General features: G+C 32.9%; 97 protein-coding genes, 1 tRNA gene and 1 other RNA gene (1 of these 99 running past the window's edge). 33 read left to right on the forward strand and 66 right to left on the reverse strand.

The window, feature by feature from the left end; genetic code table 11:
- Window positions 1-195 precede the first annotated feature (195 nt).
- Window positions 196-477 (reverse strand): hypothetical protein, encoded by a 282-nt coding sequence (locus tag DM444_RS16335; RefSeq protein ID WP_111288550.1) that lies wholly within the window; start codon window positions 475-477, stop codon window positions 196-198.
- 245 nt (window positions 478-722) lie between these two features.
- On the opposite strand from DM444_RS16335, the gene DM444_RS16340 reads away from it, so the two are divergent.
- The 4 genes from DM444_RS16340 (at window position 723) to DM444_RS16355 (ending at window position 6,727) form a co-directional block, all read left to right on the forward strand.
- Window positions 723-3,134 (forward strand): TonB-dependent receptor domain-containing protein, encoded by a 2,412-nt coding sequence (locus tag DM444_RS16340; protein WP_111288552.1) that lies wholly within the window; start codon window positions 723-725, stop codon window positions 3,132-3,134.
- 144 nt (window positions 3,135-3,278) lie between these two features.
- Window positions 3,279-3,710 (forward strand): hypothetical protein, encoded by a 432-nt coding sequence (locus tag DM444_RS16345; protein ID WP_111288553.1) that lies wholly within the window; start codon window positions 3,279-3,281, stop codon window positions 3,708-3,710.
- 178 nt (window positions 3,711-3,888) lie between these two features.
- Window positions 3,889-5,667, forward strand: a complete 1,779-nt coding sequence (locus DM444_RS16350; protein WP_111288555.1) for an AMP-dependent synthetase/ligase — start codon at window positions 3,889-3,891, stop codon at window positions 5,665-5,667.
- 145 nt (window positions 5,668-5,812) lie between these two features.
- Window positions 5,813-6,727: a phytanoyl-CoA dioxygenase family protein gene (locus DM444_RS16355; protein WP_111288557.1), complete on the forward strand. Its 915-nt coding sequence runs from the start codon at window positions 5,813-5,815 to the stop codon at window positions 6,725-6,727.
- A 106-nt stretch (window positions 6,728-6,833) separates the two neighbouring features.
- On the opposite strand, the gene DM444_RS16360 is transcribed toward DM444_RS16355, so the two are convergent.
- The 10 genes from DM444_RS16360 to DM444_RS23665 form a co-directional block, all read right to left on the reverse strand.
- Window positions 6,834-7,379, reverse strand: coding sequence for a 3'-5' exonuclease (locus tag DM444_RS16360; RefSeq protein WP_111288559.1), 546 nt, complete (start codon window positions 7,377-7,379; stop codon window positions 6,834-6,836).
- Window positions 7,380-7,520: 141 nt separating this feature from the next.
- Window positions 7,521-8,024: a hypothetical protein gene (locus DM444_RS16365; RefSeq protein WP_111288561.1), complete on the reverse strand. Its 504-nt coding sequence runs from the start codon at window positions 8,022-8,024 to the stop codon at window positions 7,521-7,523.
- A gap of 1,229 nt (window positions 8,025-9,253) precedes the next feature.
- Window positions 9,254-9,523, reverse strand: a complete 270-nt coding sequence (locus DM444_RS16370; RefSeq protein WP_111288563.1) for a hypothetical protein — start codon at window positions 9,521-9,523, stop codon at window positions 9,254-9,256.
- A 301-nt stretch (window positions 9,524-9,824) separates the two neighbouring features.
- Window positions 9,825-10,046: a hypothetical protein gene (locus tag DM444_RS16375; protein WP_111288565.1), complete on the reverse strand. Its 222-nt coding sequence runs from the start codon at window positions 10,044-10,046 to the stop codon at window positions 9,825-9,827.
- 4 nt (window positions 10,047-10,050) lie between these two features.
- Window positions 10,051-12,120: a UvrD-helicase domain-containing protein gene (locus DM444_RS16380; protein WP_162614986.1), complete on the reverse strand. Its 2,070-nt coding sequence runs from the start codon at window positions 12,118-12,120 to the stop codon at window positions 10,051-10,053.
- On the reverse strand, window positions 12,101-13,897 hold the full coding sequence (locus DM444_RS16385; RefSeq protein ID WP_111288569.1) for an ATP-dependent nuclease: 1,797 nt from the start codon (window positions 13,895-13,897) through the stop codon (window positions 12,101-12,103). Before DM444_RS16385 ends, DM444_RS16380 begins: the two co-directional genes overlap by 20 nt.
- Before the next feature lie 199 nt (window positions 13,898-14,096).
- On the reverse strand, window positions 14,097-14,894 hold the full coding sequence (locus tag DM444_RS16390) for a TatD family hydrolase (RefSeq protein WP_111289246.1): 798 nt from the start codon (window positions 14,892-14,894) through the stop codon (window positions 14,097-14,099).
- Between the two features lie 470 nt (window positions 14,895-15,364).
- Complete coding sequence (locus DM444_RS16395; RefSeq protein ID WP_111288571.1) at window positions 15,365-16,786, reverse strand: RtcB family protein; 1,422 nt, start codon at window positions 16,784-16,786, stop codon at window positions 15,365-15,367.
- A gap of 253 nt (window positions 16,787-17,039) precedes the next feature.
- Window positions 17,040-19,280 carry a hypothetical protein gene (locus DM444_RS16400; RefSeq protein ID WP_111288573.1) on the reverse strand — a complete coding sequence of 747 codons (2,241 nt, stop codon included), beginning with the start codon at window positions 19,278-19,280 and terminating at the stop codon, window positions 17,040-17,042.
- 238 nt (window positions 19,281-19,518) lie between these two features.
- Window positions 19,519-19,636: transfer RNA gene (locus tag DM444_RS23665), tRNA-OTHER, on the reverse strand.
- A gap of 284 nt (window positions 19,637-19,920) precedes the next feature.
- Between DM444_RS23665 and DM444_RS16405 the strand changes: the two genes are divergently transcribed.
- The 8 genes from DM444_RS16405 (at window position 19,921) to DM444_RS16445 (ending at window position 29,935) form a co-directional block, all read left to right on the forward strand.
- On the forward strand, window positions 19,921-20,580 hold the full coding sequence (locus tag DM444_RS16405) for an HD domain-containing protein (protein WP_111288575.1): 660 nt from the start codon (window positions 19,921-19,923) through the stop codon (window positions 20,578-20,580).
- A 207-nt stretch (window positions 20,581-20,787) separates the two neighbouring features.
- Window positions 20,788-21,825, forward strand: coding sequence for a helix-turn-helix transcriptional regulator (locus DM444_RS16410; RefSeq protein WP_111288577.1), 1,038 nt, complete (start codon window positions 20,788-20,790; stop codon window positions 21,823-21,825).
- 221 nt (window positions 21,826-22,046) lie between these two features.
- Complete coding sequence (locus DM444_RS16415; RefSeq protein WP_111288579.1) at window positions 22,047-22,505, forward strand: MarR family winged helix-turn-helix transcriptional regulator; 459 nt, start codon at window positions 22,047-22,049, stop codon at window positions 22,503-22,505.
- A gap of 36 nt (window positions 22,506-22,541) precedes the next feature.
- Window positions 22,542-24,932, forward strand: coding sequence for a 3-hydroxyacyl-CoA dehydrogenase/enoyl-CoA hydratase family protein (locus DM444_RS16420; protein WP_111288581.1), 2,391 nt, complete (start codon window positions 22,542-22,544; stop codon window positions 24,930-24,932).
- 49 nt (window positions 24,933-24,981) lie between these two features.
- Entirely contained in the window at window positions 24,982-25,335 is a 354-nt protein-coding gene (locus tag DM444_RS16425; protein ID WP_111288583.1) for a four helix bundle protein, read from the forward strand.
- 57 nt (window positions 25,336-25,392) lie between these two features.
- Window positions 25,393-26,574 (forward strand): thiolase family protein, encoded by a 1,182-nt coding sequence (locus DM444_RS16430; protein WP_111288585.1) that lies wholly within the window; start codon window positions 25,393-25,395, stop codon window positions 26,572-26,574.
- Between the two features lie 244 nt (window positions 26,575-26,818).
- A complete protein-coding gene (locus DM444_RS16440; protein ID WP_111288587.1) occupies window positions 26,819-28,609 on the forward strand; it encodes an acyl-CoA dehydrogenase family protein in 1,791 nt (596 codons plus the stop codon).
- 309 nt (window positions 28,610-28,918) lie between these two features.
- The gene (locus DM444_RS16445; RefSeq protein WP_239455699.1) at window positions 28,919-29,935 is read left to right on the forward strand and encodes a glycoside hydrolase family 18 protein; all 1,017 of its coding nucleotides are present in this window, start codon (window positions 28,919-28,921) and stop codon (window positions 29,933-29,935) included.
- Window positions 29,936-29,989: 54 nt separating this feature from the next.
- Here the strand turns inward: DM444_RS16445 and DM444_RS16450 are convergent, their stop codons facing one another.
- The 4 genes from DM444_RS16450 to DM444_RS16465 all read right to left on the reverse strand — a co-directional run bounded on the left by DM444_RS16450 (window position 29,990) and on the right by DM444_RS16465 (window position 32,468).
- Window positions 29,990-30,475: a hypothetical protein gene (locus tag DM444_RS16450; RefSeq protein ID WP_111288591.1), complete on the reverse strand. Its 486-nt coding sequence runs from the start codon at window positions 30,473-30,475 to the stop codon at window positions 29,990-29,992.
- Between the two features lie 84 nt (window positions 30,476-30,559).
- A complete protein-coding gene (locus DM444_RS16455) occupies window positions 30,560-31,468 on the reverse strand; it encodes a transporter (protein ID WP_111288593.1) in 909 nt (302 codons plus the stop codon).
- 36 nt (window positions 31,469-31,504) lie between these two features.
- The gene (locus tag DM444_RS16460; protein ID WP_111288595.1) at window positions 31,505-32,029 is read right to left on the reverse strand and encodes a DUF4251 domain-containing protein; all 525 of its coding nucleotides are present in this window, start codon (window positions 32,027-32,029) and stop codon (window positions 31,505-31,507) included.
- A 4-nt stretch (window positions 32,030-32,033) separates the two neighbouring features.
- Window positions 32,034-32,468 carry an META domain-containing protein gene (locus DM444_RS16465; protein ID WP_111288597.1) on the reverse strand — a complete coding sequence of 145 codons (435 nt, stop codon included), beginning with the start codon at window positions 32,466-32,468 and terminating at the stop codon, window positions 32,034-32,036.
- A gap of 214 nt (window positions 32,469-32,682) precedes the next feature.
- On the opposite strand from DM444_RS16465, the gene DM444_RS16470 reads away from it, so the two are divergent.
- Entirely contained in the window at window positions 32,683-33,210 is a 528-nt protein-coding gene (locus tag DM444_RS16470) for a superoxide dismutase family protein (RefSeq protein ID WP_111289248.1), read from the forward strand.
- Window positions 33,211-33,319: 109 nt separating this feature from the next.
- Window positions 33,320-34,522 (forward strand): LETM1-related biofilm-associated protein, encoded by a 1,203-nt coding sequence (locus tag DM444_RS16475; RefSeq protein ID WP_111288599.1) that lies wholly within the window; start codon window positions 33,320-33,322, stop codon window positions 34,520-34,522.
- A 42-nt stretch (window positions 34,523-34,564) separates the two neighbouring features.
- Here the strand turns inward: DM444_RS16475 and can are convergent, their stop codons facing one another.
- The 4 genes from can to DM444_RS16495 all read right to left on the reverse strand — a co-directional run bounded on the left by can (window position 34,565) and on the right by DM444_RS16495 (window position 37,928).
- Entirely contained in the window at window positions 34,565-35,200 is a 636-nt protein-coding gene (gene can / locus DM444_RS16480; protein WP_111288601.1) for a carbonate dehydratase, read from the reverse strand.
- A 120-nt stretch (window positions 35,201-35,320) separates the two neighbouring features.
- The gene (locus DM444_RS16485; RefSeq protein ID WP_111288603.1) at window positions 35,321-36,961 is read right to left on the reverse strand and encodes a SulP family inorganic anion transporter; all 1,641 of its coding nucleotides are present in this window, start codon (window positions 36,959-36,961) and stop codon (window positions 35,321-35,323) included.
- A gap of 83 nt (window positions 36,962-37,044) precedes the next feature.
- On the reverse strand, window positions 37,045-37,326 hold the full coding sequence (locus tag DM444_RS16490; protein WP_239455700.1) for a hypothetical protein: 282 nt from the start codon (window positions 37,324-37,326) through the stop codon (window positions 37,045-37,047).
- Window positions 37,327-37,448: 122 nt separating this feature from the next.
- Window positions 37,449-37,928 carry a Dps family protein gene (locus DM444_RS16495; RefSeq protein WP_111288607.1) on the reverse strand — a complete coding sequence of 160 codons (480 nt, stop codon included), beginning with the start codon at window positions 37,926-37,928 and terminating at the stop codon, window positions 37,449-37,451.
- A 107-nt stretch (window positions 37,929-38,035) separates the two neighbouring features.
- Here DM444_RS16495 and DM444_RS16500 point away from each other — a divergent pair, with 107 nt between their 5' ends.
- Window positions 38,036-38,980: a LysR substrate-binding domain-containing protein gene (locus DM444_RS16500; protein ID WP_111288609.1), complete on the forward strand. Its 945-nt coding sequence runs from the start codon at window positions 38,036-38,038 to the stop codon at window positions 38,978-38,980.
- 29 nt (window positions 38,981-39,009) lie between these two features.
- Here DM444_RS16500 and DM444_RS23890 read toward each other — a convergent pair whose 3' ends face one another.
- On the reverse strand, window positions 39,010-39,207 hold the full coding sequence (locus DM444_RS23890) for a hypothetical protein (RefSeq protein ID WP_111288611.1): 198 nt from the start codon (window positions 39,205-39,207) through the stop codon (window positions 39,010-39,012).
- Between the two features lie 166 nt (window positions 39,208-39,373).
- Window positions 39,374-40,036 carry a tRNA (5-methylaminomethyl-2-thiouridine)(34)-methyltransferase MnmD gene (gene mnmD / locus DM444_RS16510; RefSeq protein ID WP_111288613.1) on the reverse strand — a complete coding sequence of 221 codons (663 nt, stop codon included), beginning with the start codon at window positions 40,034-40,036 and terminating at the stop codon, window positions 39,374-39,376.
- A 307-nt stretch (window positions 40,037-40,343) separates the two neighbouring features.
- Between mnmD and DM444_RS16515 the strand changes: the two genes are divergently transcribed.
- Complete coding sequence (locus tag DM444_RS16515; RefSeq protein ID WP_111288615.1) at window positions 40,344-41,414, forward strand: branched-chain amino acid aminotransferase; 1,071 nt, start codon at window positions 40,344-40,346, stop codon at window positions 41,412-41,414.
- A gap of 83 nt (window positions 41,415-41,497) precedes the next feature.
- Window positions 41,498-41,848 carry a hypothetical protein gene (locus DM444_RS16520; protein WP_111288617.1) on the forward strand — a complete coding sequence of 117 codons (351 nt, stop codon included), beginning with the start codon at window positions 41,498-41,500 and terminating at the stop codon, window positions 41,846-41,848.
- Between the two features lie 22 nt (window positions 41,849-41,870).
- Here the strand turns inward: DM444_RS16520 and DM444_RS16525 are convergent, their stop codons facing one another.
- Window positions 41,871-42,251: a pyrophosphohydrolase domain-containing protein gene (locus DM444_RS16525; RefSeq protein ID WP_111288619.1), complete on the reverse strand. Its 381-nt coding sequence runs from the start codon at window positions 42,249-42,251 to the stop codon at window positions 41,871-41,873.
- A gap of 416 nt (window positions 42,252-42,667) precedes the next feature.
- On the opposite strand from DM444_RS16525, the gene DM444_RS16535 reads away from it, so the two are divergent.
- From DM444_RS16535 to DM444_RS16550, 4 genes are all read left to right on the forward strand, one after another.
- Window positions 42,668-43,855: an SRPBCC family protein gene (locus DM444_RS16535; RefSeq protein ID WP_111288623.1), complete on the forward strand. Its 1,188-nt coding sequence runs from the start codon at window positions 42,668-42,670 to the stop codon at window positions 43,853-43,855.
- Between the two features lie 80 nt (window positions 43,856-43,935).
- Complete coding sequence (locus DM444_RS16540) at window positions 43,936-44,478, forward strand: RNA polymerase sigma factor (protein ID WP_111288625.1); 543 nt, start codon at window positions 43,936-43,938, stop codon at window positions 44,476-44,478.
- A 33-nt stretch (window positions 44,479-44,511) separates the two neighbouring features.
- On the forward strand, window positions 44,512-44,931 hold the full coding sequence (locus DM444_RS16545) for a hypothetical protein (protein WP_111288627.1): 420 nt from the start codon (window positions 44,512-44,514) through the stop codon (window positions 44,929-44,931).
- Window positions 44,932-44,962: 31 nt separating this feature from the next.
- On the forward strand, window positions 44,963-45,421 hold the full coding sequence (locus DM444_RS16550; protein WP_111288629.1) for a sensor of ECF-type sigma factor: 459 nt from the start codon (window positions 44,963-44,965) through the stop codon (window positions 45,419-45,421).
- Between the two features lie 71 nt (window positions 45,422-45,492).
- Here DM444_RS16550 and DM444_RS16555 read toward each other — a convergent pair whose 3' ends face one another.
- Window positions 45,493-46,554 carry a beta propeller repeat protein gene (locus tag DM444_RS16555; RefSeq protein ID WP_111288631.1) on the reverse strand — a complete coding sequence of 354 codons (1,062 nt, stop codon included), beginning with the start codon at window positions 46,552-46,554 and terminating at the stop codon, window positions 45,493-45,495.
- A 136-nt stretch (window positions 46,555-46,690) separates the two neighbouring features.
- On the opposite strand from DM444_RS16555, the gene DM444_RS16560 reads away from it, so the two are divergent.
- From DM444_RS16560 to DM444_RS16575, 4 genes are all read left to right on the forward strand, one after another.
- Window positions 46,691-47,116, forward strand: coding sequence for a hypothetical protein (locus DM444_RS16560; RefSeq protein WP_162614987.1), 426 nt, complete (start codon window positions 46,691-46,693; stop codon window positions 47,114-47,116).
- A 156-nt stretch (window positions 47,117-47,272) separates the two neighbouring features.
- Window positions 47,273-48,556, forward strand: coding sequence for a hypothetical protein (locus tag DM444_RS16565; protein WP_111288635.1), 1,284 nt, complete (start codon window positions 47,273-47,275; stop codon window positions 48,554-48,556).
- Between the two features lie 133 nt (window positions 48,557-48,689).
- Complete coding sequence (locus DM444_RS16570; protein WP_111288637.1) at window positions 48,690-50,669, forward strand: KUP/HAK/KT family potassium transporter; 1,980 nt, start codon at window positions 48,690-48,692, stop codon at window positions 50,667-50,669.
- Between the two features lie 131 nt (window positions 50,670-50,800).
- Entirely contained in the window at window positions 50,801-52,015 is a 1,215-nt protein-coding gene (locus DM444_RS16575; RefSeq protein ID WP_111288639.1) for an RsmB/NOP family class I SAM-dependent RNA methyltransferase, read from the forward strand.
- Between the two features lie 190 nt (window positions 52,016-52,205).
- Here the strand turns inward: DM444_RS16575 and DM444_RS16580 are convergent, their stop codons facing one another.
- Both DM444_RS16580 and DM444_RS16585 read right to left on the reverse strand, forming a co-directional pair.
- Entirely contained in the window at window positions 52,206-53,249 is a 1,044-nt protein-coding gene (locus DM444_RS16580; RefSeq protein ID WP_111288641.1) for an AMP-binding protein, read from the reverse strand.
- A gap of 4 nt (window positions 53,250-53,253) precedes the next feature.
- The gene (locus tag DM444_RS16585; protein ID WP_111288643.1) at window positions 53,254-54,186 is read right to left on the reverse strand and encodes a CPBP family intramembrane glutamic endopeptidase; all 933 of its coding nucleotides are present in this window, start codon (window positions 54,184-54,186) and stop codon (window positions 53,254-53,256) included.
- A gap of 117 nt (window positions 54,187-54,303) precedes the next feature.
- Between DM444_RS16585 and arsC the strand changes: the two genes are divergently transcribed.
- Together arsC and DM444_RS16595 are read left to right on the forward strand one after the other, a co-directional pair.
- Window positions 54,304-54,648, forward strand: a complete 345-nt coding sequence (gene arsC, locus DM444_RS16590) for an arsenate reductase (glutaredoxin) (protein ID WP_111288645.1) — start codon at window positions 54,304-54,306, stop codon at window positions 54,646-54,648.
- 91 nt (window positions 54,649-54,739) lie between these two features.
- Window positions 54,740-57,244 carry an outer membrane beta-barrel family protein gene (locus DM444_RS16595; protein ID WP_111288647.1) on the forward strand — a complete coding sequence of 835 codons (2,505 nt, stop codon included), beginning with the start codon at window positions 54,740-54,742 and terminating at the stop codon, window positions 57,242-57,244.
- Between the two features lie 240 nt (window positions 57,245-57,484).
- On the opposite strand, the gene DM444_RS23780 is transcribed toward DM444_RS16595, so the two are convergent.
- Window positions 57,485-57,658, reverse strand: coding sequence for a hypothetical protein (locus DM444_RS23780; protein ID WP_111288649.1), 174 nt, complete (start codon window positions 57,656-57,658; stop codon window positions 57,485-57,487).
- A gap of 361 nt (window positions 57,659-58,019) precedes the next feature.
- Between DM444_RS23780 and fumC the strand changes: the two genes are divergently transcribed.
- Window positions 58,020-59,405 carry a class II fumarate hydratase gene (gene fumC / locus DM444_RS16605; protein WP_111288651.1) on the forward strand — a complete coding sequence of 462 codons (1,386 nt, stop codon included), beginning with the start codon at window positions 58,020-58,022 and terminating at the stop codon, window positions 59,403-59,405.
- A 186-nt stretch (window positions 59,406-59,591) separates the two neighbouring features.
- Here the strand turns inward: fumC and DM444_RS16610 are convergent, their stop codons facing one another.
- Window positions 59,592-60,794 carry an NAD(P)-dependent oxidoreductase gene (locus DM444_RS16610; protein ID WP_111288653.1) on the reverse strand — a complete coding sequence of 401 codons (1,203 nt, stop codon included), beginning with the start codon at window positions 60,792-60,794 and terminating at the stop codon, window positions 59,592-59,594.
- A 239-nt stretch (window positions 60,795-61,033) separates the two neighbouring features.
- Here DM444_RS16610 and DM444_RS16615 point away from each other — a divergent pair, with 239 nt between their 5' ends.
- Together DM444_RS16615 and ssrA are read left to right on the forward strand one after the other, a co-directional pair.
- Window positions 61,034-62,236 (forward strand): serine hydrolase domain-containing protein, encoded by a 1,203-nt coding sequence (locus DM444_RS16615; RefSeq protein ID WP_111288655.1) that lies wholly within the window; start codon window positions 61,034-61,036, stop codon window positions 62,234-62,236.
- 254 nt (window positions 62,237-62,490) lie between these two features.
- Window positions 62,491-62,888: a transfer-messenger RNA gene (gene ssrA / locus DM444_RS16620) on the forward strand.
- A gap of 131 nt (window positions 62,889-63,019) precedes the next feature.
- Here the strand turns inward: ssrA and DM444_RS16625 are convergent.
- The 34 genes from DM444_RS16625 to DM444_RS16790 form a co-directional block, all read right to left on the reverse strand.
- Window positions 63,020-63,541, reverse strand: coding sequence for a DUF3347 domain-containing protein (locus DM444_RS16625; RefSeq protein WP_111288657.1), 522 nt, complete (start codon window positions 63,539-63,541; stop codon window positions 63,020-63,022).
- Window positions 63,538-65,973, reverse strand: coding sequence for a zinc-dependent metalloprotease (locus tag DM444_RS16630; RefSeq protein ID WP_111288659.1), 2,436 nt, complete (start codon window positions 65,971-65,973; stop codon window positions 63,538-63,540). Before DM444_RS16630 ends, DM444_RS16625 begins: the two co-directional genes overlap by 4 nt.
- A 5-nt stretch (window positions 65,974-65,978) precedes the next feature.
- Window positions 65,979-67,403, reverse strand: a complete 1,425-nt coding sequence (locus DM444_RS16635; protein ID WP_111289250.1) for a RagB/SusD family nutrient uptake outer membrane protein — start codon at window positions 67,401-67,403, stop codon at window positions 65,979-65,981.
- Window positions 67,404-67,407: 4 nt separating this feature from the next.
- The gene (locus DM444_RS16640; RefSeq protein ID WP_111288661.1) at window positions 67,408-71,034 is read right to left on the reverse strand and encodes a SusC/RagA family TonB-linked outer membrane protein; all 3,627 of its coding nucleotides are present in this window, start codon (window positions 71,032-71,034) and stop codon (window positions 67,408-67,410) included.
- Between the two features lie 136 nt (window positions 71,035-71,170).
- On the reverse strand, window positions 71,171-72,319 hold the full coding sequence (locus DM444_RS16645) for a FecR family protein (RefSeq protein ID WP_111288663.1): 1,149 nt from the start codon (window positions 72,317-72,319) through the stop codon (window positions 71,171-71,173).
- A 199-nt stretch (window positions 72,320-72,518) separates the two neighbouring features.
- Window positions 72,519-73,088: an RNA polymerase sigma factor gene (locus tag DM444_RS16650; RefSeq protein ID WP_111288665.1), complete on the reverse strand. Its 570-nt coding sequence runs from the start codon at window positions 73,086-73,088 to the stop codon at window positions 72,519-72,521.
- Window positions 73,089-73,324: 236 nt separating this feature from the next.
- Complete coding sequence (locus DM444_RS16655) at window positions 73,325-74,515, reverse strand: MFS transporter (RefSeq protein ID WP_111288667.1); 1,191 nt, start codon at window positions 74,513-74,515, stop codon at window positions 73,325-73,327.
- Window positions 74,516-74,552: 37 nt separating this feature from the next.
- A complete protein-coding gene (locus DM444_RS16660; protein ID WP_111288668.1) occupies window positions 74,553-75,773 on the reverse strand; it encodes a DUF763 domain-containing protein in 1,221 nt (406 codons plus the stop codon).
- Between the two features lie 139 nt (window positions 75,774-75,912).
- Complete coding sequence (locus tag DM444_RS16665; protein ID WP_111288670.1) at window positions 75,913-76,365, reverse strand: hypothetical protein; 453 nt, start codon at window positions 76,363-76,365, stop codon at window positions 75,913-75,915.
- Between the two features lie 654 nt (window positions 76,366-77,019).
- Window positions 77,020-77,223 carry a hypothetical protein gene (locus tag DM444_RS16670; protein WP_111288672.1) on the reverse strand — a complete coding sequence of 68 codons (204 nt, stop codon included), beginning with the start codon at window positions 77,221-77,223 and terminating at the stop codon, window positions 77,020-77,022.
- Between the two features lie 55 nt (window positions 77,224-77,278).
- Entirely contained in the window at window positions 77,279-78,679 is a 1,401-nt protein-coding gene (locus DM444_RS16675; RefSeq protein WP_162614988.1) for an exopolysaccharide biosynthesis polyprenyl glycosylphosphotransferase, read from the reverse strand.
- Window positions 78,663-79,067 carry a VanZ family protein gene (locus DM444_RS16680; protein ID WP_111288676.1) on the reverse strand — a complete coding sequence of 135 codons (405 nt, stop codon included), beginning with the start codon at window positions 79,065-79,067 and terminating at the stop codon, window positions 78,663-78,665. The genes DM444_RS16675 and DM444_RS16680 overlap by 17 nt, the downstream gene beginning before the upstream one ends.
- Window positions 79,068-79,093: 26 nt before the next feature.
- Window positions 79,094-81,439, reverse strand: a complete 2,346-nt coding sequence (locus DM444_RS16685) for a GumC family protein (protein ID WP_111288678.1) — start codon at window positions 81,437-81,439, stop codon at window positions 79,094-79,096.
- 64 nt (window positions 81,440-81,503) lie between these two features.
- Window positions 81,504-82,271, reverse strand: a complete 768-nt coding sequence (locus tag DM444_RS16690; protein ID WP_111288680.1) for a polysaccharide biosynthesis/export family protein — start codon at window positions 82,269-82,271, stop codon at window positions 81,504-81,506.
- Between the two features lie 82 nt (window positions 82,272-82,353).
- Entirely contained in the window at window positions 82,354-83,100 is a 747-nt protein-coding gene (locus DM444_RS16695; RefSeq protein ID WP_111288682.1) for a glycosyltransferase family 2 protein, read from the reverse strand.
- Between the two features lie 160 nt (window positions 83,101-83,260).
- On the reverse strand, window positions 83,261-84,205 hold the full coding sequence (locus DM444_RS16700) for a UDP-glucuronic acid decarboxylase family protein (RefSeq protein ID WP_111288684.1): 945 nt from the start codon (window positions 84,203-84,205) through the stop codon (window positions 83,261-83,263).
- A 9-nt stretch (window positions 84,206-84,214) separates the two neighbouring features.
- Window positions 84,215-85,033: a glycosyltransferase family 2 protein gene (locus DM444_RS16705; RefSeq protein WP_111288686.1), complete on the reverse strand. Its 819-nt coding sequence runs from the start codon at window positions 85,031-85,033 to the stop codon at window positions 84,215-84,217.
- Window positions 85,026-85,577, reverse strand: a complete 552-nt coding sequence (locus tag DM444_RS16710; RefSeq protein ID WP_111288688.1) for a DapH/DapD/GlmU-related protein — start codon at window positions 85,575-85,577, stop codon at window positions 85,026-85,028. Before DM444_RS16710 ends, DM444_RS16705 begins: the two co-directional genes overlap by 8 nt.
- Window positions 85,578-85,582: 5 nt before the next feature.
- Window positions 85,583-86,698 carry a glycosyltransferase family 4 protein gene (locus DM444_RS16715; RefSeq protein WP_111288690.1) on the reverse strand — a complete coding sequence of 372 codons (1,116 nt, stop codon included), beginning with the start codon at window positions 86,696-86,698 and terminating at the stop codon, window positions 85,583-85,585.
- 4 nt (window positions 86,699-86,702) lie between these two features.
- Window positions 86,703-87,776, reverse strand: coding sequence for a glycosyltransferase (locus tag DM444_RS16720; RefSeq protein WP_111289252.1), 1,074 nt, complete (start codon window positions 87,774-87,776; stop codon window positions 86,703-86,705).
- A gap of 34 nt (window positions 87,777-87,810) precedes the next feature.
- A complete protein-coding gene (locus DM444_RS16725) occupies window positions 87,811-88,341 on the reverse strand; it encodes an acyltransferase (RefSeq protein WP_239455701.1) in 531 nt (176 codons plus the stop codon).
- Window positions 88,342-88,478: 137 nt separating this feature from the next.
- Window positions 88,479-89,618, reverse strand: coding sequence for a glycosyltransferase family 4 protein (locus DM444_RS16730; protein WP_111288694.1), 1,140 nt, complete (start codon window positions 89,616-89,618; stop codon window positions 88,479-88,481).
- Entirely contained in the window at window positions 89,615-90,940 is a 1,326-nt protein-coding gene (locus tag DM444_RS16735) for a hypothetical protein (protein ID WP_111288696.1), read from the reverse strand. The genes DM444_RS16730 and DM444_RS16735 overlap by 4 nt, the downstream gene beginning before the upstream one ends.
- On the reverse strand, window positions 90,931-92,196 hold the full coding sequence (locus DM444_RS16740; protein WP_111288698.1) for a glycosyltransferase family 4 protein: 1,266 nt from the start codon (window positions 92,194-92,196) through the stop codon (window positions 90,931-90,933). The genes DM444_RS16735 and DM444_RS16740 overlap by 10 nt, the downstream gene beginning before the upstream one ends.
- The gene (locus DM444_RS16745; protein WP_111288700.1) at window positions 92,193-93,272 is read right to left on the reverse strand and encodes a glycosyltransferase family protein; all 1,080 of its coding nucleotides are present in this window, start codon (window positions 93,270-93,272) and stop codon (window positions 92,193-92,195) included. Before DM444_RS16745 ends, DM444_RS16740 begins: the two co-directional genes overlap by 4 nt.
- A gap of 70 nt (window positions 93,273-93,342) precedes the next feature.
- Window positions 93,343-94,218 carry a glycosyltransferase family 32 protein gene (locus tag DM444_RS16750; protein WP_111288702.1) on the reverse strand — a complete coding sequence of 292 codons (876 nt, stop codon included), beginning with the start codon at window positions 94,216-94,218 and terminating at the stop codon, window positions 93,343-93,345.
- Between the two features lie 16 nt (window positions 94,219-94,234).
- Window positions 94,235-95,206 (reverse strand): hypothetical protein, encoded by a 972-nt coding sequence (locus DM444_RS16755; protein ID WP_111288704.1) that lies wholly within the window; start codon window positions 95,204-95,206, stop codon window positions 94,235-94,237.
- A gap of 3 nt (window positions 95,207-95,209) precedes the next feature.
- Window positions 95,210-95,773, reverse strand: a complete 564-nt coding sequence (locus DM444_RS16760) for an acyltransferase (protein WP_111288706.1) — start codon at window positions 95,771-95,773, stop codon at window positions 95,210-95,212.
- A complete protein-coding gene (locus DM444_RS16765) occupies window positions 95,739-97,070 on the reverse strand; it encodes an MATE family efflux transporter (RefSeq protein ID WP_111288708.1) in 1,332 nt (443 codons plus the stop codon). The genes DM444_RS16760 and DM444_RS16765 overlap by 35 nt, the downstream gene beginning before the upstream one ends.
- 18 nt (window positions 97,071-97,088) lie before the next feature.
- Entirely contained in the window at window positions 97,089-98,534 is a 1,446-nt protein-coding gene (locus DM444_RS16770; protein ID WP_111288710.1) for a UDP-glucose 6-dehydrogenase, read from the reverse strand.
- Window positions 98,535-98,597: 63 nt separating this feature from the next.
- On the reverse strand, window positions 98,598-99,725 hold the full coding sequence (gene gmd, locus DM444_RS16775) for a GDP-mannose 4,6-dehydratase (RefSeq protein WP_111288712.1): 1,128 nt from the start codon (window positions 99,723-99,725) through the stop codon (window positions 98,598-98,600).
- Between the two features lie 84 nt (window positions 99,726-99,809).
- On the reverse strand, window positions 99,810-100,760 hold the full coding sequence (locus DM444_RS16780; RefSeq protein ID WP_111289254.1) for a GDP-L-fucose synthase family protein: 951 nt from the start codon (window positions 100,758-100,760) through the stop codon (window positions 99,810-99,812).
- Between the two features lie 24 nt (window positions 100,761-100,784).
- Complete coding sequence (locus tag DM444_RS16785; RefSeq protein WP_111288714.1) at window positions 100,785-101,786, reverse strand: mannose-1-phosphate guanylyltransferase; 1,002 nt, start codon at window positions 101,784-101,786, stop codon at window positions 100,785-100,787.
- A complete protein-coding gene (locus tag DM444_RS16790; protein ID WP_111288716.1) occupies window positions 101,776-102,210 on the reverse strand; it encodes an adenylyltransferase/cytidyltransferase family protein in 435 nt (144 codons plus the stop codon). The genes DM444_RS16785 and DM444_RS16790 overlap by 11 nt, the downstream gene beginning before the upstream one ends.
- A 621-nt stretch (window positions 102,211-102,831) precedes the next feature.
- Between DM444_RS16790 and DM444_RS16795 the strand changes: the two genes are divergently transcribed.
- Window positions 102,832-103,299: a UpxY family transcription antiterminator gene (locus tag DM444_RS16795; protein ID WP_111288718.1), complete on the forward strand. Its 468-nt coding sequence runs from the start codon at window positions 102,832-102,834 to the stop codon at window positions 103,297-103,299.
- Window positions 103,300-103,393: 94 nt separating this feature from the next.
- Here DM444_RS16795 and DM444_RS16800 read toward each other — a convergent pair whose 3' ends face one another.
- The 5 genes from DM444_RS16800 to DM444_RS16820 form a co-directional block, all read right to left on the reverse strand.
- On the reverse strand, window positions 103,394-103,597 hold the full coding sequence (locus DM444_RS16800) for a helix-turn-helix domain-containing protein (protein WP_111288720.1): 204 nt from the start codon (window positions 103,595-103,597) through the stop codon (window positions 103,394-103,396).
- A gap of 79 nt (window positions 103,598-103,676) precedes the next feature.
- Window positions 103,677-103,907: a helix-turn-helix transcriptional regulator gene (locus tag DM444_RS16805; RefSeq protein ID WP_091492892.1), complete on the reverse strand. Its 231-nt coding sequence runs from the start codon at window positions 103,905-103,907 to the stop codon at window positions 103,677-103,679.
- 520 nt (window positions 103,908-104,427) lie between these two features.
- Entirely contained in the window at window positions 104,428-106,605 is a 2,178-nt protein-coding gene (locus DM444_RS16810) for a hypothetical protein (protein ID WP_111288722.1), read from the reverse strand.
- The gene (locus DM444_RS16815) at window positions 106,602-107,330 is read right to left on the reverse strand and encodes a hypothetical protein (protein ID WP_111288724.1); all 729 of its coding nucleotides are present in this window, start codon (window positions 107,328-107,330) and stop codon (window positions 106,602-106,604) included. The genes DM444_RS16810 and DM444_RS16815 overlap by 4 nt, the downstream gene beginning before the upstream one ends.
- Window positions 107,331-107,343: 13 nt before the next feature.
- Window positions 107,344-107,772, reverse strand: a complete 429-nt coding sequence (locus DM444_RS16820) for a T9SS type A sorting domain-containing protein (protein WP_162614989.1) — start codon at window positions 107,770-107,772, stop codon at window positions 107,344-107,346.
- 962 nt (window positions 107,773-108,734) lie between these two features.
- On the opposite strand from DM444_RS16820, the gene DM444_RS16825 reads away from it, so the two are divergent.
- The gene (locus DM444_RS16825; protein WP_111288728.1) at window positions 108,735-114,026 is read left to right on the forward strand and encodes a polyketide synthase; all 5,292 of its coding nucleotides are present in this window, start codon (window positions 108,735-108,737) and stop codon (window positions 114,024-114,026) included.
- A 76-nt stretch (window positions 114,027-114,102) separates the two neighbouring features.
- A protein-coding gene (locus DM444_RS16830) for a non-ribosomal peptide synthetase (protein ID WP_111288730.1) crosses the window boundary here: on the forward strand, window positions 114,103-115,343 show its 5' end (the start). The gene runs 2,770 nt beyond the window's last position; only the first 1,241 of its 4,011 coding nucleotides appear in the window; its start codon is at window positions 114,103-114,105; its stop codon lies beyond the right edge, outside the window.

A 115,343-nucleotide genomic window follows, 5' to 3' on the forward strand; every position in this document is an offset into this window, starting at 1 on the left:
TAGCGCAATTCTTGATCTTTTTCCATAATGATACTTTTTGTGTATCGCTATTTCAGGACAAGACATTTCATTAAATAAAAAACGCCCGAATTTGTCGGGCGTTTTTTTTGCCACGAAATAATTAATCTTAACTAATTAATTCATGGCAGCAAACATCTCGACGCTATCCCCAAATGGCCGAGATATTATTTATTTTCAATCCCTAAAAGAGGATGCGATTCCAGTTACAATATTTGCGGTTCCAAAAGCAAACAGTCCAGAAGCGATTGCGGCTTGTCCAGCAAAGAACGGACTGCTACGAACAGCAATACTAAAGATTGTTCCTCCGGCTAATCCGGCAATTAATCCCAGACCAATTGTTGCAATAATCCACCAGGGTTCTGGTTCTGGAAAGGGCGGTTGTTTGAAGAATTTTTTCCACCAGCCTGGGTATTTTGTGCCGCACCAGCCCATCGCTAAAAAAAAAGCAGTTTCCATAATTATTTCAATTTTAAAACATGCCTACTCGTTTGCTTTTCGGCTTCCGCATTTTGACGGACTAAAAATAGAAATCGTGTTTTGCAAACTGTCTATGAAATTTCCTGTTTTTAAAGGGGAAAAACACCCTTTTTTATTTTCATCTTCCTATTTTCTTAAGTCAATTAATATACCCTAAGTTTAATTTAATACTATCTTAAGGTAGAATATTATTCCTTTTTTCATTGGATAAATAACTTTGTCTCATGAAAAAATGGAAACAAAATTTAGTCGCTGCAATTATCTTATTTACTATAAGCCAATACTCCTTTAGTCAAAAAACAAATTCTATCAACGGAATTGTGTCTGATGGAAAAACTCCAATCGAATTTGTCGATGTCGTTTTAAAACCAGTTACCGATACTACCAAAATATCTGCTTATGCGGTTACGGATTCTTCTGGGAAATTCATTCTTGAAAATGTAAGCCCAGCAGAATACATTCTAAAATTTCGTCTGATTGGTTTTAAATCTCAAAATCAAAAAGTAAAATATACAGGTTCTCCTATTTCAATGAGTAATATTGTTTTGCAAGAAGATGCAAATTTGCTTAACACAGTTGTTGTGAAATCTGAGAAAAAGCAAATTCAGAAAACTACTGAAGGTTTTGTTTTTAATGCCGTTTCTAATATTGCACAATCTGGAGGAACAGCAATCGATATGCTGAAAAATATTCCAACTGTTGCTGTAGATGCTGACGATGCGATTTCGTTAAGAGGAAAAACGCCTTTCATTTTGATTAATGGAAAAAATTCTGCTATTACCAATATGAATCAAATTCCTGCGAGCAGTATTGAAAGCATTGAAGTTATTACAAGTCCGACGGCAAAATACGATGCGAATGCAGAAAGCGGTATCATTAATATTAAACTTAAAAAGAATAATCTAAATGGAATAAATGGTGCAGCGGTTCTCGGCGGCGGATTTGGTGCAAAAGGAAGATTAAGCAGTTCTGCGCTTTTAAACTACAAAAATGATAAATGGAATATTGGAATTGCTTACGACAATCGCTTTGCGGGAAGAACAAAAAGCATTGAAGGCGAAAGAACCAATTATTTTATTGAAGATGAACATTTCATCAATCAAAACAGACACGATGAAAGAACTGAAGGCTTGCAGAACTTAAAATTCAATGCTAATTTTTCTCCTAATGAAAAAAACACCTTTTCTTTTGAGGCTCTGGGAAATATGGAAAGCCAGGATAATGATGAAACTTTAAAAACAGACATTTTTAATAGTTCTAGCCAATTTTATTCCAGTAATAAACGTCATTCTTTAGAATTAGAACGTTCAAAAGCGGCGGAATTTGCTTTTAATTACGATCGAAAATTTTCTGATGATAGAAAAAGCCTAAACGCGAGTATTACTACTTCATATAATTTCCATAGAGAAAATACGAATATTGACACTGATAATTATGATGAAAACGGAATGCTAATTGGAGATACTTTTTGGCAGAAAACACATAATTATGAAAAAGAAAATATCTCAAATGCCATTTTAAATTATGTTTTTCCAATTTCGGAAAGATCAATAATTGAAACTGGATATAAAGGAACTTTCAGGTTCTTCAATTCTGATTTTCAAAGCGCAGATTTGGTAAATGGAGATTATGTAATTAATCCGCTTGCGAGTAATATTTTTGATTTTAATGAACAGATAAATGCCTTTTACGGACTTTTAAACTCTTATTCAAGCACAAAAGACAATCAGAAATGGAAATACAATTTAGGACTTCGCGCTGAACAAGTTTCAAACAGTGGAAAAACTGAAACGGGAACTGATAATTTTTCGAATAATTATTTAAAACTTTTCCCTTCAGCATCAGTTCAATTAAATTTGAAGTCGGATGAATTTCTAAAATTAGGGTATAGCAAGCGTATCAATCGTCCAGATTTAGATGATTTGAATCCTTTTATCGATATCACAGATGCGTTGAATCCGCATGGAGGAAATCCTTATTTAAAGCCCGAAATCATTCATATTGTAGAATTAAATTATAATAAAGAATGGGATAATTATTCGTTTTCTGGAAATGCTTTCTATAGAAATGCCAATAATACAATCAGACAATATGGTACACTTCAAGACAATGGAGTTGTTTTATTACAGCCACAAAACATTGGAAACATGGTTACTTACGGACTTGAATCTATTTTCAGTTTTAAACCTTTTTCATTTTATGATGCCAATATTAGTTTAACGGCTTTTCAGCAAAATATTAGCGCTGGCAATTTAGAGCAAGCCGAAGATGTTGTAAAAAGTGCTTTCAGTTGGTACGGAAAAGTGATTAATAACTTTATTCCTTGGAAAGGCGGGAAACTTCAGATTATCGGAAACTATAATTCAGCCGTAGCAACTCCGCAGGGAAAAAGAATTCCAATTTATAATGTCGATATGGGATTTCAGCAAAAATTAGGAAAAGGAAATGCCCGATTAGGATTGGTTGTAACCGATATGTTTAACACTTTAGAAAGCGGTTATAAAAACAATACAGCATTGTTTAAAAACCAAAGAACTTCTAAATCTGATACACGTGCATTGATGATTACATTTGCTTATACTTTTAGATCTGATTTTAAAGAAAAATTACTGGAAAATCAGTTTTCAACGGAGTAAAAACTGATCTGAAATCATTAAAAAATAAAAATTTCATTCTTGTATTTTTAAGTCTCAATTCTATTAAAAATTTGAGTTATATTCGCCAAGAGAAATCTGTTCATCAGATACTTTCAGCCCAAAAACACTTTAATCTACATAAGAATGAAATTTTTACATTTATTAGTGGCAACACTATTTTTTACAGCCTTTCAATCGCATTCGCAAGTTCATGTTGATCAAATTACTCATAATTCAAAAGAGCGCTATATTACCACAACTATTGGTTATCCAGTTCCTGGGACTTATGCTCCATTAAACCAAAAAGAGCCAATTACCGTTCTAAATCCAGATGGAACAGGTTTTATCCAAGCGGATGATTTAAGCAAACAAAAAATCAATTGGGGAATTGAATGTACTGACGAAGGCACTCCTATTTTTAAAGAAGGATTCAACAGTGCATCATACACTTTTTGGTACAGACCCAATGATAGCGAAGAATGGTATTATTCTCAATTCTCTATTCATTTTGCCAAGAAAAAAATGTTCTTAATGGGAGAAAGAGTAAAAGTATACGAAGATTATAACGTACAATAATCAATAAAAAAAGGTCTTACTTTTAAATTTTTCTTCATTTTTAGGGAAATTTTCTACCAAAAAGAAAACGTTTTCGTAGAATTTTAAAAGTACCCGTAAATTTTCCCATTAAATTTTATAAAATTAAAAATCATACCCAAATTTTATTTAATTTGCAATAAAATTCAATATATTAAACATGGTTTCAATCACACGCCTTTTTGATTTTCCCTATTATCAACAAGAAACTTATAACCTTCCGGTTGCTCTAGCAACAAAAAAAAACGGAGTCTGGGAAAAAACATCTAGCCAAGAATATATTGCAAAAGCAAATGCTATTTCAAGAGCATTATTGCGCATGGGCGTTCAGAAAGATGATAAAATTGCATTAATTACTTCGAATAACAGAACGGAGTGGAATATAATGGATATTGGTATTTTGCAGACTGGCGCTCAAAATGTTCCAATTTATCCAACCATAGCAGAAGAAGATTACGAATATATTTTAAACCATAGCGGCAGTATTTACTGTTTTGTTTCTGATGAAGAAGTTTTACATAAAGTAAATGCTATTAAAGCTAACGTACCAACTTTAAAAGAGGTTTATTCTTTTAATGAAATTCCAGGATGCAAACACTGGTCAGATCTTCTTTTAGTGGGTGAAGACGAAAGTAATCAAAGCGAAGTTGAAGCTAGAAAAGATAGTATCAAAACAGAGGATTTGGCAACCATTATTTATACCTCTGGAACAACTGGAAGACCTAAAGGAGTGATGCTTTCACACAAAAATATTGTGTCGAATGTTTTAGACAGTGCGCCAAGAATTCCGTTTGACCCAGGAAAAAGTACTGCATTAAGCTTCTTGCCTATTTGCCATATTTTCGAAAGAATGATTTTGTACATCTATCAATATTATGGTGTTTCGGTTTATTTTGGAGAATCTATTGATAAAATCAGTGACAACTTAAAAGAAGTTCGTCCAACTGTAATTACAGCTGTACCAAGACTTCTAGAAAAAGTTTACGATAAAATTTATGCTAAAGGCGCAGAACTTACAGGAATTAAGAAAAAACTATTTTTCTGGGCTATTGATTTAGGTTTAAGATATGAACCTTACGGAGCAAATGGTGCTTGGTATGAATTCCAATTAAAGATTGCCCGCAAATTGATTTTTAGCAAATGGAAAGAAGGTTTGGGAGGAAATTTAGATTTAATGGTTTCTGGAAGTGCGGCATTACAACCACGTTTAACAAGAGTTTTTGCTGCTGCAGAAATTCCAGTTATGGAAGGTTACGGTTTATCTGAAACCTCTCCTGTAATTGCGGTTAACGATCAAAGAAATAGAGGCTTTAAAATTGGAACTGTTGGAAAACCAATTCGTAATCTTGAAGTTAAAATCGCTGAAGATGGCGAAATCTTATTGAAAGGTCCAAACGTAATGTTAGGTTACTACAAAGATCCAGAAAAAACTGCCGAAGCAATTCAAGACGGTTATTTCCATACAGGAGATATCGGAGAAATTGACAGCGAAGGTTTCTTAAAAATTACAGATCGTAAAAAAGAAATGTTCAAAACTTCTGGCGGTAAATATATCGCTCCGCAAATAATCGAAAATGCAATGAAACAATCTCGTTTTATTGAGCAGATTATGGTTATTGGTGAGGGAGAAAAAATGCCTGCAGCTTTTATTCAGCCAAACTTCGAATTTGTAAAAGAATGGGCAAAAATCCATAAAATTACTTTAGGAAGTACTGACAAAGAAATCAGCGAAAATAAAGACGTTATCAAACGTATCGACGAAGAAATAGAAGGAATAAACAAGAAATTTGGACACTGGGAACAAATCAAACGTTTTGAACTTACTCCAGATGTTTGGTCAATTGATGGCGGACAACTTACTCCTACTTTAAAATTGAAACGTAAAATTATTAAAGAGATTTACAAAGATCTTTATGCTAAAATCTACGGAAACAATTAATAAATCAAGATAATATAACCAAAAACGAAAAGGCTGTCTCAATTGAGACAGCCTTTTTTTACTTTTAAAAACAGGTGTTTTTGCTTTAAAGACGAAACTATAAATCGTGTATTTTTAGGTTTTGTTTCAACTAAAACTGAAAACTATGCCTTGGACAGTTCTCGAACAATTATGGAAACGTGCAGTAAATCCTGAAAACACAAATACAGACCTTTCTAACTGGGACAGTGAAGTTAAAGCGTTGTACCAATTAGGCATTGGCATGGAAGATACGCTACGCTTTCTATATTCTGAAAAACCTGATTTTGAAACTTTCAAAACATGGATTAATAGCAGAAAACGAGATATTGCATCCGAAATAGAGGATTTAACTGAAAATGTACTATCCGAACAAGATCTTGATTTTTGGAAAGAAAATGGTTATTTAGTGGTTAAAAATGCGATTTCAAAAGAAGATTGCGAAGCCACACAAAAAGCCATTTGGGAATATTTAAACATGGATCCAAATGAAAAAGAAAGCTGGTACAAACGCCATGAAGAACAAAAAGGGCTTATGCTTAATTTTTCGGATCATGAAACTTTAAATCGCAATCGTTTTTCGCCAAAAGTAAAAAAAGCTTACGAACAGCTTTATGGAACTACGAATATCTACAAAACAATAGACAAAGTAAGTTTTAATCCACCTGAAACAGAAAATTTCACTTTTCTTGGAAGTCCGCTTCATTGGGATATGAGTTTAAAAAAACCGCTTGTTTTCGATCTTCAAGGATTGCTTTATTTGACAGATTGCGAAGAAAATGATGGAGCATTTCATTGCGTTCCAGGTTTTCATAACCAAATTAATCAATGGTTGGACGAACTTGAACCTCATGAAAATCCAAGAGAAAAAGCAATACAAACGCTTAAAGCGAAACCAATTATTGGCAATGCAGGCGATTTTATAATATGGCATAACGCACTCCCACACTGTGCAACGCCAAACAAAGGAGAAAACCCACGAATGGTTCAATATCTTACTTATCTTCCAAACGATTACAATGCAGCTGGAGAATGGATTTAAATGATTATAACAATTGCAGAAACGCGAAAAACTGTAAATACTTCTATTTACAGTTTTCTACAGTTATCAGCTATCCTTTTGATAACTGCGATTAACAAATTAAATTCTAATTTTTAAGGCACCAATTCAAAATCTTAGCGATGTTTTTGGCATCGTCAATTCCGCGGTGATGTGTTCCTTCTAACGGAATATTCAGCAATGCAAGCGCGCCGTTCATTCCTGTTGGTTTAACCAAGCCAAACTTTTCGGCAAAATGCTCTTTTACATTGATATGCTCCTCTCCCATTGGATAGGAAACACCAAACGATTTACATTGTTTTTTCAGCATATTCAAATCGTACTGACCATAACTTGCCCAAGTGTACAAATCGGGATTATACTCGTCAATAAGCTCATTAATAGCATCTTCGAAACTAACTCCGTTCTTATCAAGTAAATCCTGAGTAATGGTGGTCAATTCCGTACAGAACAAACTAACGCTCGAGCGCTGTGGTTTTACCAATATTCCTTTATTCTTAGAAATTGCTCCAGTTTCTGTATCCAATACAGCCAAACCAATTTCAATAATTTCATTTTGCTGCCCGCTCGGGACCGCGCCTTGCCAACAAGTGGCTTCTAAATCGATAATAATAATTTTATCTGTAGTTTTCATTTTTTTAATTTTTTAAATAATTGTGTTTATTTTTTTTAACCGCTAAGAGCACTAAGATTTACCCAAAGGATCGCTAAGATTAGTTTTAGCTCCCCATAGCTATAAAAACTTTGTGTCTTAGCGCCTTTGTGGCAAAAAAACTTAGAAAAACATGCTTTTAAAATCTAGAAAGAAACTTCTTTTCTTAGACTTTTTTTCAGCCTTTTCTCTTTTTTCAGAGCTCTTTTTTTCAAAAACAGCTTTAGCTTTCTCAAGCTTTTTAACTGGTTTTGTTTCTTCTTTTTTAGAAGTTTCATAAAACTTTTTGAAAGGACGTAGCTCAAAATCAACCAAAATAGCTGCCATATTTATAGCATCAATATTTGACGGATCTGTTTCTCCTTTCAAGAACGTTTCGATAGGTCTGAACTTGTCTTTCTTTTCCTTAAACTTGTTCTTTTTCGTATGATCAAAATCTAAACCCAAAAGATTTTTAAAAACGTTCAAATCATCTTGAGTTGGGTTATTTTCGAAAATCAACCAGCACAAATCACGAAGTTTTCCACGAGAAGGCTTGTACAAATAATCAAAGTATTTGCCTTCTTTTTCTGTTTCGTATTTTTTTCTAATTGCTTTTTTATATTTTTCTAGTGTATTGTTTTGCATGGTATTTTTCTTTTGCAATTCTTGGAAATCTCAGGAAATCGAAGGCTTTTCTGGGAAATCCATATCACAAAAGTTCAAAAGCACACTTGCTTTACTAGAGAAATATCTCTAAATGATATATATGGTTTCCCGAAAATTTACCTTTTCATTCCATAGGCTAATGAATTCTAAATCTGCTCTTTTAATCGAGGCAAATGAAGATTCACTTAACTCCACTGTATCTGTTTGACCGGTATGAAGACCAGACGAAAATCCTATTTCTTGATTCATCCTTAAATTTTTATTATTAAACTTTTTTTTCTGCCGCTAAGACACGAAGACACAAAGTTTTTCTTTTTCATATCTTCTCAAAATCTTTGCGACTTTGTGCCTTTGTGGCAAATCAATTCACAAAAAAAGCACCCGATTAAAGGTGCTTCATAACAAATACGATATAACTATCCTATTGCCTATATTGATGCACCGACATGAAAAAGCATTCACGATCCGAAGTCGCGGCTACTAATCCTAGGTTATTTATGTATAATTTAAAACTCATTTTATTTATTTTTAAAATTGTTGTTGTTGTTGTTGTTTTATGAAACGCTGTGTTTCAATTTTGTTTGGCAAAGATATGATGGAAAAAATCATATTTCCAAATATTTTTTAAGAATAATTTTCTGATTATCAACCAGTTAAACCAAAAATAAAGACAAAGAAATTCCTGTCCGCAAACTGGTGCAGGTCTCAATTTTGTATCAAATGACTGTTACTCATCAGATTACTTTCCAAGACTATATCTTTCTATTTTTATTAATCATTAAACATTTTGGTCAATTATTTTTTAGTTTTTTTTAGTTATGGTTTGTTTTTCTATCATTTTTGTCATGTTGAGCGAAGTCGAAACATCTTTTTTGTCATCACAAGCAAATTCAAATTGTTCTAAAAACAAAAAAAGCGTCCCCGAAATGAGGACGCTTTTCTATTTTATGATGAGTTTGACTCTAAATTTTAAATTTCTATTTCATAAAAATACATATTGCATCCTGATACTTCAGCTGGAAGTTCTCCAGCTAAGTGGTCAAAATATTTTGCTATTGAAAGTGTCATATGTATTTTTCTGTTTTTTAATTACAGGTACAAATATACTATATTTTGTAGTTATTTAACAAAATATACCGAAACTATATTTTTTATAACAAAAACCTGCAAATTGATATTTGCCAGGTTTTTGTTTTGATTGGAATAATTTATCTATTGCTGACACAAGCCTTCTGAATCTGCTTCTCTGAAAATGGCGATAACGTTTCTGCCAGATTTCGGCTGGTTCTTAAACAGCTCAGTATTTTTTGCCTTAAATTGATATCGTCGCCAAACTCTGTATGCATTAATAGCTCGAAGATTTCCTGCAAATACATGGGCTGTTCTTTGTAATCTCCCTCAAACAATTCGTCTGAAAGGAAATTAATTACGGATGGCACTACATCACGATGTGTTGGTTTTTGATTTTCTTTTGTCATTTTTCTGAAAATATTAAACGCACGAAACCCTCATCTTCGGTTGTGACAAAACATTCTTATCGAATGAGATTAGGGCTATCACTAGCTCCAGCAACGTGAATGAGGGCTTCGCTTATGTTAACTTATAAAGTTTCAAAGTTCTCGATTGCCGATAAAATGTTTTGTCGAGAACAAAGATAAAACTTTATTTCAAAAAGAAAGAAATAACTTACTTTTTTTTTATAAATCAAAATTAGAACGCAAAGATAAAATTATTGTTGGTAGATGTAATATTTCCTGTTATTTGAGTAATACTGTTTTCTTAAATTTTATTTTTAATACTTTCAATAATCTTTTTGACCTCATTAATTGAATTAATATTACTCCAATTTTCTTTTAAATTTTCGTAAATAATTTCAACCTTTCCATCTAATGACAAAGTTATCAATGTATTTAATTCTTTATTTACAAAATCTTTATTTTTGTTTATAAGTTCATGTTTATATACAAATCCTAAATCTTCAACTTGTTCTCTTGTTATCATAGTTTTATTTTTTTAGTAAATCATCATTAATAATCCAATCAGCATTTCTATATTTATCTAAATCATCCTTCACGTTTTCCTCTAAAACTGCAAAACATAACAAATGTGTTGGACGAGAAAAACCAACATACATCATTTTCAATGCTTCAATTCCTGTTGGCGTTTCACAACTTTGTTTTTCTTTATATAGCGGGATTGTTTTTGATTGCTGTTTCTTGCTTGATTTATTTAAACTAGTTTCTTTTAATTTTAAAGTTTCATAAATAGGTTTTTTATATGCCGTTTCAACGTACATTGTAGCACAATGTGTTTGCCCTTTTACAGCATGAATTGTTGCAACTTCAATTCCTAAATGATCTTGAATAATCTTTTTATTCTTAATCTTATTTTCATCATTAAATTCAAAAATAAACAGCAGTGTTTTATGATTTATTTTTAAATCAAACCATTCTTTTAATTCATTTTCAATGAATTTTTTAACCGAATTAAAAACAAGCCTATAATTCTTTGAAGAAACTAAATCAAAACACCAATAAAATAATTTACTTTTAAAATCTTCGTAAATTTCATTATTAGGATATGCTTTGATGTATTCTATTAAATCACTTTTAGTATAAAAACGCTCAACACTTTTACCTCTGATTTTTTTTACTATTTTTTTATCTTCAAATCTTAATATTGCAATTAAAGCATTCAGTATTGATTTTCTAGCCCCCTCTAAAGTTTCTTTTTCTTGATTAAAAAGCTGTAGATATTTACTCAATGAATCAAAATCTTCTTTTTTTGTTTTGCTTAATTTATTATATCCAAAAACAGTATGAAGACATAAATTACCATCACCTACATTTGTCCTTTCTCCTGTCCAGCCAATAATTTTAAAACCTTTTTTCTTTGCTTCAATTTTATGAAGATCATGATCTCTTATTATTTCTTCAAACTTAATTTTTAAATGTTCTTTGGTTTCTTTAGTAAATAAAACTAAATGAGGGTGAATTTCTTTTTCTCCATTTAATAATTTTCTTTCACCAACAACTTTAAAATTTTCTTCTTCATTTCTATATGTAAAGCAATTTACCAAATCAGCATTTTTAGAACTTAACCGATTTGAGCCATTTAGATATTTAATATTTCTTGGCTCCCAATCACATTCTTCTTTAACTTTATTATAAATTGATTGATTTGGATCGCCAATTCTTTGAATTATCGTTTTAGATTTTTTACTAAAAAAAATATCATCAATAATATCAATTTGATATTTTTCCAAATCTTGCATTTCATCAATAAAAACATATCCAAAACGATGCTGAAGTTGTTCTTTAATATTTGGATAATTATGTAAATACCATTTTGCAATTGAAAAGGAATCTTTATATGATAAAATACCATTTCTAAATAAATTTTCTTTCCAATTTTCAATCTCTAAATAATGATCATTAGCGGATCCTCCAAATTTAAATAATGTTGTGTCCTTCTCTCCATATAATATTTTTCTATTTATTAAATCAAATTTTAAATGAAAAATAAAATTTATAGTATTTTCATTTTTTTCTACTGTAGAAATGTTTAATCTATTATGATTTGCTTTTCCATATAAAAGATTCTTAAGCTTTTGAGAAACATCTTCTTTTTTTTTCCATTCAAGCTTATAAAAGAAATCAGCTACTTCTTTTCCATATATTTCATCATCATTTTTAGCTATATAAGAATCATATTTTATATAATTTGCAGGATTAGCTAAAAACCTATTGACAAAAGTTTGGATAGTTCCTATAAAGTTTGGATACTCAAATAAATTAGGGCAATGTTTTTTTAATTCTTTCTCAATTTCATTAACTGTTGAATTAGTATGTGCTAATACTAAAATTCCTGAACCATCTTTAAATGGAAGTTGTTTAGACAAACAATAAAGTTTAGCCATTAAAGCGGTTGTTTTTCCACTACCTGGAACTGCTAATAAATCACAAGTCTCAAGATTTTTAATAAATGGAATCCTTTCTTTTTTATCAAACTCATTTCCTCCAATAAAGATATGTTCTGCTTCTTGAATGTGTACATCATTTATCTCTACTTTCATTGCAAACATGTTTTATTGCTTTAATAATATATTCCATTTTTTTATCTTTAGATAAATTCTCTTTTGTTAGTAACAAATCTTTTTCAATTTTTTCTGCTAACAAAGAAGCAACTTCAACCTTATCTATTGGACTGTGTCCTTTATCCTTTCTTAATTTAGATATAAACTTAACCTCTTCAAACTTCCCACCTTTAAATTCATCTGTGCCAGAATGAATTTCAGAGACAGATTCTGTAAAAAATTTAGAAAGTGTTTCTGATTTATATAAACACCATTCTAAAGTCCAATCACTTGTACAAGATAGTAACACATTCGTACTTTTAAAACTATCTACTAATTCTTCAATTTTCTTTTCTTTTTTTGCTTTTTTAATTTCGCAAAAAGAATTGTCTTTTACTTCTGGTCTATTATCTAAATCTGTTATTATTGCAACAGGAATACTTAATTTTTCAATCGGATTTTGTCTTAAAAATATTTTCGCAAATCTTAAGTAAGCTGTAGATCCAACGTTTACGATCGAAATTTCTCTTTCCGTTAAGTCATAGCCAAGTTTTTTAGCAATAACCGGTAAGATTATTTCTTCTGACCAACCTTCAACTAAAATAACACCTTTCGCAAAAAACAAATTAGCTTTTGTAACATCTAAAAATCGTTCTAAAAATTTATAATCATTTTTATCCAATTTGGTATACTTGTCATTTTTAGCACTTTGATTTTGTTCATTAGGCAACTCCCCTAAAGGTAAAGCTTGATTATTATTGCAAAGTATCAAATTGTGAAGCTTGACTTTTGATGCCAAATTTGGACTATGAGTAGATAATATGAATTGAACTTCAGTCTCTTTTTGTAGAGCTTCAATAATTTTCATTTGTGCTTGTGGATGTAAATGCGCTTCTAATTCTTCAATCATACAAAGTTTTAAACCATCCCAATTTTCCTTCTTTAAATGTAACAATTCAGCTGCCATATATAACCTATTCATGGTTCCTAGACCAAGATTTTGCTGGTTTAATATTCCAAGAGATACTTTTTCTAGAATACTTTTAATATCACTATCACCAAGAGATATGCGAGATGTTTTCTCTTCATCAGTGAATGAAACTAAAAAATTATCAATAATCTTTTTAAGCTTTTCATTTCCATCAGTTTTAAACCATTTTTCAATTTTTAAATTCAATTCTTTAAATTCAGATTCAAAAGGATGTACATCACTTTTTGATTTCTTTTTAAAAGATTCGTGTTCTCTAAGAATTTGAGATAATCTTGAGTTTTTTTTTGCTGTTAAATCGTTATCTGCATCTCTTAATGCTTTCAAATAAGTAATTTTCAAATATTCTCTCGCTTCTGCATTTAATGGATAACCTGTTTCATCCATACCTGCTTTAACATCTGTTACTAGAATTCTATCCTGTTTAATTTCAACTTGATAAATCAATCTTAAAATAGGTTTAGCATCTTTACCAATACCTTCCCATCCAAGCCATTCAATAAAGTTTTTAGCTTCATTGGGCTTTAAATCTTTGAATTCAAGTTCTATTCTTAATTTATCAGAATTTCGATAGAAATCAGATTCTTCAACTTTAATCCATTCGTAAGCATGAGTTTTTAAAACTAATTTAATTGCATCTATAATAGCCGTTTTACCTGAATCATTCTCTCCAATTAGAACGTTTAGACCTTTATTAAAAGGAACAATTAAATTTGGTACGTTCAAATCAAATGGATTTTCAGAACCATATTTTCTAAAATTCCAGAGCCTTAATTCAGATAGATACATATTTTTTTTCTTTTATTAAATTCTTAAAATCATATAATTCAAAGATGCATCAGATTTTGCAGATATTTTTACGGTTTTCCATAAATCAAAATATAATCGTTAATGCGTCTTTCCCTCCAAATATATATAAACAAAAAGCCTTCAAACCAAGTACAAACCCCTGATTTAAAAGCCAACAAATAATCTTTATAATTAATATTTAAATTTCAAAAAAGCTTCTAGAATTTCTAGTCGTTTCCTCCGCTACTTTAGCCAAAGTAATTCCTTTAAACTGTGCAATTGTTCCAGCAACATACGGCAGAAAAGCAGGTTCGCAACGACGTTCGTGGTATTTCTTCAAAAGGCTGTTCGGGACATTTTTAGGAAGCATAAACGGCGCATCGGTTTCAATCATCATTCGGTCGAGCGGTACGTACTGAATGACTTCTTTTAAATGGCTGAAACGTTTGGCATCTGAAATCGCTCCCGTAAAACCCAGATAAAATCCGTTATCGAGATAGGTTTTCGCTTCTTGCAACGTTCCCGTAAAACAATGCACAACGGCTTTTGGCAATTGCGGCAAATAGTCTTTGGTAATATTCATAAAGGAATTAAAAGCGCTTCTTTCGTGCAAAAACAAAGGTTTCTGCACTTCGATCGCTAACTCTAATTGGGCTTTGTAACATTCTTCCTGTTTGTTTCTGGGCGAAAAGTCACGATCAAAATCGAGTCCGCATTCGCCAACGGAAACGACGTGTTTCAGTTCTAATAATTTCCTGAGTTTCGAAATACTCTGCGCATCAAAACTCTTCGCATCATGCGGGTGAATTCCCGCCGTCGAATATAATATTCCCGGATATTGTTTTGCGATTTCTAATGAAACTTCACTGTTTCGTACGCTTGTTCCCGTGAGTATCATTTGCGATACATCGGCGTCGAGCGCGTCTTGTACGACATCGTCTATGTCGTTTTGGAATTGTTTGTTGGTTAGGTTAATTCCTATGTCTATATAATTCATTTTTTTTGTTTTTTGCCACGAAGGCACTAAGACACAAAGTTTTTTTATTTTTTGGTCTGGTAATTATTTTTTTTGCCACTACGGCGCTAAGACGTTAAGTTTTTTGTTTTTAATCTCGTAAAGTCGCTGAGCCGCAAAGTTTTTTATTTCACGCAGATTTTAAACAGATTTAAGCAGATGCTCACAGATTATTCTAAAAAAATCTAATTTAATCTGTTAAAATCCGCAAAATCTGCGTGAAAAAATCTTTAACTACAAAGTTTGTCATCCTGAGGAACGAAGGATCACATCCAATATTCCTCAAAGAGAATCGCCAATCTTTGTAGAGTTTCTTGTGTGATCCTTCGTCCCTCAGGATGACAAACTGGGTGTTAGACGCACTGCAGTGCGCCTCTACACTGAAAACTGCGACTGATCACTAAAAACACTCCTCTACACTGAAAACTGTGACTGCGACTGAACACTAAAAATCAATCCTCACGGCTTCCATCATCTGCCATTCTCACTAATTTCGGTGTAAATTTGGCAACCACATCAACCAAATCCTGTTGTGCTTCCATTACCTGATTGATATCTTTATACGCCATTGGGGCTTCGTCTAGACCTGCTCCGATAAGCGTAACGCCATGATCTTTCAGGATCGATTTCATTTCGGTTTGAGTGATGTTTTTTATGGCTTGAGTTCTGCTCATTTGTCTTCCTGCTCCATGCGAAGCCGAATTAATGGCGTTCTCCTCTCCTTTTCCTCTCACCAAAAATCCCGGTGCGGTCATACTTCCCGGAATGATTCCCATAACGTCTTTTCCGGCTGGGGTTGCTCCTTTTCTATGTACGATCACCTCTTCTCCGTTCCAGATTTCTTTCCAGGCAAAATTATGGTGATTTTCGACTTTGGCTAAAATCGTCGCACCCAAAGCACGTTCCATTTTGTTATGGATAATCTCATGACAAGCCGAAGCGTAATCTCCCGCCAAATTCATGGCCAGCCAGTATTCTTGTCCTAATTGCGAATTCATATCTAAATACGCTAAGTTTTTTGCCACTTCTGGAAGTTTACATTCGTCTTTGGCAATTTTAGTATAATGTCCCGCAATGGTTGCGCCCATTCCGCGTGAACCCGAATGTGTTAACAAAGCGACGTATTTTCCTTTTGGGATATTCAAAACGGCATCGTCTTGCGCAAATTCCATGATTCCGAATTCCACAAAATGATTTCCACCACCTGAAGATCCTAATTGTGACCAGGCTTTATCTTTCAAATTCTTCACAAACGGATTCATATTGAACGTTTCGTTCTCCAAAACCGCATGGTCTGATTTGTACTGACCATGAAATCCGTGACCTGCTCCAAAAATAGAATTCGCAATTAATTCTCTTTTGAATTTGGCTTCGTTTTCAAAGTAAAAAGCTTCAGGAATATCATAAACCGACAATGCCATTCTACACCCAATATCAACTCCAACGCCATACGGAATAATGGCATTTTTTGTGGCTAAAACTCCGCCAATTGGTAATCCGTAACCTTGGTGCGCGTCTGGCATTAAAGCTCCGGCAACCGTAACAGGCAATTTCATGGCAACTTCCATTTGTTTTCTGGCTCCGTCTTCGATATGATCTAATCCGTAAGCGGAATACGCATTTGGATTCTGATTTAAAGCGATGAAATCTTCTGGTTTTTCATTCGATTTTTCGATTAAAGCAACAGCCAATTTGCTGAAGATTTTATCGTCTATATAGTTTTCAGGAGTTTCTAAGACGTTTTTGAAATTTGTAATCATTTCGTCTCTGGTGAATCCGTTTCTTTTGCTGTTTATTTTTAAGGCAATCCCAATTATTTTTCCTTCTGGGAATCCTAATTCTAATATATCTGTACCGTTTATTTGTGTTTTCATTTTTTTGTTTTTAAAGGGACAAAGGTCCAGAGGTTTATAGGTGCAAAGGTTTTATACTACTGCGCAGTTATTTTGCGTAGGTTTTATTTCACGCAGATTTTGCAGATTTAAGCAGATCTAAAAAAGATTTTTTTTATGAATAATCTGCGCTAATCTGCCAAAATCATTTTAAATCAGCGTGAAACATTAATCTTTGCGGAGACGCACAGCAGTGCGCCTCTACAAAAACCTTTGCATCTATGAACCTTTGCACCTAATCAATTAATAATTGCGTAACAACCGTTGGATTCATGGCCCATTGCGCTGTATAAACCTCATCGGCAATTTCATTTTCGGTGATTGTTAAACCTTGTGCTTCCGCTTTAAGCTGTAACAAACTACCAATATTCAATTTGCTGTTTAGTTTTGATAACAACGCCTGAACGCCTTTGAAATCCAATCCGCCTACAACCTGACCTCCGAAAGTCATCTCTAACCAAACGATTTCTCTTTTGGTTACATCCAACACTCCAAAAACCAAACCTTTGGCAACATTCTGCGTCACACGAACCTGATGATCTACACACGACGAATCGTAAGCTACACCTGTTCTCTCCGAAATTTTCATCGGATATTTGCTGTTCATCCAACCAACAACCAAATTTGGCGTAATACTTCCGTTGCTGTAGGCGTTGCAAGTAAAAGTTACAAATTTTGCTTTGGCTTTCGCCAATTCGTCGATGTTGATGTTGATATATTCGGCTGTTCCAATTTTATTTGGAATGCTTCGGATATCACCACTATGCTGACAACCCGTTGTAGTCAATCGGCTGAAAGAACAAATATCGGCTTTATCTTCATAAGCGATATGACAGCTCAAATCCATATCTAAATGCTGTGCTGGCAAATCTTTCCCCCATTGCATAAACAATCGTACTTCGTTTCCTTCAACCGGGAAACGTGTTCCCATTAAAGCAACTGGTAAATCCTGAACCGTTTCGCTTCGATCTCCTATAGAAACCGGAATATTAAACAATTGCGGATCGATATAGATTGTTTTGTTGGTGTTCGCCATTTTTGCAAATCGTTTTTTCATAGCCAAAAGACACAATTCTTCGATTTGATTTTTCATTGCTTCCAACTGAAAATCTTCGTACAACTTCAATAAAGCGTTTGCTTCGATTCGTTTGTTTGTTCCACCCAAAGGTTTCACACTTCTCTGCATGTTTTTATCAAAATAATTTTGAGCATACATGTTTAAAGTAAACACCAATCTAGCCGGAACTTTATCGATGATTTCTTCAAAATGAGCAATAGTTTCCTCCGCTCCAAACCATAGCATGTTAGAGAATAACGAACGTGCAAATAAACCTGGACGCTGTTTCAATAAAGCAAACGTTTTATTGGCATCAAATTTCAATCTTGACGAATCTACTTTGCTTTGCCAAACATCGTACACTTGGTTGTAGAATACATCCATTAAAAAATTCAATTTCTCAAACCCTTTTCTTTTACTGTATTCTGCCAAACGAAGTGCGCGGATAAAACGAACCCACATTCCTCTTTTTGGATGCATGATTTCGCACATCTTCTCAACGTCCATATCAATATTATTCAGCCAGTTTGCCACCATTAAACATTCTTTTCGGGAATATTTTAGTTTCAAATCTTTTTGAGACGCAATTCTTGCCTGAACGCTTGTATCTAAAACATTATAAAAGTGCTGTGCATTTTTTGATGTTCTTTTGATAATCGTTTTTGGCTCAATAATTTGAAGCATTCCTGTGTTTTTATACCACAAGTATCGTAAGATATCTGTTGGCGTTTTCAAAAACTGAGACGCTTCATCTTCTTTACCATTTTCGATCAAAAGATCAATCACCAGCATTAAAGTTTCCTTCATCGCCACTTCTGTTTTTGGCAAAAGCAAATACTTCATCGCCATTTTTAAACTATCCACCTGAGTAGCGTCTAAAGCGGTTTTAGATTGCAATAACGATATGTAGAAATCATTTAAATCTTTTTCTGTCCACAATTCAAGCATTTTTAATTTGCTTCCTTGTCCGATATTTTCCAGTTTTCCAAATTCAAACGGAGTTCCGCAGAACGGACAACCATTGTATCTTTCTAATGGAAAAGTATTATCTGGGATAATATGTCCGCACTGTAAAGTTGTTCCGTTTTTCACACCTAAAACATTCCAGAAATAGGTTAAAATATGATCTACAACAGATTCTCCCGTTGGAATATTCCATTCTTTTACCAATGGTGTCCAGTTTTTATCTGTTCCTAAAACTTCTCTCAAAACTTCTAAAACCTCGATTTTATAATTCGGGCTCACATTGTTTAAAGCGTGAAGCAATGACTCAGAAAATGTAAATCCAAGTTTTGAAACATTGGCTAACAAAACTGAAGTTGTTCCTGATAAATTTTTAACGTCATTCGTAATCATTTCTGACGGAATGAAAATAGCATTTTGACGTAAACTGATTTTTAATAATTCTTTTGTTTTCATTTTTTTTAATTTTTAAAATTTAGATAATTGTGCTTCTAGTTCTACCCAAAAGATTTTGAAGTAAGAAACACTTGACCTGAAATTTGACGATAATTGATTAACTGAGTTTATCTGGCGGGTTTCCCCGAGAAGTAAGTTAATCTTGACCCTCATTTATTAATGATAATTTTAAAACTTGTTCGGACTCGAACCGAAAGTTACCAATTGTCTGAAGTAAGTTTTAATTGACCATTAATTGTGAAGCAGATGGGATTCGAACCCACGACCCGGACATTAAAAGTGTACGAAGTAAGTTTTGATTGACCTTTGATGGATAATTTCAAAACTACCTGCTCTAACCGCTGAGCTACTGCTTCCTTTATAATTGAATAAAAAGGTAATGGTGTAAGTGTGTACGTGGAAAGTGTTTCGAAGTAACTCAAACTTGACCTGTTTTATTCTTTTTTTATTTCTATGAACGTTTGTTTTTATTTCCTGAACAAAGATTTCTAAACTAGTACGCAGTTATCTTGCGTAGTAAAATTTTTATTTCATTTTTTAGAAATACTATTTGTTTTATTTCCTGAGCAAAGATTTCAAAACTACTACGCAATTATTTTGCGCAGTAAAAAAAGAATTTTAAATTTGAGTAAAAAACAAGATGAATTTAAAAGAAATTTATTCTGATTTACTTTTGAATATTGGTTTTTCAGTTAAGGAAATTCAGCAAAACTGGAAAGATTTAGAAAAGGCATATTCCAAAAAATCAAGGCATTATCACAATCTCACGCATTTAAAAGAAATGATTGACAGTTTTGAAATTTATAAAGACAAACTTCAAAATCCTGACGAAATATTATTTTCTATTTTTTATCATGATTTTGTGTATTCGGCTTCCAAAAAAGATAACGAACTCAAAAGTGCCGAATATGCTATGTCTATTTTTACCGATATTAAACCCGACAGGTTTTTATCCCGAGGCTTCGGGACTGTCGGGTTTGCGGAATTTGATCGTCAATTAGTTTTTGATGCGATCTGCGCTACACAGCAACATCAACATAATTCTATTGAAGATATTAATTGGTTAATCGATTTTGATTTGAAAATCCTCGCTAAAGATTGGGACGATTATAAAATCTATTTCGAACAGATTAGAAAAGAATACCGCATTTATCCTGATTTTCTATACAAACCCGGACGTGCCAAAGCTTTGAAGCATTTTCTGGAAAATGAGTTTATTTTTCAGACCGAGGAATTTAGGAATTTATATGAGGGAAAAGCTCGGGCTAATATTGAGAAAGAAATAAAGTTATTAAGCTAAAAATTGAATCTCGCAAAGTCGCGAAGTCGCAAAGTTTTTTTGTTTCACGCAGATTTTACAGATTTGAGCAGATCTAAAAAGATTTTATTTTTAAAATAATCTGCTGAATCTGCCTAAATCATTTTTAATCTGCGTGAAACAAATCTTAATAATCATTGAATTAAAAAACTTTGCACCTTCGCGCCTTTGTGGCAAAACAACACAAAAATGTCACAAAACAAAAACGCCCTAATTAGATACAAAACCATCGATAAATGTCTGCAGAACAAATATAGGCAATGGACACTCGAAGATTTAATCGAATGCTGTTCTGAAGCTTTATTCGAATACGAAGGACGGCAGAACCCAATCAGCAAGCGAACCATTCAGATGGATATTCAGCTGATGCGAAGTGAAAAACTGGGATATAACGCTCCAATCGTGGTTTACGATAAAAAGTATTATAAATATGAAGACGAAAATTTTTCGATAACCGATATTCCGCTGACGGAAACCGACATGAATGTTTTGACCGAAACGGTCTCAATGCTAAAACAGTTTAAAGATTTCTCTTTATTTAATGATGTTTCGGATATTTTACAGCGATTGGAGGATAAAATCTACGCCGAAAAATCGCATACCAAACCTGTCATTTATTTGGATAAAAATGAAAAACTAAAAGGACTGCATTATTTGGACGAAATCTATCAAGCAATAATTAAGAAAATGGTTCTCATTATTACTTATAAATCTTTTAAATCTGCTGAAGAAACGAAATTCCATTTTCATCCTTTTATATTAAAAGAATTCAATAACCGTTGGTTTTTGATCGGAAAGAAAAAAGCCTCTCAGCCGATTACTAATTTGGCTTTGGACAGAATCATTTCTATTGATTACGATTTTAATCTTCCCTATCTAGAAGAAGATTTTGATGCTGATAATTTTTATAAAGATGTAATTGGTGTTACGGTTAATTCAGGATTGAACGCAAGAAGAATTGAAATATGGGTCGATGCTTCGAATGCGCCTTACATAATCACAAAACCTTTGCATGAGTCTCAGCGGATAATTAAGGAAAATGAAGATGGAAGTATTATTGTGCATTTGTTCGTTATTCCGAATTATGAAATGGAAAGGCTTTTATTAGGTTTTGGAAGCTGTATTGAAATTTTAAGGCCCGAAGGTCTACGAAATCGTATGAAAAAGATGCTGAAAGATGCCATTTCGCGCTACGATTCTGAAAAGCCAACTGAATTAAATGCATAATTTTTTACAGAATACAGAATTAAATGCGTTTTAAAAATTAAAAAGAGATTTTTACCGCATTAAAAATGTTAAAATCTAAAAAAAGAATAGTATATTTCACTTTAAATAAACCACCAAAACCCTCTAAATCAGGGATATTTTTTAACTAACCAAAAATTTATTAAAAAATTATATGCATGCATAGTATTTTTTAATTATATTTGAAATCGATATAGTTACCTATGAAAGACAAAACGATAGATTATATTTTGAGAGCGACATGGCAGGCTGTTTCAAGAATGTATAATGAAGAAGCTGCTAAATATGACGCAACAATGGCGACAGGATTTGCTCTTTTAAGTATGGACAAGGAAGAAGGAACTCCATCAACCGCTTTAGGTCCGAGAATGGGCATGGAAGCAACCAGCTTAACAAGAACACTTAAATCTATGGAAGAAAAAGGTTTAATTGTTCGCAAGAAAAATCCAAGCGACGGCCGAGGCGTTTTGATCTACCTGACCGATTTTGGAAAAGAAAAAAGAGATTTATCTAAAAATACAGTTCTAAAGTTTAATGAAACCGTTAGAAAACATGTTTCGGAAGAAAAGCTGAATCATTTTATAGAAGTTTCTGAAATCATCAATGAACTGATTCACGATAAAAACATATTTAATCAAACAGAAAACACAGAAAAAGAATAACATTCTTTTCCTCCTACAAACAAATAGTAACAAATTATGAAACGCACAATTAAAAAAGTTGCTGTAATTGGATCCGGAATTATGGGTTCAGGTATAGCTTGTCATTTTGCTAACATTGGTGTCGAAGTTTTACTTCTGGACATTGTACCGCGTGAACTGACCGAAGCTGAAGCTAAAAAAGGATTAACACTTGAAAGTAAAGCCGTTCGCAACCGTGTGGTAAACGAACATTTGGCGAATTCATTAAAATCAAAACCATCTCCTATTTACAGTCAGAAATTCGCAAACAGAATCACGACTGGAAATACAACAGATGATATGGCAAAAATTGCTAATGTTGACTGGATTATCGAGGTTGTTGTAGAGCGTTTAGATATTAAGAAATTAGTTTTTGAACAAATCGAGAAATTCCGTAAACCAGGAACTTTGGTTACTTCTAATACTTCTGGTATTCCAATTCACTTTATGAGTGAAGGAAGAAGCGAAGATTTCCAACAGCACTTCTGCGGAACTCACTTTTTTAACCCTGCGCGTTACTTAAAATTATTTGAAATTATTCCTGGTCCAAAAACTTCAACTGAAGTATTGGATTTCTTAAACGAATACGGATCTAAATTCTTAGGAAAAACTTCGGTTGTTGCTAAAGATACTCCTGCGTTTATTGGAAACAGAATTGGTATTTACGGAATCCAAAGTTTATTCCACTTGGTAAAAGAAATGGGATTAACGATTGAAGAAGTTGATAAATTGACTGGACCGGTTATTGGTCGTCCAAAATCAGCTACTTTCCGTACAGTTGACGTTGTTGGATTGGATACTTTGGTACACGTTGCCAACGGTATTTACGAAAACTGCCCGAACGACGAACAACACGAATTGTTTAAACTTCCTGATTTCATCAACAAAATGATGGAAAATAATTGGTTAGGAAGCAAAACTGGACAAGGTTTTTATAAAAAAGTAGATAAAGATATTCTTTCTTTAGACTTAGATACATTAGAATACCGTGCTGCTAAAAAAGCAAATTTTGCTACTCTTGAACTAACAAAAACTATCGATAAACCAATCAATCGTTTTAAAGTTTTAGTTAAAGGAACAGACAAAGCGGGAGAATTCTACCGTAAGAGTTTCGCTGGAATGTTTGCGTATGTGTCAAACAGAGTTCCTGAAATCTCAGACGAATTATACAAAATTGACGACGCCATGAAAGCTGGTTTTGGATGGGAAAATGGTCCATTCGAAATCTGGGATGCAATTGGTGTTGCCAAAGGAATTGAAATCATGAAAGCAGAAGGTTTAGAACCAGCTGCATGGGTTACTGAAATGTTGGCTTCTGGAAGTGATAGTTTCTATTCTGTAAAAGAAGGAGCAACTTATTTCTATAACATTCCAACAAAATCACAAGTTAAAGTTCCTGGACAAGATTCATTTATTATTCTGAACAACATTCGCGAAAGCAAAAAAGTTTGGAGCAACAGTGGAGCAATCATTCAGGATTTAGGAGACGGAATCTTAAACTTAGAATTCCAATCTAAAATGAATACAATTGGCGGCGATGTACTTGCTGCTATTAATAAAGCAATCGACTTATCTGAAAAAGAATATCAAGGTTTAGTTATTGGTAATCAAGCAGCGAATTTCTCTGTTGGAGCTAATATCGGAATGATTTTCATGATGGCAGTTGAGCAGGAATACGACGAATTGAACATGGCAATTAAATTGTTCCAAGACACAATGATGCGTGTTCGTTACTCTTCTATTCCAGTTGTAGTTGCGCCTCACGGAATGACTTTTGGCGGTGGTTGCGAAATGAGTTTGCACGCTGATAAAGTGGTTGCTGCTGCGGAAACGTACATGGGATTAGTTGAATTTGGAGTTGGTGTACTTCCTGGCGGCGGTGGATCTAAAGAAATGGCTTTGAGAGCTTCAGATTTATTCCGCAAAAATGACGTGGAATTAAACGTTCTTCAAGAGTATTTCTTAACAATCGCAATGGCAAAAGTATCAACTTCTGGTTATGAAGCTTTTGATACTGGACTTTTGCAGCATGGAAAAGATGTTATCGTAGTAAACAAAGATCGTCAGATTGCTGAAGCTAAAAAACATGCTTTGTTAATGGCTGAAGCTGGTTATACACAACCTATCAGAAGAACTGATGTTAAAGTATTAGGAAAACAAGCTTTAGGTATGTTCTTAGTTGGGACAGACCAAATGGAAGCTGGAAAGTACATTTCTGAGCACGATAAGAAAATCGCTAACAAACTGGCTTATGTAATGGCTGGTGGTGATTTATCTGAAGCAACTTTAGTATCTGAACAATATTTATTAGATATAGAACGTGAAGCTTTCTTATCTCTTTGTACAGAGAGAAAAACTTTAGAGAGAATTCAATATATGTTAACTAAAGGAAAACCACTTAGAAATTAGTATTTGAGTATTAAGATTTGAGTATTAAGTATTAAGATTAAAAAGAATTATGCATCAATTTGAAAAGTTGAAAATCTGGCAAAAAGCCATGGATATTATCGAAAATGTATACAAAGTTTGCTCAGAATTACCCTCAGATGAGAAATTTAACTTAATAAGTCAAATAAAAAGATGTGCAGTATCTATTCCTTCAAATATAGCTGAAGGTTCTGGTAGAAATTCTAATAATGAGTTTGCTCATTTTTTAGGAATTGCAAATGGTTCAACTTATGAATTAATTACTCAATTAATGATTTCAAAACGTTTGAAATTAATAGCTGAAGAAAAAATATCAACTATAATAAATGAATTAGTAGAAGTCAGCAACATGAATTTTGCGCTTCAAAGATCTCTAAAAAAATAATAACTATATCGATTGGCAGTCTTAATACTTAATACACCAATCTTAATACAATCATTTATGAAAACAGCATATATAGTAAAAGCATATAGAACAGCAGTTGGAAAAGCTCCAAAAGGTGTTTTTAGATTTAAAAGACCTGATGAATTAGCTGCAGAAACCATTCAGTTTATGATGGACGAACTGCCTAATTTTGATAAAAAACGTATCGACGACGTTATGGTAGGAAATGCCATGCCAGAAGCAGAACAAGGTCTTAACGTTGGACGTTTAATTTCTTTAATGGGATTAAAAGTAGAAGACGTACCTGGAGTTACAGTAAACCGTTATTGCGCATCTGGATTAGAAACTATCGGAATGGCAACTGCTAAAATCCAATCAGGAATGGCAGATTGTATTATTGCCGGTGGTGCAGAAAGCATGAGTTATATCCCGATGGGAGGTTACAAACCAACTCCGGATTATAAAGTTGCCGCTGCAGGTCACGAAGATTACTATTGGGGAATGGGGTTAACTGCTGAAGCGGTGGCTAACCAATATAACATCTCTAGAGAAGATCAAGATGAGTTTGCTTACAACTCTCATATGAAAGCTTTGAAAGCGCAGGCAGAAGGAAAATTTGACAAACAAATCGTTCCAATTACTGTTGAGCAGACTTTCATCAATGAAAATGGCAAAAAAGAAACAAAATCATACGTTGTAAATAAAGACGAAGGTCCAAGAGCAGGAACTTCTAAAGAAGCTTTAGCGGGTTTAAGACCAGTTTTCGCTGCTGACGGAAGCGTAACTGCGGGGAACTCTTCTCAAATGAGTGACGGTGCTGCTTTTGTTTTAATCATGAGTGAGGACATGGTTAAAGAATTAAATCTTGAGCCAATTGCACGTTTGGTAAACTTTGCTTCTTCTGGTGTTGAGCCAAGAATTATGGGAATTGGTCCTGTGAAAGCAATTCCGAAAGCTTTGAAACAAGCTGGATTAACATTGAACGATATTGAGCTAATTGAATTAAACGAGGCTTTTGCTTCACAAGCTTTAGCAGTTACTCGTGAATTAAATATTAACCCAGAAATCGTAAACGTAAACGGTGGTGCAATTTCATTAGGACACCCTCTGGGATGTACAGGAGCTAAACTTTCTGTTCAGTTATTTGACGAAATGAAACGCAGAGGTAATAAATATGGAATTGTTTCTATGTGCGTAGGTACAGGACAAGGAAGTGCAGGAATTTACGAGGTATTATAGATTTTTTTAGAGGAAAGAAGCAAGAATAAAAACTTTTCATTTGGGATGAAATAGATATTTTTAGAAGAAATCATTTTAAATAGTAATAAAAAAACTTGCTATCTATTTTGATTTTTTCTTTCCTCATAAAACAGAAAAATTAAAAAACAAAATAATTGAATTTCAAAAGATGACCGCAGATTTCATAATCAAATTAGATTAAAATCTTGCTTCTTTCATCTATCAATCTAAAAAACAAAAAGTCATGAGCGACAAAACAAGAGGAGGTCAATTCCTAGTTAAAGAAACAAAATGCGAAGATATCTTTACTCCAGAAGATTTCTCAGAAGAGCAGTTAATGATGCGTGACTCTGTAAAAGAGTTCGTTGACAAAGAATTATGGGCGCATAAAGATCGTTTTGAAAAGAAAGATTACGCTTATACAGAATCATCTATGCGTAAAGCTGGTGAACTTGGACTTCTTGGAGTTGCAGTTCCTGAAGAATATGGCGGATTAGGAATGGGATTCGTTTCTACAATGTTAGTTTGTGACTACATTTCTGGAGCAACTGGATCTTTCTCAACTGCTTTTGGTGCTCATACAGGAATTGGAACTATGCCAATTACCCTTTATGGTACAGAAGAACAAAAGAAAAAATACGTTCCGAAATTAGCTACTGGAGAATGGTTTGGAGCTTATTGCTTAACTGAACCAGGTGCAGGATCTGATGCTAACTCAGGAAAAACAAAAGCTGTTTTGTCTGAAGACGGAAAATACTACTCGATCACAGGACAAAAAATGTGGATTTCGAATGCAGGTTTCTGCAGCGTTTTCATCGTTTTTGCTCGTATTGGAGATGATAAAAATATTACAGGTTTCATCGTAGAAAACGATCCGTCTAACGGAATTTCTATGAATGAAGAAGAGCATAAATTAGGAATCCGTGCTTCTTCTACTCGTCAGGTTTTCTTCAACGATACAAAAGTTCCGGTTGAAAACATGTTATCTGAAAGAGGAAACGGTTTCAAAATCGCAATGAACGCGTTAAACGTTGGGCGTATTAAATTGGCTGCTGCTTGTTTAGATGCTCAAAGAAGAGTTACTTCTGGAGCTGTAAAATATGCTAACGAAAGAATTCAGTTCAATACTTCTATTTCATCTTTTGGAGCTATCCGTTCTAAATTAGCTGAAATGGCGACTAGCGCTTACGCTGGAGAAAGTGCTTCTTACCGTGCTGCAAAAGATATTGAAGACAGAATTGCTGCCCGTGAAGCAGAAGGAACAAGTCATCAGGAAGCTGAATTGAAAGGTGTTGAAGAATATGCTATCGAGTGTTCAATCTTGAAAGTAGCAGTTTCTGAAGACGTTCAAAACTGTTCTGACGAAGGTATTCAGGTTTTTGGTGGAATGGGATTCTCTGAAGATACTCCGATGGAAAGTGCTTGGAGAGATGCTCGTATCGCTCGTATCTACGAAGGAACAAACGAAATCAACAGAATGCTTTCTGTAGGTATGTTGATCAAAAAAGCAATGAAAGGACACGTTGATTTACTTGGACCAGCAATGAAAGTTCAAGAAGAATTAATGGGAATTCCATCTTTTGATACTCCAGATTTCTCAGAATTATTTTCTGAAGAGAAAGTAATCGTTGCTAACTTGAAAAAAGTTTTCTTAATGGTTGCTGGAAGCGCTGTTCAAAAATATGGTCCAGATTTAGATTCTCACCAACAATTATTAATGGCTGCTGCTGATATCTTAATCGAAATTTACATGGCCGAAAGTACTATTCTTAGAACTGAGAAATTAGCAAAAACTCAAGGAGAAGATAAAGTGCAAGAGCAAATCGCGATGGCAAAATTATACTTGTACAAAGCTGTAGATATTGTAAACTTAAGAGGAAAAGAAGGAATTGCTTCATTCTCTGAAGGAGACGAACAACGTATGATGTTAATGGGATTAAAACGTTTTACAAAATATACTAACCTGCCAAATGTTGTGGCACTAAGAGAAAAAATTGCAGAAAAATTAGTTGCAGAAAATGCATACTGCTTCTAATATAAAAATAGTTTTTAGCTTTTAATTTGTTTAAGCCCGCGCAAGTCCGAAACTGCGCGGGCTTATTTTTTCCAAATATCTACTTCGAAAGACATTACTTACAAGGCGCAATATTTTTGCAACTATTTGCAAAATATTCGTTAAAATTGACTTTCAGAGACGTTTAGGATAGTTATATATCAAATGTATTGCAGTATATTTATCATTCTAAAAAACGCTAAAAACAAAATAATGAAACAAATTACTCTAATCACATCATTTTTATTGTGTTTTGGTATCACGACTACCTTTGCACAAAAAAATAAAAAAATGGACATAATCGCCTATTATACTGGCGACTCAGAACTTATTGACAAATATGAAGTTGGCAAATTAAACCAAATCATTTTTAGTTTTTGTCATTTAAAAGACGGTAAGCTAACTGTCGATTCTGCTAAAGATTCAATTACAATTAAACATTTAGTTTCGCTTAAAGCGAAAAATCCTCAGCTGAAAATTATTTTGTCTCTTGGAGGATGGGGAGGCTGCGAACCTTGTTCTAATGCTTTTTCAACTGCTGAAGGGCGTTTGAAATTTGCAAAATCAGTAAAAGAAATAAGCGATTCTTATAAAGTTGACGGATTAGATTTAGACTGGGAATATCCAGCAATTGAAGGACTTCCTGGACATTTGTATCAAGCCGCTGACAAACCAAACTTCACTGAATTAGTAAAAATATTACGTTCTACATTAGGCAAAAAATACGAGTTAAGTTTTGCTGCTGGAGGATTCCAAAAGTACTTGGACGAATCAATCGACTGGAAAGCGATAACTCCATTAGTAAATCGCATTAATATTATGAGTTATGATTTAGTAAACGGATATTCTAAAGTTACAGGTCATCATACTCCATTATACAGCACAAATGCAAATGAAGAATCAACTAATAGAGCTGTTGAGTATTTATTGAAACAAGGCGTTCCTGCTGAAAAATTAATTATTGGGGGTGCATTTTATTCTAGAACATGGAAAAATGTAGAAAACATCAATAACGGATTGTATCAAGCTGGAGAGCATATTGAAGGTGTAAACTTCAAAAACTTTGCAACAACTTATACTGAGGCTAACGGCTGGAAATATTTTTGGGATGATAAAGCAAAAGCTCCATACTGGTACAATGCACAAACTAAAACTTTTGCAACTTCGGATGATTTAAAATCTATTAAAGCAAAAGCAGAATATGTAAAAGCCAAAAAATTAGGCGGGATAATGTTCTGGGAACTTACTTTAGATAGTTTCCGTGATGGAATGGTAAATGAAATTTACAAAGTTAAAACCGCAAAATAATAAAAAAAGGGAATCACAATTTGATTCCCTTTTTCTTTTATATATCGTATAAGATTATTGCACCTTATTCTTATCCAATTCTCCAATAAACGGAATCGCTTCTAAAATTTCGCTTCTAATTATGGTTTGAAGATAAACTTCAAGCTGGATAAATTTTGCCGCATTTATTGCGCCAATAGCTTTTTTCGCCTGATTATATGTTTTGGAGTAAAGTTTTTCATAATCAATGTGATTTTTTAAAGTTGCTTTGGCCAATTCATCCGCTTTAGCATCAGTTAAAGTTTCGTAATTCGCAGCATAATCATTTATCAATTGAAACTTTGTCTGCCCTAAAGCTTTTCGCGACGTTTCATAATTATCGTAAATTTTAGTAAAGGCTGTTGCTTGTGCATCAGATAAATTCATGTACTGTTTTACCAGCTCAGCTTTAGATTTTCCATAAACACTTTGTACTACTTCTAAATCTTCTTTGTAAGAGGACTGCGCATAAGATGAAAATGAGGCTACCGCCATGATAAGAATAAGACTTAATTTTTTCATAGTTTTAATTTTAAATTTGTTTTTAAAAATATATGCATACTCAAATATACTGATTTTTAACACTTTAAATCACAAAAACAAGTTTTAAAAAAATGAATATTGATAAACTGCTGATAGAGCATAATAATTCAATCCGTTGTTGGTATAAGCTCCAACATGATATTGAAACCTAACGGACTGACCTTTTGCAATTGGAGTTGAGAATGTACCTCCAACACGCCAGTTATCAATTTGACTATCATCAGCAACTCCGTCAATAATAGTTTTTCCTCCAAAAAACCAAGTCGTATTAAAACCAACCCACATTTGGTTTTTAAAATAATAACTTGCATGAGCTTGAAGGCTATAGGTTGGTTTTTGCTCTAATTTTTTTCCTAGATAATCATTATTATCCGTATAAAACCACACCCCGCCATAGGCTTCGGCATAAACATGGGCAAACCGTTTCGACACACCTATTTCGGGCTTAAAAGCCCAGCGGTTTGTTCCAATGTTTACTTGTTTATCACCATAATATCTTCCTGTTGGGATTGAAGTAACCAAACTGACTCCAAGAATTGTCTTTTGCTCAAAGCTTCTGAATTCAGATCTATAAAGTGCAGGAGAACCTAGCAAATTAATTCCAAAACGGACTTTCATATCTGCAAAACCAGTTCTTGAGCCAGTAACCATCTGATCGCTGATTACAGCAGATCCATCCATAAAAGTAAAAGGTAGTCCTACTTGTATACGAGCCAGCTTATCTGCCAACCCAAAAGTTTTTATATAATTTACAGCCATATTGTGGCTTTGAAGTGTAAAATCTTTTATGGGTAGAGAAGGATCTGTGAGTACATTTCCATTCATAAAAACATAACCTGCGGCAATTACATTCAAATTTTTTGGAACATTCGCATAAGCTCTAGGTTCCAAATCCTGACCGTAAATCGTCAACGTACCAAAAGAGAAAAATAAAATCAGACACTTAAATAACCAAAAAAACTTTCCTACCATATATTCAAGTGAATTTGTGACAAGTTTAGTAATGAATTATTCTACATTTTTCTCCGTTGATTTAGGAGGATTTATTACTCCATCGTAACTAATTGGGGCTCTATTATTGCTATTAACAGACAATGTTGCTGTACCGTTGTAAAATATTCTAAACATTAAATCATAAACATCATTTTGACCTCTTACAGTTGCTTTGACATTAATGTTTTTCGATTTATTTTCAATTTTGACATTCTCTGGCTTACCTTCAAATTTTATTCCGCCATCAGTGCTGTATCCTATATTATAGCCGCGCCCAAAAAAAGGAAGATCACAAGTTGTATGATCGGTATTAAAATTTAAAAAATAAGTATTGTAATCCAGCTGGATTAATCTTCCTCCTTGAGGAGTCACTTTTTGCGCTTCAAAAATAAAATTTTGAGAAGCTATAAGTGCCTTAATTTCATTCTGTTTCTGTAATTCTCTTTCTGCTTTAAGTTCTTTTTTTGATTTTTCTTGTGCCAAAGCTGAAAAACTAAAAACACTTAAAAAAATCAACAAAACTGATATTGTGGTTTTCATACTATCATTTTTTAGTAAAACGCATCATTGCAATATCTCCTGAAATAAAATTCAATGTTTTTCCATCATCAGTAATATCATAAGATGTAATTTTCTGTAGCGTACTCATATAAGTCTGTTCGCCCTGACCATCTAAACACATCATTTTAGTTACTGCCATAGGCTGTGTAAAATCGATTTTGTTTCCAGTCACATTCAGTTTTCCTGTATACGAATTACAGCTGTTGTTTCCAGACACTTGGTTTTCTTTACTATTAAAAACAATTGTAGGTTTTTTATTTGGATATAATCCATCAAAAGTAATTCGCGGCCCCGTGATATAATTCAATTCCCAAGTTCCATCAAGTTTCGAAACAGAATCTGTTTTTTTACACTTAAAAATACTGCAAGAAATTAAAAGCAAACTAAAAAAAATGAGGGTAAAAATCTTTTTCATCATAACATTAAAGATTAAATGTGAGCGAATTAGATAAAATTGGTTTCAGAAAGTATTCGTTAAAAACCTCTACGAATTTAAACAATATTTTCCGTTTTTAACTCAATCAGAATTAAATTATAACGTATAGTTTGACTTTTTTTTAACTTTTAGAGTTAATCAATTCCGTTATTTTATGTTAAATTTACTTAATCTTTAATTAAAAATGCCCGTAGATATGAAAAAACTAATCGTTTCTTTCGCTATAATTACAGCCTTAATCGTTGGTTGTAAAACAAATAACAAATCAAATGATGCTAAAACTTTGACTGTAGCATTAGAACCTAAAAGCAATAGTAAAGTTGCTGGAACTGCCACTTTTGTCGAGAAAAATGGTAAAGTAACTTTTACAGCAAAAATCACTGGATTAGAACCTGGAGTTCACGCAATTCACATTCATGAAAAAGCAGATTGTAGCTCTGCAGACGGAAGTTCAGCTGGAGGACACTGGAATCCAACTTTCAAAAAACACGGAAAATGGGGAGTTGGCGAATATCACAAAGGAGATATCGGAAACTTTACTGCTGATGCAAAAGGTAACGGATCCATCACTCTAACAACTGATGAATGGTGTATTGGATGTGGAGACAGCAATAAAGATGTTTTAGGAAAAGGCCTAATTGTACACGCTGGAACAGACGACTTTACAACTCAGCCAACAGGAAATGCAGGAGGAAGAGTTGCCTGCGCAGGAATCATCAAATAAGAAAAATCATAATAACCACTATTTTTTAACAAAATCTAGTGGTTATTTCATTTAAAATGAATTCTAAAAGAAGAAAAAGATATAGCTTTGCATCAGCAAAATTAAATCAATGATTAACCCATCAGCACCAGGCTGGATCGATAAGTTTTTTAGTGAACAGAAGTTTTCAGAGGCAATTCCCTTTGAAACTGTAGATTCGTTTTACTATAAAGTAAGAGAAACGGGATTTATTTATGGTCATATTATTGCTATAGATTCTCAAATGCCAATTCCGATAAAAGGCTGGTTTAAAACCGAAATTTCTAAAGTAGCTTTACTAAATACTCTATACCATGTTTTTTGTTTAGAGAAAAGAAATTCGGAACCTAAAAATTTTATTTCAGAAGTTTTAAAGTTCTACAAACAAATGAATCCAGAAGGGTTTAATTTGTTTAAAATTTTATTGCCTAAAGATACTCCTGCCCTTTCTCTGGAAAATATTATAGATCAAAGAGTTCAGACCAATGACAGTATCATTAGTAAAAACTTTTCGCATTTAGTAACTAATGCATTGCTATTTATTGATGTTTTAGCTTTTAGACAATATTTAGAACATGGCGAAATTCCTGAAAAGTACCTGAAAAGGATTGAAGAAACTGTTTTAGGGATTGTAGGTTTAGCTTTAAAAACCAAAACTTCAAAATCGCAGCATGACGATTTATTAATCAAGCTTTTTGAAGCTTCTATTCGATATTCTAAATTTTCAAAAGTAACTGTTGACACTTTAGAAACTTTAAATCTTGAATATTTTAAAAACAAACTAGAACAATATTACTTAATCGACATGGCCGGAATGGCGCTGTGGAGTGACGGAATTGTCGAAAATGAAGAATCGTATTTCCTATATGCATTGGGTTCAACAATGGGAGTTGCTGACGATTTTGTAACCAAAAGTATGGATACAACCAATACTTTTATTACAACTCATAAAAAGAAGATTCCGTATTTTAATTATTCTAATCCTGTTAAACATTTTTATGATCAAATGACTCACAGCGTAGTCAAATTAATCATAAGAAATAAAAACAGGCTAATTAAGGAAATTGTTCAAAGTAAAGAATTGATGGTTTTACTTGCTTATTCTACAACAAGAGATTTGGATGCAAAAGAAAAAAAGAAAGTAAAAAAACAGCTTTTGGATATTTGTAAAACCATTCCGTCGCTGACCATATTTTTACTTCCTGGAGGAAGTTTATTACTGCCTATATTAATTAAGTTTATTCCAACAATGCTTCCTTCAGCATTTAATGAGAATTTAGACGAAAACGAATAAAAAAAATCGCCCTTTTTACAGGGCGATTTCTATTTCTAACTATTAAAGATCCAATTGGTAAACTTCATCTAGTTCATCATTCGAAGCAATATTTACATCTAAGTCGGTTACAAAACCTGAATTTAATCCGTAAACCCATCCGTGAAGCATTAAATCTTGACCATTTTTCCAAGCATTCTGTACAATAGATGTTTTCGCTAAGTTGTAAACTTGTTCTTTAGTATTGATTTCTACAAAAGCATTAAAACGTTCTTCTTCGTTCTCAATTGAGTTTAAATATTTATCGTGAAGGCGGTATTCATCTTTAATATGACGTAACCAGTTGTCTATAATTCCAACAGATTGATGCCCCATTGCTGCTTTTACACCTCCGCAACCGTAGTGTCCACATACAATGATATGCTTTATTTTCAAAACATTTACTGCATAATCCAGTACACTTAGCATGTTCATATCAGAGTGAACAACCATATTAGCGATGTTTCTATGTACAAAAACTTCACCTGGTTTTGCACCAACAATTTCGTTTGCAGGAACACGGCTATCAGAACATCCAATCCATAATAAAGGTGGTGATTGTCCTTTTGCCAAATCAGCAAAATAATTAGGGTCTTTTGCTAATGAAGTTTCAACCCACTTTTTATTATTTTCTAATAACTGCTCATAAAATTTTCTCATTTTTTTATTTTTTGTGTGGTAATTTCTAATTCTAGGTATGTCTCAAAAAAGAACTTGAATGTAAAGTTACCTAAAATTTGACATTTCTACGGCCTTAAAAACACCTAAATTTAATTATTCTTATCTAACAACTTCTTTTTTAACTAGTTCTCTTTTTGCCACATCATAATAATGTTCGATTTTAACGTGATTATGATTTTCTGGCGTATTTTCTAGTTCGTAAGCTTCTTTAAACCCTTTAAGTTTTACTTTTATATGTTCATCGATTGCTCTAGTTTCTTTAAACTCACGAATCAAATCCAATACGTCATGCGAAATATATTCTGTATCATGCGCATTGATTATAACTTTAGAGTTTTCTGGAATTTCAGCCAATGTTTGCTTTATTGCCGCTTTATTCAAGAACGAAACTTCCTGAGCTAAATCAATATGAATGATATCACCATCTTCATATTCTTCTTTCTTGAAGACATAAGCTCTTTTTAAGTTTCCTCGTAAAACGAAAATAATACTAATAATGATTCCCAACGCAACACCTTTTAGCAAATCTGTCGCAACGACAAAGACCAAAGTTGCAATAAAAGGGACAAACTGGTATTTACCCTTTTTCCAGAAATGCATAAAGGCTGCTGGTTTTGCTAATTTATATCCAACCAAAATCAAAACAGTCGCCAATGTTGCCAATGGAATTTTGTTTAAAATTACTGGTATAGCCAATACACTTAATAATAAAAGCACACCATGAATAATGGCTGACATTTTAGATTTTGCTCCCGCATTGTTATTAGCAGAAGATCTTACTACTACAGAAGTCATTGGTAAACCTCCTAAAAGAGAACTCACAATATTACCAATACCTTGCGCTCTAAGCTCAACATTAGTATTTGTGTAACGTTTTTGCACATCCATTCTATCAGTGGCTTCTATACATAAAAGCGTTTCAATAGAAGCGACAATGGCAATTGTAATAGCAACTACCCAAACTTGCGGATTTGTAACAGCGGTAAAATCTGGGGTAATTATAATTGATTTAAAATCATCAAAAGATTTTGGAACTGGCAAAGAAACCAAATGTTCTTTTGCAATTGCCAAAGTGCTTCCTGTAGATACAAATATTTCGTTTAAAACTACTCCAGCAATAACGGCAACCAAAGCACCTGGAACCAGTTTTATTCTTTTTAAGAAAGGAACTTTATCCCAAGCTAATAGAATTACCAATGAAACCGCAGAAACCACCACAGCTCCTAAGTGAATATGATTTAAAACATCAAATAGAAATGAAAATGAATTACTTCCATCATTTTGAATAAAAGCTTGATCTCCTTCAAAATCTGCATCATAACCAAAAGCGTGCGGTATTTGTTTTAAGATGATAATAATTCCAATACCCGCTAACATTCCCTCAATTACATTTGTTGGAAAATAATTCGAAATACTTCCGGCCTTTAAAAATCCTAATGCCAATTGAATTAATCCAGCAATAAAAACAGACATTAAAAATACATCGAAAGCTCCTAAATCGGTAATTGCGGTTAAAATGATAGCTGTTAACCCAGCAGCTGGACCTGATACACTAATATGTGACTGGCTTAAATATCCTACAATGATACCACCCACAACACCAGCAATAATTCCAGAAAATAACGGTGCTCCAGAAGCCATTGCAATACCTAAACACAACGGAAGAGCCACCAAGAAAACCACTAAACCCGAAGCAAAATCAGATTTAAGGTTGGCAAAAAGATTGATTTTTTTTGTCATAATATAATACTAAAAAAATTATTCATTAAAGATTCACCCCATCTCGATAGAAATGCGGCTAAAGTTCGAAATAATCGGAAGTATTATGCTACGTTAGGTGGTGGAGCAAATATGCTTGGAGAAATATTGTCTAGCATGACAATATTTTCAGAAATAATAGTTTTTTTCTCGATGTAAACCGGGATTAAAACTTCATGTTCTAGAATAGTTGGATGAACTACATTTTTAAGTTCTTTATGTACTTCTTCTTCAGTAATACTAAAAGATATAGCCGCACTATTCCCTTTCTTTAACGCCTGAACAATTGTTGGGGTCGATAAGAAGGCAATGAATATGAATAATAATATGCGGGCTACAAATTTCATCAAAGCAAAAATAGCGTTAAACAAATAAAATCAAAGAGATTTTTATAGAAATTTAACATAAACAAAAAAGCAGAATGCAATTTTCATTACATTCTGCTTTTAATTCTTTAAAAAACAATTATTTATAAAGTTTCTTCTAACCAAGCATTCATCATCCAAATTGTTTTTTCTTGCTCAGAAATGAAGTCGCTCATCATTGAATTGGTACCTTCATCATTAATTTCATCCGATTTGTTTAATATTTCTCTTTCGATTTTTAATAAATCAGATAAAGAATGAACAATTAACTGAACTGCTTTTTCATCGTTAGAAATATTTTTCCCAACTGTTAATTTATTGTTCTTAATATAATCTTCAAAAGTATGCAATGGAGTTCCTCCAATTGTCAAAACTCTTTCGGCTATCATATCTATTTTTAATTGTGCGTCTGTATATAGTTCTTCGAATTTTACATGTAAATCAAAAAAACGCTTTCCGCGAATGTTCCAGTGAATTCCTCTCAAGTTTTGGTAATACACTTGAAAATTTGACAAAAGTACATTCAACTCTTTTACCAATAATTCTGATTCTTTTACAGGTAATCCTAAAATATTTGTCTTCATAATCTATTTTTTTACACTAATTTACTACAAATTTAAAGTAACTTCTATAAAATAAACATAAATAAAAATTATATTTTCTTATTTTTGCATCACAAAATACTATCAATATGACTATAACTCAATTACAATATGTGTTAGCGGTTGCTGAGCATAAAAACTTCACACTTGCTGCTGAAAAATGCTTTGTAACTCAGCCAACTCTTAGTATGCAGATACAAAAAATTGAAGAAGAACTTAATATTTTAATTTTCGACAGAAGCAAAAAGCCAATTCAGCTTACAGATATAGGACAAAAAATTGTAAGTCAGGCAAAAAATATCGTAAACGAAGCTGATCGTATAAAAGATATTGTAGAACAGCAAAAAGGTTTTATTGGAGGAGAATTCCGTTTAGGAATTATTCCAACGATTATGCCTACACTTTTACCAATGTTTTTAAATAACTTCATTAAGAAATACCCAAAAGTAAAACTCTTGATTGAAGAGTTGAACACAGAGGAAATTATTCTAAAACTGAAAAACGGACATCTTGATGCTGCAATTGCCGCAACTCCTCTTGAAGACGAAAAAATCAAAGAGATTGTATTGTATTTTGAGCCTTTTGTAGCATACATCCCTGAGCATCATGCTAGTTTTCAGAAAGAAGAAATCGAAGTTGCCGACTTAAATCTAAATGAAATTCTGCTTTTACAAGACGGTCACTGTTTTAGAGACGGAATTTTGAATTTGTGCAAAAATGTCTCAGACGTCGATCAATCTAATTTTCAGATTCAAAGCGGTAGTTTTGAAACCTTGATTAAATTGGCAGACGAAGGCCTTGGTACAACGTTACTTCCGTACTTGCACACCTTAGACTTAAAAGAATCCGATAAACTGAAACTTCGTAATTTTAAGGAACCAAAACCAGCTCGAGAGGTAAGTTTGATTTACCCAAAGAGCGAATTAAAAATGCAAATTATTGATGCACTCAGATCTACAATTGCTGGCGTTGTAAAAGGCGCAATAGTTTTTCAGAATGTTCAAATCATAAGTCCGCTACAAAAAAGAGCATAATAAAAAAGGAGCCAAATTGGCTCCTTTTTTTATACTTTAATCAGTAGTAGACTTTGTTTTAATTCTGGCTTTCCAACAATGAAATTCAATAACCATTCTTGTAATTGTTCCATTTCGTAAGGTAACAGTGTTTTGATAGCTTTCTCTAATTCCTTACAGAAAAGTACCGGATCGAAACTAACTCTTTCAAGTATTGATTTCGTGTAATCAAACATCATTTTTGACATAATAAAATAAGATTTTCGGGGGTTATCTATTTTTTTAAACTCGAGCCAAATTTAAACAAATATTGAACATAAATACTACTTTTAACTTATTTTTTTAAAAAATTTAGCAACGAATACGTTTTCTTAAAATATATAAATCAATATAGAATTATTCTAAATAACTCATTTAAACCTTTTTAAAGGCTCGAAACATTTCTCTTTTCCCTGGAGGTCCAGCTAATTTTTCTACGGTAAATCCAACTTCAATCATGCTTCTTTTAACAACTCCTCGCGCTGCATAAGTAACAAGAACGCCATTTGGCTTTAAACTATTATACATTTTCTGAAAAATTTCAGTACTCCAAAGCTCCGGCTGCACTCGGTAACCGAAGGCGTCAAAGTAAATCAAATCAAAAATTTCAAGATCGTTTATTTCGTGAAAAAATTGTTTTCTTTTGGTTAACGAAAATTGCGAATTAAGCTGAGTTTTCTTATCCCATTCTGCAAGATGCATTTCCTTAAAAACAGATTCGTATTCTGTTGCTTCCAATTCTTCAGCATAATTCATTTCTAAAATCTCTTTCGGATCTACAGGATATGCTTCTACTCCAACATAATCAATTGTCTGTTGTTTTAGAATAGATTCTAAAAAAGTGATAAAAGCATTTAATCCAGTCCCAAAACCTATTTCTAATATACTTATAGGATTCTCAAATAATGACAATCCGTTTTTAATAAAAACATGTTTAGCTTCCTGAATTGCACCATGTTTAGAATGATAACATTCGTCCCATTCTGGCAAACGAATTGTAGTTGAACCATCTAACGTTTTAATTATTTCTCTTTTCACTTTTTCCGAATTTTACAATAACTTTTTATTGATTTTCAAGCCATTTTAAGATTCAAATTTAGTCAAAACAAATGCGTAAAGCCTTAAAAAACGATACTTTTTTCATAAATTCTTTATAAAAACCAACTAAATATTTGAGTTTATTATAAGATAAATAAATCTCAATCAAAACCATTAAATAATGAATTTTCGCTAAGTTTTTTACAGATTTTTACGTAATTTTGCATTCAATAAATTTCATTTTACACGATATCATCACTTTAGATTTCTGATAGTGAAAAATATCTCACAAAAAACTTACATAACTATGAGTACAACTCAAACGAGCAAAATTGAAATCATTAAAGCTACTTCTACAAAAATCAATGAAGTAGATTTTGACAACTTAAGTTTTGGTGCTGTATTTACAGACCATTTATTCGAATGCGATTTTAAAAACGGGCAATGGCAAAATCCTGTCATTAAGCCTTATGCTCCTATTTTGATGGATCCATCTTCAAAAGTCTTCCACTACGGACAAGCTATTTTTGAAGGAATGAAAGCTTATAAAGACGAAAGTAATGACATTTGGTTGTTTAGACCAGATGAAAATTACAAACGTTTCAATAATTCTGCTGTTCGTATGGCTATGCCAGAAATTCCAGAAGCTATTTTTATGGATGGTTTAAATGAATTATTGAAAATTGATCAAGAATGGATTCAAAGAGGAAACGGAGCAAGTATGTACATCCGTCCTTTTATGATTGCTACAGGTCCTGGAGTTATCGCAAATCCTTCAGACGAATATAAATTTATGATTTTACTTTCTCCTGCAAAAGCATATTATGGAGGTGAAGTAAAAGTTATCATTGCTGAACATTTCAGTAGAGCTGCAAATGGCGGTATTGGTGCTGCAAAAGCTGCCGGAAACTATGCTGCTCAATTCTACCCAACTAACTTGGCAAATAAAGATGGTTTCCAACAAGTTATTTGGACTGATGATGCAACGCACACAAAATTAGAAGAAGCTGGAACAATGAACGTTTTCTTCAGAATTAACGATACTTTATTAACTGCTCCAACAAGTGAAAGAATTTTAGATGGTGTTACTAGAAAAAGTTTGATCGCAATGGCAGAAAAAGAAGGATTAAAAGTTGAAGTTCGTCCAGTAATTGTTTCAGAATTGGTTGAAGCTGCTAAAAACGGTTCTTTGAAAGAAATCTTTGGAGCAGGAACTGCAGCGGTTATTAGCGTTATCAAAGGATTCTCTTATAAAGATGAATACTTCGAAATGGCTCCAATCGAAAATTCTTATGCTTCTTTCTTAAAAGAAAAACTAACAAGTCTTCAAAACAAACTTTCTGAAGACACTTACGGATGGACAGTTAAAGTTCAATAATCCAAAACCATATTAAAAAAGAAACCCGATAAATTTAGTTTTATCGGGTTTTTTATTTGTAATATAATTATCAGATTTGCAGTATGAGAAATTTAAAATATAGCTTAGAATATTTCTGCTCTCCTATATGGATTGAAGAAGACAATGAAAATCCAATCTACGAAAATATTGAAATTGATATTCTTGAAATAGATCATTATTTAAAAGATGAAATAAATACATTGAATAATATTTATCAATCAAAATATAATGACAATTATCCTCCAGAGCCTTACTCATTTTCAATAGCCGAAGAAATAATTTTCATTAGCAGAGTAATTACATCTTCAAAAATATTAATTGAACTTTTAAAAAATCAATACAACGTCATTTTTGATACTTTTTATTGGGAACAAAGATTAACGCATTTGATAAACGAATTAGAAAACAAATAAAGTCAATTTCAAATTTTATATTTTACAAAAGCTTCGAAAAATCTGGCTTAAAATAATTTGGACCTTTCATTACTTTTCCGTCTTCACGGTAAATCGGCTGACCATCTTCTCCTAATTTACTCATATTACTGCGTTGGATTTCATCAAAAACAGCTTCAATCTTATCTTGAAGTCCATGTTCGATAATTGTTCCGCACAAAATATACATCATATCTCCAAGAGCGTCTGCAATTTCAACTAAATCATTATTCTGAACCGCTTCATAATATTCCTCGTTTTCTTCCTTCATTAAATTATAACGAAGTAATTTTTTCTCTGCTCCCACATCGGCAACTGGTGTAGTACTGTGGCCAATTCTAAAAGCAGTGTGAAATTCTGTTACGGCGTCAAGTTGTTTTTTCATATAGTAGTTTTCTTTTTTTTGCTAATTTAAGTCACTTTCTTATAAATCTGAAAATTTATTGAAAGAAATGAAAAGGCAATTTAGCAGCAAATCGTTTACAAATCTCTAAATTTGCCAAAAATTTTTATAACTATGTTTAGTCAAGGTCAAATACTATTTGGGGTATGTTTTTTTATTGCGTTTGTAATCGTTATGATATTTGCTTATCGAAAAGATTTGAAATTACACAAAGTCTTTTATAAAGGAAATTACAAAGTACTCCTTGCCTTTCTGCTTTTCATAGTACTTTTGTTCGTAATTAAAATCTTTTTAAAAAGATAAATTATTCTGGTCGCAATAAAATAAACCTAATCATTATGGGTTATTAGTAAGACTCATGATAAATTTATAACTTTACCGAAACCAAACAATCTACCATGAAAATTCTAAAGTATTTATTTCTTTTTGCACTTTTAAGCTTTGTTGCTCTTACTGTTTTTGTTGCTACTCAGAAAGGAGATTTTTCTGTAGAAAGAAGTAAAGTCATCAATTCGCCTCGTGCAACGGTTTATAACTACTTAAACGACTTTAGAAATTACGAAGATTTTGAATCTTGGTCTATTGAAGACCCTAGCATAAAAATGACATACGCTAATAAAACAAGCGGAAATGGCGCAACATTTTATTGGGATGGTGTTGATGGCAAAGGAAATTCTATTATCCTTAAAACAAAAGATGGCGAAAGCATTGACCAAAAAATGCAATTTGATGGTACTGAAGCCGATGTAAATTGGACTTTAAAAGATACATTGAACGGAAAAACAAAAGTTACTTGGAAAGGAAAAGGAACTATGAGTTTTCTATTTAAAATATATACTGCTTTACATGGAGGTTCGGATCGAGTTATTGGAACTATTTATGAAAAAAGCTTAGCCAATATTGATAAAAATTTAGATTACGAAACTAGAACTTACGCTGTTCAAGTAGACGGAGTTGTTAAGAAAACAGAAACGCCTTATATCAAACAGACTTTTACAAGTGAAATTGCCAAAGTGAGCAAAAATGCTAGAATTGTAATTCCAAAGCTTATTCATTTTAGTGAAACAAACGGTTTATCCGCAATGGGGAAACCATTTATTATTTATCATACTTACGATACTAAAACTGGTTTAGCTAAAATTTCTATTTGTTTACCTATTAATAAAGAAATTTCAACCAGTTCAGGAAGTGATATTTTAGCAGGAAAATTAAATGGTTTTGATGCTGTAAAAACAACTCTTACTGGAGATTACTCGCATAGAAACGAAGCAATTGCAAAAACAACTGCATATATAAACAATGAAAAGATTATTCCAGATTTAAGCTGGTCTCATCTTGAAATATTGACGTTGAGCAAATTGGATGTAAAAGCTTCTTCTAAATTGGTAACCGAAATTTATTTCCCAATAAAACCTAAAGTAGCTCCTGCTGTTACTGAGCCTGTTTATGCTCAAGATAGTACTGGTGAAGCTCCAAGCCAGCCACGTACAGAACAACCGCGCACAGAACCTGTAAAACGCAAACCAGCAGCACCAACACCTGCTCCTGCACAAACACCTGCACAAGAAGAAGATTCAGAGTTTTAAATAATTTAAAAAAAGGCATTAAACCTTTTCTTTTAAATTCTGTCTAACTTCTATTAAAGAAAGTTTACAAAACAATAAGTTTGATAGACGAGAAAGAATTTATAAAACAATTATTAAGTCCTGAGACGCAGAATACTGCGTTTCAAAAACTCTTGTCTGATTATCAGAGACCTTTGTATTCTCATATTCGAAACATTGTTTTGAATCATGATGATGCAGATGATGTTTTACAGAACACTTTTGTAAAAGTCTTTCAAAATCTTAAAAACTTTAAAGGAGAAAGTAAACTTTTTTCCTGGATGTACCGTATTGCTACAAATGAAGCTTTGACTTTTTTATCACAAAAAGCAAAATTGAGTGGCATTTCATCTGAAGATCTGCAGAATAAAACAATCGATAACTTAAAAGCCGATCTTTATTTTGATGGAGATGAAATTCAAATCAAACTTCAAAAGGCAATTGTAACACTTCCAGAGAAACAGCAATTGGTTTTCAAAATGAAATATTTTGAAGAATTGAAATATGAAGAAATTGCAGATATTCTAGGAACTTCTGTTGGAGCTCTCAAAGCATCATATCATCACGCAGTAAAAAAAATAGAATTATATGTTACGTCAAATTAAACCTTTTGTAACAAAAACTATCTTATAAGTATTATGAAAACATTTAAATTAGAAAACGAACCAAAAATAAAATCTGGGTTTAAAACTCCGGAAAATTATTTTGATGATTTTTCAGAAAAAGTTTTACAGCAATTAAACGAAAAAGAAGTTAAGGTAATTCCTTTTTACAAACGTAGAAAAATCATTTCTCTGGCAGCCGCTGCGGTAATTGGTTTTGCATTATTAATTCCGATTGTAAATAATTACAAAGCCAATTCAAACGAGCTTGATGAAGCCACTTTAGAAAACTATTTATCTTATCACTCCAATATTAGCCAATATGATTTAATTCAAACCTTAGATGACAGTGATATAGAAAAATTAGGTAACGATGTTACTCTAGAAGATGAAACACTAGAAGATATTTTAGTTGCAAGTCCAAACATAGAACACTTAATTTCAGAACAAAATTAAATCAAACTTAACTCAACAACTTAGCTTAACAATGAAAATAAAAAACATTTTACCGCTATTGCTATTTCTGACAAGTTTTTCATTTTTTGCACAAAATGGAAAAATAGATGAAAAGCGAGAAAAAATTAAAGCTTTTAAAGTGTCATTTTTAACAACAGAATTGGAATTAACTTCAACTGAAGCTGAAAAATTCTGGCCTATTTATAATGCTTATGATGATAAGCAATATGAATTAAAGTATTTGAAAATGAAAACTTATCTGAGACAGCTAAAAGATGACAATCTTAAAAATCTTTCAGATAAAGACGCAGCAACATTATTATCTCAAATCGAAAGCACCGATAAAGAAATATACCAGCTTCGCGAAAAATACATGAACAGTCTTAAGAAAGTACTTCCTGCAAAGAAAATATTATTGCTTAAAAAATCTGAAGACGACTTTAATCGAAAATTACTGCAGCAATACCGCGACAAAGCTAATAAAGATTAAACTTAACGAAACAACAGCGATAAGAACCCTATATAATAATACTTACTTTATTATTTAGGGTTCTTATTTTTTTATTTAAAATTTAGTCGAACTACTTTATTATGTCCCGCAGCAATTGCGGTATTTCTATTCACAAAACGAATTGTAAAAAATTTCGTGTCTGTAGAAAGCTGCATCCAGTTTTCACCTCCATTTTGAGAATATTGTATTCCTTCAGAACCTACACAAACAATTTCTCTTCCATTACCTCCAGGAACATATTGTATACAAGACGCATAACCAAATCCCATATTCTGACCAATTAATTCCCAAGTCTTGCCGCCATCTTTTGTAAAAGCTTTATTATTTGTCTTTACGTTAGGCAAATCGTAATCTCCTCCTGCTATAAAACCTTGTTTAGAATCGTAAAAATCTGCCGTAAAAATTCCTGTCATTTGTTTTCCCTGTACGATAGGAGTTTCTACAACTCTCCAAGTTTTTGCTTTGTCTGGAGAATAAAAAACACGTGATTTTTTTCCGCCAGAAACCAGCCAGGTATCATTTCCTTTAATCACTATATTAGTGTTACTGGCTGCAAAAGCAGCTTCTCCTGTGCTATTGGTTGGTAATTTATCAGACAGCAATTTTGTCCAAGTTTCTCCTCCGTCGCGTGTAACAATAATTGAAAAAGTATCCTCTGTTGGATCTCCAATAGCAATTCCTTCCTTATCATTCCAAAACTGCATGCTATCGTAAAAAACTTTTGGGTTAATTTCTTTGTAAACCAATTTAACTTTACGGTCTTTTTTAGAAACCGAATAAAGAAGCGCTGGATTTGCCACACTCAACAAAAAAATATCTTTCGAAGTTTGTGCTATGCTTCTGAATTCTAATTTAAGTGTATCGCGGTAAATATGCTCTTCGAATTTTTCTTTTTTATCTAGATCATAATATCCAAAACGAGAATTATCTGCCCCGTACCAAACTTTATTTTTATCAATTAAAATTGCTCTAATACTAATTCTGTCTTTGAATAATGTATCTACTGTCATTGATGTAAAACCATTATTGTAAACAGCGTCAGTTTTATAGTTAAATGTTCTAAAAGACATCAATAAAATAAAAATAACACAAAATAAAGCGAGTTTTTTCATAGGAAACTTAAAATTTGGTTAACGCTAAAATACGATTATTTATAAAATATCAAAATCATTCTCTAGTCTTTTTCTGGCATAGTAATTGTTTTCTTACCAAATAAAAATTAACAAGTAAAATATGAAAAATATATTATTGGCCGGGATATTTATATTATTAGTAAATACTCTCACTGCTCAAAGAGTCAACGTATATCCAAAGAACTCTTATGTAGAAGAAAACTTAGATTTAAATGCAGTTTCAACAATATTTTCTGAATCTGTAAATACTGCAGATTTTGAAACAAGACTAAACTATCCAGACTACAGAATCTCTAATTTAGATTTAAACCATGATGGAAAAGTTGATTATTTGAGGGTTATCGAAAAAATTCAAAATAACATTAAGATAATCATTATTCAATCAGAAATCAAACCGAACATATATGAAGATGTAGCAACTATTAACATCGTGATGAGTTCAAGAAATACCGGCTATAGCACAGATTCAGGAATTCGTCCAAAAGACATTATTATACCATTTGTATTTACTGTTCTAGATGTGTTTCTGCACAAACGATAAAACAAACAAACAAACAAACAAACAAACAAACAAACAAATAAACAAATAAACACAAATACCTAATAATCAAATAAATAAAACAAATAAAACACAGCTTTAATTTTGTGGCACAGTAATTGGATATCAACTAATACAACAATTTAATATGATTTAGCCATGAAAGCGAAATTACTTTTAATAGCCATATTTGCAGTAGCAATTACTTCTTGCCAAGCCCAAGCTGGAGCTACAGTTTATGCAAAAAACTCAGATATAAGTGATAACTTAGACTTAAGAGCTGTTGCTTCAATTTTTGGAGAATCAGCCAACCTTCAAGATTTTGAAAGACGTTTGAATGATCCAAAATATCAAATATCAAACCTTGACCTTAATGGTGACGACGAAGTTGATTACTTACGTGTAATCGAAAGTGTTGAAAACAGAACACACGTTGTTATTATCCAAGCGGTTTTGGATCGTGATGTATATCAAGACATTGCAACCATTGACGTAGAAAGAGATAATTACAATAAAGTAAGCGTTCAGGTTGTAGGAAATACTTATTTATATGGAGATAATTATATTTATGAGCCAGTTTATAGTGTAGCTCCTGTTATCTATACTTCTTTCTGGGTTACAAATTATGTGCCTTATTGCTCAACTTGGTACTGGGGTTATTATCCAACATATTATAGAACTTGGGCACCATATCCAGTGTACAGATACAGAAACAACATCAATGTTTGTATTAACGTTAACAATCATTATAACTATGTTAATGTAAGAAGAAGTTACAGAGCACCTGTGATCTATGAAACAAGACGTTCTTATGGTTATGAAAGAATGCGTCCTAACTATAGTTTCGCTGAAAGACATGCTAATACATCAAATAGATACGAATTAGACCAAAGACGTGTAGTTAGTAGAGAAACAAATAGAAACACCTATAACACAAATAGAAATTATACTGGCAGAACAACATCTAACAATGGAATTTCTAACAGAACTTATGCAGATAACAGAAATGCAACAAGCAGACCTTCTGTAGAAAGAACTAGCAACGGCAATAGTAACAGAGGTTACAGTTCTACTGGCAGAAGTACTGAAAATGTTAACACTGACAGAAATACAAATCGTGGTTATTCTAATAATGCTAATAATACTCCAAGAGTTGAAAGCACTCCTAGGGCACAAAACACACAAAGAGTAGATTACGGAAATAACAATTCTTCTAATACATCAAGAGGTTACTCTAATCGTGAAGCATCTGCTCCTAGAGCAGAAAGAAGCTCAAGAAGTTATTCTGAAAATCAATCTAGCAACTCAAACAGAGAGTATTCTGCTAGACCACAACAAGCTCAACAACGTAGTGAATCTCCAAGAGTAAGCCAAGAATCTAGAGGCGGACAAAGCCAAAGAGAAAATAGTTCAAGTTCTCGAGGAAATGGCAGAAGAGGTTAATTTTAGAACTAAATAACATTCAAAAAGGAAAGCACAATTTTACGATTGTGCTTTTTTTTATCTTTTTGATTATAATTGCCGCTAATTTGTTTTAAAACAGTAAATTTGCAACCGTCTTTTTATAAAATTATACATGAGCGCATCGCATAAAAACTTACACAGTAAGTTGTCTATTGGGGGTTTATTGATTACTTTAGGGATTATTTATGGGGATATTGGTACTTCTCCATTGTATGTAATGAAAGCTATTTTAGGCGAACATACCATTAATGCCGATATTGTTTTAGGCGGTATTTCTTGTGTGTTCTGGACTTTAACTTTACAAACTACAATTAAATATGTACTTATTACTTTAAGTGCAGACAACCACGGTGAAGGAGGTATTTTTGCGTTATACGCATTAGTAAAGAAAACAAAAATTCAATGGCTTATAGTGCCCGCCATTATTGGAGGTAGCGCCTTGCTTGCTGACGGAATTATCACTCCTCCTATTTCGATTTCATCTGCTGTAGAAGGAATTAGAGCATTCTATCCAACAATGCAGACACAAACCATTGTTTACATAGTAATTACAATTCTATTTATTCTATTTACTATTCAGCAATTCGGAACAAAATTGGTTGGTAAATTCTTTGCACCAATGATGTTGATTTGGTTTGCTATGCTGGGAACTTTAGGTGCAATTCAGGTAATTAATTATCCTGAAGTAATTAAGGCTATCAATCCTTATTACGCTTATCATTTACTATCGATCCATCCTGATGGTTTCTTCGTTCTTGGTTTTGTATTCTTATGTACAACTGGAGCTGAAGCTTTATATTCTGACATGGGGCACTGTGGTAGAAAAAACATCAGAATCAGTTGGATATTTGTAAAAGCAACATTGGTTTTAAATTACTTCGGACAAGCTGCTTATTTAATTCACCATGAAGGAAGCACTTTACAGCAATTAGGTGGAGAAAATGGAAACCCATTTTACTTAATTATGCCACATTGGTTTTTACCATTCGGGATTGTAGTTGCGACTTTAGCAGCCGTAATTGCTTCTCAAGCCCTTATTTCTGGTTCATTTACTTTGATCAACGAAGCAATGCGTTTGAACTTCTGGCCAAAAGTAAAAATCAAATATCCGACAGAAGTAAAAGGTCAATTATACATTCCGTCAATCAACTGGTTATTGTTTTTTGGCTGTGTTGGAATTGTTTTGCATTTTGAAAAATCAGGAAACATGGAGCATGCATACGGTCTTGCCATCATCTTATGTATGATTATGACAACCATTTTGCTAAACTATTACTTAATCATGAAACGTGTAAAACTGTACTTTATGGTACCGCTGATTACAATTTATTTATTGATTGAGTTCAGTTTCCTTTTTGCTAACATTACAAAATTTGCAGAAGGTGGTTACGTAACATTAATCATTGCAAGTATGCTGATTTCTGTAATGACAATCTGGTATTTAGCTAAGAAAATCAACAAAAACTACACTAAAGTGGTTAAAGTTGACGATTACAAACAAGTTCTTGTAGAGCTAAGCCAAGATTTATCTATTCCGAAATATGCTACGCATTTGGTTTATATGACAAACGCGAATCGCGTTGATGAACTGGAGGAAAAAATCATTTATTCTATCCTTCAAAAACGTCCAAAAAGAGCTGATATTTATTGGTTTGTTCACGTGAACATTTTGACTGAACCTTACAAAACGCAATATAAAGTAACTGAAATTGCGAAAGACGATATTTATAGAATTGATTTCAACTTAGGTTTTAGAGAGCCTACCAAGATCAATTTGATGTTTAGAGAAGTTATCAAAGACATGGTAAAACGAGGCGAAGTAGATATTACGAGCCGTTATGAATCTTTAAACAAAAACAACATTATTGGAGATTTCAAATTTGTATTATCAGAGAAATTCTTATCAAACGACAACGATCTAAGATGGCATGAAAACATTATCATGAACTCTTATTTCTTCATCAAGAAACTGAGTTTATCTGAAGAAAGAGCTTTTGGTTTAGACAGCAGCTCTGTTAAAATAGAAAAATTCCCAATGGTGCTTCATGCTCCAGAAAATATTGGATTAACACGTATTACTTCCAAAGAGTAAAACTAAAAATAATTCAAAAAAACACTCTAAATAAGAGTGTTTTTTCTTTTAATGAGAGTCAGAATAAGATTCGGTATTAAAAATTTAACTTTCAATCAATTAATAGTACCTTTGCACTTCAAATAAATAAAATGAGATTACACAGAAATTTAGTTTATACGACAATTGATTCTTTGAATGCTATTTTCAATGAAGGAGAATATGCAGACAAAGTTGTAGCTAGAGCATTAAAAAAAGACAAACGTTGGGGAAGTTCTGACCGTAAATTTGTTGCTGAAACCATATATGAGATTGTTCGATGGAAACGATTATACGCTGAAATTGCAGAAGTTAAAGAACCTTATGACAGAGATAATTTATGGAGAATGTTTGCTGTTTGGGCTGTTCTTCGTGGTTATCCAATTCCAGATTGGAGACAATTGGAAGGAACTCCAGAAAGAAAAATAAAAGGTCGTTTTGACGAATTATCTAAAACTAGAGCAATTAAAGAATCTATTCCAGATTGGATGGATGAATTAGGCGTGAAAGAACTTGGAGAAAAAGTGTGGGCAAAAGAAATTGCAGCACAAAATCAGCCAGCAAAAGTTATTCTTAGAACTAATACTTTAAAAGGAACTAAAGAAAGCCTTAGAAATACTTTAATGGATTTAAATATTGAAACGGAATATTTAAAAGACCAGCCAGAAGCTCTTGTTTTAAAAGAAAGAGCCAATGTATTTTTAACTGATGCTTTTAAACAAGGTTTATTTGAAGTTCAAGATGCAAATTCACAATTAGTTGCAGGATTTTTGGATGTAAAACCAGGAATGCGTGTAGTTGATACTTGTGCTGGAGCAGGTGGAAAAACATTGCACATGGCTTCTTTAATGGAAAACAAAGGACAGTTAATTGCTATGGATTTGTATGAAAGCAAATTGAAGCAATTAAAATTAAGAGCGAAAAGAAACGGAGCTTTTAATATTGAATACCGCATTATTGACAGCACAAAAGTGATCAAAAAATTACACGAAAAAGCAGACCGTGTTTTAATTGACGCACCTTGTAGCGGATTGGGAGTTTTAAAAAGAAATCCAGATTCTAAATGGAAATTACAACCTGAATTTATTGACAACATTCGTAAAGTTCAGAGTGAAGTTTTAGAAAGCTATTCTAAAATTGTAAAACCAGGCGGAAAATTAGTTTATGCAACTTGTTCTGTTTTACCTTCAGAAAACCAGGAACAAGTTGAGAAGTTCTTAAAAACAGAAATCGGAAAACAATTTACTTTTATTGAAGACCGTAAAATGTTAGCTTCAAAATCTGGTTTTGACGGATTCTATATGGCACTTTTAGAAAGAAAATCTTAAATTCCAATATTGAAAATTCCAAATTCCAATTTTGGATTCAAATAAAAAAATCCCAAATTTCAATCTTAGTTATTGAAATTTGGGATTTTTATTTTTTCAAAGGTTTTTATATTCTAGCATCCAACTTTGTCAAAGTTTAAAACTTTGACAAAGTTCTAAACTAAGAGTTTTGGAATTTGGATATTGGAATTTAATCCTGCAAGGTTGGTTTGCGAAGCAATTTCCCGTTTTCGTTTTCTTTGAATTTTGAGACAAAAACGATCTCTTTTGGTTTTTCATATTTTCCTAAAACATCAAAGAAATCAGGTTCAAATTCTTGTTTTTCGCCTTCAATAACCAAAACTAATTTTTCTCCTAAAGTAGTATCTGGAAGTCCGGTTACAAAAAATCTGCTATTAATTTTGCCCACCAATTTTGCTTCAATCTGTTCTGGAATTAGCTTCACTCCTCCACTATTGATTACGTTGTCAATTCGTCCTAAAAATTTAAATTGATGTTCGTTCAATAATTCTACTAAATCATTAGTAACAATTGGTTCATCAGAAATTGTAGCAATATTAATAACCAAACACTGACGATCATCTTGAGATATTTTAACGTTTGGAAGAACTGAAAAAACAGAATCTCCTAGGCGTTTTGCTGCAATATGAGTAATTGTCTCAGTCATCCCGTACGTTTCGTAAATTTCTGTTTTTAGATGCAGAAGTTTTTCTTCTAACGAAGAATCTAATTTAGCGCCTCCAATAATCAGTTTACGCACTTTTGAAAGTTGCTCAATAGAATTTTGAACCTGCAATGGCACCATTGCAACAAAATCGTATGTAGTTTTATTTAAAGCTAATGGATGCACACTTGGCGATACCACATCTAATTCTAATCCTAGAATTAAGCTTCTTACCAGCATCATTTTCCCTGCAATAAATTGAGTCGGGAGACATAATAAAGCTTTATCTCCTGGCTGTAAATCAAAAAAGTCGCCTGTAGCCAAAGCAGATTGAATCATAGCTTGTTTTTCTAAACGAACTAACTTTGGAAGGCCAGTTGTTCCAGAAGTCGTCATTTCGATATAATCCTTTTTATCAAACCAATCCAAAAAGAATTCTCCAATTGATTGTTCGTAGGCATCTCCTTCTTTGATGTAACTGTAGGCTATTTGGCACAAATCTTTTGCATTTAAATGGTATCCATTTAACCTAAAGTAATTATGAACGTTATTATGAGTTAAGTTTTGCATATTTTTAAGCTTTTACTTGAACATTAATAATATTTCCTGTTAGTTTTTGTTTCCAGTTTGTCCAACCGTATTTTTTACTAAAAATAAAAAGTAATATTGGATAAATCACTACAACAGGCAGAATTACATCAATTCCTGCTGAAGGTTCTGAAAGATCTTTAAATATAGAATGCGTTTGAAAAACCGACCAATCTGAGGTTACTAATAATGCGCCAACAAGATTGTTTGCCGCATGAAACCCAAGAGCAAGTTCCATTCCTTCATCCATAAGAGTAATAACTCCTAAAAATAAACCCGTTCCTATGTAATAAATCATTATGATATTTCCCATTTTTACCACTTCCGGATTTGCCCAGTGCATTGACCCGAAAATAACAGAAGTCATCAAAAGCGGAAACCATCTATTTTGAGCCAAATTAGCAAATCCCTGCATCAAATAACCTCGAAAAACATATTCTTCTGTACTGGTTTGAATTGGAATTAAAAGTGTTCCTAAAACCACTAAAATTAAAAAAGGAACCAATTTAAAATTCAGAACAAACTGATCTGGCGATTTTAGATACACAAATAAAAAACTAAGCAAGGAAAAGAAAGCCCATAAAAAGAAAGAAAACCAAATGCGTTTCCAGTCAACTTTTGGTCTTGAAGTCGTTACTGACAATAACGTTTGATGATGAATAAATTTGACTACAAAATAAACACCCGCAAAAGCAAAAACGAATGAAGTCATTACCAAAAAAAGTGTTGTATTGGACTCAAACATTTTCATAACCCCTTCGTTAGTAGTTGGAAAACCAATCTTCTCAGTAAATGTTTTGTAAAATACGGCTGCAGTAAGTGGAATTTGTCCAACAAAAGAAGCTGCGATAATAAAAACAGAACCTAAAAGATATTTCCAAAACTTATTTTCAGGTTTAATTCCTTGCTCTAAAAACATAAATCTAAAATTTTAAAAAAATGAGAATCCAAATTCGATAAGTTAATCTTACTTTTGATACTGCGAAAATACCTCTTTTTTACCTTAAGAATATTTGAAACCATTAAATATAACAAAATGATACAAATTTACCATAATCCGAGATGCGGAAAATCAAGAAACTGCCTTGCTTTTATAGAACAATCAAACCAAGAATTTGAAATCATCCCATATTTAACAGAAACTCCATCTTTTGAAGAATTAAAAAAATTGCTAAAACAGCTTAATTTGGAGCCAATTCAATTAGTAAGAACAAAAGAGAAAGTGTGGATTGAAAATTTTAAAGGAAAAACTTTAAATGACGATCAGATAGTTTCTGCAATGATAGAAAACCCAATTTTAATAGAGCGCCCGATTGTGGTAAAAGACGGAAAAGCTATTATTGGTCGTGACCCAGAAGTGGTTGCTTCTTTTTTAGATTGATTCTAAAATATTCTATTAACATTTTTTTGTGATTTCTCTCTTTAAACCAAAAACTACATTTGCCGTCTAAAGAGAAAAAGAAACCAGAAAAATGAAAAAAATCAAATTTGCTGTATTACTTGTATTCCTGTTTACAAGTTTTTACAATTACTCACAACAAGGAGCGCCCGGTGGTAAAAAAGTAAAAGTCAGCGGAAAAGTCTTTGAAAAAGTAAGCAAACAACCATTAGAGTATGCTACAATTTCGATTACTGCCCCAAATGACACAAAAGTTATTGCGGGCGGGATCACAAATCCAAAAGGAGAATTTGAAGTTGCTGTTGCGCCAGGAACTTACGACATAAAAGTCGAATTTATTTCTTTTAAATCAACTGAAATCAAACAAAAAAGCATTCAGGATGATACCAACTTAGGTGTTGTAAATTTATCTGAAGATGCTGCGCAATTGAATGAAGTTGTAGTTCGTGCAGAAAAATCGACTGTAGAGATCAAACTGGACAAAAAAGTTTACAATGTTGGTCAAGATATGATTGTAAAAGGCGGAAGTGTAAGCGATGTTTTAGACAACGTTCCATCTGTTTCTGTTGATACAGAAGGAAATGTTAGTTTAAGAGGTAGCGACAATATTCGTATTTTAATTGACGGAAGACCTTCGCAAGCGATAAACATAGCAGAAGCTTTAAGACAACTACCTGCAGATGCTATAGACAAAGTAGAAGTAATTACAAATCCATCTGCTCGTTATGATGCAGAAGGAGGATCAGGAATCATTAATATTATTCTTAAAAAAGGTAAAAATCAAGGTTTTAATGGAACTTTCATTGCTTCGACAGGTTTACCAGAAACGTATGGTTTAAGTGCCAATTTGAATTATAAAACTGAAAAGTTAAACTATTTCACAACTGCTGGTTACAACTACAGGACTACAGAAGGAGCTGGTAAAACAAATTCAGAATATTTTGATGAAAACGAAGTAACAAAAAGTTATTTAGACGAAGACCGAGACACTAAACGTCTTAGAAAGGGATTTAACGGAAGAGCTGGTGTTGAATGGAGCATAACCCCTACTACATTTTGGACAAATGCCATCAATTACCAAAAAAATTCTGGTGATGATAGAGATTTGATCAACTATTACAACTATGACGCAGCGCATAATTATACAGGAACATCTTATCGTTTAAACAACGCCGATACTGGCAGTGAAAACTTTGAGTACACTTCTAATTTGATTAAAAATTTCAACGACAAGGGACATAAACTTACTGCAGATTTATCTATTTCAAGAAATACAGATGACAGCTATAGTACCATTACAGCTTCACCAAATTTCAATAATACGCTAAATGATCAAATACAAAAACAAGTATTATTCCAAGCTGATTACGTTCTTCCATTAGGAAAAAGTGGGCAATTTGAAGCGGGTTACAAAGGAAGTTTTGGAGATTTGAATAACGAATATTATGTAACTACTATAGAAAATGATGTTCCAGTAAAGGATCCTAATTTATCAAACACACTGGAATACAAAGAAAATATCAACGCACTTTACACGCAATACGGCTTCAAAGCAAATAAGTTTTCTTATTTATTTGGTTTAAGATGGGAAGACACCGATATTCATGTTAACTTGTTAGACAATAGTGATTTCAATACTAAAAAATACAACAACTTGTTTCCAAGCGCATTTATTAGTTACGAAATCTCAAATCAAAGCAACTTCACCGCAAGTTATAGCAAACGTCTATCAAGACCAAGAGGACGTTTCATGAATCCTGCCGTAAACTATGCGAGTAATATTAATATCTTTCAAGGAAATCCAGATTTAGATCCTTCTTTAACAGACAAATACGATATTGGTTATATTAAAAAATGGGATAAAGTAACCTTCAATACATCGGCATATTTTGAAGACACTAAAGACGTTTTCAGCTTTGTAAGATCTCCTACCGGCGATTATGTAACTGCTGATGGGGAAGTGGTAACTCCTGCACCAGGTGAAGTAGTTGATGGCACTCCTGTTATTAAAAGCCAGCCTATTAACTTAGGAGAAGAACAAAAATTTGGTTTCGAATTTACAATCAATTACACGCCATTAAAATGGTGGAAATTAAACAGTAACTTCAACTTTTATAATGTAAAAACAACTGGGGAACACAGCTATAAAGACACACAAGGAAATGATATTGTCCAAAATTTAGACAATCAGGCTACTTCTTGGTTTGCAAGAGTAAACTCTAAAGTTACTTTACCATATAAAATTGATTGGCAGCTAACTGCAATGTACAACGGAGAGCAGAAAACTGCTCAAGGAAAGAACTTAGGTCAATTTGGAATGAATACAGCTTTCAGCAAAGATGTTATGAAAGACAAAGCAACTATTGCTTTTAACATCAGCGACGTATTCAATTCTAGAAAAATGAGATCTTACACTTATTTAGATGGAGTGACTTCATATAGCGAATTCCAATTCCGTAAACGTCAGTTTAACTTATCGTTCACTTACCGTTTCAACAAACCAAAAGGAGAAAGAGATAAAAACGCACAGCCTAAAAATGAGGGTGGCGGAGAAGGCGGTGGAGATTTTCCAGGTTAAGACCTCTTAAATTCCAATACTAAAAATTCCAAATCCCAATGATAAAATTGGAATTTGGAATTTTTTATTTCAAGTCTTTTTACTTAGCTGTCCAACTTTGTCAAAGTTTAAAACTTTGACAAAGTTCTAAACTCAACGCATTGAATTTGGAATTTGGAATTTTTGATATTGGAATTTCTTATTTTTTGGCACAAAAAAAAGAACCTAAAAAGGTTCTTTTCTTATGACATCAATCTAAAATTAAATAGATTGTTCTTCTTGTCTTTTTCTGGCTCTTTTTTCTTTAATCATTTCCCAGCTTGCTCCCGTAACCCAGTAAGATACGAAACCAACTAAGAAAAACATTAACCAAAACCCTATAGTTAGAATGGTTAAGAAAAGTAAAAAGCCTAAGTACTGTGAAAATTCAAACATGTTTTCCGGAATTTTTGAATGTTACGACAAATGTAGGGTATATATTTTTTCTCAGCAATAAAATCTAAATCAATTTTCGTTAAATAACATTTATACGTATATTTATACTCATTTTAAATAAGCTTTTTTTGAAGTTGAATTCCTTTTAAATAAAGGCCTTAAAGAGACATCTAATTTTTTAGGAGCTATTCCTGCTGTCCGCTGTATTCCCGATAAACAAAAACTACGGCTAAAAAACCTTGTTTTTCTAAATCGGGAGATGCCGCTCCCATCAGGGCTAAAAGACTCATTTTCAAAAGAAGTTTTCGTTTTAAAATAAAACATTTCACATTTTTAGGAATAACATTTTACATACTACATAATGAAATATAGAATAGAAAAAGACACCATGGGCGAAGTTCAAGTTCCAGCCGATAAATATTGGGGTGCACAAACAGAACGTTCAAAAAACAATTTTAAAATCGGGCCTTCAGGTTCAATGCCAAAAGAAATCATAGAAGGTTTTGCTTATCTAAAAAAAGCTGCGGCTTATGCAAATTACGATTTAGGTGTTTTACCAATCGAAAAAAGAGACGCCATTGCAGCCGTATGCGACGAAATTCTACAAGGAAAATTAGACGATCAGTTTCCATTAGTAATTTGGCAAACAGGTTCTGGAACACAAAGCAATATGAATGTAAACGAAGTAATTGCTAATCGCGCTCAAGTCCTTAAAGGTTTTGAAATTGGCGAAGGCGAACAATTCATAAAAGCCAATGATGATGTAAATAAATCACAATCTTCAAACGATACTTTCCCAACAGGAATGCACATTGCAGCTTATAAAATGGTTGTAGAAACAACAATTCCTGGTGTAGAAAAACTTCACGCTACTTTAGCAAAAAAAGCGGCCGAATATAAAGATGTTGTAAAAATCGGACGTACACACTTAATGGATGCAACGCCATTAACTTTAGGTCAAGAAATTTCTGGTTATGCCGCTCAATTAGCATTTGGATTAAAAGCTTTAAAAAATACTTTAGCACATTTATCTGAAATCGCTCTTGGAGGAACAGCTGTTGGAACTGGACTAAACACTCCAAAAGGTTACGATGTAAAAGTGGCGGAATATATTGCTCAATTTACCAATCATCCTTTTGTTACTGCAGAAAACAAATTTGAAGCACTTGCAGCACACGACGCAATTGTAGAAACACACGGAGCTTTAAAACAATTAGCTGTTTCCTTAAATAAAATCGCTAATGATGTTAGAATGTTAGCTTCAGGGCCACGTTCTGGAATTGGCGAAATTCATATTCCTGAAAACGAACCTGGTTCTTCTATTATGCCAGGAAAAGTAAATCCAACGCAATGTGAAGCTTTAACAATGGTTTGCGCTCAAGTTATCGGAAACGATATGGCAATTGCAGTTGGAGGAATGCAAGGACATTATGAATTGAATGTTTTTAAACCTGTAATGGCTGCCAACTTTTTACAATCGGCACAATTATTAGGAGATGCTTGTGTATCTTTTGACGAACATTGTGCACAAGGAATCGAACCAAATCACAAAAGGATCAAAGAATTGGTGGATAATTCATTAATGCTCGTTACCGCTTTGAATACTAAAATTGGTTATTATAAAGCTGCCGAAATCGCTCAAACTGCACACAAAAATGGAACTACACTTAAAGAAGAAGCTGTTCGTTTAGGCTATGTAACTCCAGAAGATTTTGATGCTTGGGTGAAACCTGAAGATATGGTTTAATTTAATGGTGAATTGTTAATGGTGAATTATTAATTATTATCATTCAGATAAAATGATGCATTGTCAGACTGAGCGAAGTCGAAGTTTTTTATGCATAAAGCCCTTAGACTTCGCTCAGTCTGACAAAAAAATAAAAAGCCTGAAATATCAATTTCAGGCTTTTTATTTATAATTTACAATTCACAATTAACCATTATTAACATAGTCTTGCAAATAGCTAAATCTCTCCGTCAGTTTTCCGTTTTCTGTGATTTTAGCGCGTTTTAGAATTCCGTCTTTATCTCCATTGAAGAAAGCAGGAATTACATGTTGCATAAACTGTTCTCCAAAACCTTCGCTAGCATCTTTCGGAATTTCGCAAGGAAGATTATCTACCGCCATAACTGCGACTGCTGCAGGATGAAAGAAATCTACTTCCTTATCTTCTAAAGGAAAATATCCATACAACGGATCTTCAATTGTCGAAGAACGAACTGTACAAGCAATAGGCCCATTAACATCGCAAGAAATATCTGCAACAACTTTCAACTTGCAGTCGCTTGCGTTCAGCATTTCTTTCGTTAAAATCATTGGAGCACTGCTAGCATGAAAATGCCCTGCAAAATAAATATCAGACACTTTTGTAAATCTTTCAAAATCAGATTCGTATTCTTCTGGATGATTTACAAAATCTCTAAAATCTAAAACTTGACCGTCTTTTCTTTTATTGTATTCCAGCACATCAAGTTGAACATAAACCGCTTGAGCATATTTTTTTGTCAAATAATTATCAATCGTAATTTCTTTCACTTTAATAGCATCAAGAATTTCTTTTGCTCCACTCCCAACCTTTCCAGTTCCTGTTACCACAAATTTTAGAGCCGGCATTGTGATGCGCTTCAAATGCTTTATCAAATCTTCTTTTCCAGAAAGTGTTTCTGCTTTAGGGAGTTTGAACAATTCGAATTTAATTCCGAAAGCTCGAATTCCGTTATAAACGCCAACCATTCCAGCATATCTTCCAAAACCAATTAAACGATGGTCGTGTTCGTCGACAATAGTTTCATGATCATATAAATCAATGTTTTTTTCTAAAACTGCCTGAAGTAATTTTCTATTATGAGGCTGTTTTTTAATTGTATGAGAAAAAAAGAAATAGGCTTTATTTGGAATCAAGTCTTCTACGGGAACTTCTTTTACGCCAAATAAAACATCACAATCAGAAACATCATCTGTAACTGCGATTCCCATATTTTTATAATCGTCATCCGAAAATATTCTAATATCAGAACTTTCTACTTTTACAGAAGCATCATGATAAAGCTGCTTTAATCTTGTCAATTCATTTGGAGAAAATACTACTCTTCTATCTGGCGGATTTTTTCTTTCTTTTATGATTCCAAATTTCATTTAAACTGAATTTAATATTAAATAATATAACTTTTTAAAACACATTTGTTTCAAATATAACAAATTTAGTTAAAATTTTGTTTCAAAATTTCTATTTAGAATGTTTCAAAACCGTTATAAGCTGAAAAACAAACGAATATATTTTTAAGGTCTTAAAAAAAAGTTAAAAAACACAAATTAACGCCTCAGAAATGAGAATACAACAAAATTGAATTCGATATATTTGTTTTTAAAGAACGATGCAAATGATTTTCCTTAAAAAAACAAAGATACCACAAATACTTTTTTCTATACTAGTTTTAAGTTCATGTGGTAAAGACAAAAAAACTGACACAGCTACTACCCCAATAATAGAAGATACATTACCTAAAATGAAGCCGTTAGGCGCAGAAAAGAAAGTTTCTCAGGCCTATAAAAATTCGGTTGTTGGCAGAATAAATCACTTTTACAACAAAAACTGGCCAAATAACAACATGAACGGAAGCTTTTTAGTTGCTAAAAACGGACAGATTTTATTTGAAAGATATAATGGTTTTGCGAATAAAAATGAAGGGACAAAAATAACGGCTGAAACTCCTGTACAGATTGCTTCAGTAAGTAAAGTTTTGACAGCTACAGCGGTTTTAAAACTGGTAAACGCAGGTAAAATTGATTTGGACCAAAAAGTAAATACGATTTTAAAAACTTTTCCTTACGAAGAATGTACGATTAGAATGCTTTTAAGTCATCGCACAGGAATGCGTAACTATGCTTATTTCACAGATCACGATAAATCGGTTTGGGACAGGCATAACCAATTAACTAATAAAGATATTTTAGATATTTTAGCAACAAAAGATGTTGGTTTAGAATCTAGAACTGGAACACGTTTCAGCTACTGTAATACCAACTATGCAATGTTGGCGCTTATTATAGAAAAAATTACAGGATTGAGTTATAAAGAAGCGATGTCTGAAATGATTTTCAAACCTCTTGGAATGACGCATACTTATGTTTTTGACGATGACAAAGACAGAAAAAAGATTGTTCCTTCTTACAAAGGTAATGGTGTAGAAATTGGTTTTGATTATCTTGATAATGTTTACGGAGATAAAAATGTTTTCTCTACAGCTAGAGATCTTTTAAAATTTGATAGAGCAAGACAATCTCCAGATTTCTTGAAACCTGAATTATTGAAACAAGTTTATACGGGTTATAGCAACGAACGTAAAGGAACTAAGAATTACGGTCTCGGAATTAGAATGATTAACTGGGAAACGGGTCAGAACTTCTATTTTCATAATGGATGGTGGCACGGAAATACCTCATCTTATATTACTTTGATGAAAGAAGGTGTAACAATTATTGCACTATCTAATAAAATGACCCGAAACACTTATGCAGTGCGTAAATTAGCTCCGATCTTTGGAGATTACCCTTTTAATTTTAAAGACGAAGAATAAAATAATAATAAAGTCGAAAGTCAAAAGTCTTAAAACAGTTGACAATATAAACTTTATTCTTTTTTAAACATACCAATTATCGAAAAATAAAGAGAAGCAACAGAAAGCAATCTTTTGATTTTAAAAACTTTACAACTTTTTACTTTCACTCTTGGACTTTCGACTTTCGGCTTTACAACTTTTGACTAATTTTTTTTCTGAAAATTTTAGTAGAAAGTAATTTCAAATACCCTAAATTTGCAGACTTATTTTTTGGGGTCGACTGGTTTTGACAGCAAGTCGAATTGAACAGTAAGCACGTCGAGCATTGAGACCTTGCTCGTAAATATAAGATCTCAAACTTTTACACGGCGAAAATAATTACGCTTTAGCTGCATAATCCGAATCATAGTAAGATTGCGCCACGTCTCTACAAGGTAGGGAAGCTGGATTCTCCTGGAAAGCCTTGGTTTGTGGCGTTCCGTTCAGGAGAACCGTAAAAATAAACCTAGATTTCCATGAGCTTCGGGTGGATTTCGAAATTTAAGAAGATAAGTGTTGGGTGGTTGTTTCTGGCCTAGCTCAACATCGAAAATTCAATCAGGAAATAAGCGTGTAGAAAGCTCTTTAGTTGCTTGTTTGGACCCGGGTTCGATTCCCGGCGACTCCACAAAAAAGCCTGTAAACTCTTTGTTTACAGGCTTTTTTTATTCAATTCAAACTTAGATTAAGTCTTATTATCATAAACGACAAATACGGCTTCCTTAGAATACCGCATCTATCAACTAATTCAAATTAAAAAAATTATAGACTTGCTTTCACTTCACCGCAAGTCAGCATATTTTTTGGATAGTATGGATTTTTTATTTCCTTACTATCACTTGTCCAAACTGCGCCTGTCATTGGGCAAACTTGTAAATATAATGTTTCATCAGCAGGTTTGAATTTTGCCACCTGATCCCAATATTTCAGAGAAAGAGACTCAAAAATCTTACGTTGTTTGTTAATATTTTTTGTTACTGTTAATGCTGTTGCCAAATCAATGATTTCTTTTCGTGAAATGGTAGCCTTATTCATATTTTCCAGGTTTAATTTTTTAAACTTGAAATTCTTTAGCGAACTTTTCAAGGCTTCTGCATTTTTAACAACAGCAAGACTGTCTGAAGTTAAAAAGCTATTTTTAAGAGCTAAATAATTCTTTGTGATTTCTTTTTTCTCAGCTTCGCGTTTTGCAACTAATTCAGGAGCTACTTCTTCTTTTGAAGTTAATTGAGCCTGAGCCAAACAGCTAAGAAAAAGGAATGTTACAACTAATAAATTTTTCATGATGTAGGTTTATCTAATTTTGTAATGATTTTATCTATTTCTATTAAAATGCTTTCATAATGATCTTTATTTATTCCTGTTGAAGCATTCATCAGTTTTGCGACATCTGTTTTTAATTTTAAAAGATGCTGTTTTCCATAAAGTCTTACATCACTTCTTTGTGCTGTGTTTGATGCTTTTCCAGGTTCTACTTCTTTTGGCAATAAAAGCATTCCTAGTTTTTCAACATAGCCACGCTGAAAACTTCTTCTGTAATAATCTTGCTTTTCATCTCCGCTAAATTTCACCCAAACTATTTGCTGCACATCATTTAAAAATTCAGGAACAGTATAAGCTTCTTCAGACTGCATAGATTTAAGGCTAATATTATAAAGCATACCAGAACTTAATAACATATTCAATATCTGATTCTGTTGATCTGAAATTTGATCTTCTCTTTTTAAAGCAATAAGATCATCGATTTCCTGCGGATACATCCAAAGCGGCGCAACAAACAATTGTCTTCCTAAATAATCAATTGCAGCTTTTATTTTTGCTTTAGGAACTGGTTTGTAAACTGCTCCTTTTTCATCAACAGTTCGTTTTGTAACATAATTGTTTCCAATGTATTTCAGAACATGATACAAGTACAATCCGTACTGCCTAACTACTGCTTTATGCATATCTGCTAAATTATCGTAAGGATCATTTGGCTGATAAGTCCATTCAATCAAATGAGGAACTACACGTTTTAGATTTTTAATTCCGTAATCGCTGGCAAGTACCGCATCGTCTCCAAGATCTTCTGCTTGACTGCGCGGATCTTCATCTTTACCTTCTCCACCAAACCATAATTTCGGATTTGCTGTTAAACTATCTGTAGTTAATTTAGCTAGTAAATTCTCTTCTTCAAACTCATCTTTGGCATTTGGATAATATTTATAACCCCACTGAACTGCCCATTTATCATAACTTCCAATACGCGGATAAAGACCTACTGGACTAATATTATCTTCTGGCTGTGCTACATAATTAAAACGGGCATAATCCATAATAGAAACAGTATGTCCGTTTGCTTCTACCCATTTTTTATCACGAAGTTTTTCTACTGGAGTAGCACTACTCGCTCCCATATTATGACGAAGACCAATTGTATGTCCGATTTCGTGTGAAGAAACAAAACGAATTAATTGTCCCATTAATTCATCGTCTAAGTGCATTTTTCTTGCTCTAGCATCTAACGGTCCAGCCTGAATCATGTACCATCTCTGTACCAATTTCATTACATTATGATACCAGCCAACATGACTTTCCATAATTTCACCGCTTCTTGGATCGCTAATTCTTGGCCCGTAAGCATTTGGTGTTTCAGAAGCTAAATATCTTACTACAGAATATCGCGCATCTTCCAAACTCATTGTTTTATCATCTTCTGGCCATTCTTTACCTACAATTGCATTTTTAAATCCGGCAGCTTCAAAAGCTTTTTGCCAGTCGTTTATACCTGCAATTAAATAAGGTCTCCATTTTTTTGGTGTTGCAGGATCGATGTAGTAAACAATTTGTTTTTTTGGTTCGACCAATTCGCCTCTTAAATATTTTTTAATGTCTTTGTCTTTAGGTTCTAATCGATAACGTTGAATAATGAACTTTTTTTGTGCGCGTTGTTCATCGTCATCAAATAGAACATATTTATTAGCAAAATAGCCTACTCTTTCATCAAAAAATCGTTTACGCATTGGTATTTTCGGAAGCAATACTATAGAGGTATTTAATCTTAACGTAATGCTTCCGCTGCTTGCGGTAGAACTGGTATAAGTTTTTGTAGTTTTAACTTCAATATTAATCGGATAAGTATCTATAGTTTCAACAAAGGATTTATCATCTGCGAGAGAAGTTAATTTTTTTTCAGTTTTCTCAGAGCTTCCAATAGAAAACATCGCATTATCTTTCTTGAAAGAATCAGTTACATCAATAACAACATTTCCGTTATCAGGATTGGTTGTTTTTATTGGAAAAGCCGCTACAATCGGATTTTCGTTACTGCCTGCTAATGCTTTTGCCAGCATAGAATCGGCAGAACGAACATCTTGTCTGTACTGCAATGATCTTAAAAAAACAGTGTTATTTGTTCCTTTTTCAAAATAAATAGTCTGCTCGTTAGCTTTTTCACCACCAAAAATTCCCATTCCTTCTGGAGTAGACAAATATCGCGTTACCACCAGCATATATCGGTTAAACAAACTATCTGGAATTTGGAAGTAATATTTAGTATCGACTTGGCTAACAGTAAAAAGTCCTGATTTGTTTTTAGCTTTATCAGTAATAATTTTGCTATAAGCCTGCATACCTTTTGGTTGCGTACTTGTACTGTCGGCTTTTTTTTCTGGAGTTTGAGCAAAACCATGCTGCCAAGAAGACAGCATGATTAAGAATATAATTAATTTTTTCATTGGAATTAAAACGGAACTTGTTCGTCTGTATTTAATGTAAGTTTTGGATTTTTTGTCAAGGCAGACAACGGAAACGGCACAATGTATAATCTTGAATTAGGCTGTAAAGTGTACGTTTTCTGTTCAACTGTTTTATTAACAATTGGAAATACTCTGGTAATTGTCTTCGCATATTCTGACTCCGTATTTAATCGTTTTAGATCAAAAAATCGGTTGAAACCAAAAAGCAATTCTTTTCTTCGTTCATTGATAACCAATTCCATTGTTTCTTTTCTTGTAGCTGGAACGTCTAAATTCACAGTTCCAGATAAAATACGTTTTGCTCTTAAGGTGTTTAAAACATCTACTGCTTCATTAAGCTTATTATCTCTTGCGTAACATTCTGCAAGCATTAAATATACTTCTGTAGTTTTCATACCCACTGTTGGATAAAAAAACTTCGTATACTGAGTTCCCCAATATGCAGTGTTTGAACCTTGATCTAAATTGGTTGTACTTGTAGTATTAAAAAACAAATTAAAACGAGCATCATTAAGACCAAATAGAGTTCTCAATTCTGGACTGATAATGTAAAGTTGTCCAAAGTTCATTTCGTTATAACCATTCATATACATATAACTTAGAACTTCTACATTATCTGCAGCAGGCACAAAAACAGTGCTTGGTCCGCCCTGCGCATTATAAGCAACCATATCAAATATTTGATTGTTATAGCTTAAAGATTTTTCGGCTGCCGCTTGAGCGCTTGCAATTTCACGTTTGAACAAATGAACTTTAGCTTTGAACGCATAAGCAAATGCTAATGACGGATGGTAAACATCTGTTGGTTTTTCCTGAAGATATGGCAACGCTTCTTCAATATCTTTTTGAATAAATTCATAAACCTGTGCTACAGTCGATTTTGCTGGCTGTGCTTCTAAATCGAATTTATCCATGATGCAAATTCCTCCATCAGTAGCTGCAGTAGCCGGATCGTAAGCTTTCGCATAATGATTCACTAATAAAAAGTGATCGTATGCTCTATAAATTTGAGCTTCAGCTTTTGCTAATCGTTTTATGCTTTCGTCTCCTTTACTATCATCAACTAACGAAATAATAGTATTCCATCTGTTGATATAAGTATACGCTTGGTTGTAAAAACTTGAACCGGTCATTAATGAAACTCGGTCTACGCTTTCATCAAAAGTAAAATTAATGATATCGATGTTTGGCGTTTTTCCAATTACATTTGACTCTTTCATCCATTGATCGTCTGATAAATACTGGAAGTTGCTGATTGGATAACCTCTTCCTGGCAGTGAAACTAAGTCTAGGAATTGTTCTGGCGTTTCAATAACTAAAGCTCCTTTTGGCGTAACATCTGTGTAATCGTCACAAGATGTTACAGCGAGCATCATAACTGATAATAGTGTAATATATAAATGTTTCATTTTTTTAAAGAGTAAGATTAAAGCCAAATAAATACGTTTTCGGCAATGGTAAATTACGTGTGCCAGAATTTGCGCTATAAACTTCTGGATCGATACGATTGCCAGCAGCACTCCAATACCAAATATTATTCATTTGGAAAGTGAATTTAGCTGAACTCATTTTTATTCTATTTGCAAAGTCTTTAGGCAAATTATAGCTCAACGAAATGTTTCTCAATTTGATGTAATCGCCATCAACAACATTTGCGCTTGAATTTCTCCATTGGCTGCTGATTGTTGTAGCATAATTTCGAACACTTTCGTCTAAATCTACATATAAACGGGTATTTCCGTTTGGATTAGCATCTGTGTAACGGTCTGCAATGCCAGAAAGGTTCACAGCATCTGAATCCATTGCTAAAACTTCTTTACGCATTACATTTCCTCCAGAGAAAACAAACAAGAAATTTAAATCGAATTGTTTATAAGAAAATCGCTGAGACAACGAACCTGTATAAGTTGGTGTCAAACTTCCCATATTTACTAAAGCATCTGGATTTGTAACCGATTTTATACTGGTTGAAATTGGATTTCCATTTTCGTCAAAAGTAATTGACGGATTCCCCTCTTCATCCAAAATATATGGATATCCATTAACAGTTCCGCCATATTTGTAAGCGTATAAACTATTGTATGCTTCGTTTTCTAAAAAGTAATCAATTGGCGAGCTAACATAAACAGAAGCCGTTGATTGTGCTCTTGTTACTTTTTTTACGGTTGTTTTGTTAAAGGCTAAAACTGCATTTGAAGCTATTTTAAAGCTACCATTATTAAACCATTCTGAACCTAAAGTAAATTCAACACCTTTGTTCATTAAAGCTCCTGCATTAATTCTTCTTGATAATGCACCAACTGTAGGATCTAAATCTGTTGTTGCCAATAAATCAGTGCTGTATTTGCGGTAGATATCAATTGTACCATTCAGCTTAGTTCTGAACAAACTATAATCAATACCAAAATTGGCACTCTGTGTTTTTTCCCATCTCAACATTGGGTTTGGCTGCGATGTGATATTAGTATATTGCAGAGATTGATATAAGTTATCGTTTTTGATAGTCGCTGTAATATAAGGAGTTGTACTCTGATCTATATTTCCGTTAATACCGTAAGTAGATCTTAATTTCAGCATACTCACCCATTTTACCTCTTTCATAAAATCTTCATTGCTTATATTCCAACCTAAACCAGCTGACCATAAAGGACGGTTTTTGTATTTTGGATCTACTCCAAATAAATCTGCTCGATCTACACGGTAACTTCCTGTAATATTATATTTAGATAAATAAGTATAACTCGCCGTACTAAACATTGAAAAATAACGGTGTAAAACTTCTGTTTGCGTTCTTGATAAAGCAGACAAAGTTCTGTTACTTCCATAAATATAACTTGAAACTCCAGTTTGACTAAGCAAAAGGTTGTTTAATACTGAAGAACTTAATGTTACAGGATCATAACCATATCGTAATTGTTCAATAGTTCTTGGAACAAAAGTTTCACGCATTTCAAAACCTGCTAATGCATTTACAGAATGTTTTCCATCACCAAATTCTTGATTAAAATCTAATTGATTTCTAAAAGAATAATTACTTGCCTGACTGCTAGATTGTTTGTATCGTCCTCCTGCTGAAAAACCATCTACATAGGTATAAGTATTTGTAGTCGGATTATAGCCTGTCAAAGAATTAATAGCCATACGCATTCTGTACGAGTCAACAGCGTAATATTGTTCGTTATCATTTCTTCTTAATTCATATTGAAATTGCGAATTAGCGCTTAAGCCTTTCCAAATTTTAGCTTTTATGTTGGCAAAAGTTCTTAAGCTTAATGAATTTTGTTTTTCAATACCTTCTTGAAGCGCATCTAAAACATTAAATTCTGTTGATTTAAAACCACTTAAGCCTGCTAATTTTTCAGCAACGGCAGGATTAATAACACTACCAGAAGTAAAACCATCGCTAATACCCACAAATGGTGACATCACAAGGTTTCCGTTATCATCCGTTATACGCTCGTATCTTTTTTGGATATCATAATTTCCAAAAGCAGCATCGGTAACATCATCATTACTATAAGTTCCGTTTACTCCAAATGTAGCGTTTAGCCAATTATTTATTTGAAAACTGCTTTTAGCATAAAGGTTAAATGCTCGGCTGTTATTGAATTTTATACGATCTTTTGATTCGTCATAATTAAGAGAAACATAAGTATTTTGTTTACTTGTACTACCCGAAAATGCAATATTGTAGCGTTGTCTTAACTCGTTTTGCCAAACATTATCACGATAATCTTTTATGTAATCGTTTTTTCTCCATTGTGCAATAGTACTGTCGTAAGTCGCATTATCAATTTTTCCTTCTTCTAAATTTCTGTTCAATTGATAAAGCGGACTGTAATATTTCATACTGCTGCTTCCAATATCTCCATAACTGCTAAACATTGTAGATGTGTCTGCAAATCTTGCTCTTTCTCTATCGTAAACTGCCTGCTCAAAATCGATCAATTCGCTTGTAGAAGCATAATTCATATCTCTTAAATTTGGCTTTGTAGAAATAAAGAAATCTGAATTGATGCTAACTTTTAATTTACCATTTCCTTTTTTAGTAGTTAAAACAATAATACCGTTTGCCGCTCTCGAACCATAAATAGAAGCCGCAGCCGCATCTTTTAGAACGTCAACACTTTCAATATCATACGGATTAATATCATCTAAACTTAATTCTGTTGGCAAACCATCTATTACCAAAAGCGGAGTGTAACCAACCTGAGAAGAAAAAGTTCCCATACCTCTTAATATAGGTTTATCTGAGTCAGATCCAGTTACATTTTTTTGAAACATCAAACCAGCAACACGTCCTTCAAGCGCACTTGATAAATTTGAATTGATATTTTCGTTTAATGTTTTTTCGTCAACTTTAGAAATTGCTCCAGTAAAATTACTTCTTGCAATAGTTTGGAAACCAGTAACTACAACTTCTTTCATTGTCGAAACTTTGTCATCAACAACAAGCGTCATTTCGCTTCGCCCATTGATTGAAAAAGTCTTTTTCTCGATTGTTAATCCTGAACAATCCAGTACTCCAGTTGGAGACACTTTATCAAAAGCAAAACTTCCGTCAAAATCTGTTACGCTGGTTCTATTTGTTCCCCAAATAGTTACCGATACACCTGGAAAAGGTTCATTTCTATTATTTACTACCTTTCCTCGTATATCGATTAGTCCGTTTCCCCGCTCCTCCTCTTTTGAAGCAGTTACCACAATCGTTTGATTTGCAAGGTTATATTTTACACTTTGATTTCTAAAAATTTGATTTAAAGTTTCATTCAGACTAGCATTCTTAGCATTAATAGTTACAGGTCTTGAATCCTTAAGCAATTTCTGAGTATAAAAAACTTCGTAATTGGCTTGTTTAGCCACTTCTTTTAGAACTTTTTCAAGAGGTGCCTCTTTAAAATTGATGGTAATATTCTGAGCTTGGCTTGTATAACTGCAAAACAACATAAACAAGGCACATAATAGAGTCAGAAAATTAAATTTAGGAATCTTTTTTTTAGTTTTTTTGTAAGGTTTTTTTGGTTGTAAATTAAATTTCATACATTTACATTTGGTTATAGTTAAACAATAGTGGACAACTTATATTGGCTATAAACTTTTACAACAACCAGAAGCATCGCAACTGCCTCTGGTTTTTTAGTTTATAGACTCAATATAATCGGTTAAATAAAAGATCTTACGGATAAACAATAATCGTTTTTCCTTCAACCTTAAATTTTATATTACTTAGCTCAAGTACTTTTAATACTTCAGACAAATTTTTATTTCTAAATGTTCCTCCGTTAAATCTCACGTCTGAAACATCACCGCGGTATTCGACTTTAATTCCGTACCAGCGTTCTAATTGTTTCATTACCGATTTCAAGTCGGCATTATCAAATTTAAATCGGCCATTTGTCCAAGCAATTGCTGCTTCGGTATCGACTTCTTTAACTGTAATTTTAGTCGAATTCTCTGTTATATTAGATTGCTGACCTGGTTTTAAAATTGCTGTTTGATTTCTGAAAGCAACCGCAACACTTCCTTCCAATAAAGTTGTTTTTATAATAGCTTCATTATTATAAGCATGAACATTAAAATGTGTTCCTAAAACTTGTATCTTCTGATTATCTGATTTTACGATGAAAGGCTTGCTTTTATCTTTGGCAACTTCAAAATAAGCTTCTCCTTCTAATTCTACGGTTCTTTCATCTCCATTAAATTGTGTAGGATATTTGATAGAAGAAACTGCATTTAAGAATACTTTAGTTCCATCTGCCAAAACAATATTATATTGTCCGCCTGTTGGCGTAGAAAGTGTGTTAAATGAATTTGCATTTTCTTTCGAAGAATCAGCGTTTGGATTTATCACATAAGTAATTACTCCATTAGCATCCATTTTTATTGTAACCTCATCTTCTTCGCCTTCTTTTGCAATAATATCTTTAGCAGATACATCAGACAAAACAATTTGTTTTCCATTAGAAAGCGTTAAGATTCCTTTATTTCCTCCAGGTGCAATGTCTTTAGGTTTTTCAACAACTTGAATTTTTTCTTCTTCTTTTACTTCCGATTTTGTAAAATAGAATATTCCGCTACCTAATAATAAAGCAACAGATGCTGCAACAGCAACGCGCGGCCAAAGACTAACTACTTTTGCTTTTTGTGCCAATGGCAACTTCGATTTCAAATGTTCGTAACTATCTTCCAGTTCATATTCGCTAAGCTGTCTGTTACTATTTGAAGCTTTATGTAAATACCATGCCTCAAGTTTGTCCTTATCTTCATTAGATAAAGTTCCTTCTTGGTATTTTTGCAGCAATGCTAAGATTTCTGATTCATTCATAATTACAACACGAAATTTTGTCCCGTTTTTAAGTAAGACAGTTAGAAATGGGTTTTGTCATAGGCAATGACAAAAAAAAATTAAAAAAATATTATTTTATAGTTAACAGATTAAGAGCTTCAAAGCCTTTCTTTCTATTAATGAGCACATTACAAACAGAATGCATCAAAAAAAAATTATCGAAAAATTTGCAATAATTTTACCAGATAAAAACATTAAGCGCGGTTTTTAGTTTCTCACGCAGAATTTTTACTGAATTGTAAACTTGCTGTTTTGCAGTTTTATCTGTTATATTCAATTGATTTGAAATTTCGTCATACGAAAGCTCTTCTACTTTTCTTAGCAGAAATACTTCTCGCATTTTTTCAGGGAGTAAAGCAATTTCTTTTGCAATAATGGCTTCTAATTCTTTTTCTCTAAGTTTAGAATCTGCGAAGACATATTCGTTTTCAATAAAATTTGAAATAGAATCGGCATAACGCGAAACCACTTTTTCGTGAGCGATATGATTAAGAATTCTATTTTTTACAGCTTTGTATAAATAAGAAGAAAGAGATCCAGTAACCGCCAATTCGTAACGTTTGTTCCAAAGTGATAAAAATACTTCTTGAACAACATCATTTGCTTCATCATGTCTTCCAAGCAATTTATAAGCATGATTAACGAGAATTCGGGAATACCTTTCGAAGATTTCTGTATAGGCCAATTGATCATCTTCTTTAAGAAGATTTAATAGAATATGATCAGCATATTTGCTATAAACAGACATTAATTATTAAAAAGTGAGGATCAAAAACGCAATATTAAACATTTTTTATGTTAAAAGCCAAAACATTATTAAGTTTTAAAAAGCGCAAAGGATTTCGTTAACTTTTTTGCATAAATTTCAATATGATTAATCTTAATAATATTGAATTGAAGGATTATAGTTTCAAAAAAACCGATTTCATTTTCATCAAAACACAAAAAAAGCCTGTAAATTATTTTACAAGCTTTTCCTTTATTTTACTCTAATTCTTTCTTAAGATTTTTTTTGAGACGTCTAGTCCAATAGGTCAGATATACAACACCTAAAATTATAATCAGTATATCAAATTTCAAGATTTGCGGTATGCGCATTATGAGATCGTTATAATAACTTCCTCCAATAAGAGCCCCGCTACCAATTCCAAGTTCCATCGAAATATACATTGTTGCAACCGCTTTTCCTCGGTGATCTGGATTACTCAAATCAATAGTCCAGGCACTAATCGCTGGCGATAAAATTCCAGTTCCAATTCCGTAAAACCCTGCTCCTACCAAAAGCATTTGAATATTTCTGCCTTCGCTAATGACAAAAAGCGCAAAAGCTGTAATAATTAAACCTGCAAATATTACGCTTGTACGTCCGTGTCTATCTGAAACCTTTCCTGCAAAAAAACGAACTAAAACCGACGTCACCGTAAAAGCGGTAAAAAACAGTCCTTTGTTTTGTGCGCCAAGATGTTCGCTCCAATCTGGAATTAAAGTTAATATTAATCCGAAAGCGGTATAAGATAGAAAAGTTATAATTCCGGCTGGAAATACATTTCTATCCACGATATCTTTTCTGCCAATAATGAACATTGATTTATTTAATTTCTCTTTTACTTTCAAGGTTTCTTTCATATTCATTACAATAATAATAGATAAAAAAGCCAGAAACGACGAACTGTAAAACATAACATTCATTCCGTAAGCATTTACAATCATACTTCCTACTGCTGGACCAAGTGCCCCTCCAATGCTGAAACATAATCCATGCATTCCGAGTGCTTCTCCCCATCTTTTCTGCGGAATAATATCTGCTACATAAGCCGATGTTGATGTTGGTTTAAACCCAGTTGAAAAGCCATGAACCAAACGCAGAAATAAAAATCCTGAAACTGAACTTAAAATTGGATAAAGAAATCCGCATACCACACATACCGAAGATCCAATTGCCATAACAGGAACACGTCCCCATTTGTCTGTTAGCTTACCGCTAAAAGGACGAGAAATTGCTGCTGTTAATGTAAATAAGGAAATAATAAGTCCTTTGTATTCTGCACCTCCTAAACTGCTTAAATAATTAGGAAGTTCTGGTATCATCATATTAAAGCTTGATGAAAACAATAGGGAACTCAAGCAAAGTAAAATGAATTGTAAGGTATAAATTGATTTTTCGTTTTGTGACATTATAGGCAAAAAAATAGAGAATTATAATTTGTATTTTTTAGAATAATTCCAATTGATTATTCGGATTGTTTGGTTTCTTTTTTGGAGGCTTTGCATCTCCAAAAACGGTCTTTCCTCCATATTTATAAGACTCTTCTCTTTCTCTTTGAATTAAAGCATCAAAATTAGAATTGGGTGTAAAGCTTTCTTCTGCTTTTCGCGAAATTTCAGATAATTTATGGATCGCATTTATTTTATCGCTGTTGCCAATTTTAGCACGATTGATTGCTCTTTGCAAAGTATCGATTGTTTCGTCATAAATTTTAACAGGAACAGGAAACGGATGTCCGTCTTTTCCTCCGTGGGCAAATGAAAAACGTGCAGGGTCTTCAAATCTAGTTGGGGTTCCATAAATTATTTCGCTAACCAAAGCTAATGATTGCAAAGCTCTTGGTCCCATTCCTTTTAAAAGTAAAAGTTCTTCAAAATCTTCTGGCTTATTTTCATGAGTTGTCCAAAGCATTGCTCCAAGCCTTTTCATGTTCACATCTTCCATTCTTACATCGTGATGCGCTGGCATAGAAAGATGCTGCATTTCTTTTATAATTTTTGTTGGAGATTCTTTTACCAACTCTAAAATTCCTTCTCTAGATTTCGTTGCGGCATCGGCAGTAAGATTTAAAATATTCCCTTGATTTTCGCCATAAATAAAAGTATGCGGTTCATTTATAAAAGACTTCAAATCTTGCGAATGCCAGTGGTATCTTCTTGCAGTTTTAGAATTCGGGTTCATTCCCTGCTGAATTACAGCCCATTGTCCTTTATTATCAACAATAAAATTATGCTGATACAACTGGAATCCGTCCTGAATGGCTGTATTATCGACTTTTGCTGTTAGTCGGCTGCAGCTGGCAAGATTAATTCCGTCAAGACCTGTTTTTTCTCCCACAAATAAAAGTTCTTGGGGCGTTAGCATAGAGTGTTTTCCTTTGCCTCCGCAAATGTAAATTCCGAGTTCTTTTGAATGCGGATTTACAGCTTTTTTTAATGCGCCAAGCACAGAAGTTGTAATTCCAGATGAATGCCAGTCCATTCCCATAACTGCACCAAAACTCTGAAACCAAAAAGGATTACTTAATTTACTTATAACTTCAGCAGTAGAAAATTCCATTGCAATCGTTTCTACAATTGCAAAGCCAAGTTTAGACATTCGTTCGGCAAGCCATAATGGAACATGTCCATAATGTAGAGGAAGATCTGCCGTGCCTGAACGTTTCATTTTCTAAGATTTGTATTTTGCAAAAATACGCAAAATACTATAAAGCATTTGTTTAAAAAGCAGTTCAGCTTATCAAATAAAAAAAGCCTTAAACAACAAGTGCTTAAGGCTTTTTCGCAAAAATGAACTACTTATACGATTACATCATAAAAAACAAAGCTCTCTGAAGCACTTCGAGCTCTTTTTCATGCATTTTATTTTTACCGAATTTCTTTTTAGATAGTTTTGGAAGTAAAGATGCGGGTTTTCTTAAATACATTTTCAAATCTTCAAAAATTTCTGTTTTATTTTTTGAAGCATCAATTAATAGTAAGTCCTTGATTTCTTCTATCATAGATAAACCATTATACAGATGCTTACTGAATAAACAAACTATAAAATTTGAATGTAACCCTCCTAGTTCGAAAAAATCCAACAGCTCTGAATATTCATATACTACAAATACAGAATGATCAAAGTTCGTTGCTTTATTTTCATTTTTCAACAAAAAGGAATCCTCAGAAAATTCAAATTCATCTTTAAATTTTCTTTTAAACATCTTTAGAAAAACTCCTTTATTATCGCGAACTAAAACTCTTTCTTTTTTAACCATCACTTAAAAATTAGCATTTATTTTTCCTACAATCGATTATAACACACATTGTCTGAGCTTCAGCATGATCTCATACCGAAACTCCATAGAAATAAATAATCCTTATGTTCCTTCGAATAAGGAACCAAAAGATATATTTATAACTGAACTTGAACTTTACTCCGCTTTGGAGTAAAATGACCAGATCAGTAAACAAACGCCTATATGTAAACGAACTTTTCAAAAAATTAAATTGATGATTAATCACAAACCGACGTGATTGAAAATTTTGGAATTAAAGTTTAAAACGAATTAAATAATAAAAATCAATAATAAAGGATGATAGAAAAGATTGTCTGCAATAGTTTTAAGACTGCCAATTGCAATCAAAAAATGCAAATCAATAATTTAGGAGTATAAAAGAATGTTTTACTACAATCTATAATTTAAAATAAATCCAAAAGTATTGAGCTCGATAACTTAGTCGTGCCCAATACTTCCGAATTTAAATTATAATCGCGTAAACTTTTAACTACTGTTTATTTTACTTGTTGTAGGTGTTTAAGTAAAAAATGAAAGTAACAAATAGGATTACTTTATTTCATGTAAACAGTAGGCTTATTGGATTTAATCCACAAGCAATCAAGAAAAAAATCTAACTAAAAATAATAAATACTAAACGCCAACATTAACATTTGGAGTTTCAGTAGAACTCAAAGTTTTTAGCTTTTTAATTTTATCATTCAATTTTAGAACTCTGTCCAATTGTTTTTGTTGAATAGTATATTTAGTATAGTACTTATACCACTCTTTTCCGATAAAAAAGGTTGTCACAGAAACTCCTGTAAGCAAGCCTATTAGGTAATTATTAATATCCATGATTATTAGTTTATTAGTTTAATTTTAAGTTTAATATTTAGTTTATTTTATTAGTTTAAAAAGCATTTTTATCTCCTTTTAGAGTTACAATAACAGTCAAAAAACAAATTTTAATGTCTTTGATTAAGCTCCAGCGCTGCACATATTCTATGTCTGTTGTAACGCGTCGTTTCATATCAGATACTCTTTTGGTTTCTCCTCTAAGACCCGAAACTTGAGCCAAACCTGTGATTCCAGGTTTTACAAAATGTCGTACCATAAAATTATTAATGTGATCATTGTAATCTGATGTGTGTTTAATCATGTGCGGACGTGGCCCAACAACACTCATATTTCCAATCAAAACATTAAAAAATTGCGGCATTTCATCTAAACTTGTTCTGCGAATAAATTTTCCGATTGGTGTAATTCTGCTGTCTCCTTTTTGAGCTTGCTTACTTTCATCGCCAGAATTCATATACATACTTCTAAATTTATAACACCAGAAATGCTGATTCTTTTTACCTGTTCGCATTTGTCTGAACAGAACCGGTCCTTTACTTTGTTTTTTAATAATAATGGCTAATAATGGATACAGCCATGACAAGATGAAAACAATCACCAAAATGCTGAAAACAAGATCGAATATTCTTTTTGCCAATCGATTATAAGCATTTTGTAAAGGTTCGAAACGGGGCTTTATAACATGAAAATTATTTAAATGTGTCGAGTTGAAATGTTTTTTTGAAATGGAAGAGAAATCTGGAACAAATTTCAAACGCATACAATGTTTGTCTCCAAGCTCAAAAAAATCATTCAAATCTGAAATAAAATCAGGTTTCGAAACGATATATAATTCATTAATATCATCATTAGATGCTTTGTGGATTGCTGTGCATAAGGCTTCTGTAAAATCTCTGTTGTTTGTGTACTCAACCGAAGAGTTTTCGTTAAGAATACCAACAAAATTGATAAAGAAAGAATTACTTTCTAAATGAGAAGCCAATTCAATACTGGTTTTATTAAATCCCCAGATTGCAACAGTATATTGCTTAAAAACCCACCCTTTTATTTTTCCAATTACCAGCGTAAACAAAATTCTTGACAGCAAGAAATAAGACAATAGAAAACTCAATTGAATTAGATTTGCCTTTGTGCCAAAGAAATACAAAACATCATCTTGAAAAATGAAAATGTAACTGTGCCATAAAACTCTTTGTGTAAAGAAAGCACGCCAGCTGTTTCGGAAAAATTCATCTAAACTAAAAAGAACGTCTACTCTATACAATTGAAAATAAGTAACTGAAAACAACCAACTTAAAATTGTAATCGGAATCATTTTATTAAGAAACAAAGCATTCCAGCCAACTTTTTCTTCAATCGCAAAATTCAAAAATATCATTGTGCCAAGTACCATCGCAATCATGTCTGCAAAGGCACAACACATTATGAAAGTAAATTTATGTCTGTTTCGCATTTTTTATCTTTTTCAATAAATTATAACCTAATGCTCCAATTAAACTTCCTGCAATTCCATAAAAAACGTCCATAAAATCGGGGCTTCTCCTTTCTATTATAAATTGGCCTCCTTCTGCTATACATGCGATCACTCCAGCAATACCAATATTTTGTATAAAACTTAAATTTTTAAAATAATCCACATTGTTTTCTGTATATGCTTCTAACAAAAAACCTACAGCTAAAAAAGGAACAGCAGTACGCAAATTGTAATAATGATTGCTCCAATTTAAAAGCCATCTTGGCAAATAGTGCTCACTCGCAAAACCAGGATCAGGCAGCCACGAAAAATAAAAAACGGCACCAACAACGAAAAGCAATAAAACCAGAACTATTTTATGAATCATTTTATACTATTTGATTTCAGTACATTTTAGGCCTCTTTTATTTTAAGACCTCTTTTATACCAGGGTTTCTTTATTCCAGATTCTTTATACTGATAACCATAACTTACGCCATAATTATAACCATATCCGTAAGCGGTTTTCAGATTTACTCCGTTTATAACAACCCCGACATTTTTTAACTGACCTTTTTTAATGAAATTGTTTATATGAACTAAATTACTTTTATCTGTATAATCATATTTTACCACAAATACTGTTACATCTGCCAAATGACTGAAATTTAGCGTATCAGATACGATTTGAACTGGCGCAGTATCTAAGATGATAAAATCATAAAGTGTTTTTGCTTCTTCAATTAAGGATTCAAAATTTGAATTGGTTATTAATTGAGATGGATTAGGCGGAGCTTCTCCTGCGAATAAAACATCAATATTTTTAGAAAAATTATTCTCTTTATGAAGAAACTCTTTCCAGTCATCTGCTTTATTGGCTAAGAAATTTGAAAGTCCTGGCACGTTTCTATCAACATTGAAATAATCATGCAGCTGAGGGTTTCTCAGATCGACGCCTATCAGCAATGTTTTCTTGTTTAAATTGCTGCTTGTTATTGCACTGTGAAAAGCACAAAAGGATTTTCCTTCGCCTTGAATAGCTGATGTAAAGAGTACTACTCTTCCTCGATTTTCTTCTTTCCTAGGCAGTAAATAAGATATATTAGATGCTAAAGCCCTCGAAGCTTCTGCAATCATAGAACGAGAAGTAGCTGTATTGTCTAGCTTGTCATTTGTGCTTATTTTAGGAATATTCCCCAAAATAGGGATATTATTAATTATTTTTTGGATGTCTTCCTCGTTATGCACTTTGGTATCAAAGAATAAACGAACGTAGGTAATTCCGAAAGGAACCAACAACCCAAACATAAATGCGCCAAGCATAAATACTTTTGGCTGTGGAAAAATTGCAGAATAATTGGTTTCTGGTGCATTTAGAGTTTTTAAATTTGATTCTAAAATGGCTCCGTTTAAAACTGCTTCTTCTTTCTTTTGTAATAATGCTACATACGTTTCTGCTTTTAGACTAAGATTGCTATTGATTCTTCCCAATACTTTATCGTTTGTTGGAATGCTTTTTACTTTTGCTTCAGCAATACTTTGTTCTTCTCTATTTACTCTACTGTTTTGATTTAGAAAATTCAAATAACCTTCTAAAGTATTTAAGATTTCTTGTTTTTGAGTTTTCAGCTGCGTCATCAAACTGATGTATGCCGGATTGTTTTTCTGCGCTCTTTCTAAGATCAGCTGGCTTTCCATCAATTTTTGATTGTAATTAACAAGCATTTGATTAACAGTAGGCGAATCTAAATTATAATCTGTTCCTAAAGTTTGCGCAGGCCCCGATTGTTTAATGTCATTAATTGCAAAAGCAGCTTGTGATATTTGTCTTTCATTAATAGAAGCGGTTTCTTTTTTCTGACTTCTGTCGGCTGTTTTTTCAACAATATAATTGTCCATTACGCCAATATCATTGTTTTGCAGATATCTTTCTTTTTCGCTTTCAATAGAATCTTTTTCTTTGGTAAAACTTTTAATTCTTTGATTCAAATAAGAAACTGTATTTCTAAATACTTTCTGTTTGTTGAGCACAATATTTTTATCCAGTAAAACAATAATTTCGTTCAATATTTTTCTAGAACGGTCTGGAGTTGATCCAATATGTTTTAACTCGATGACACCTTTTGCAGTTTCATCAGATGCAACAAGAAGTGATGATTTTAAGTTTTTTAAAGCAATAATCGTAGGTTCAAGAGTTACTTTATATTCTTTGTCAAAATAAAGCGACGGATTCTTTTTTGCTTTCGCAGATAATTGGATTTTAAATGGCAAACCTTTTACAGCTTCGTTTCCTTTATATCCTTTAACGGTATAACTGTTTTCGGTATCTGTTTCTGTTACAACAAATCCGTTTTCATTTATTTTAATTTCATAAGAAACTAGTGGAAGCGAATCATTAGAAACTGTTGGTATTAAAGCGAAAGGCAAAACATTTATATAATTGTTCTGAACTGTATAAACCTTTTCGTAATAGCTGTAATTTAAATTCAAATTCTTAACTACGTCCAACAAAAACTCATTAGAAGTCATTAATCTTATTTCATCTTCTAAATTATCTTCACTACTGCTTTTATCTGTACTGATGGTAATAATTTTTGTTTTGTCTTCTTGTTTTTTGTCAATCAAGATTGTAGCTGAAGTTTCGTATGTTGGCGGAACAATTTTTATAAAGATAAAAGCAGCTCCAACAAATAAAATTAAGCTTAGCAAAAACCAAGGCCAGTAACGTAAATACTTTAAAAATTCTTTTTTAAAATCCATAACTATTTATATTAATTCAGTCGCGTTAATAACAATAAGTGTATTTCTGAACTTCTTACTGTTTTTAATTATTTACAATTAATAAAATCACTGCAGTAAGAGAAGCTGCGATACCCAATACTTGTATCGGATCTTTTATTAAACCTCCACTATTTACTTTCAGTTTATTTGCTTCTACGATTATAACATCGTTTTGTCTTATTCTATAATTCGGATTTGACATCCAAGAAGCACTCGTTAAATCAACATGAAAAACCAAACGTTTTCCATCTACTTCTCTAATCAGTTTTACATCTTTACGTATTGCAGAATAAGTTAAGTCTCCCGCCAATCCAATTGCATCAAGTAAACTAATTGATTCTTCGCTAAAAGGTTTTACTCCAGGAGCATTTACTTCTCCCAAAATCGTAAACTTGTTATTCAGCACTCTACATTGAACCGTTGGGTTTACCAGATAATTTTCGTTTATAAGGCGTTCTTTTATTTTGATTTCTACATTGGCTGGAGTTAAACCTCCAACTTTCACTTCATTCAAAATTGGCATCATAATATTTCCTTGCGGATTAACTAGATAACCTGACAACCTCATCATTTCTACAGATGTTTGTCCATTAGTTGCTGAAGTCATATTAAATGGCGCAGCCACTACTGGATTTATATCTCCAATATCTATTTTTAAGATATCGTTAGGCTGTATTTTAGGCGATGTATAATTTAAAGTTGAGTTTGCATAACTGTCTAAATCTTGTAAATACAGTATTTCTTTCCTGGTAGTACAAGATTCAAGCATTAATAAAATCAATAAAATTATAGGAAAGAAAAATTTCTTCATTTTAATCGGTATATATAGTTTACTTAATACTCTAAATTCTATTGGGATAAATAACTAAAATGAATAGTATTTATCTTTTTTATTAATGAGTAATGTACTGCCTCAAAGCCATACTCTTTTTAAGAAATACAGCCTGAACTGCAGTTAAACCATGATATTTATAGATTTTATAATCTTCATTCAGCACTTCAAGAGCAGTTTTAAAACTGGTACTCATACCTCCCATTCTCATCTTTACAATATACTTGTCGATGTAACTCATCTTGATTTTGTATTTGTACAAGTAGCGAAGCAAAAATTCTGTATCAGACGCTATTTTAAAATCAAGATTGTATAAACCATGTTTATCGATGATATCTTTTTTCAAATAAACTGTTGGATGCAGAGGCAGCCATCCGCCTTTTACTTTTTTAAGACTAAAAACGCCTCCAATTCTATCACGAACCAAACGCTCGTCTGTATCGTTGGTCACGTAAACACCGTCACCATAAATACCATCTATCGAAGAATCGGCATTAAAACGAGCTGCAATTCTTGAAATAGCTTTTTTATCAAAAAACTCATCGTCAGAATGCATAAGTCCAATTACATCTCCGGTTGCCAGTTTTAATCCTTTGTTTATTGCGTCGTACATACCTTTGTCAGGTTCAGAAATAAATTGGCTTATTTTATCACGATAAGACTCAATAATTTCTTTTGTTCCGTCTTTAGAATTGCCATCAACAATTATGTATTCGATATCAGGATAATTTTGAGACAATACACTTTTGATCGCTTTTTCAATCGTAGCTTTTCTGTTATAACAGACTGTGATTATGGTAATTCTCATAATAATTACATTTTAAGGTGAAAATTTTTCATAATTATAAGGTAAAGCTAAAACAAAAGAATGCCACTAAAAAAAGTTCTCGACGAAGCACCACAATCCTCGTTAAAACCCTAATTTTTGAATATTAATGTCCTTAATAAGGAAATTTTAAAAAAGAAAATCATTGATTTAACAATAACTTTTCGAAATAACTAATTGTCGAAACCAAACCTTCACGCAATTGAATTTTAGGCTCCCAACCGTTCAATTTATTTTTTGCCAAAGAAATATCTGGCTGTCTTTGTTTGGGATCGTCTTGCGGAAGATCTAGATAAATAATTTTCGATTTCGAATTGGTCAGTTCAATAATAGCTTGCGCCAATTCTAACATGGTAAACTCATTTGGATTTCCTAAGTTAACTGGTCCTAAAAAATCTTTTTCAGAATTCATCATTCTTACCATGCCTTCTACTAAATCATCAACGTATTGAAAAGAGCGCGTTTGCAATCCATCACCAAAAATGGTAATGTCTTTTCCTTGCAAAGCCTGAACGATAAAATTCGAAACCACTCTTCCATCTCCTGGATTCATATTTGGTCCGTAGGTATTGAAGATTCTGATGATTTTGATTGCCACTTTATTTTGATTGTGATAATCCATAAATAAAGTTTCCGCACATCGTTTTCCTTCATCATAACAGGAACGAATACCAATTGGATTAACATGTCCCCAATAATTTTCGGTTTGAGGATGTACCAAAGGATCTCCATAAACCTCACTCGTACTGGCCTGAAGCACTTTAGCATTCACACGTTTTGCCAATCCTAACACGTTAATAGCTCCCATTACAGAAGTTTTTATCGTTTTAATCGGATTATATTGGTAATGTACAGGAGACGCAGGACAAGCTAGATTATAAATTTCATCAACTTCGGCATAGTATGATTCTGTTATGTCATGGCGAACCATTTCGAAGTATGGATTATCCAGCAATTCTATAATATTAGATTTTGCTCCAGTAAAATAATTGTCTAAACAAATTACTTCATTGCCCTCATTTAATAACCTTTTGCACAAATGAGATCCTACAAAACCAGCTCCTCCTGTTATCAATATTCTTTTCATTTTTAAATTCTATTTGTTTTTGATTAAATCAATTTTAGTTTGAATCTGAAAAAAGTAATGTGACTTAAAGCGCGCCAGATAAAATCCTTCTTTGCCATCTAAAAAGCCTAATTTTAAAAAGTAAGCGCCCATAAAATAAACAACTGGCAGTAATCCTGTATTAAGAAGTCCGTATTTAATTTTTTGATTTAAAGATAAAAGCTCATTTTTAGACTGCTTAAGCTGTAAATATCTTTGTGCTTCCCAGGTAGAATAAGCATTGTGTTTATCGATATAATGCTCTAAATTTCTAAAATCCTTATGAATCACTTTTGCCGAAATAAGCCCAACTTTACCTTCAATAATAGGATGTTCGTGCACTTCCATATCTAAATGGCTCCATAAATCTTCTTCGATTTTTTCGTAAGCTCCTTTTGATTTTTTAAAAAGAGCTGACTTTTTAAATCCATAACCATATTTCAGTTTTCGACCCATGAAATAGTTTTCAAACTGAATTGTATAGCCGTTATAATTAGGATCTTGGGTTTTTATTGCTATTTCGTTGACAAATTCGTCAGTAACAAATTCGTCAGCGTCAAGAAACAAAATCCATTCGTTGAGAAGATTTGCATTCTGAAGCGCCCAATTTCTTTTTTTTGGAAATTTTCCATTCCAATTAAACTGCAGCACTTCTGCTCCCATAGCAGTTGCTATCGTTATAGTATCATCAGTACTTCCAGAATCAACTATAATTACTTGAGAAAATCGCTTTAATTTATCCAAACATGATGGTAAATTCTTAGCTTCGTTCTTAACAGAAACGATTACGGAAATAGGAATTTTATTCAAAGCTTCTAGATTTTATAAATTTGGCAGGATTACCCGCTACAATAGTATTTTTCTCGACATTTTTGGTCACTAAACTTCCTGCGCCTACAATGGCATTTTCTCCAATTGTCACTCCAGGCATGATTATAGCCCTTACACCAATAAAAACACCTTTTTGTATGGTAATTTTCTTTGTTATTAAATTCATTTCAGGCTTATCAAAAGCATGAGTTCCAGTACATAAATATACTTCCTGACCAACAGTGGCGTGTTCAAAAATTTCTACAAGTCCAAGTGTGTAAGCATTGGCACGATCACCAAGACAGGCAAAATCATGTAAAATTAGATTCCACGGAATTTGAATTCTTGCTCTTTGGTGCACAAATGGTTTTCCGTAAATTTTACATCCAAACAATTTGAGCCAAAATAATCTCCACCGATTAGCGGGTTTTGGGGTCCAACTGCAAAACAATAACCAGACATATTCCCAAAGTATCATTTTAATTCGCTGCGAAAATGACCAAGGCGAATCGTAAGGGGAATTCTGTGAATATTCTTGTTCCATTGTTTTTATTGTTTGATTTTGATTGACTCGAATTCGGTTAAAAATTCAGCCGCTAACTTTTCATTAGAATGTGTCTCATTTACCATCAATCCAGCTCTGGCTAAATCATTGATCCGATTTGGATTTTCTATTAGATCTCTCAAATAAGCATTCAAAATTTCTACTCGATTTTCTACTCGATGATCGAAACACAAACCGTTTTTTTCATGAATTAAAAAATCTTTGAAACAATCTAAATTGGAAACAATCGTTGCGCATCCCCAGCTCATGGCTTCTAAAGGCGAAACTCCAAATGTTTCTCCTTGTTCTGCTACCGACGGATAAACAAATATTGAGGCTTTTGCATAGATTTCATTTAATTTCTCGATATCAAAAACAGGCTCAAGAAATCTTACATTGCTGTTTATAGCCAAAACTTTTAATTCGTGCAGATAAGATTCTCCGCCTCCGCCAGTTTCTGTAGAATAAGGTCCTACAATAAGTAACTGCCATCCTTTAGCATCCAAAGCTGCAAATGCTTCAATTAAAATATCTAAACCTTTTTCTGGATGAATTCTTCCGGTGTAAAGTATTGTTTTTTCTTTTTTCGAAAAATCAATAGTTTTTGAATTTCTAAAAGGCAATGTATTTGGAATCATTACCACTTTATCAAAATATTCTTTTTTGATTTCGTCTTTTATTGCTTTTGCAACTGGGCTCGAATTGGCTCTTAATCTGGCACTTTTTGTGTAAAATTTCATTTGCCCTTTTGGCATTCTAGCCACATCAATCATGCACTTTTTCTTTTGGTTGGAAGGCAGAAGAATTGGCAACCAGAAAGTATTCGAAACAATTATATCTGTGCTTTTTGATATTTTTCGGACTGCTTTTAAAGTGTAAAAAAAATCCAGAACCTTAAGAAAAATTCCTGATGACGGCACTTTATAACCTTTAACTCTTATGTGATTAATCCCTCCATCATTTTCAACATCTAAAAACCCTTTATATGATTTGGAAATATAATTTACTTCGTGCCCTTTATTAACAAATTCTTTTGCCAGACCATACCACATTTTTTCTACAGCTCCGCCCAGCAAGGGAGGTACAGGAAAAAAGGCACCTTGAACTATTGTTATTTTCATTCTTTTACATCGTATTATATAATTCGACCATTTTTTTTCCGACTGTTTTTATATCGTATTTTTTGACAATTAAATCTCGTCCGTGTTTGCCCATCATTTCCAAAAGCATTGTTGGCGCATTAAAAACTTTAAATAAAGCTTTTTCTAAATTTGTAACCGAAAGATCGATCCACCAGCCACATTTGTGTATTTCTAAATCTTCCCAAGGCGTTCCGTGAGTCGTTATTACGGGTACAGCTACCGCCAAAGCTTCAGCCACAACGATTCCGAAATTTTCACTGTGAGTTGGAAGTACCATTACATCGGCAGAGCGTAAAAAATCCCATTTTTCTTCACCGTATTTTGGACCAACAAAATGTACATTTTCTAAATCTACCGTACTCTGAATCAAACTAATTACATATTCTTCTTCTCCGCTTCCTGCAATTTCGAGTGTCCAGCCTTCTGTGTTACTGGTTCTCCAAGCATCTAGCAATAATTCTATTCCTTTTTTAGGATGAATTCGAGACATGAATATCATTTTCTTTGTCCCATATTTTTCCTTCAGTTTTTTAACATCTCTCAAATGAATTCCGTTTGGAATAATATGAATTGGGTTTTTAAAACCAAGAGCCTGAAGATTTTCGGCTTCCATTTGAGCTGTTGCATGAAGGCAAAGCGATTTTTTCAAAGCACTTTTTTGGTATAAAAACAAGGCAATTTTTTTCTTTATCGGATTATGAGCCAAAATCCAAGGTTCAAGCATTCCGTGTGGCGAAACAATTACTTTAATACCAAGTTTTTGAGCTTCGTTTTGAAAAGCCCAGTTTTGAGGACTCCAGATTCCGTTAATATGAACAATATCTGGACATTCTTCTTCAAGATAAGCGCGATATTCATTGATTAAAGAAAACCAGCGCGTCATTTTGTTATTGAAAAATTTTATCTGAACGCCTTCAATTGCAATGGGTTCTTTAGATAGTCCTGTCGCAATACTAAATGATGTTACATCTTTTAATACTTTGCTCAAAAGCCGCATATATTCTGTTGTTCCTCCGCCGCTTTTATCAATACTGGCTATATAATGAATTACTTTCATGGTATGGTTGTTTTTTGGTTGTGGGAGATTTATTTTAATAAACAAAGCCTGTTTCTCTATTAAAATATTTATATTCTTTGGGTAACTCTTTGATTTCTTTTGCTGGGTTTCCTCCATACAATCGGTATGGAGTAGTAAAGTTTTTGTTTAACAATGCATTTGCACCAAGAACAGAATATGCAGGTAAAGCTGCTCCGCCTAAAATCGTTGATGCTGTTCCAACAAAACAATAATCGCCAATTGTGATCGGATTACTGTCTTGAATATTTAATTCGATATTAATGGAATGTGTTAGCAATTGACTAGAATAACCGGCTACTGTAACAAAATTTCCAACTTGAATTATGTTCGTGCAATCTATATGATGATTTTTTGTAATTGCTGAATGTTCGCCAATAATCAAATTTGATTGTCGATCTTTTTGATGTGAAAAATGTTTCGAATCTGTATTGGTTGGAAATCCTGTAATCCAATTGCCACGAGCAATACTGGAATGTTTTCCTATTTTCAATAAATCTAAATGCACTGCTACATTAAAATTACCGATGTAAGCATTCGAATCCATAATTAGTTTTTTAGGAAAAATCCAAGAAAAACCAATTCTGGATGATCTGTCAATTTCGTATTTAAAAAATTGGACTAGCATAAATCGCTTTAATGGCCAAGGCGACAAAACGGTTAATATTTTTAGCACTATCATCCTTAATTTTTAATTAATTCAACATATTGACGAATGGTATTATCAAAATCAAATCGTTTTGCATTTTTATAACCTTTCTGTATGATTTCGTCTCTAAATTTTTTGTCTTCGAATTTTCTAAATTGCATTACAAAAGCAGTAGGATCATCAGGATCAGCATAAAGTGCAGCATTTCCTCCTACCTCATCCATCATAGGCGCTTTGTTTGTTGTAATTACAGGAGATCCGCAAGCTTGTGCTTCAATTATTGGCCAACCAAATCCTTCTGAATATGATGGAAAAATCATTGCTTTCGATATTGAATAAAGTGCTACAATTTCGTCGTCGCTAGGATTTTGTATGTGCAAAACTCGATTTGAAATTTCTAGTTTTTGAATTAACTCTTGCAATTCAGCATTTAATTTCTCTCCAGCTAAAACTAAAATTCCATTCCAGTCATTTTGCAATTCATACATCATGTTGACAAGAAGTTTTCTGTTTTTGCGTTCCAAATCAGAACCTACGTGCAGAATAATTTCTTTGCCTTTTAACTGCTGATATTTTTTAAGCACTTCTTGAATTTTATCTTCCGGCAAAGGCAGAAATTTTTCAGATACAGCATTATGAATTGTTATCCATTTTTTGTTTCTATCCGGTTTATTATCAATTTCTAATAATTGATTTAATGTAAATTCAGATACCGTTGCCAGTTTTTTTGCGGTGCATAAGGCATTCAAAATTATCCTTTGTAAAACCTGTCCAGATTTTGTTGCATAACAATAAGTGTCTGCAAAACCAAGTCCAGCTCTTATTGCTAAAACATCATGACAAGTTATTATGGTTTTATTTTTAGGCAAAAAATAAAGATAAAAAGCATTTGAATGATCGCAAATATGATAGTTTACGGGTCTTCGCAAAACAAAATTTATACTTCTGAAAGATAAAAGCTCAATTGGGAAAACAAAGAATTTATCAACATAAGCCAGCCATTTTTCTAAACTAGGTTTATTGAAACTCAGCTTTCTAAATATTTCACGCGGCCGAATAGCGCTAACATTAATTTTTGATTTACTATACCCTTCCGACATTAGTGATTCAAAAATCTGCATGCTAAACTGCTTGTCAGGTTTATAATTACCAATTAGAATTATTTGAGACATCATAAAACTTCTTTCTGAAATGTATTTTCCTCTTTTTTAATGCTGGCTATTACTAAGCCCGCCATAATAACTGCATATCCTAAAATACTTGGCTGCGCCCATTGTCCTTGAGATATTGCGATACAAGCCGCTCCGCAAAGAATAAAAGGAAGCAATTTTTTTTCGTGTGGCAATCTAAAAGCCGTAATCGCCATACTTAGTGCTAAAACTATACGTAAAACCATTAGTCCGCCTCCAAAAATAATTCCTTGTTCGCCGCCCAAACGCCCAAACTCAGTTTCTGAAACTAAAAAAGATGTCTTGCCCGTCATCATTTGAGCGCCTGCATTTGTTCCCATTCCTAGATTTCCTGCAAACATTGGCTGATCAAATAAATCTGAAAGTGGTCCAAGAAATTCATTTAAGGCTCTTAAAAGAATGGAATCTTTTAAACCTCCGCCATTTACTTTATTTACAGTATCAACACGATCCATAAATACTTCTGTACCTAAACTAAAAATGCTTGAATATTTTTGAAGAAAAATAAATACAAGCGATAAAACAGCAATAATGATTATTAATTTAAATAACATTTTTCCTGTTGTTACTGAAGCTATTATCGCAAATAAACCCACTATGGCTACAGCTACAACGGCGCCTCTAGAGATCGTTAACGGTAAAGCAATAATTAAAGAAATGGTACTTGCGTAAAGTAAAATTTTGGAACAACGATCTTTTGACAGCCAAAAGTAAAAGACAAAAACAGAGACTGCTGTATAAAAAATCGATAGTCCGGATATAAACGAAAATGTTCCTGGAGGTCTGCTATATCCCATTGCTCCAGAAAATCCTGCACTTCCTTCTCCTCCAATACCAACATTTATAAAAGCGCTCTGCGGACTTGTAAATTGAAAATAAACAATTATCGTCATTAGGATATTTATTACTAGAAGAAACCTGCCTATTTTCAGCACATCCTCTTTTGTAAAAACCTGACCAATTATAAAAATCACAGGAAAATGAAGCAGCATAATTCTGGCTCCATAAATGCCTACAAATATATTTTCGTGACCAAAAGTAAAGGTCAACGCGAGTCCGAATAATGTAAATATTAGTCCAAAAATGACATAAGAATTTACAAATTTTATACCCTGATATAAAGCTCTTCCAATAATATAAATCGCAATAGGATCGCGTACGACTAATAAAGGCGTAGCCAAACTAGGTAAAATCCACTTACGCAGAGCACCTTCAAAAATCCAAAGTAAAAAATACATCCAAATGGCTATTTTAATGTATTTATAATCTGATTCTTGTACTTCTACTTGTTCAATAGCTAAATCCATTTTTCCCAATTATTTGTAAAACTTAAAGAAGAAACTGCTTCTGCCATTTCTTGTCCGTAAACCGCCCAAGGTCTAGTTTTAGCTTTGTTCTGAGCTGCAGTTCCTGCTTGTTCTAATATTTCTGGTTTTTCAAGTATCTTGTTAATTACTTCTTTCAATGCTTCAGAAGAACCTGCCGGAACAATCCAGCCATCTTCTCCATTTTTTATTAAATCTGGCCCTGCCGTACGATCTGTTGTAATTACTGGAATTCCTTGTGACATTGCTTCTGTAATTACCAATCCGAAACCTTCAAAAAGAGAAGGAAAAACAAATACATCATGTTCGCGCATGCATGCTAAAACCTGATCATGAGAAAGCGACGGAATCCAATGGTGTTTTTCTAAAGCCGTATTCAACGCCTGACAATTCGGTACCGATTTTTGCCCTACAATCGTTAACTCTACTTTGTCTTGCATTCCTTCAATGGCATCAAATAAATAGGAAATTCCTTTTCGCTGTGATAATCCGCCGATAAACAAAACTTTTAGCTTTCTATCTTTCAGTGGCTGATATTCTTTTTTTTGAGTAACTTCTGGAAAACCGTAAGGAATCACTTTTATTTCTGATAATTTCCCAGAATAATCTTCCAGTGTTTTTTTAGTAAAACTGCTTGCTACAAAAATTACATCTGCCAAAGCCAGTTCTTTATCTTTTTTACGCAGTTTTTTTGATGAATCATTAAATCCTGTAAGCGTACTCGACCAATCTGGATTTATTTCAAATTCTTTCTGCATTAATGAACGTGCACTTTTCCAATAACCAATTGGGAGATCATAAATACAATAAAGTCCTAATTGTTTTGCTTCTTCAAAAGTAGAAAGCGCGCCATCTTCAAAAGCGTATACTCCAGATAATCCGTTTTTTTTTGCTTTCGCTAAAGTATTAGCCACCCATTTATCGTGTTTTTGATAAACTCTGTCAATGCAGAAAAAACCTTTTTCGTGCGAGATTAAAAAATCCAGTTTAGCTTTTGAAGTCAACAAACGTCCAAATTCAAAAAAAGATTTTGATTTTGTATAAGGTTTCCAAGTTGTGTCTAAACTTCTTCTTTTTAAATCTTTCAACTTTGGATTACTTCCTAATTTATATAATACTTGTCCCGGAAATATGGCAATAGAGGTAAACAACTTAAAAAGCAGCTGATCTTTCAATAATCCAGTTACTAAGTTTTTTGAATTTGCATTTAAAGTTGGATGAGACACTATTACTTTCATGTTAATGAAATTGAATTAATAAACTGTGTTGCAATGCTTGGCAAATCAGAAACTTCAACTTTATTCAGAATTATATTCAGATTATTTTTTTCATATTTAATTATTTGTGGTATTACGTATTGCCCTTTTGTTGGAGTCCAATTGCGAGAAATAGAAATCGTATTGATTTGATGTTCTTTGTAAGCTGCATAAACACCACTTTTTTCTGTCTGGAAATAAGGCGTTGTAGAAATTCCAAAATCACTATCTAAAAGCACTTGAGATATTACATCTTCAGACTGGATGCCCAGCACTTCATAAGGTATTTTATAACTTTCTAAAATTGTTTTGTAATTGCCTAATTCTGGGCCATTATTGCCAATGAAAACAAATTTTATTGGTTTATTAAAAGTGGTATTTTTAATTAAATCATCAATAAAATCTTTGAAAGGAGCTCCATTGTGGATCGTTCCAAATAAAACAAATTGTGCAAATTCTGCTGCTTCTTTTTTAACTGCCGTTAAAGGTATGTTTCCGCATATTGGCAAAATCTCTGCATTGATATTGTGCGATTTAAGAAAGAACTGATAAAGCTTATTTTGAGTATTAACAGCATGTGTTCTTGTATTCTGAACAATTTTTTTTGCAATTAACTGCTGTAATTTTCCAATGCATTTGTGTCTAAATGAAGACTCTGCATCAATTCCAAGCCACAATTCGTGAAACATAATGTGCCATTTATGATTTCCTCTAATTTTTTTTAAATAAGAAGGCAGCCAGAAAGGCAATCCTTTCGGATTAAAGCTGTACGGAACATATTGCAATGAAATACAATCAGGTTCAAGATCTTTTAGAATTCGCTGCAAGTACACAAAACGCTGTTTATTATCGGCTGCAATTGGAATTCGGTGCACCATTACAGCTGTATCTTCTATTACTTGATTTTCACTAATAAAAAGAGGAGCCTGATGATCACATAAAGCTAAAATCTCAGCTTTATGACCTGATCTTATCAGCATACCACATAATCTGCGGGTATAATCACCCACACCATCATTGCCAAGTTCGGCAGATCCGCAAATGAAAAGAATGTCCATTTTTGATTTAGTTATTGGTTTTATAGAAAAGTTACTTTTACAAAAAATTCACCTATCAGAATTTCTTTTGTTACCAAGAAATTATTTTGATTAATGTTCTTATTTTATTGTGAGATACTTTTTTTATTTTTTTGGTTGTTCGATATGTTTTATTAAAACCTTTATCAATAAAATTGACAAAAGGAAATATGCGAGGATATTGATTTCTAAATAAGTGCAGGAATTTTTCAATTCCTTTTTTATCTCTCCAGCTGCCGTTTATGAGATGAACAGCGTATGATTCTTTGTCTAAATAAATAGAATTTCCGACTAATATATTGGATGGAAGAATAAGCATATTTTCTTTCAATACTTGTTCTTTATCCTGATAAGTATATCCGTATTTTTCTGCTATTGGGGTAATTACAGAACCTATTATTACTTTTTTTAAATCAATTGTTCCGTCGTCTTCAAATAACTTTAGATTCTGGTATGTTTCGAGACAATCTTTTATATAAGGATGATTTGGTATCGAGGCAAAAATGGCGCCTTGAACTGCAAAACCAATAATGGCTTCACCTTGTTTTTTTGGTAAAAAAGAAGCGTTTAAAAGCTCTTTTCCTCCTGCTTCTTCAAAATGTCCCGGATGAATTTCATGAGCACTAAAAAAATCATATTCGAACCATGATTCTTTGAAAGGTTTCAATATTTTCACATCTGAATCTAAATACAATCCGCCTTCTGTGTATACTGCATAAAGACGAACGTAATCTGCAGCAAATGCCCATTTCTTTGCCTGAAATGCTTCTTTTACAAAAGAAACAGAATCAAAATCAAAACTATTTTTATCCCAAACCCGAATTTTACAGTCAGGCATATTGACTTTCCAAGTAGCAATACATTCTTTTATAAATGGAGGATATTCTTCTCCACTAAACCAGCAAATGTGTATTGTTTTTGGAATCATGATTTTCTTTATTCCATTAAACTTTATAAAATCTTCCTAAGAACTTGCTTATTTTAATTGCCATCTGTTTTTTTCTTATTTCCTGCTTAGAGTGTGCTAAAATTGGACTTTTTGTATATTCCCAGTAAGCAACATCTTCTTTTCTTGGTATTCTTCCTTTAAAAAGTCTGATAAAGTGATTTACTTGCCAAGGTTTTGAACTTCCTAATGCATGAAACATGGTTGCTTCGCCAGGAATAAAACCCATTCCATCTTTTCCAAGATAACTGACATTCCCGTGATAGGCTTCGATTGTTGCATTTAGAGCATCTTGATCTGATTTATCAAAAAACTGAAATCCTTCCATTTTTAAAATACTCGAATTGTGCATTTGATTTTGGAAAATAGATTTATCAAGTCCGCCAATTGCATCTCCCATTCGTTCTTGCAGTTTTACCCACAATTTGAGAAAGAAAATATTTTTTCTAATCACGCCAACAAAACCGCCGTTTACATAAATCTGATTTTTAAATTGCAAATCGATATTGTAATTTTTGAAATAATTTCTCCAGCCTTGTCTTCGCGGATGAAATTCCTGCAAAGGCGAATTAATATCTTCACAAACCGCTACGCCGCAATTGACCCATTGTTCAAAACAAGCCCAAGAATCAACCACAACAATATCTGGATCAAAATAAAACAATGCATCTGCTTCTTTTGCTGGACCATCCCACAGCTCCAGCATTAAATCAGGTTTATAGTTCGTTAAGCTATATGTAGTGGCAAGCGGTAAAAAAACAAGCTCAATTCCTTCAACAGGATGAATTGTAATTGCTTCTTTCCAATTGCCAACAGGTTCTTTTTTACCGTTTGAGATCCAATTTGGTAATGATCCTCGATAACCAACATAAATAGTTCCGCGAAATCCCTGCGTATATAGCGAATTTGAAAGCGTAGCAACTCCATAATGGTAATGACCTTCAAATAAGGTGCAAACTGCTGATATCATATCTTATGTCCTTTTTTTTATAAAATGAGCTGGTACTCCTGCCCAAACTTCATTCGCGGGTATTGATTTATTTACTACTGAACCTGCTGCAACTATAGAACCTGTGCCTATTGTAACTCCTTGCAGTATGACGCAGGAGGTTCCGATCGAGACATCGTCTTCTAAAATTATTGCTTCACTTATAATAGGCTGTGTATTGATGTTTGCCGTGACTTTATACTCGTGCCTAGTATTGTTAATTGTCGTTTTACTCGCAATCAGGCAATTGTTACCGATGATAATTTTTTCGTTACAAACAAATTCGCAGGCGTGACCAATAAAAACCTTGTTCCCTAATTTTATGTATGAACTTTCATTGAGAGGATTCAAAATTCTAAAATCGACCCCATTTTCGATATTACATTGATGTCCTATTATTAATTTGTTTGGCCAATTGCAGGTAATCTTTTCTATTCTAGAATCGTCGCCTCCTTGTAAGCCTCTAATCTTCAAAAGATAAAACGATAGCGAATGATTAATACCAATTACTTTACTATAAATCAGCGCTATCTGATTGGGCCGTTTCATGTTGTTTATTTTTTATTACAAGAATATTATAAATACAAAACACAGAAGTCTGAATTAATCCCACTAATCCCAAACCTATATTGAAATACAAAACGCCTCTTAAACTTCCGAGATCTAAAAGGCTGGCAAAAACAATTATCGTTAATAAATTGACTCCAATCATAATTACGGGCGACATTGCCCATCCTCTTGCGCTGTATAAGTAAAAAACTATTCCGCTTAATAAACCAATACAGCTGCTTATAATACTTAGCAATAACTCAAATGGTAATCCTTTGTAAGCATCTCCAAGCAGCCATAAAATTGGAGCTGGAAATAAATAAACTACAAAAATCACGACGCTTAGAAGCCCAATTAAAAGTCCCATTATTTGAAAAAAACGCTTTAATAAAAGATATTTATCTTGTGCTAATTTGGCAAAACGCGGAATAATCAATGTGCTAATTACGGCACTCAAAACAGTTAAGATTACGCTTAATCTTCCTAAAGCTCCCAATTGAGCCAAAGAAGTGGTATTACCAAAAATAGAAATCAGCCAAATTGTAATCTGTCCTGATAGGCAATAGTAAATAGATGTTGGTAAAATACGTCTAACTAAACTTAATATTTCATTGCTAACTTCTGGGTCTGGCTCCTGATTTTGGGCAGCCATACCGTAAACGATTTTTCTTAAACCAACATTTCCCCAGATTCGAGAAATTCCTGCAGCTAAAATCGCTACAAACGAAAATGGAAAAATAAACATTGTTACAAGCAACAATACCAATCTTCCAACTCCTACTTCTACTTGATTTCTTTGCAATGGCAGAATAGTTTGATTCAGTTTTGGAACAATTTCTAATAACGAATCAGATAAAGCTGCATAAAAAGCTGGAATCAATGCCAAAGCAATAAGAATTGATGTAATCCAGCTCGCTCCATTGTGAACCAAAAGATAAAACAAAATTGGAACTGATACTGCTAAACTCCCTATTGCAAACTTCTTTCTTAAATCTAATCCTGTTGCTAGAGCAACGCCCATTTTTTGTCTGTCTTGCCAAACTTTTCCACCTTGCGCCATAACGCCAGTTCCTATACCGCCATCGGCAAGTACGGTCATTGTTCCTAACATTGTATTGGCCAAAGTATAAAAAGCATATTCCTGAACAGGCAATAAACGGATTATTAAAATTCCAGAAGCAAATCCGATAAGTTGTACAATAATTTGAGCGCTTCCTATTATAGAAATTAATTTTCCCCAGTTTATGACTGTATCATACTTCGGATGTTGTTTAAGTTTGATTAAAATATTTTTCAAAGAATAGAAATAAAACGATTAAAAAACAGGTTCTCTTTTTAATTGAGGAATATAACCTTTACCAATTCCTTTAACCTGAAAACCAATTGCTGTTAATTCTTCGGCATCCAAAATATTGCGTCCGTCAAAAATGAAAGCAGGCTTGTACATATTGATAAAAATCGAATTCCAATTGTATGTTTTGAATTCGTCCCATTCAGTTAAAACCGCTACCGCATGAGCCTGATGAAGTGCGTCTTCTGCTGAATTATAGACAAAAATCTGTTTTAGTTTGGATTCAATTTTCTGTTCTGTAAATCCTTTTAATTCCCATAAATAGCTCATATCAGCTTTTATTTTTTCTTCAGAAACTTTCGGATCATAAACGTGAATTTCTGCACCGTCTTCGATCAAATGTTCTGCTACATAAATAGCCGCCGATTCTCTAGTGTCATTTGTATCTTTTTTAAATGCCCATCCTAAAAAAGTTATTTTTTTTCCGCTGACGGTATTAAAAAGAGAACTAATGATTTTTTTTGCAAAACGGTATTTTTGATAATCGTTTAGAATAATAATCTGTTCCCAATAATTAGCCACTTCAGGCAGATTAAAATAACGGCACAAATACACTAAGTTTAAAATATCCTTCTGAAAACAAGAACCTCCAAAACCTACTGAAGCTTTAAGAAACTTTGGTCCAATTCGGCTATCAGTTCCAATTGCTGTTGCAACCTCATCAACATCGGCTTCTGTAGCTTCGCATAACGCGGATAAAGCATTAATAGAAGAAATTCTTTGTGCTAAAAAAGCGTTGGCTGTTAATTTTGATAATTCTGATGACCATACATTTGTGGTTAAAATCTGTTTTGGAGATAACCAATGCGCATAAACATCAACCAATGCTTGAATTGCTTTTTGACCGCTTTCTGTTTGTTTCCCACCAATTAAAACACGGTCTGCATGCAATAAATCATTGATTGCTGTTCCTTCAGCCAAAAACTCAGGATTAGAAAGAACTTCAAATTTAACTCCGTTTCCAGTATGATCTAAAATAGTCTGTAACGTTTCGGCTGTTCTTACAGGAAGAGTCGATTTTTCTACTATGATTTTATCATTTTTAGCTATTCTGGCTATTTGTCTGGCGCATAATTCTACAAATTTTAAATCGGCAGCCATTCCTTTGCCTTCTCCATAGTTTTTTGTTGGAGTATTTACTGCTATAAAAATCATATCGGCAGCTTCTATTGCACTATCAACTTCAGTCGAAAAAAATAAATTACGCCCTCTTGCTTTGTCAACCACTTCAGCAAGTCCAGGTTCGTAAACCGGTAATTTATCTAAATCGTCATTGTTCCAAGCTGCAATTCGGCTTTCGTTTAAATCTACAACTGTAACTTTAATTTCCGGACATTTTAACGCGATAACAGACATGGTCGGACCACCTACGTAACCCGCACCCAAGCAACAAATATTTTTGATTTTCATTTAAAAATCTTTTTTAAGAGACAAAAAAGGCTGTTTCTAAATTAATTAGGATAATTAATTTTTTTATTCGTAGTAATTTAAAATAGTAAAGCCACATTCTTTTAAAAGCTGTTCTTTTCTCATCAGTTTTAAATCAGATTGCATCATTTCTTTTACTAATTCAGATAATTTGTATTCACACTCCCAACCTAATTTTGTTTTAGCTTTTGTTGGATCGCCAATAAGTAAATCTACTTCTGTAGGTCTAAAATAATTTGGATCTACAGCTAATACTTCTTTTCCAATTGGAAGCTGATATTCAGGATTATTACAAGATATAACATATCCTTTTTCGTTTTCACCCACACCTTTAAATTCTAGTTCAATTCCTACTTCTGCAAAACTCATTTGAACAAATTCTCGAACTGTAGTTGTTTTTCCTGTGGCAATTACAAAATCTTCAGGTTCATCTGCCTGCAATATCATCCACATCATTCGAACATAATCTTTTGCATGTCCCCAATCGCGTTGCGCATCGAGATTTCCTAAATGCAATTTATTCTGTAAACCTAGAGCTATTCTTGAAGCTGCTCTAGTAATCTTACGTGTCACAAAAGTTTCTCCACGAATAGGAGATTCATGATTGAATAAAATACCATTGCAAGCATACATTCCATAAGCTTCTCTATAATTTACCGTAATCCAAAAAGCATACATTTTTGCAACCGCATAAGGTGATCTTGGATAAAAAGGAGTTGTTTCTGATTGTGGTACTTCTTGAACTTTACCGTATAATTCTGAAGTTGATGCCTGATAGATTCTAGTCTTTTTCTCTAATCCTAACAAACGTACAGCATCTAGAATTCTAAGAGTTCCTAGTGCATCTACATTTCCTGTATATTCAGGAGTTTCAAATGAAACTGCCACATGACTCATAGCTGCCAAATTATAGATTTCATCGGGCTGAATTTCCTTTATTAATCGTGTTAAATTTGTACTGTCGCTCATGTCACCATAATGTAAAATGAAGTTTCTATTTTCTACATGAGGATCTTGGTAAAGATGATCAATTCGATCTGTATTGAATAAAGAAGTACGTCTTTTTAATCCATGAACTATATATCCTTTTTCTAATAAAAATTCGCTTAAGTAAGCTCCATCTTGCCCTGTTATTCCTGTGATGAATGCTGTTTTTTGTATCGGATTATTCATAATTTAATTATAAAGTGCAAATGCGTTCTGCTGCAATGTTGCAAAATTTATTTTTGTTATCTTTAATTAAAAGGATAGATAATATTAATAACTATTTTCTTTTAAGCTTTCAATATTTTCTAGGAACCAATTGTAGGTTTTCTGGATTCCTTCTTCTAAAGTCACTTGGTGTTTCCAGCCAATGCTGTGCATTTTAGAAACATCCATTAATTTTCGTGGTGTTCCATCTGGCTTGCTTTCATCCCAGATAATATTTCCGGTATGTCCCACAATTTTTTGAATTGTAGCAGCAAGTTCCTTAATGGTTAAATCTTCTCCTGTTCCAATATTATATAAATGTTCAGGAAGTTCATTTTCTAACGCAAAAACTACTGCTTCTGCCATATCATCTACAAACAAGAACTCACGCATTGGTGTACCTGTTCCCCATAATATTACGGGTGCATTATTGCTTTCTTTAGCTTCGTGAAATTTGCGAATCATAGCGGGTAAAACATGCGAACTGGTCAAATCGAAATTGTCATGAATACCGTATAAGTTTGTTGGCATTAAACTCACAAAATCTTTATTGTATTGCTTACGAATAGCTTCGCACAATTTTACTCCTGTAATTTTTGCCAAAGCATACCATTCGTTTGTTTTTTCTAAAGAAGCCGTTAACAGATAATCTTCTTTTAATGGCTGCGGAGCTAATTTTGGATAAATGCAAGAGCTTCCTAAAAAAATGAATTTTTCGACATCTAAACTATGAGCTTCGCTGATAAGGTTATTTTGAATCTGCATGTTTTCCATCAAAAATTGATATGGAAAATCATTATTTGCCAAAATCCCTCCCACTTTTGCCGCGGCATCTATAATAATATCTGGCTTTGTGTTTTGTATAAATTCTCGAACAGCTTTCTGGTCTCTTAAATCTAATTCTTTGCTTGATGCTCCAATAAGATTTGTATAACCTTTTGCGGTGAGACTTCTCCAAATGGCACTTCCAACCATTCCTTTATGTCCAGCTATATATATTACAGTATTTTTATTAATCATTGTGAGTATATTTATTTACAATTATAATAATGGCGATGCAATCGATTCTAATTGTTGGTAAACTTGTTTTACTTCTTGAGAGTTTTCTTTTTGCAAAACCATCAAAGCATCAGTAGTGTAGATCAATATACAATTTTTAACTCCTACAAAAGTGGTATGCATTGAAGTTCCTATAACAATATTTCTATTAGCATCGATTGGATGATCTTTGTTAACCAAATAATCATAAACCGATTCGAAAGAACCTAAATCTGACCATTCAAAATGAGCAGGAATTACTTTAATATCTTTACTACGTTCCATTACTGCATAATCAATACTGATAGATGGAATATTCATAGACATTTCATAATCCAAAAAGCCATTTTTATTTGCTTCCCAAGCTTCTTTTGATGTCAAAAAAACCTCTGGTTCAAGCATTTCAAGTTGTTTTAAAAACTTTTCCGCTTTGAAACAAAAGAGACCACTATTCCAAAAATAATTTCCATTTTTCAGATATATTTCGGCTGTTTCCAAATTTGGTTTTTCATGAAAAGCAATTACATTTTGATGCTCAAACTCTATATATCCATATCCTATTTCTGGTTTAATTGGTTTGACACCAAAAGTAATCAAATAATCTTGATTGGCTAATTCAATAGCTTGTTTTAATGCACTTATGTATAAATCATTTCCCTCAATAATATGATCTGAGGGCGTAATCAATAAAATATCTTCAGGTTTTGATGCAAATGCTGCAAATGCAATTGCTGCCGCAGTATTACGAGGAACAGCTTCTACAATATGTGTAAATGGTTTCTCGAATTTCGACATAATGGCATTACTCATTTTGTAATTTTCGATATTTCCAACCACTATTGTTTTATTGGATATATTAAGATTACGTGTTACTGTTTTTTCAAAAAGTGATTCTCCGTCAAAAAGTTCTAAATATTGCTTAGGAAGTGTTTTTCTGGATAATGGCCACAATCTGCTGCCAATTCCTCCAGTTAAAACTACGTGTGTAACAGAACTAATTGCCATTAGAATGTACTAAAACTTCTCTTTGATAAACTTCATGACGAAGATTAGTACTCGAAAAACGATGGTCTCTTGTATTAAAGTACAATTCGATTCCTTTTTCTTCGCAATACTTTCTTCCTGTAAAATCTCTTTCTTTATATTCATCTCCTAGAATACGAACATCAAGAGCAAAAGATTTCAAAATATCTTCTAGATCTTGTTCTGTTGCATAAGGAACAATTTCATCTACAAACTTACACGCCTTTAACTGTATGTAACGTTCTACAACTGTTTGGGTCGGTTTATTTTTTGTTGGGCGGTCTAACGTTGGATCTGTCTGAAGACCAACAATTAAATAATCACAATGTTGTTTTGCTTCTTCAAGCATTTTAACGTGCCCTGCATGTAACAAATCAAAAGCACTAAATGTTATTCCAGTTCTCATCTGCTTAATGTTTTAAATTAAAAATATGTTTGTTAATGTAGTATGATTTTCAAAATTTGTAATTAACCATTTTACTGGGGTTTCGCAGCTTTTTTTAAAATTTTGCAAAAGGGTTCCCCGTGAATAGTTACATTTTAACTACTCAAAAAAGAAAAAATAAATGGTATAAAAACTTAAAAAATTATAGTTCCTGATCGTTATAAAATGAATTAAAATTCTAGTTCTAAATCGAGAAATTCAATTCATTAATTTCAATTTGTCCCTTATAATAATTTAAGATAAAATTATGGTAATAGGGTCTATGAGAAATTTCAATTTTGTGACTAAATGTCCTTAATAAGGAAATTTTACTATAAAATGCATCACTATTTTTAGACTCATGGAATTAATTTTACTACTTAGTTTACAGACCAAACATTAGATTGCTAATGCTGATTTTCTAAACCTCTTAACTATATCGATTGAAGGCGGTTTTTTTTAAAAACACTTTAAAAATTTAAAACAGTATTTTTTAAAAATTTCATTTTCAAGAAAAACTAAGAGAACGTAAAACATTACAAAACAGCTTACTAAACATTTAAAAACAACTATTTACAAATACATTTAATAAATTCTAGAATTATGAAATGGTATGTAGTGTACACTAAACCTAAATGGGAAAAAAGAGTTGCAGAACAGTTAACTAAGTTTAACATCAATTGTTATTGTCCTGTGATTAAAAAAATTCAACAGAGATCAGATAGGAAAATAAAGGTAGAAGTGCCATTGTTTAATCATTACATATTTGTACAATTAGCAGAAAAAGATCGAAATCTGGTTTTTAATTCTCCTGGAGTTGTACGATTCTTATTTTGGCTAGGTAGACACGCTATTGTAAAAGATAGAGAGATAGAAACCATAAAAGAATGGCTTGATAGTGGAGATACCGCTTCAGATATCTCAGTTATGCAATATCAAATTGGCGATAAGGTACATTTAAATTCCGGTATATTTTGTAATCAGAACGCCGTGATTAAGGATATTACAAAAACACATTATGTTCTGATTTTAGAATCTTTGGGATATGTTTTAAAAGTAAAACATAAATAACAAATGAAAAAAGAAAGAGTTTTTCAAGAAGTACAATCCTAACTTGCAACTCTTCTTTTTCATGAAAAAAACAAAATAGCTGTGATAAAAAATATTAGTTTTCCAATTGAAAGATTTGGCTTTTTTTAATGCCAAGAATCTTAACTAATTGATCTAGTTTTGATAGTTTAAGATCAACCATTCCTTGTTCAATTTTCTCATATTTTTTTACGCTCATTTCCATTTGAATAGCTACATATTCTGGAGTATGGTTATTCTGTAATCTATACTCTTTAATTTTTAGGTAGTAATTTTCCATGATGCTGTTTTTTTATTACTATTTTATAACTTAATTAGTTTAATTACCTTAATATTCAATAAATTGTGACAGGATATTTTTATCTTGTTTCACTAAAAAAGATCGATACATCGAATTTAAATATGAATTCAATTGAAACCTCCAAGACTTTTGAAATCTCAATTAATTTAGAAACGGTTAAATCAACATCACCTCTTTCAATTTTGCCATAACCACTGGTGCTCATTTTTAATTCAGCCGCTACATATTCCCTAGTCAAATTTTTTAATTCTCTTATCTTTCTAATATTTTCGTATACACTATATTTCATAAAAAATAAAAAATTATAAATAATTCTACTCTGAAGGTACTTGTCATAACTATTATTAAAATTATGCGAAAAAGTAATTTCTATCTTTTTAATCTTATTTTACAAAAAAATTACCTTTTCATACTAACCTTTCAATTATTAACAACGTTTGAAGCTAAATGACTGTTTTTATTTAGCATTCATTTTAAATTTTGATCAAAAATATATAATGTTTAGAGTATATAATAATAAATCTGTTCAACGGATTTTAAAATCCGATAAAATACAACATTCCCATTTTTAGGTCGTCAGATTTGCTTAAAAAAGCTCGTAAAACCCTTATTTTATAAGATAAAAAGCACGTAATAATACTTACCGTAAAAATCTTACTTTCGACGATCTGCATCAAAAAAGGAGAAAATCGGTATAAAGTTTAAATTATCAGAAATGATAGGTGTTGAAAGTTTCAAATGAGATTTTAAACAAAAAAAATCCGTTAACTAAATTAATAGCCAACGGATTTTTTAAAGTTATGTTTAGTTTATTGAGTTACTAAAAGCTGTGGATAAGGAGTTGAAGCTGTATTTATAATTACAGTCGAAGCACCTTCTTTTACATTGACCAACAACTTACTAAGCGTTGTATTTGCTCTAAAAGTGTTATTCATAAATATTCCGTAATACTTACTGTTCCAGTCTCCATCTATTGTTAAAGCAGTTACACTTCCAGTAATCGTAGAATTTACTATATAACTATATACCGGATTATATAATACTGACGAAAACATTGGTGCAGAATCTGAAAAAGTACATCCTTCTAAATACGTTGCAATAGCTTTTATTGTTGAGCCTGTATTCGAATTATTATAAAAATTAGAACTATAGAAAGAAATCTCGCCGCTGGAAATAACATTTTTTCCTTTAAAATTAGTAAAATCACTATTTGCGGCTAAAGGATAGTTATTTGCACTTAAATTAAGCGCTGTATCTCCTCCGTCAAATTTACAATCTACCCAAGCATTTAAATTGTCTGCTCTAGTAGCTAACATCGAAACTGCTGTAGTACAATTAATAAACTGCCCTCTATAAAACATTGTTTTGTCAACAAAACTTGAGTTATCTGAAACACCACCAACAAGCGGATCTTGGAAGAAACCTTTATTACAGTTTACAAAAGAAATATTATCGAAGAAATTATTATCAAATCCCATCATTTTATCTAAATGGAAACCATTTGTTTGATCTCTAAATACTACATATTTCAACCAAACAAAACTCATATGTTGTGTGCCATAGTTTTGTGAAGAGTAAACACCTGTGTTTCCACCTTGCAATGTCAAATGCGCTAACACAAAATTAGCATCTTGACCTCCCGTAAGCGATATTAGAGGAAAATCGTCTGTTAAACCTACAATAACTGTTTTTCCAGTTCCTTTTCCCATAATTCCATGACTTTTGTCTAACGGAATTTTTAAAGTCGAACTGATATAATAAACTCCTTCTGGAAGATCTGCAATACCAGAGTTATTGATCAAGTTTTGAATATAAGTTGTACTATCTGGCTTACCTACTCTGTCGGTTCTCCAGTTTGCTCCTAAAGGATCTGGTAATGTTTCCCAGTTTGGTCTCACCCAAGGCGTATATTTTGTACCTAAAATAGAGCTACTCAAGTTTGCCAGTATAGTCGAATTAGTGATCGCAGCAGTTTGTTCAGTACTATTATATTTGACAGAATTACTGTTATCTAAATTTCCCCAAAGATCATATCCAGTAACAGTTCCGCTTCCTCTTTTGTATCCGCCTAAAGCACCAACTAAGGTCATATTGCTTCTTGCTGAGATAACATCAAACTCTGTATTCAATTTTTTATTAAGAATCGAAATATTCGCTGCATCTATATCATAAGCTCCAGTTCGAACTGCAGAATAAGAATTTCCTCCACCTAAATCGGTTATTTTAACATTCCCCATATTACTAGCCTTAAACATAGCATAGGTACCATCTCCGGTAAGATTCCATCCTTCTGCATCAATACCAACAAAAGTAGCCGTTTTAAGATTGTCCATATCTGTGGTATTTCCGTGCGGCGTTAAAAAGTTAGTATGCAGGTTTACGTTACCATAACTAGGAGTTGTTGAATTTCCTTTCATGGTAAGAACTGTCGATAATCCGCCCGATTGGTGTTTTATAAATTTATTATTTCTAAAATACCCCGACTGACTACAATCTATAAGTATTGGACCTCCAAAATTGATGAAAGAGTTATTCTCAAAAGTTGCATTTGTTGCCTTTAAAGTCGCCCATTTAATCGATTTTAAAGTACAATTAGAAATAACACCTCCGGCTTGAAGCGTAATAGTTTTATCTGCTGGAAGTAAATATTCGATTACAACGCCAGTACTTCCTGCCGCGATCGTAATATTTGAAAATAAATTTAAAGACGGATGCCCATATAATTTCTGATTACTCTTCATGACAATATCCACTCCAGAATAATCTCCTCTTTCTAATCGCACAGAACCATACGTATCCAATGCTTGCTGAAGAGTTGCTTTTTGTGTAACTGGAACAACATGAGCATTAAAATAATCTGTTTCTTCTGGCTGATTAGCGACAACAGGATTTTCTGGCGTTTTTACAGGAGCTTCATCAATTGCATATTGATAATTCTGAGAAAAAACCGTCGTCGAAAACAGTAAAAAATAAATTAACTTTTTCATTGTCCCGATATAATATAGGAATTTGTGCCTGTTTTTCTAAGGAATCCAAATCTCACGTTTCCAGCTGTGCTAGTAAATTTTGCACTTCCAGCTGATGTATAATTAATAGTAACACCCGAAGCTGCTTGTACTGTTAGAACAGCACCATTATGAGCTTCTAGATTAATAGTTTCACCAACTGCCATACTTCCAAAATCGGTAGTTAAGGTTAATGTAGAAGACGTTGTACACTCAATTGTATTATTTACGTCAGCTGCAGCAATACTTCTAGAAGAAGTAAATGAAATAACTGTAGCTCTATATGGAGTTGTAGAAGTTCCTCCTGCTGTTTTTGCATACAATGCATAAGGTACACTTAAAAGTTGTGTAACTCCAACAATGTTATAATTTGTTCCTCCGTTTACATCTACTTGTGTTTCTATATAATAAGGTCCTTTATCCCAAGAAATTTTACTAAAATCTCCCGTAACAATTGTTCCTGTTCCAATTTCAAGAGAAACAAGACCATTAGCATTTGTAGTAGGAGAATGTGTTTCTTGATAAACTATTGTTCCTGTTGCATTAGTCTGATGTACAACAATTTTAAGGCCTATGTTCTTATTTACTGCCAAAGTATTATCCTGCGCGCGGATAATTGCCTGGTAACTCATTTTTTCAGGTGATTGCGCAAATACCTTAAACGTAACAGTCACAAATAATAATAAAAGGGTCTGTGCAAGTTTCATTCTATCTCTTTTTTTAATTTTTAATTATTTTAAATGACTTCAATTTTTTGTTATCTACATATACTACAAGTATATATACAGATGGAGTAAGATTAGCTAAACTAACTTGAGTCTCATCTTGACTAATTGTGTTTTGTTTTAAAAGTCTCGCCTGAATATCATAGAGTCTATACGATCGATGAGCGCTTTGTAACTCTAATCCAGTCATACTGATATTAACAAAATCTGATGTTGGATTTGGGAAAACAAACATTTCTGCTTTAGCGGGTTCTTCAATTTCTGGATTACCTAGTGTCTCATCATTTTCCTGATGCTGAATACCTTGAGCCACATTGAAAACGGGTTCTGTTCCAATATAGGTATAAAATACTTGGCCGATTGAATAAGTAACTGTTCCAGAACTCCCGCTTGCATTATTACCCGATGTAATTATAGTCTCCATTATATCAGTATTTGACTGACTAATTCCTACAAAAGGAATGAATAACATCGTAATTATTAGTAGGTTTATATTTCTCGTCTTTAGATACTTCACAGTTTAATTATTCTTGCGTTATTTTAATACTGCAAAATTATTTAATTTCAAAAAATAATCGATATAATCATTTTTATTTCCGATAACTGACACAAAATGTAGTATTTTAATGACTATTTACTTACATCGGAAATGTTAAGAAAAGGGGTTTTTAGTTTTATTAACAAAAATAATTGCACTAAACTTTACAACTATTAAAAACTAAATGTTTTTTGGTCTTAAAAACCAAAATGCAGGTTACAGAATGTAACGGCAATTTGTCTCTTAAATTACATCTGTAGCTGCTTTTTATTTAATTTTCAATTTAAGGGTTCTTAATTTTCTTATTTCATAATTTTTATAGGCTAAAATAAAAAATGCTTCACTTACAAAAACACATCTAATTGAAAACAAGATAATTACATTTTAATAAAAATAATTATTTTTCTTGAATCAAATAAATCTCCAAAAAAATTCAGTAGAAAAAAGCAGGCAGATTGAGGGAAAAAGCGATGAATTTGACAAATTTTGGACTCAATGAATCTTCGTCAATTTTGAATAAATTTTGTCTTTTACAATTTAAAATATGCTTTTCATCGAGAATAATAGCTTTATATAGAATAAGCGAGTTTTAGTGAAAAATTTTTCCTTTTTTTGATCAACTTATTGAACAATAAGCGATAAGTGCTATTTATTACAGAGCCAAAATAAAAGCCAAAAACTAATTAAAATTTCTTACACCCTTTTCTATTATTTCAACCGATAATTTAAAAAGGTGTAAACCCATCCCACTAATAAACTATAAGACAAAGATTTACACTTTTCTCTTTTTAGTTAACGCTGATATTATCATAATTATTTTGCTCAACTTTAATTTTAATACCCTTAAAATGAAAAGACCCAACAACAATAGTTTAAACAAAGAGACAAATTGGAAAAAAATGGTGTATCCTAACAATGCGCTTCATGAGCTTTTTCTGGCTCAAGCTGAAGCATCGCCTAATTCTATGGCACTTGAATTTGAAGATCAGCAAATTTCTTATCAGGAATTAGCAAAAAAGATAAATCAGACAGCAAATTACTTTTTAGCTCAAGGTTTATCTCCCGGACAATTTGTAGCGGTATCTATGGAAAGAAACCCTAATTTGATTGTTTCTCTCTTAGCAATTTTACAGTGTGGAGCAGCATATCTGCCATTAGATCCAAAATTTCCAACTGAGCGTTTAGAATTTATGCTCGAAGATTCTGAAGCAAGTTTCTTACTCACTACAAGATCACTTTCTACTTCACTGCCAAATAGTTCAAAGACATTATTTATAGAAGATGTATTAGCTTCATTAAGCCAATATCGTGATTCGCCAGTTTCTATATCGGTTAATCCAACATCTGTTGCTTATATGATGTACACATCGGGCTCTACGGGGAAACCAAAAGGTGTGACGGTAACACACAAAAATTTGGTGAACTTTCTTTACAGCATGGCGATTGAACCAGGTATAAATGCAGAAGACAAACTTTTATCTATAACCACAATTTCGTTTGATATAGCGGGTCTCGAACTATTTTTACCATTAATAAAAGGTGCAGCGGTAGTTTTTGCCGATTATGAAACTACTCGAGACGGTCTGCTTTTATTTAATCTTTTACAGAAAAAACAAATTACAATATTACAGGCTACACCAACTACATGGCAATTATTACTGGATTCTGGATGGGATACTCCTCTAGCTTTAAAAGCATTGTGCGGTGGTGAAGCAATGCCACTAAATCTCGCACGTCAATTAACATCGAGATGTGATTCTCTTTGGAATATGTACGGTCCAACAGAAACCACAATTTGGTCTGCTGTAAAAGAAATTCTTGCAGATGATGAATTAATCACCATTGGTTTTCCTATTGCAAATACAGAGATTTATTTGTTAGACGAACAAGGAAAAATTGTTGAAGAAGGAACAATTGGTGAGATTGTTATAGGTGGAGACGGAGTCGCACAAGGTTATTGGAAACGTCCAGAACTTACTGCAGAAAAATTCATCCCAGATTCATTCTCAACAGAATCAGGCGCTCGACTTTACCGTACAGGAGATTTAGGTAAATTATTGCCAAATGGAGAACTGCAATGTTTGGGTCGTATTGATCATCAAGTAAAACTGAGAGGACATCGTATTGAATTGGGCGAAATCGAAGCTACCTTAAATACATTGCCAGGCATAAAACAATCTGCTGTAATTGTCAGCAATCATTTTGGCAATGAAGATAAACTTGTAGCGTATTTAAAATCGGGCGAAGAATCGCAAGACGAAAAAACGATTCACGATGCACTTTCGAAAGTTTTACCCGAAATATTATTGCCATCAAAATACATTTGGGTAGATGAATTTCCAATAACTCCAAACGGAAAAATTGACAAAAAGAATTTACCTCTTCCCGAAAATACAAGACCTGACTCTGCTCCTCTTTTCAAAAAACCTGTTACACAATTAGAAAAAGATCTTGCAAAAATCTGGAGCGAAGAATTGAAAATAACAGAGATTGGAATAGATGATAATTTCTTTGATATGGGAGGAAGTTCTGTGCTTGCTCAAAAAGTTACTACTTTAATAAAACAACGTTTGTCATTAGAAATTCCAGTTTCAAAAATTTATATTCATCCTACAATAAAAGAACTTTCATCTATTTTGGAAGAACACAATAATAAGGAAGAAAAATTCGAATTTAAAAAACATAAAGAAAATACTTCTTCTGCAGATATTGCAATCATTGGTATGGCGGGAAGATTTCCTGGTTCTGATACGATAGAAGAATTATGGGAAATTTTAAGAGACGGAAAAGAAACTATTTCTTTATTCAGCAAAGATGAATTGGATGTTAGTTTACCTGAAAGTCTTCGCGAAGATCCGCTTTATATAGGTGCAAGAGGAATTTTACCTTCAGCTAAAACATTTGATCCTCAGTTCTTCGGATTAAATCCGCAGCTTGCCGCCGCAATGGACCCGCAAATTAGGATATTCTTAGAAATTTCATTCGAAGCATTAGAACAATCTGGACATCTTCCAAAACATTATAAAGGAAGCATTGGAGTTTATTCTGGAAGTGAAATCAATTCTTACTACGAAAACAATATTTTCTTAAATAAAGAACTTAAAAGTTCAGTAGGAGAATTACAAATTTATACTGTAAACGGAAAAGACTTTATTGCGCCTCGTACTTCTTATCATTTGAACTTAAAAGGCCCTTCAGTTACAGTGCATTCTGCATGTTCTACATCATTATTAGCAATTGCCGAAGCGGTAAAAGCAATAAGAGCCGGAATGTGCGATATTGCTCTTGCAGGAGGATCAAGCGTTACAGCTCCAATAAAAAGCGGACACCTTTATGATGACGGATTTATTAAAAGTCCAGATGGATCTACACGTTCTTTCGACGCTTCTGGAAAAGGTACTGTTTTTAGTGATGGTGCTGGAGTTGTTGTTCTTAAAAGATTAGAAGAAGCAGAAAAAGATGGCGATATCATTTATGGCGTACTCAAAGGAGTTGGCGTAAATAATGACGGAGGAGACAAAGGCAGTTTTATGGCGCCAAGTCCGCAAGGTCAGGCTGGAGCAATAATCAATGCTTTTAATGATGCACAAATTTCTCCTTCTACAATTAGCTATATGGAAGCACATGGAACTGCAACTCCAATTGGCGATCCAATAGAAATAGAAGGGCTTAAAATCGCTTATGGCAAGCAAGAAAAAAATAATTACTGTGCCTTAGGATCTATAAAAACCAATTTAGGGCATACCACAGCTGCAGCTGGTGTGGCTGGTTTGATAAAAATATTATTGGCCATGCAACACAAACAAATACCGCCAATGGTAAATTTTGTTAAGCCTAATCCTAATATTGATTTTGACAATAGTCCATTCTACATTAATAACAAATTAATCGAATGGAAAGCTGATGGTATAAGAAGAGCTGGTTTAAGTTCTTTTGGTATTGGAAGCACAAATACGCATGCTATTGTTGAAGAATACGTTGCAAAACCTGTAGTGACATCATCTGGACGACCTCTTGAAATATTAATGTGGTCAGCAAAAAGTCAAAATAGTTTATTAGGCTACGAAAATGCTTTGGGACATTTTATTGATAAGTCAAAAAATACTCCTTTGGCAGATATCGCTTATTCTTTGAATATGACAAGAGATGACTTTAACCACAGAAGTTTTTTAATAGCAAATTCAACCGAAGATGCTGCTGAAAAATTAATTTCTCTAAAAACTAAAAACACTAAATCTTCTATTTTAAAAAGAGTTCCTAGCGAAATAGGATTTCTTTTCCCTGGACAAGGTTCACAGTATATACAAATGGGTAAAACACTTTACGACAACGAAAAAGTGTACCGTAATGCCGTTGACAAATGCGCTGAATTATTGATGAAAGATTTAGATTTAGACATTCGCGATATTCTTTTTCCAAAAGACCATTTTGCTGAAGCTGAAGAACTGCTAAGAAATACAAGATTAACACAACCTTCTCTATTTGTAACAGAATATGCGTTATCGCAATTATGGATAAGTTGGGGAATAAAACCAACTTTCCTTTGCGGCCATAGTATTGGCGAATTTGCTGCTGCGCATTTGGCTGGAATTCTAACATTAAAAGACGCTTTGCACATTGTCGCGGTCAGAGGGAAATTAATAAGCGAATTACCCGGCGGATCAATGCTGATTGTTCGCGTACCAGTAGAACAATTGTATGAATTAGTTCCTAAAACACTTTCAATTGCAGCGATTAATTCAACTCAATTTTGTGTGGTTTCGGGTAAGAAAGAAGATATCGCTCTTTTTAATCAAGAACTTGATGCCAAAGATATTCCAAATAAACTGCTTAATACCAGCCATGCATTTCACTCTCACATGATGGAACCTATTTTGGATGATTTTAGAAATGAATTAGAAAAAATAAAACTAAGCATTCCGAGATTGCCAATTATTTCAAGCGCATCAGGAACTTGGCTGAAAGATACAGAAGCCACAGATCCAACATATTGGGTTAACCAATTAAAAAATACCGTTCGATTTGCAGATGCCATGGATACAGCATTTGAATTAGAAGATCTTCTGCTATTAGAAGTTGGTCCAGGATCAACTTTAATTACGTTGGCACGTCAGCAAGCTGCAGGCAAAATTATTCCTGCGTATGCAAGTATAACGCCTCCAAAAGAAGAGCAGGAAAATGAATATAACACTTTGTTAAATACATTAGGAGATTTATGGATGAAAGGTTTAAATCCGGATTGGAAAGCATATTTTAGTGAACAACAAAGACAAAAAATCGAATTGCCTAGTTATGTTTTTGATCGAAAACTTTGCTGGATCGAACCTTTGGGAACGCTTGATTCTTTGGTAATTCAAGCTCCAGCAATTTCTGAAGCTCCAACAGTTGCTGTACAAGTTGATCATCAAGAAGTAAATTCAAATCAAACAAGAAAAGATGCAATACTCGCACAGATTTCTGAAATTATCAAAAATGCATCTGGAATCGTTTACGAAAGTGAGGCATCTGAAAATACGTTTCTAGAATTAGGTTTAGATTCATTATCACTAACCCAATTATCTGGAAAATTGAAGAAAGAATTCGATTTGCCAATTACATTCAGACAACTCAACGAAACGTATTCAACACCAGCTCTTTTAGCAGATTATATAGACGAAAATCTTCCCAAAGAAACTCGCACCGAACCAAAAAAAGAAATCAAAGTGGTTGCAAATCAAACAGCAGCGCCAACTTTTTCATCAAATGAAACGGCATCGTCATCTCAAAATCAATCTTCATTAGAACAAATTATTAAACAAATTCAGCTTTTAAGTCAAAAAGTAGATCAGCTACAGAGTTCTACAGCAAATGGCAGTGCTTCATTTGTCAATCTAACTGTAGAAAGTTTTGATGCTAAGTTTAATAACGAAACTAATGGAACCAAAGCCAATGGCATTTCTAAAAACGAAAAGTCATCTGATATAACAAAAATTAATAATGAACAACGATTTGAAAATAATACTGCCGAAAAAAAATATACTATAAATGCCGATGAACCGCCTGTAAAAGGCAGTAAACTAGGAAGAGACGAAAATGGAAATCCAGCTTGGTTTATTGAAGATCCAAATCAGAATGGAAGTTTTGTAAAGATCAAATTATAAGAACAAGATAAGGAGCAGGTAATATTTTAAACTGTCAATTTAAAAACGATACAATTACATTTAAAATAGGGTAATAATGAAAAATCAACCTCAAATACAAACAGAAATGGAAACTGAAACTGCCATTCAATTTAATCCATTTACACCTGAAATCGAAAGAGTTATACACACCACAAATTCACAACAGGAAATATGGAGTGATTGCATTTTTGGAGGAAGTGATGCTAACAAAGCTTACAACTTGTCTGTGTCTATAAGGCTTAAAGGTAATTTAATAATAGATCTATTTGAAAAGGCTGTAAATACTTTGGTAGAACGTCATGAAACTTTAAGATCAACTTTTAGTCCAGACGGTCGCTTTATGTGTACTTATAGCGATTACAACATTGAAATTTCGCATCATGATTTTTCTAACATCTCAGCGATTGAAAAAGAATCCTCAATTGATACGTTTGTTAAGGAAGAAGTAAGTGCGCTTTTTGATCTTGTACACGGTCCATTATTTAGAGTTTGCTTAGTTAAAATTGATGATTTTGAACATCTCGTAACCATAACGATACATCACATTATTGGCGACGGATTAAGTCTTGATGTCATACTAGAAGAATTAGGCACGCTTTATTCTGCTTACGTAGAAAATAAAGAGCCAATACTGCCTGCCCCTGAACTTTTCAGCAAATTTGCCGAAAGAATAAATTCGTTCATGGAAAGCAGTGAATATAAACCGCTAGAAGATTTCTGGATTGATATTTATAAAGAATCTGTTCCTACGATCGAATTGCCTTTGGATTACGTAAGACCTGCATTAAGAACGTATAATAGCAACAGAATTGATTTTCCTTTTGATGATGCTATTATAAATGAATTAAAAAATATAGGAATAAGTACTGGAAGCAGTTTAGTTACCACTTTGCTTTCCGCTTTTGAAGTTTTCTTGTGCAAAATAACTGGGCAAAATGATTTAGTAGTGGGTTTCCCTTCATCCGGAAACACCTTATACGACATGAGACAGCTGATTGGAGATTGCGCCAATCTACTTCCGCTTCGAAGTACTATTAATCCTAATATCAGTTTTTCGGACTATTTAAAAGAAAGAAATTCACAATTATTTGATGCCTATGACAATCAGCAGGTTAGTTTTGGTCATTTACTAAAAAGTTTTCCGATTGTAAGAGATCCTTCAAGAATTCCTTTAGTTCCAGTTATCCTGACAGTTGACTTGAACAGAACAATCGAAAATGAATTCTCATTTACAGGTCTTACTCATAGTTTCAAACCAAATCCGAGAGAATTTGGAACTTTTGAGATTCAACTTCA

It is taken from the genome of Flavobacterium ginsenosidimutans (genome assembly GCF_003254625.1).
Lineage (GTDB): Bacteria > Bacteroidota > Bacteroidia > Flavobacteriales > Flavobacteriaceae > Flavobacterium > Flavobacterium ginsenosidimutans.

Coding starts and splice junctions, on each gene's coding strand:
- DM444_RS16335 (WP_111288550.1), bottom strand. CDS start 477: ATGGAAACTGCTTTTTTTTTAGCGATGGGCTGGTGCGGCACAAAATAC.
- DM444_RS16340 (WP_111288552.1), top strand. CDS start 723: ATGAAAAAATGGAAACAAAATTTAGTCGCTGCAATTATCTTATTTACT.
- DM444_RS16345 (WP_111288553.1), top strand. CDS start 3,279: ATGAAATTTTTACATTTATTAGTGGCAACACTATTTTTTACAGCCTTT.
- DM444_RS16350 (WP_111288555.1), top strand. CDS start 3,889: ATGGTTTCAATCACACGCCTTTTTGATTTTCCCTATTATCAACAAGAA.
- DM444_RS16355 (WP_111288557.1), top strand. CDS start 5,813: ATGCCTTGGACAGTTCTCGAACAATTATGGAAACGTGCAGTAAATCCT.
- DM444_RS16360 (WP_111288559.1), bottom strand. CDS start 7,379: ATGAAAACTACAGATAAAATTATTATTATCGATTTAGAAGCCACTTGT.
- DM444_RS16365 (WP_111288561.1), bottom strand. CDS start 8,024: ATGCAAAACAATACACTAGAAAAATATAAAAAAGCAATTAGAAAAAAA.
- DM444_RS16370 (WP_111288563.1), bottom strand. CDS start 9,523: ATGACAAAAGAAAATCAAAAACCAACACATCGTGATGTAGTGCCATCC.
- DM444_RS16375 (WP_111288565.1), bottom strand. CDS start 10,046: ATGATAACAAGAGAACAAGTTGAAGATTTAGGATTTGTATATAAACAT.
- DM444_RS16380 (WP_162614986.1), bottom strand. CDS start 12,120: ATGAAAGTAGAGATAAATGATGTACACATTCAAGAAGCAGAACATATC.
- DM444_RS16385 (WP_111288569.1), bottom strand. CDS start 13,897: ATGTATCTATCTGAATTAAGGCTCTGGAATTTTAGAAAATATGGTTCT.
- DM444_RS16390 (WP_111289246.1), bottom strand. CDS start 14,894: ATGAATTATATAGACATAGGAATTAACCTAACCAACAAACAATTCCAA.
- DM444_RS16395 (WP_111288571.1), bottom strand. CDS start 16,786: ATGAAAACACAAATAAACGGTACAGATATATTAGAATTAGGATTCCCA.
- DM444_RS16400 (WP_111288573.1), bottom strand. CDS start 19,280: ATGAAAACAAAAGAATTATTAAAAATCAGTTTACGTCAAAATGCTATT.
- DM444_RS16405 (WP_111288575.1), top strand. CDS start 19,921: ATGAATTTAAAAGAAATTTATTCTGATTTACTTTTGAATATTGGTTTT.
- DM444_RS16410 (WP_111288577.1), top strand. CDS start 20,788: ATGTCACAAAACAAAAACGCCCTAATTAGATACAAAACCATCGATAAA.
- DM444_RS16415 (WP_111288579.1), top strand. CDS start 22,047: ATGAAAGACAAAACGATAGATTATATTTTGAGAGCGACATGGCAGGCT.
- DM444_RS16420 (WP_111288581.1), top strand. CDS start 22,542: ATGAAACGCACAATTAAAAAAGTTGCTGTAATTGGATCCGGAATTATG.
- DM444_RS16425 (WP_111288583.1), top strand. CDS start 24,982: ATGCATCAATTTGAAAAGTTGAAAATCTGGCAAAAAGCCATGGATATT.
- DM444_RS16430 (WP_111288585.1), top strand. CDS start 25,393: ATGAAAACAGCATATATAGTAAAAGCATATAGAACAGCAGTTGGAAAA.
- DM444_RS16440 (WP_111288587.1), top strand. CDS start 26,819: ATGAGCGACAAAACAAGAGGAGGTCAATTCCTAGTTAAAGAAACAAAA.
- DM444_RS16445 (WP_239455699.1), top strand. CDS start 28,919: ATGGACATAATCGCCTATTATACTGGCGACTCAGAACTTATTGACAAA.
- DM444_RS16450 (WP_111288591.1), bottom strand. CDS start 30,475: ATGAAAAAATTAAGTCTTATTCTTATCATGGCGGTAGCCTCATTTTCA.
- DM444_RS16455 (WP_111288593.1), bottom strand. CDS start 31,468: ATGGTAGGAAAGTTTTTTTGGTTATTTAAGTGTCTGATTTTATTTTTC.
- DM444_RS16460 (WP_111288595.1), bottom strand. CDS start 32,029: ATGAAAACCACAATATCAGTTTTGTTGATTTTTTTAAGTGTTTTTAGT.
- DM444_RS16465 (WP_111288597.1), bottom strand. CDS start 32,468: ATGATGAAAAAGATTTTTACCCTCATTTTTTTTAGTTTGCTTTTAATT.
- DM444_RS16470 (WP_111289248.1), top strand. CDS start 32,683: ATGAAAAAACTAATCGTTTCTTTCGCTATAATTACAGCCTTAATCGTT.
- DM444_RS16475 (WP_111288599.1), top strand. CDS start 33,320: ATGATTAACCCATCAGCACCAGGCTGGATCGATAAGTTTTTTAGTGAA.
- can (WP_111288601.1), bottom strand. CDS start 35,200: ATGAGAAAATTTTATGAGCAGTTATTAGAAAATAATAAAAAGTGGGTT.
- DM444_RS16485 (WP_111288603.1), bottom strand. CDS start 36,961: ATGACAAAAAAAATCAATCTTTTTGCCAACCTTAAATCTGATTTTGCT.
- DM444_RS16490 (WP_239455700.1), bottom strand. CDS start 37,326: ATGAAATTTGTAGCCCGCATATTATTATTCATATTCATTGCCTTCTTA.
- DM444_RS16495 (WP_111288607.1), bottom strand. CDS start 37,928: ATGAAGACAAATATTTTAGGATTACCTGTAAAAGAATCAGAATTATTG.
- DM444_RS16500 (WP_111288609.1), top strand. CDS start 38,036: ATGACTATAACTCAATTACAATATGTGTTAGCGGTTGCTGAGCATAAA.
- DM444_RS23890 (WP_111288611.1), bottom strand. CDS start 39,207: ATGTCAAAAATGATGTTTGATTACACGAAATCAATACTTGAAAGAGTT.
- DM444_RS16515 (WP_111288615.1), top strand. CDS start 40,344: ATGAGTACAACTCAAACGAGCAAAATTGAAATCATTAAAGCTACTTCT.
- DM444_RS16520 (WP_111288617.1), top strand. CDS start 41,498: ATGAGAAATTTAAAATATAGCTTAGAATATTTCTGCTCTCCTATATGG.
- DM444_RS16525 (WP_111288619.1), bottom strand. CDS start 42,251: ATGAAAAAACAACTTGACGCCGTAACAGAATTTCACACTGCTTTTAGA.
- DM444_RS16535 (WP_111288623.1), top strand. CDS start 42,668: ATGAAAATTCTAAAGTATTTATTTCTTTTTGCACTTTTAAGCTTTGTT.
- DM444_RS16545 (WP_111288627.1), top strand. CDS start 44,512: ATGAAAACATTTAAATTAGAAAACGAACCAAAAATAAAATCTGGGTTT.
- DM444_RS16550 (WP_111288629.1), top strand. CDS start 44,963: ATGAAAATAAAAAACATTTTACCGCTATTGCTATTTCTGACAAGTTTT.
- DM444_RS16555 (WP_111288631.1), bottom strand. CDS start 46,554: ATGAAAAAACTCGCTTTATTTTGTGTTATTTTTATTTTATTGATGTCT.
- DM444_RS16565 (WP_111288635.1), top strand. CDS start 47,273: ATGAAAGCGAAATTACTTTTAATAGCCATATTTGCAGTAGCAATTACT.
- DM444_RS16570 (WP_111288637.1), top strand. CDS start 48,690: ATGAGCGCATCGCATAAAAACTTACACAGTAAGTTGTCTATTGGGGGT.
- DM444_RS16575 (WP_111288639.1), top strand. CDS start 50,801: ATGAGATTACACAGAAATTTAGTTTATACGACAATTGATTCTTTGAAT.
- DM444_RS16580 (WP_111288641.1), bottom strand. CDS start 53,249: ATGCAAAACTTAACTCATAATAACGTTCATAATTACTTTAGGTTAAAT.
- DM444_RS16585 (WP_111288643.1), bottom strand. CDS start 54,186: ATGTTTTTAGAGCAAGGAATTAAACCTGAAAATAAGTTTTGGAAATAT.
- arsC (WP_111288645.1), top strand. CDS start 54,304: ATGATACAAATTTACCATAATCCGAGATGCGGAAAATCAAGAAACTGC.
- DM444_RS16595 (WP_111288647.1), top strand. CDS start 54,740: ATGAAAAAAATCAAATTTGCTGTATTACTTGTATTCCTGTTTACAAGT.
- DM444_RS23780 (WP_111288649.1), bottom strand. CDS start 57,658: ATGTTTGAATTTTCACAGTACTTAGGCTTTTTACTTTTCTTAACCATT.
- fumC (WP_111288651.1), top strand. CDS start 58,020: ATGAAATATAGAATAGAAAAAGACACCATGGGCGAAGTTCAAGTTCCA.
- DM444_RS16610 (WP_111288653.1), bottom strand. CDS start 60,794: ATGAAATTTGGAATCATAAAAGAAAGAAAAAATCCGCCAGATAGAAGA.
- DM444_RS16615 (WP_111288655.1), top strand. CDS start 61,034: ATGCAAATGATTTTCCTTAAAAAAACAAAGATACCACAAATACTTTTT.
- DM444_RS16625 (WP_111288657.1), bottom strand. CDS start 63,541: ATGAAAAATTTATTAGTTGTAACATTCCTTTTTCTTAGCTGTTTGGCT.
- DM444_RS16630 (WP_111288659.1), bottom strand. CDS start 65,973: ATGAAAAAATTAATTATATTCTTAATCATGCTGTCTTCTTGGCAGCAT.
- DM444_RS16635 (WP_111289250.1), bottom strand. CDS start 67,403: ATGAAACATTTATATATTACACTATTATCAGTTATGATGCTCGCTGTA.
- DM444_RS16640 (WP_111288661.1), bottom strand. CDS start 71,034: ATGAAATTTAATTTACAACCAAAAAAACCTTACAAAAAAACTAAAAAA.
- DM444_RS16645 (WP_111288663.1), bottom strand. CDS start 72,319: ATGAATGAATCAGAAATCTTAGCATTGCTGCAAAAATACCAAGAAGGA.
- DM444_RS16650 (WP_111288665.1), bottom strand. CDS start 73,088: ATGTCTGTTTATAGCAAATATGCTGATCATATTCTATTAAATCTTCTT.
- DM444_RS16655 (WP_111288667.1), bottom strand. CDS start 74,515: ATGTCACAAAACGAAAAATCAATTTATACCTTACAATTCATTTTACTT.
- DM444_RS16660 (WP_111288668.1), bottom strand. CDS start 75,773: ATGAAACGTTCAGGCACGGCAGATCTTCCTCTACATTATGGACATGTT.
- DM444_RS16665 (WP_111288670.1), bottom strand. CDS start 76,365: ATGGTTAAAAAAGAAAGAGTTTTAGTTCGCGATAATAAAGGAGTTTTT.
- DM444_RS16670 (WP_111288672.1), bottom strand. CDS start 77,223: ATGGATATTAATAATTACCTAATAGGCTTGCTTACAGGAGTTTCTGTG.
- DM444_RS16675 (WP_162614988.1), bottom strand. CDS start 78,679: ATGCGAAACAGACATAAATTTACTTTCATAATGTGTTGTGCCTTTGCA.
- DM444_RS16680 (WP_111288676.1), bottom strand. CDS start 79,067: ATGATTCATAAAATAGTTCTGGTTTTATTGCTTTTCGTTGTTGGTGCC.
- DM444_RS16685 (WP_111288678.1), bottom strand. CDS start 81,439: ATGGATTTTAAAAAAGAATTTTTAAAGTATTTACGTTACTGGCCTTGG.
- DM444_RS16690 (WP_111288680.1), bottom strand. CDS start 82,271: ATGAAGAAATTTTTCTTTCCTATAATTTTATTGATTTTATTAATGCTT.
- DM444_RS16695 (WP_111288682.1), bottom strand. CDS start 83,100: ATGAGAATTACCATAATCACAGTCTGTTATAACAGAAAAGCTACGATT.
- DM444_RS16700 (WP_111288684.1), bottom strand. CDS start 84,205: ATGAAAAGAATATTGATAACAGGAGGAGCTGGTTTTGTAGGATCTCAT.
- DM444_RS16710 (WP_111288688.1), bottom strand. CDS start 85,577: ATGGAACAAGAATATTCACAGAATTCCCCTTACGATTCGCCTTGGTCA.
- DM444_RS16715 (WP_111288690.1), bottom strand. CDS start 86,698: ATGAAAATAACAATAGTTCAAGGTGCCTTTTTTCCTGTACCTCCCTTG.
- DM444_RS16720 (WP_111289252.1), bottom strand. CDS start 87,776: ATGAAAGTAATTCATTATATAGCCAGTATTGATAAAAGCGGCGGAGGA.
- DM444_RS16725 (WP_239455701.1), bottom strand. CDS start 88,341: ATGGATTCGAATGCTTACATCGGTAATTTTAATGTAGCAGTGCATTTA.
- DM444_RS16730 (WP_111288694.1), bottom strand. CDS start 89,618: ATGATGTCTCAAATAATTCTAATTGGTAATTATAAACCTGACAAGCAG.
- DM444_RS16735 (WP_111288696.1), bottom strand. CDS start 90,940: ATGGATTTAGCTATTGAACAAGTAGAAGTACAAGAATCAGATTATAAA.
- DM444_RS16740 (WP_111288698.1), bottom strand. CDS start 92,196: ATGAAAGTAATAGTGTCTCATCCAACTTTAAATGCAAATTCAAAAAAC.
- DM444_RS16745 (WP_111288700.1), bottom strand. CDS start 93,272: ATGGACATTCTTTTCATTTGCGGATCTGCCGAACTTGGCAATGATGGT.
- DM444_RS16750 (WP_111288702.1), bottom strand. CDS start 94,218: ATGATTCCAAAAACAATACACATTTGCTGGTTTAGTGGAGAAGAATAT.
- DM444_RS16755 (WP_111288704.1), bottom strand. CDS start 95,206: ATGATATCAGCAGTTTGCACCTTATTTGAAGGTCATTACCATTATGGA.
- DM444_RS16760 (WP_111288706.1), bottom strand. CDS start 95,773: ATGAAACGGCCCAATCAGATAGCGCTGATTTATAGTAAAGTAATTGGT.
- DM444_RS16770 (WP_111288710.1), bottom strand. CDS start 98,534: ATGAAAATCAAAAATATTTGTTGCTTGGGTGCGGGTTACGTAGGTGGT.
- gmd (WP_111288712.1), bottom strand. CDS start 99,725: ATGAATAATCCGATACAAAAAACAGCATTCATCACAGGAATAACAGGG.
- DM444_RS16785 (WP_111288714.1), bottom strand. CDS start 101,786: ATGGCAATTAGTTCTGTTACACACGTAGTTTTAACTGGAGGAATTGGC.
- DM444_RS16790 (WP_111288716.1), bottom strand. CDS start 102,210: ATGAGAACTGGAATAACATTTAGTGCTTTTGATTTGTTACATGCAGGG.
- DM444_RS16795 (WP_111288718.1), top strand. CDS start 102,832: ATGAAATGGTATGTAGTGTACACTAAACCTAAATGGGAAAAAAGAGTT.
- DM444_RS16800 (WP_111288720.1), bottom strand. CDS start 103,597: ATGGAAAATTACTACCTAAAAATTAAAGAGTATAGATTACAGAATAAC.
- DM444_RS16805 (WP_091492892.1), bottom strand. CDS start 103,907: ATGAAATATAGTGTATACGAAAATATTAGAAAGATAAGAGAATTAAAA.
- DM444_RS16810 (WP_111288722.1), bottom strand. CDS start 106,605: ATGAAAAAGTTAATTTATTTTTTACTGTTTTCGACGACGGTTTTTTCT.
- DM444_RS16815 (WP_111288724.1), bottom strand. CDS start 107,330: ATGAAACTTGCACAGACCCTTTTATTATTATTTGTGACTGTTACGTTT.
- DM444_RS16820 (WP_162614989.1), bottom strand. CDS start 107,772: ATGGAGACTATAATTACATCGGGTAATAATGCAAGCGGGAGTTCTGGA.
- DM444_RS16825 (WP_111288728.1), top strand. CDS start 108,735: ATGAAAAGACCCAACAACAATAGTTTAAACAAAGAGACAAATTGGAAA.